At 56.2% G+C, this 115,343-nt stretch carries 104 protein-coding genes (2 of these 104 cut by a window edge); 46 read left to right on the top strand and 58 right to left on the bottom strand.

Going from position 1 to position 115,343, the window contains the following annotated elements; genetic code table 11:
- The 5 genes from KTT_RS27495 to KTT_RS27475 all read right to left on the bottom strand — a co-directional run.
- Positions 1-579 carry the 5' portion of a WD40/YVTN/BNR-like repeat-containing protein gene (locus tag KTT_RS27495; RefSeq protein ID WP_126600864.1) on the bottom strand. 522 nt of this gene lie to the left of the window's left edge, so 579 of the gene's 1,101 nt are visible here — the first part of the coding sequence; the start codon lies at positions 577-579; the stop codon falls past the left edge of the window.
- Between the two features lie 52 nt (positions 580-631).
- Positions 632-1,849: a YncE family protein gene (locus KTT_RS27490; RefSeq protein ID WP_126600862.1), complete on the bottom strand. Its 1,218-nt coding sequence runs from the start codon at positions 1,847-1,849 to the stop codon at positions 632-634.
- Positions 1,850-2,052: 203 nt separating this feature from the next.
- Positions 2,053-2,403 carry a hypothetical protein gene (locus tag KTT_RS27485; protein WP_126600860.1) on the bottom strand — a complete coding sequence of 117 codons (351 nt, stop codon included), beginning with the start codon at positions 2,401-2,403 and terminating at the stop codon, positions 2,053-2,055.
- 330 nt (positions 2,404-2,733) lie between these two features.
- Positions 2,734-3,381 (bottom strand): dienelactone hydrolase family protein, encoded by a 648-nt coding sequence (locus KTT_RS27480; protein ID WP_126600858.1) that lies wholly within the window; start codon positions 3,379-3,381, stop codon positions 2,734-2,736.
- A gap of 146 nt (positions 3,382-3,527) precedes the next feature.
- The gene (locus KTT_RS27475; RefSeq protein ID WP_126603181.1) at positions 3,528-5,927 is read right to left on the bottom strand and encodes a thiamine pyrophosphate-binding protein; all 2,400 of its coding nucleotides are present in this window, start codon (positions 5,925-5,927) and stop codon (positions 3,528-3,530) included.
- 638 nt (positions 5,928-6,565) lie between these two features.
- Here KTT_RS27475 and KTT_RS27470 point away from each other — a divergent pair.
- Positions 6,566-9,013 carry an MBL fold metallo-hydrolase gene (locus KTT_RS27470; protein WP_126600856.1) on the top strand — a complete coding sequence of 816 codons (2,448 nt, stop codon included), beginning with the start codon at positions 6,566-6,568 and terminating at the stop codon, positions 9,011-9,013.
- Between the two features lie 56 nt (positions 9,014-9,069).
- Here the strand turns inward: KTT_RS27470 and KTT_RS27465 are convergent, their stop codons facing one another.
- The 5 genes from KTT_RS27465 to gad all read right to left on the bottom strand — a co-directional run bounded on the left by KTT_RS27465 (position 9,070) and on the right by gad (position 18,254).
- Complete coding sequence (locus tag KTT_RS27465) at positions 9,070-10,647, bottom strand: APC family permease (protein WP_126600854.1); 1,578 nt, start codon at positions 10,645-10,647, stop codon at positions 9,070-9,072.
- Positions 10,648-11,719: 1,072 nt separating this feature from the next.
- Positions 11,720-12,409, bottom strand: a complete 690-nt coding sequence (locus tag KTT_RS27460) for a lytic transglycosylase domain-containing protein (RefSeq protein WP_218031027.1) — start codon at positions 12,407-12,409, stop codon at positions 11,720-11,722.
- Between the two features lie 442 nt (positions 12,410-12,851).
- A complete protein-coding gene (locus KTT_RS27455) occupies positions 12,852-15,239 on the bottom strand; it encodes a protease pro-enzyme activation domain-containing protein (protein WP_160146170.1) in 2,388 nt (795 codons plus the stop codon).
- 360 nt (positions 15,240-15,599) lie between these two features.
- The gene (locus KTT_RS27450; protein WP_126600850.1) at positions 15,600-16,814 is read right to left on the bottom strand and encodes a glycosyltransferase; all 1,215 of its coding nucleotides are present in this window, start codon (positions 16,812-16,814) and stop codon (positions 15,600-15,602) included.
- A 9-nt stretch (positions 16,815-16,823) separates the two neighbouring features.
- Positions 16,824-18,254 carry a glutamate decarboxylase gene (gene gad / locus KTT_RS27445; protein ID WP_126600848.1) on the bottom strand — a complete coding sequence of 477 codons (1,431 nt, stop codon included), beginning with the start codon at positions 18,252-18,254 and terminating at the stop codon, positions 16,824-16,826.
- A gap of 371 nt (positions 18,255-18,625) precedes the next feature.
- Between gad and KTT_RS27440 the strand changes: the two genes are divergently transcribed.
- Together KTT_RS27440 and KTT_RS27435 are read left to right on the top strand one after the other, a co-directional pair.
- Positions 18,626-18,907, top strand: coding sequence for a hypothetical protein (locus KTT_RS27440; protein ID WP_126600846.1), 282 nt, complete (start codon positions 18,626-18,628; stop codon positions 18,905-18,907).
- 63 nt (positions 18,908-18,970) lie between these two features.
- Entirely contained in the window at positions 18,971-19,786 is an 816-nt protein-coding gene (locus KTT_RS27435; RefSeq protein ID WP_126600844.1) for an endonuclease/exonuclease/phosphatase family protein, read from the top strand.
- On the opposite strand, the gene KTT_RS27430 is transcribed toward KTT_RS27435, so the two are convergent.
- Both KTT_RS27430 and KTT_RS27425 read right to left on the bottom strand, forming a co-directional pair.
- Positions 19,768-20,403, bottom strand: a complete 636-nt coding sequence (locus tag KTT_RS27430; protein ID WP_126600842.1) for a GNAT family N-acetyltransferase — start codon at positions 20,401-20,403, stop codon at positions 19,768-19,770. The two genes, KTT_RS27435 and KTT_RS27430, sit on opposite strands and share 19 nt — an antisense overlap.
- Before the next feature lie 138 nt (positions 20,404-20,541).
- On the bottom strand, positions 20,542-21,174 hold the full coding sequence (locus tag KTT_RS27425; protein WP_160146169.1) for a P-loop nucleotide/nucleoside kinase family protein: 633 nt from the start codon (positions 21,172-21,174) through the stop codon (positions 20,542-20,544).
- A 277-nt stretch (positions 21,175-21,451) separates the two neighbouring features.
- On the opposite strand from KTT_RS27425, the gene KTT_RS27420 reads away from it, so the two are divergent.
- Together KTT_RS27420 and KTT_RS27415 are read left to right on the top strand one after the other, a co-directional pair.
- Positions 21,452-21,946, top strand: coding sequence for an Rrf2 family transcriptional regulator (locus KTT_RS27420; RefSeq protein WP_126600838.1), 495 nt, complete (start codon positions 21,452-21,454; stop codon positions 21,944-21,946).
- A gap of 185 nt (positions 21,947-22,131) precedes the next feature.
- Positions 22,132-23,379 (top strand): MFS transporter, encoded by a 1,248-nt coding sequence (locus tag KTT_RS27415; protein WP_160146168.1) that lies wholly within the window; start codon positions 22,132-22,134, stop codon positions 23,377-23,379.
- Between the two features lie 153 nt (positions 23,380-23,532).
- On the opposite strand, the gene KTT_RS27410 is transcribed toward KTT_RS27415, so the two are convergent.
- Positions 23,533-24,945: a DUF2087 domain-containing protein gene (locus tag KTT_RS27410; protein ID WP_126600834.1), complete on the bottom strand. Its 1,413-nt coding sequence runs from the start codon at positions 24,943-24,945 to the stop codon at positions 23,533-23,535.
- 353 nt (positions 24,946-25,298) lie between these two features.
- Positions 25,299-25,748: a hypothetical protein gene (locus KTT_RS27405; RefSeq protein WP_126600832.1), complete on the bottom strand. Its 450-nt coding sequence runs from the start codon at positions 25,746-25,748 to the stop codon at positions 25,299-25,301.
- A gap of 400 nt (positions 25,749-26,148) precedes the next feature.
- Here KTT_RS27405 and rho point away from each other — a divergent pair, with 400 nt between their 5' ends.
- On the top strand, positions 26,149-27,477 hold the full coding sequence (gene rho / locus KTT_RS27400; RefSeq protein WP_235845889.1) for a transcription termination factor Rho: 1,329 nt from the start codon (positions 26,149-26,151) through the stop codon (positions 27,475-27,477).
- 316 nt (positions 27,478-27,793) lie between these two features.
- Here rho and KTT_RS27395 read toward each other — a convergent pair whose 3' ends face one another.
- A complete protein-coding gene (locus tag KTT_RS27395) occupies positions 27,794-28,000 on the bottom strand; it encodes a hypothetical protein (protein WP_126600830.1) in 207 nt (68 codons plus the stop codon).
- A gap of 155 nt (positions 28,001-28,155) precedes the next feature.
- Between KTT_RS27395 and KTT_RS27390 the strand changes: the two genes are divergently transcribed.
- Positions 28,156-29,664: an MFS transporter gene (locus KTT_RS27390; RefSeq protein ID WP_126600828.1), complete on the top strand. Its 1,509-nt coding sequence runs from the start codon at positions 28,156-28,158 to the stop codon at positions 29,662-29,664.
- A 74-nt stretch (positions 29,665-29,738) separates the two neighbouring features.
- Here the strand turns inward: KTT_RS27390 and KTT_RS27385 are convergent, their stop codons facing one another.
- Positions 29,739-30,245 carry a GNAT family N-acetyltransferase gene (locus KTT_RS27385; RefSeq protein ID WP_126600826.1) on the bottom strand — a complete coding sequence of 169 codons (507 nt, stop codon included), beginning with the start codon at positions 30,243-30,245 and terminating at the stop codon, positions 29,739-29,741.
- Between the two features lie 434 nt (positions 30,246-30,679).
- Between KTT_RS27385 and ilvD the strand changes: the two genes are divergently transcribed.
- On the top strand, positions 30,680-32,359 hold the full coding sequence (gene ilvD, locus KTT_RS27380) for a dihydroxy-acid dehydratase (RefSeq protein WP_126600824.1): 1,680 nt from the start codon (positions 30,680-30,682) through the stop codon (positions 32,357-32,359).
- Positions 32,360-32,446: 87 nt separating this feature from the next.
- Here ilvD and KTT_RS27375 read toward each other — a convergent pair whose 3' ends face one another.
- On the bottom strand, positions 32,447-33,022 hold the full coding sequence (locus KTT_RS27375; RefSeq protein WP_126600822.1) for a hypothetical protein: 576 nt from the start codon (positions 33,020-33,022) through the stop codon (positions 32,447-32,449).
- Positions 33,023-33,407: 385 nt separating this feature from the next.
- Positions 33,408-34,232, bottom strand: a complete 825-nt coding sequence (locus tag KTT_RS27370) for a VOC family protein (protein WP_126600821.1) — start codon at positions 34,230-34,232, stop codon at positions 33,408-33,410.
- Positions 34,233-34,548: 316 nt separating this feature from the next.
- On the opposite strand from KTT_RS27370, the gene KTT_RS27365 reads away from it, so the two are divergent.
- Positions 34,549-36,039, top strand: coding sequence for a nucleotidyltransferase domain-containing protein (locus KTT_RS27365; protein ID WP_126600819.1), 1,491 nt, complete (start codon positions 34,549-34,551; stop codon positions 36,037-36,039).
- A 341-nt stretch (positions 36,040-36,380) separates the two neighbouring features.
- Here KTT_RS27365 and KTT_RS27360 read toward each other — a convergent pair whose 3' ends face one another.
- The 5 genes from KTT_RS27360 to KTT_RS27340 all read right to left on the bottom strand — a co-directional run bounded on the left by KTT_RS27360 (position 36,381) and on the right by KTT_RS27340 (position 42,803).
- Complete coding sequence (locus tag KTT_RS27360) at positions 36,381-38,153, bottom strand: glycosyltransferase family protein (protein ID WP_160146167.1); 1,773 nt, start codon at positions 38,151-38,153, stop codon at positions 36,381-36,383.
- 379 nt (positions 38,154-38,532) lie between these two features.
- Entirely contained in the window at positions 38,533-39,351 is an 819-nt protein-coding gene (locus tag KTT_RS27355) for a carbohydrate ABC transporter permease (RefSeq protein WP_126600814.1), read from the bottom strand.
- An 18-nt stretch (positions 39,352-39,369) separates the two neighbouring features.
- Positions 39,370-40,320 carry a carbohydrate ABC transporter permease gene (locus KTT_RS27350; protein WP_126600811.1) on the bottom strand — a complete coding sequence of 317 codons (951 nt, stop codon included), beginning with the start codon at positions 40,318-40,320 and terminating at the stop codon, positions 39,370-39,372.
- Positions 40,321-40,720: 400 nt separating this feature from the next.
- The gene (locus KTT_RS27345) at positions 40,721-42,100 is read right to left on the bottom strand and encodes an extracellular solute-binding protein (RefSeq protein ID WP_160146166.1); all 1,380 of its coding nucleotides are present in this window, start codon (positions 42,098-42,100) and stop codon (positions 40,721-40,723) included.
- Between the two features lie 139 nt (positions 42,101-42,239).
- Positions 42,240-42,803: a hypothetical protein gene (locus tag KTT_RS27340; protein ID WP_126600807.1), complete on the bottom strand. Its 564-nt coding sequence runs from the start codon at positions 42,801-42,803 to the stop codon at positions 42,240-42,242.
- A 394-nt stretch (positions 42,804-43,197) separates the two neighbouring features.
- Here KTT_RS27340 and KTT_RS27335 point away from each other — a divergent pair, with 394 nt between their 5' ends.
- Entirely contained in the window at positions 43,198-44,493 is a 1,296-nt protein-coding gene (locus KTT_RS27335; RefSeq protein WP_126600805.1) for a substrate-binding domain-containing protein, read from the top strand.
- 40 nt (positions 44,494-44,533) lie between these two features.
- On the opposite strand, the gene KTT_RS27330 is transcribed toward KTT_RS27335, so the two are convergent.
- The 3 genes from KTT_RS27330 to KTT_RS27320 form a co-directional block, all read right to left on the bottom strand.
- Positions 44,534-45,316, bottom strand: coding sequence for an aminoglycoside adenylyltransferase domain-containing protein (locus KTT_RS27330; RefSeq protein WP_126600803.1), 783 nt, complete (start codon positions 45,314-45,316; stop codon positions 44,534-44,536).
- Between the two features lie 191 nt (positions 45,317-45,507).
- Entirely contained in the window at positions 45,508-45,720 is a 213-nt protein-coding gene (locus KTT_RS27325; protein WP_126600801.1) for an AsnC family protein, read from the bottom strand.
- A 250-nt stretch (positions 45,721-45,970) separates the two neighbouring features.
- Positions 45,971-46,879 carry an oxidoreductase gene (locus tag KTT_RS27320; RefSeq protein WP_126600799.1) on the bottom strand — a complete coding sequence of 303 codons (909 nt, stop codon included), beginning with the start codon at positions 46,877-46,879 and terminating at the stop codon, positions 45,971-45,973.
- Between the two features lie 342 nt (positions 46,880-47,221).
- Between KTT_RS27320 and KTT_RS27315 the strand changes: the two genes are divergently transcribed.
- Together KTT_RS27315 and KTT_RS27310 are read left to right on the top strand one after the other, a co-directional pair.
- Positions 47,222-47,932, top strand: a complete 711-nt coding sequence (locus KTT_RS27315) for a hypothetical protein (RefSeq protein WP_126600797.1) — start codon at positions 47,222-47,224, stop codon at positions 47,930-47,932.
- Positions 47,929-48,120, top strand: a complete 192-nt coding sequence (locus KTT_RS27310) for a hypothetical protein (RefSeq protein ID WP_126600795.1) — start codon at positions 47,929-47,931, stop codon at positions 48,118-48,120. Before KTT_RS27315 ends, KTT_RS27310 begins: the two co-directional genes overlap by 4 nt.
- 209 nt (positions 48,121-48,329) lie before the next feature.
- On the opposite strand, the gene KTT_RS27305 is transcribed toward KTT_RS27310, so the two are convergent.
- Entirely contained in the window at positions 48,330-49,772 is a 1,443-nt protein-coding gene (locus KTT_RS27305) for a zinc-ribbon domain-containing protein (protein WP_160146165.1), read from the bottom strand.
- 361 nt (positions 49,773-50,133) lie between these two features.
- Between KTT_RS27305 and KTT_RS27300 the strand changes: the two genes are divergently transcribed.
- The 3 genes from KTT_RS27300 (at position 50,134) to KTT_RS27290 (ending at position 52,136) form a co-directional block, all read left to right on the top strand.
- Complete coding sequence (locus tag KTT_RS27300; RefSeq protein ID WP_126600790.1) at positions 50,134-50,448, top strand: hypothetical protein; 315 nt, start codon at positions 50,134-50,136, stop codon at positions 50,446-50,448.
- 112 nt (positions 50,449-50,560) lie between these two features.
- On the top strand, positions 50,561-50,959 hold the full coding sequence (locus KTT_RS27295) for an ArsR/SmtB family transcription factor (protein WP_126600788.1): 399 nt from the start codon (positions 50,561-50,563) through the stop codon (positions 50,957-50,959).
- Between the two features lie 19 nt (positions 50,960-50,978).
- Positions 50,979-52,136: a cation diffusion facilitator family transporter gene (locus tag KTT_RS27290; RefSeq protein ID WP_126600785.1), complete on the top strand. Its 1,158-nt coding sequence runs from the start codon at positions 50,979-50,981 to the stop codon at positions 52,134-52,136.
- Positions 52,137-52,164: 28 nt separating this feature from the next.
- Here KTT_RS27290 and KTT_RS27285 read toward each other — a convergent pair whose 3' ends face one another.
- The gene (locus KTT_RS27285; RefSeq protein WP_126600783.1) at positions 52,165-53,703 is read right to left on the bottom strand and encodes a serine/threonine protein kinase; all 1,539 of its coding nucleotides are present in this window, start codon (positions 53,701-53,703) and stop codon (positions 52,165-52,167) included.
- A gap of 357 nt (positions 53,704-54,060) precedes the next feature.
- Positions 54,061-54,414, bottom strand: a complete 354-nt coding sequence (locus tag KTT_RS27280; protein WP_126603174.1) for a cupin domain-containing protein — start codon at positions 54,412-54,414, stop codon at positions 54,061-54,063.
- Between the two features lie 255 nt (positions 54,415-54,669).
- On the opposite strand from KTT_RS27280, the gene KTT_RS36305 reads away from it, so the two are divergent.
- The gene (locus KTT_RS36305) at positions 54,670-54,843 is read left to right on the top strand and encodes a hypothetical protein (protein ID WP_160146164.1); all 174 of its coding nucleotides are present in this window, start codon (positions 54,670-54,672) and stop codon (positions 54,841-54,843) included.
- Here KTT_RS36305 and KTT_RS27275 read toward each other — a convergent pair.
- From KTT_RS27275 to KTT_RS27260, 4 genes are all read right to left on the bottom strand, one after another.
- Complete coding sequence (locus tag KTT_RS27275) at positions 54,788-55,648, bottom strand: AraC family transcriptional regulator (protein WP_126600781.1); 861 nt, start codon at positions 55,646-55,648, stop codon at positions 54,788-54,790. The two genes, KTT_RS36305 and KTT_RS27275, sit on opposite strands and share 56 nt — an antisense overlap.
- A 60-nt stretch (positions 55,649-55,708) precedes the next feature.
- Complete coding sequence (locus tag KTT_RS27270) at positions 55,709-56,452, bottom strand: phytanoyl-CoA dioxygenase family protein (RefSeq protein ID WP_126600779.1); 744 nt, start codon at positions 56,450-56,452, stop codon at positions 55,709-55,711.
- Between the two features lie 257 nt (positions 56,453-56,709).
- Positions 56,710-56,958 carry a hypothetical protein gene (locus tag KTT_RS27265; protein WP_126600777.1) on the bottom strand — a complete coding sequence of 83 codons (249 nt, stop codon included), beginning with the start codon at positions 56,956-56,958 and terminating at the stop codon, positions 56,710-56,712.
- Between the two features lie 19 nt (positions 56,959-56,977).
- Entirely contained in the window at positions 56,978-58,132 is a 1,155-nt protein-coding gene (locus KTT_RS27260; protein WP_126600775.1) for a HoxN/HupN/NixA family nickel/cobalt transporter, read from the bottom strand.
- Positions 58,133-58,479: 347 nt separating this feature from the next.
- Between KTT_RS27260 and KTT_RS27255 the strand changes: the two genes are divergently transcribed.
- Both KTT_RS27255 and KTT_RS27250 read left to right on the top strand, forming a co-directional pair.
- Positions 58,480-60,489 carry a hydantoinase/oxoprolinase family protein gene (locus KTT_RS27255; RefSeq protein WP_126600773.1) on the top strand — a complete coding sequence of 670 codons (2,010 nt, stop codon included), beginning with the start codon at positions 58,480-58,482 and terminating at the stop codon, positions 60,487-60,489.
- Positions 60,490-60,493: 4 nt separating this feature from the next.
- Complete coding sequence (locus tag KTT_RS27250) at positions 60,494-62,089, top strand: hydantoinase B/oxoprolinase family protein (protein ID WP_126600771.1); 1,596 nt, start codon at positions 60,494-60,496, stop codon at positions 62,087-62,089.
- A 182-nt stretch (positions 62,090-62,271) separates the two neighbouring features.
- Here the strand turns inward: KTT_RS27250 and thrS are convergent, their stop codons facing one another.
- On the bottom strand, positions 62,272-64,137 hold the full coding sequence (gene thrS, locus KTT_RS27245; protein WP_126600769.1) for a threonine--tRNA ligase: 1,866 nt from the start codon (positions 64,135-64,137) through the stop codon (positions 62,272-62,274).
- Positions 64,138-64,690: 553 nt separating this feature from the next.
- Here thrS and KTT_RS27240 point away from each other — a divergent pair.
- Positions 64,691-65,455, top strand: a complete 765-nt coding sequence (locus KTT_RS27240) for an SDR family NAD(P)-dependent oxidoreductase (protein ID WP_160146163.1) — start codon at positions 64,691-64,693, stop codon at positions 65,453-65,455.
- Here the strand turns inward: KTT_RS27240 and KTT_RS27235 are convergent.
- Both KTT_RS27235 and selD read right to left on the bottom strand, forming a co-directional pair.
- Positions 65,452-66,768: an amidohydrolase family protein gene (locus KTT_RS27235; RefSeq protein ID WP_126600765.1), complete on the bottom strand. Its 1,317-nt coding sequence runs from the start codon at positions 66,766-66,768 to the stop codon at positions 65,452-65,454. The genes KTT_RS27240 and KTT_RS27235 overlap by 4 nt on opposite strands.
- 628 nt (positions 66,769-67,396) lie before the next feature.
- Positions 67,397-68,458 (bottom strand): selenide, water dikinase SelD, encoded by a 1,062-nt coding sequence (gene selD, locus KTT_RS27230; RefSeq protein ID WP_126600763.1) that lies wholly within the window; start codon positions 68,456-68,458, stop codon positions 67,397-67,399.
- Between the two features lie 652 nt (positions 68,459-69,110).
- Here selD and KTT_RS27225 point away from each other — a divergent pair.
- Both KTT_RS27225 and KTT_RS27220 read left to right on the top strand, forming a co-directional pair.
- Complete coding sequence (locus tag KTT_RS27225) at positions 69,111-69,968, top strand: pentapeptide repeat-containing protein (RefSeq protein WP_126600761.1); 858 nt, start codon at positions 69,111-69,113, stop codon at positions 69,966-69,968.
- A 163-nt stretch (positions 69,969-70,131) separates the two neighbouring features.
- A complete protein-coding gene (locus KTT_RS27220; RefSeq protein WP_126600759.1) occupies positions 70,132-70,752 on the top strand; it encodes a dihydrofolate reductase family protein in 621 nt (206 codons plus the stop codon).
- 45 nt (positions 70,753-70,797) lie between these two features.
- Here KTT_RS27220 and KTT_RS27215 read toward each other — a convergent pair whose 3' ends face one another.
- Entirely contained in the window at positions 70,798-71,688 is an 891-nt protein-coding gene (locus tag KTT_RS27215; RefSeq protein ID WP_126600756.1) for a metallophosphoesterase family protein, read from the bottom strand.
- A gap of 262 nt (positions 71,689-71,950) precedes the next feature.
- On the opposite strand from KTT_RS27215, the gene KTT_RS27210 reads away from it, so the two are divergent.
- Positions 71,951-72,517 (top strand): redoxin domain-containing protein, encoded by a 567-nt coding sequence (locus tag KTT_RS27210; RefSeq protein ID WP_126600754.1) that lies wholly within the window; start codon positions 71,951-71,953, stop codon positions 72,515-72,517.
- Here KTT_RS27210 and KTT_RS27205 read toward each other — a convergent pair.
- The gene (locus KTT_RS27205) at positions 72,512-72,988 is read right to left on the bottom strand and encodes a MarR family winged helix-turn-helix transcriptional regulator (RefSeq protein WP_126600751.1); all 477 of its coding nucleotides are present in this window, start codon (positions 72,986-72,988) and stop codon (positions 72,512-72,514) included. The genes KTT_RS27210 and KTT_RS27205 overlap by 6 nt on opposite strands.
- 152 nt (positions 72,989-73,140) lie before the next feature.
- On the opposite strand from KTT_RS27205, the gene KTT_RS27200 reads away from it, so the two are divergent.
- The 3 genes from KTT_RS27200 (at position 73,141) to KTT_RS27190 (ending at position 75,235) form a co-directional block, all read left to right on the top strand.
- The gene (locus tag KTT_RS27200; RefSeq protein WP_235845888.1) at positions 73,141-73,509 is read left to right on the top strand and encodes a hypothetical protein; all 369 of its coding nucleotides are present in this window, start codon (positions 73,141-73,143) and stop codon (positions 73,507-73,509) included.
- Between the two features lie 149 nt (positions 73,510-73,658).
- Entirely contained in the window at positions 73,659-74,060 is a 402-nt protein-coding gene (locus KTT_RS27195; protein WP_126600749.1) for a VOC family protein, read from the top strand.
- Positions 74,061-74,368: 308 nt separating this feature from the next.
- Positions 74,369-75,235 (top strand): hypothetical protein, encoded by an 867-nt coding sequence (locus KTT_RS27190; RefSeq protein ID WP_126600747.1) that lies wholly within the window; start codon positions 74,369-74,371, stop codon positions 75,233-75,235.
- Between the two features lie 36 nt (positions 75,236-75,271).
- Here KTT_RS27190 and KTT_RS27185 read toward each other — a convergent pair whose 3' ends face one another.
- The 3 genes from KTT_RS27185 to KTT_RS27175 form a co-directional block, all read right to left on the bottom strand.
- Positions 75,272-76,474, bottom strand: a complete 1,203-nt coding sequence (locus tag KTT_RS27185) for a cytochrome P450 (protein WP_126600745.1) — start codon at positions 76,472-76,474, stop codon at positions 75,272-75,274.
- Positions 76,475-76,741: 267 nt separating this feature from the next.
- Positions 76,742-77,185 (bottom strand): hypothetical protein, encoded by a 444-nt coding sequence (locus KTT_RS27180; protein WP_126600743.1) that lies wholly within the window; start codon positions 77,183-77,185, stop codon positions 76,742-76,744.
- 1,082 nt (positions 77,186-78,267) lie between these two features.
- Entirely contained in the window at positions 78,268-78,723 is a 456-nt protein-coding gene (locus tag KTT_RS27175; protein ID WP_126600741.1) for a pyridoxamine 5'-phosphate oxidase family protein, read from the bottom strand.
- 244 nt (positions 78,724-78,967) lie between these two features.
- On the opposite strand from KTT_RS27175, the gene KTT_RS27170 reads away from it, so the two are divergent.
- Positions 78,968-79,444 (top strand): hypothetical protein, encoded by a 477-nt coding sequence (locus KTT_RS27170; protein WP_126600739.1) that lies wholly within the window; start codon positions 78,968-78,970, stop codon positions 79,442-79,444.
- A gap of 252 nt (positions 79,445-79,696) precedes the next feature.
- On the opposite strand, the gene arsM is transcribed toward KTT_RS27170, so the two are convergent.
- On the bottom strand, positions 79,697-80,626 hold the full coding sequence (arsM, locus tag KTT_RS27165) for an arsenite methyltransferase (RefSeq protein ID WP_126600737.1): 930 nt from the start codon (positions 80,624-80,626) through the stop codon (positions 79,697-79,699).
- A 117-nt stretch (positions 80,627-80,743) separates the two neighbouring features.
- Positions 80,744-81,370 (bottom strand): RNA polymerase sigma factor SigZ, encoded by a 627-nt coding sequence (gene sigZ / locus KTT_RS27160; protein ID WP_126600735.1) that lies wholly within the window; start codon positions 81,368-81,370, stop codon positions 80,744-80,746.
- Between the two features lie 666 nt (positions 81,371-82,036).
- On the opposite strand from sigZ, the gene KTT_RS27155 reads away from it, so the two are divergent.
- The 3 genes from KTT_RS27155 (at position 82,037) to KTT_RS27145 (ending at position 85,408) form a co-directional block, all read left to right on the top strand.
- Positions 82,037-83,998 (top strand): FAD-dependent oxidoreductase, encoded by a 1,962-nt coding sequence (locus tag KTT_RS27155; RefSeq protein WP_126600733.1) that lies wholly within the window; start codon positions 82,037-82,039, stop codon positions 83,996-83,998.
- Between the two features lie 19 nt (positions 83,999-84,017).
- Positions 84,018-84,656: a hypothetical protein gene (locus KTT_RS27150; protein ID WP_126600731.1), complete on the top strand. Its 639-nt coding sequence runs from the start codon at positions 84,018-84,020 to the stop codon at positions 84,654-84,656.
- 83 nt (positions 84,657-84,739) lie between these two features.
- The gene (locus KTT_RS27145; RefSeq protein ID WP_126600729.1) at positions 84,740-85,408 is read left to right on the top strand and encodes a hypothetical protein; all 669 of its coding nucleotides are present in this window, start codon (positions 84,740-84,742) and stop codon (positions 85,406-85,408) included.
- Between the two features lie 430 nt (positions 85,409-85,838).
- Here the strand turns inward: KTT_RS27145 and KTT_RS27140 are convergent, their stop codons facing one another.
- The gene (locus tag KTT_RS27140; protein WP_160146162.1) at positions 85,839-85,988 is read right to left on the bottom strand and encodes a nucleotidyltransferase domain-containing protein; all 150 of its coding nucleotides are present in this window, start codon (positions 85,986-85,988) and stop codon (positions 85,839-85,841) included.
- 10 nt (positions 85,989-85,998) lie between these two features.
- The gene (locus KTT_RS27135; RefSeq protein WP_126600725.1) at positions 85,999-86,643 is read right to left on the bottom strand and encodes a TetR/AcrR family transcriptional regulator; all 645 of its coding nucleotides are present in this window, start codon (positions 86,641-86,643) and stop codon (positions 85,999-86,001) included.
- Between the two features lie 185 nt (positions 86,644-86,828).
- Between KTT_RS27135 and KTT_RS27130 the strand changes: the two genes are divergently transcribed.
- From KTT_RS27130 to KTT_RS27110, 5 genes are all read left to right on the top strand, one after another.
- A complete protein-coding gene (locus KTT_RS27130; protein ID WP_126600723.1) occupies positions 86,829-87,740 on the top strand; it encodes an SDR family oxidoreductase in 912 nt (303 codons plus the stop codon).
- A 71-nt stretch (positions 87,741-87,811) separates the two neighbouring features.
- Positions 87,812-88,237, top strand: coding sequence for a nitroreductase/quinone reductase family protein (locus tag KTT_RS27125; RefSeq protein ID WP_126600721.1), 426 nt, complete (start codon positions 87,812-87,814; stop codon positions 88,235-88,237).
- Between the two features lie 282 nt (positions 88,238-88,519).
- Positions 88,520-89,431 (top strand): class I SAM-dependent methyltransferase, encoded by a 912-nt coding sequence (locus KTT_RS27120; protein WP_126600719.1) that lies wholly within the window; start codon positions 88,520-88,522, stop codon positions 89,429-89,431.
- Positions 89,428-89,793, top strand: a complete 366-nt coding sequence (locus tag KTT_RS27115; protein WP_126600716.1) for a hypothetical protein — start codon at positions 89,428-89,430, stop codon at positions 89,791-89,793. Before KTT_RS27120 ends, KTT_RS27115 begins: the two co-directional genes overlap by 4 nt.
- Before the next feature lie 425 nt (positions 89,794-90,218).
- On the top strand, positions 90,219-92,639 hold the full coding sequence (locus KTT_RS27110; protein WP_126600713.1) for a xanthine dehydrogenase family protein molybdopterin-binding subunit: 2,421 nt from the start codon (positions 90,219-90,221) through the stop codon (positions 92,637-92,639).
- 106 nt (positions 92,640-92,745) lie between these two features.
- On the opposite strand, the gene KTT_RS27105 is transcribed toward KTT_RS27110, so the two are convergent.
- Entirely contained in the window at positions 92,746-93,288 is a 543-nt protein-coding gene (locus KTT_RS27105; RefSeq protein ID WP_126600710.1) for a CGNR zinc finger domain-containing protein, read from the bottom strand.
- Between the two features lie 231 nt (positions 93,289-93,519).
- On the opposite strand from KTT_RS27105, the gene KTT_RS27100 reads away from it, so the two are divergent.
- Together KTT_RS27100 and KTT_RS27095 are read left to right on the top strand one after the other, a co-directional pair.
- Positions 93,520-93,753, top strand: coding sequence for a hypothetical protein (locus tag KTT_RS27100; RefSeq protein WP_126600709.1), 234 nt, complete (start codon positions 93,520-93,522; stop codon positions 93,751-93,753).
- A gap of 40 nt (positions 93,754-93,793) precedes the next feature.
- Positions 93,794-94,549 (top strand): SDR family oxidoreductase, encoded by a 756-nt coding sequence (locus KTT_RS27095; RefSeq protein WP_126600707.1) that lies wholly within the window; start codon positions 93,794-93,796, stop codon positions 94,547-94,549.
- 261 nt (positions 94,550-94,810) lie between these two features.
- Here KTT_RS27095 and KTT_RS27090 read toward each other — a convergent pair whose 3' ends face one another.
- Positions 94,811-96,559: an AMP-binding protein gene (locus KTT_RS27090; RefSeq protein WP_307720664.1), complete on the bottom strand. Its 1,749-nt coding sequence runs from the start codon at positions 96,557-96,559 to the stop codon at positions 94,811-94,813.
- A gap of 1,309 nt (positions 96,560-97,868) precedes the next feature.
- On the opposite strand from KTT_RS27090, the gene KTT_RS27085 reads away from it, so the two are divergent.
- Positions 97,869-98,096: a hypothetical protein gene (locus tag KTT_RS27085; protein WP_126600705.1), complete on the top strand. Its 228-nt coding sequence runs from the start codon at positions 97,869-97,871 to the stop codon at positions 98,094-98,096.
- Here KTT_RS27085 and KTT_RS27080 read toward each other — a convergent pair.
- Together KTT_RS27080 and KTT_RS27075 are read right to left on the bottom strand one after the other, a co-directional pair.
- A complete protein-coding gene (locus KTT_RS27080; protein ID WP_126600703.1) occupies positions 98,062-98,922 on the bottom strand; it encodes an RNA polymerase sigma-70 factor in 861 nt (286 codons plus the stop codon). The two genes, KTT_RS27085 and KTT_RS27080, sit on opposite strands and share 35 nt — an antisense overlap.
- A gap of 38 nt (positions 98,923-98,960) precedes the next feature.
- Complete coding sequence (locus KTT_RS27075; protein WP_126600701.1) at positions 98,961-99,413, bottom strand: nitroreductase family deazaflavin-dependent oxidoreductase; 453 nt, start codon at positions 99,411-99,413, stop codon at positions 98,961-98,963.
- 376 nt (positions 99,414-99,789) lie between these two features.
- Between KTT_RS27075 and KTT_RS36635 the strand changes: the two genes are divergently transcribed.
- Positions 99,790-100,350 (top strand): hypothetical protein, encoded by a 561-nt coding sequence (locus tag KTT_RS36635; protein ID WP_126600698.1) that lies wholly within the window; start codon positions 99,790-99,792, stop codon positions 100,348-100,350.
- 452 nt (positions 100,351-100,802) lie between these two features.
- On the opposite strand, the gene KTT_RS27065 is transcribed toward KTT_RS36635, so the two are convergent.
- Positions 100,803-101,750 carry an NADP-dependent oxidoreductase gene (locus KTT_RS27065; RefSeq protein WP_126600696.1) on the bottom strand — a complete coding sequence of 316 codons (948 nt, stop codon included), beginning with the start codon at positions 101,748-101,750 and terminating at the stop codon, positions 100,803-100,805.
- Between the two features lie 267 nt (positions 101,751-102,017).
- Here KTT_RS27065 and KTT_RS27060 point away from each other — a divergent pair, with 267 nt between their 5' ends.
- Positions 102,018-102,500 carry a GNAT family N-acetyltransferase gene (locus KTT_RS27060; RefSeq protein WP_126603168.1) on the top strand — a complete coding sequence of 161 codons (483 nt, stop codon included), beginning with the start codon at positions 102,018-102,020 and terminating at the stop codon, positions 102,498-102,500.
- A 94-nt stretch (positions 102,501-102,594) separates the two neighbouring features.
- Here KTT_RS27060 and KTT_RS27055 read toward each other — a convergent pair whose 3' ends face one another.
- The 3 genes from KTT_RS27055 to KTT_RS27045 all read right to left on the bottom strand — a co-directional run bounded on the left by KTT_RS27055 (position 102,595) and on the right by KTT_RS27045 (position 105,270).
- A complete protein-coding gene (locus KTT_RS27055; protein WP_126600694.1) occupies positions 102,595-103,608 on the bottom strand; it encodes an aldo/keto reductase in 1,014 nt (337 codons plus the stop codon).
- Between the two features lie 75 nt (positions 103,609-103,683).
- Positions 103,684-104,529 carry a sugar phosphate isomerase/epimerase family protein gene (locus tag KTT_RS27050; RefSeq protein ID WP_126600692.1) on the bottom strand — a complete coding sequence of 282 codons (846 nt, stop codon included), beginning with the start codon at positions 104,527-104,529 and terminating at the stop codon, positions 103,684-103,686.
- Positions 104,530-104,739: 210 nt separating this feature from the next.
- Complete coding sequence (locus KTT_RS27045) at positions 104,740-105,270, bottom strand: DNA polymerase ligase N-terminal domain-containing protein (protein ID WP_126600690.1); 531 nt, start codon at positions 105,268-105,270, stop codon at positions 104,740-104,742.
- Between the two features lie 177 nt (positions 105,271-105,447).
- Between KTT_RS27045 and KTT_RS27040 the strand changes: the two genes are divergently transcribed.
- From KTT_RS27040 to KTT_RS27020, 5 genes are all read left to right on the top strand, one after another.
- Positions 105,448-105,912 carry an HIT family protein gene (locus tag KTT_RS27040; RefSeq protein WP_126600688.1) on the top strand — a complete coding sequence of 155 codons (465 nt, stop codon included), beginning with the start codon at positions 105,448-105,450 and terminating at the stop codon, positions 105,910-105,912.
- Between the two features lie 59 nt (positions 105,913-105,971).
- Positions 105,972-106,499: a (R)-specific enoyl-CoA hydratase RipB/Ich gene (ripB, locus tag KTT_RS27035; RefSeq protein ID WP_126600686.1), complete on the top strand. Its 528-nt coding sequence runs from the start codon at positions 105,972-105,974 to the stop codon at positions 106,497-106,499.
- 30 nt (positions 106,500-106,529) lie between these two features.
- Positions 106,530-106,874 carry a glycoside hydrolase gene (locus KTT_RS27030; RefSeq protein ID WP_235845887.1) on the top strand — a complete coding sequence of 115 codons (345 nt, stop codon included), beginning with the start codon at positions 106,530-106,532 and terminating at the stop codon, positions 106,872-106,874.
- A gap of 240 nt (positions 106,875-107,114) precedes the next feature.
- Positions 107,115-107,684 (top strand): helix-turn-helix domain-containing protein, encoded by a 570-nt coding sequence (locus KTT_RS27025; protein WP_126600683.1) that lies wholly within the window; start codon positions 107,115-107,117, stop codon positions 107,682-107,684.
- 22 nt (positions 107,685-107,706) lie between these two features.
- On the top strand, positions 107,707-108,519 hold the full coding sequence (locus tag KTT_RS27020) for a CPBP family glutamic-type intramembrane protease (RefSeq protein WP_126600681.1): 813 nt from the start codon (positions 107,707-107,709) through the stop codon (positions 108,517-108,519).
- Positions 108,520-108,755: 236 nt separating this feature from the next.
- Here the strand turns inward: KTT_RS27020 and KTT_RS27015 are convergent, their stop codons facing one another.
- From KTT_RS27015 to KTT_RS27005, 3 genes are all read right to left on the bottom strand, one after another.
- Positions 108,756-109,364: a hypothetical protein gene (locus KTT_RS27015; RefSeq protein ID WP_126600678.1), complete on the bottom strand. Its 609-nt coding sequence runs from the start codon at positions 109,362-109,364 to the stop codon at positions 108,756-108,758.
- 344 nt (positions 109,365-109,708) lie between these two features.
- Positions 109,709-110,599: a hypothetical protein gene (locus KTT_RS27010; RefSeq protein WP_126600676.1), complete on the bottom strand. Its 891-nt coding sequence runs from the start codon at positions 110,597-110,599 to the stop codon at positions 109,709-109,711.
- A gap of 62 nt (positions 110,600-110,661) precedes the next feature.
- Positions 110,662-111,027, bottom strand: a complete 366-nt coding sequence (locus KTT_RS27005; protein WP_126600675.1) for a hypothetical protein — start codon at positions 111,025-111,027, stop codon at positions 110,662-110,664.
- A gap of 600 nt (positions 111,028-111,627) precedes the next feature.
- Between KTT_RS27005 and KTT_RS27000 the strand changes: the two genes are divergently transcribed.
- Positions 111,628-113,007, top strand: coding sequence for an IS4 family transposase (locus KTT_RS27000; RefSeq protein WP_126595959.1), 1,380 nt, complete (start codon positions 111,628-111,630; stop codon positions 113,005-113,007).
- A 250-nt stretch (positions 113,008-113,257) separates the two neighbouring features.
- Here the strand turns inward: KTT_RS27000 and KTT_RS26995 are convergent, their stop codons facing one another.
- The gene (locus tag KTT_RS26995) at positions 113,258-113,731 is read right to left on the bottom strand and encodes an MGMT family protein (RefSeq protein ID WP_218031023.1); all 474 of its coding nucleotides are present in this window, start codon (positions 113,729-113,731) and stop codon (positions 113,258-113,260) included.
- A gap of 114 nt (positions 113,732-113,845) precedes the next feature.
- Here KTT_RS26995 and KTT_RS26990 point away from each other — a divergent pair, with 114 nt between their 5' ends.
- A complete protein-coding gene (locus KTT_RS26990; protein ID WP_126600673.1) occupies positions 113,846-115,195 on the top strand; it encodes a phosphotransferase in 1,350 nt (449 codons plus the stop codon).
- A gap of 108 nt (positions 115,196-115,303) precedes the next feature.
- Here KTT_RS26990 and KTT_RS26985 read toward each other — a convergent pair whose 3' ends face one another.
- A protein-coding gene (locus KTT_RS26985; RefSeq protein WP_126600671.1) for a DUF4383 domain-containing protein crosses the window boundary here: on the bottom strand, positions 115,304-115,343 show its 3' end. It continues 416 nt past the right edge of the window; the window shows 40 of its 456 coding nt (coding positions 417-456); the start codon falls outside the window, past its right edge — the gene reads right to left on this strand; its stop codon occupies positions 115,304-115,306.

Below are 115,343 nucleotides of genomic sequence, written 5' to 3'. Positions count from 1 at the left end.
GATGACCTGCCAGCTGTTCCCATTATCGTCTGTGCGTACGCTACCGGCGCCGGAGATACCCAGCCACATGCGTTCGGGTCGTTGTGGGTCCGCCACGATGCTATGGACGCAGGTGCCGACGTCGCCGTTTTCCCATTGTTCGAGCCGGGCTTTTTCGTTCAGGGAGGCGTTGCGCTGCCATGTGAGGCCGCTGTCATGGCTGAGCCAGAGGCCGGCGGGACCCGTCCCGGCGTAGAGGGTGCGTGGATCGTCGGGACGCCCCGCTTCGATATACCAGATTTCAGCCTGGTGGTTGGGACCCGACTCGTCAAACGTGATGCTCTGCTCCGGCTCCCGCCAGGTGACGCCAAAATCATCGCTATAGCGCAGGAAGGCGGCCCCATGGCGATTATCAGCCGCGAACAGGCGATAGTGATTATGGGGGTCAAACATGGCGTAGAAGATGTTTGACCCCTCTTGCCGCAGGCTGGTGGCCCGCAGATCCCAGCTCATACGATCATCCGACGTCAGCAAGAATAATCCCTGCTCGGTTCCTGCTAGCAGTAAAACGGTGCCTGGTGGATAGGGTATGGTCGCCATGGGTTGCTGCCTCCTGTGCATCTATGCTCGCCGTCCGCTGCGCGTCAGATTGTCATTGCGCCGGCTTTTCTTGTGCCTTGCGGCGGGCGCGTCCAAAACGTCTATAAAGGAAATACACGGTTGGAGCGATGAGCATAACCGCGATGAGTCCGTCCGCCCCAATGGTTATGAGTATACCAGAAAGTGTAGCTTCTTGTGGATTGAGTGGGGCCAGCGGTGGATACAGGCCGGTAATGATGAAGCGCGGCGACCCTCCTACATGCAGATTGACGACCACTTGCTTGCCTGGTAGATCGAGCATGGAGACCTGTCCACCGGCCAGCGCTACGAAGCCGAGTTGTCCATCATTGGTAATCGCGACCGACTGCGGGGCCGAGGTGAAGTCCCAGGTGCGCTCGGGCTCATGGGGATGTTTGTAGCCGACGACGACCGGAGAGAGCACGAGCAGTTGATCATGCCTGGCATCGGGTACATAGACCTCGCCCGTGGACTCGTCAAAATCCATTGGACCATAGGAGCCGCCGGCCATGACGTTTGTCTCCTGGTAGCTATTGGTATCGATGGCTGTAATATTTCCCTGCCTGGTGGTGATATAAGCTGTCCTTCCAGGGGGGATCGCCAGCGCGCGCGGCTCATCATGCAGGGAGATGCTGCGCAGGCTCTTGCCATTCTGCGCGTTAAAAATAGCGATGCCCCGGGTGGTGGTGGCCCAGAGCTGCGTATCCTCTTGCCCATCGGCCAGGTTGATCTGCGGTAGGGCCAGCGCGACCCCGGTAATGGGGGCCGGTGCCTCAAACGTTCGCTTGCTTTTGCAATTGCCGGTGTCCAGTGCGGTCACGCGATCGTTGCCGCTGCCCCCGATGTAGAGGCTGCTGCTATTGACATCCAGGGCCAAAAATTGCTGCTGACCCGGCAGCGCCGCCGTACAGATGGTATTGCCGGTGCCGGCGGCCAGGACTATGACCCGTCCCTGTTGCGGCTCGGTAACGTAAAGGTAGCGCCCATCTGGACTCAGCAGGACCGCGTGCGGATCGCTTTTGACGGCGATGGTGCGCGAGACGGTCTTCTGGGCCACATCGATCACGCTGATACCGGCGGCCGAGCCCGCGACATAGGCCAGATTAGGAGCACCACCATCGGCTCTCGCCTGAGGAGGCGCCGCTACCAGAAGAAAGCAGAGCAGCAACCCATAAATACACACCAGTGGTGGGAATGTCTTCTGAAGATGAAGGCAATTACTAGAGAAAGTTCTTGTTTGCTGTTGTCTCATCACTATATCTCTTCACTAAACTACTCAAAAACGAGCATAAAATCCCCTTTTTTTCAGTATAGAAAGAGATACAAAGCGCACTTTGCTTACGCAAATAAATTCACTGTAACGGCATCGGAAACGAAGATCGTACATTCGGGCCTTGCGCCCGATTTCCTCTTCAACGTACGAAAACGCCCAATGATGTGTGGGGCCTATAATCTTTAACGAAATAAAAAACGGAGAAAAATCGTGTGGCAGAACACGGAAATGTGCTCGTAGGCGGCATAGGATTGCGGCAGTGCAGACACGCCAAAAGCCTGAAATGCAGCAATCCTTCCTTGTGCATGCCGCTCTGTTGGCGTACGATCGGTTGGCTTCGACATGGTGAAAGAGCCAATATGATCGCTTGTATGGGGAACATTCCGTACGTGAACGGGTGCGGCATGCACAAGGCCGGATTGCTGCTTCTCGAAATAGGAACAGTGATGAACATGCCGCAATCCTATGTCGCCTACGGGAACGTTTCGCGTTCTATCAACGCGTTTTCTCTCTTCTTCTTTTCTTCGATGCATGCGCCTGATTCCACTGTGGGGCTATGAAGAGCATGGATTTCGAGCCTTCCCCTCACAGATGGTGATGCATCGAAAACGCCCCACGTAGGTTCGGGCCTTGCACCTGATTTCTTCTCCACCGTACGAAACGCCCCACGCAGGTTCGGGCCTTGCGCCCTATTTATCCTCCAATGTATGATTATGCTCTTTAAACATGTAATATCAAAAAAGCTATTGAACATATTTAACGAACATTAACATATGGGAAGGCGTAAAATCGGGCGCAAGTCCCGAACCTACGGTATCTCTTTTATTGTCGCATGAGAGAATGGGAAGGGGAAATCGGAGCGTTTAATCGAGCCGTTGATGCAAGAACTCGGTGGTGCGCTCCCAGGCAAGGCGAGCCGCCTCAGCGTTGTACTCAGGGCGATTCTCCTCGCAGAACCAATGGTGCGTGCCCGGATATGTAAAGAAGGTGATCTGCTTCCCGGCGGAACGCAGAGCCTCCTCAAATTCACGGACCTGCTCGGTGGGTTCAAAATCGTCAATCTCAGCAAAATGACCCTGTATATTGCCTTCGGATCTGACCTCCTCGGGTGACGTGGTTCCATAGAAGGTAACGATGGCCCCCATCTGATCTCGCAATCCCAGCGCCACGTTTCCCCCTAATGAGAAACCGATCACACCCAGGGCTCTGCCGGGTCTTCCTGACTGTTTAATCAGATAGTCGATGGAGGCGCTAACATCCTGATCAGTCTCGCTCTCTACCATTGCTGAGACCAGTTGTTCTGCCTCCTCAATAGAGGTGGTAGTCTTCCCATGATAGAGGTCGGGAGCCAGCGCGACGAATCCCTCACGCGCAAGGCGGTCGCAGACCTGTTTAAAGACATCGGTGAGTCCCCACCATGCGTGCAGGACCAGCACCCCTGGTCCGCTCCCCCGTTCGGGAACGGCTAGATAAGCGTTAATTGTTCTTCCGTTAACCTGAATTGCTTCCATATTATCCTCCCTGGACATTTCAATAAATATCATATGCACGTGCGGTAATCCGCATAACAGCCCATTCTTTTGGGCAGGGTTAAATGCGGTAATACACATCGGACGGGGACGCGCTGGCGTCCCCGTCCGATGTGTATTACCAATGCTTACTTTTCCAGGGCCAGGTCGAGGGCGGTATAGCCGGCGGCCACGATGTCATCGGTGCTGATGCCGACCGCCTGGTAGAGTTCCTGCATGCTGCCCGATTGTCCGAACTCGTCGACGCCCAGCGAGATGCAGGGAGCGCCGTGGATGCCGCTGAGGAAGGCCAGGCTGTGGGCCGAGGCGTCCTGCACGGTGACGATGGGGGCCAGGCGTTCGGAACGCGGAAAGAGCGTCCTCAGATGGGCTGCGCCGGCTGGCTCGGCCTGTCCCTGACTCTGGCTGCGCCGAAGATCGCTATACATGCTGAAGATCTTTTTCGGACTGGTCAGGTGGATGACGTTAGCGGCGATGCCCTCGCGAGCCAGTATGCGGGCGGCCGCCAGCGCCTCCGGCACCATGACGCCGGTGGTGACGATCTGGATGACTTCGTCTTCGTTGGCCTCGGGCGCCAGCTCACGTCCCTCCAGCAGCCGATAGCCACCAGCCAGCACATGCTGGCGCAGACGCTCTTCGCCCAGGCGCTGCCGGGCCTCCTCCAGCAGACGCTGATCGATCTTCTTGGTCGAGAGGCGCAGATACGTTGAGCGGCCCTCGTCCCGGTCGCAGCATTCGCGCAGCGCCTCCAGCAGGATCCATTCCACTTCGTGGGCGAAGACGGGCTCATAGTAGTTGAGCTCGGGCAGCTCAATTCCCAGGGAGGCGGTGACCGTGGATTGGTGGGCGCCCCCTTCGGGACTCAAACTGACGCCCGAGGGGGTGCCGGCAAAGATCATCTTGCTGTGGTTGTAGAGGCCATAGATCAGGGCGTCCAGGCCACGGCAGATAAATGGATCATATACGGTCCCGATCGGGAAGAGGAGCTGGCCGGAGTGCTCATAGCTCAGGCCGAGCTGGCCGAGCAGCATGAACAGGTTCATCTCAGAGATGCCCAGCTCGATGTGCTGTCCCTGTGGATTGGGCTGCCAGCGCAGGGTGCGCTGGATGCCGTCCTGATAGTCGGGATGCATCGTTGGCGAGAAGACGCCGGTCTTGTTGACCCAGCCGATTAAATGGGTGGAGATCGCCACATCCGGCGCCGCCGTGACGATGCGCTCGCCGATGCCTTCGAGCGTGGCCAGCCGGGTCAGGATACGTCCCAGCGCCTCCTGGGTCGAGAGCTTGCCGGGGAATGACATATCCAGGCTGCTAGGGATTTTTTCCGCTGCTATCAGTGGCGCCGGCTGTAGCTGGCCTCGGCTGAGCTGCTCGGCGCTGCGACGGCACCACGCGGCCTCCGCGCTCCCATGCTCGAACGTCTTCCACTCGGCCCCTGGGGGAATGTTCAGTGTATGCTGGAGCTCTCGCACCTGTTCGCCACTCAGATGCATCGAGTGGTTCATGGCATCTCCGGCAAAGGGCAGGCCCCAGCCTTTAATGGTATAGGCAAAGACGATGGTGGGCGCGTCGCGACGCTGATCTGCCTGCGCGAAGACGTCGAGCAGGGTATTCAGGTCATGGCCGCCCAGGTTGCCCAGCAGTTCTTTGAGGTTTTCATCGGGCACATCCTGCAGCGCCCTGCTGATCTCTGCGTCCTCCGGCTGATCGAGTCCGCCGGGATGGGTCAGGCGCGCCCGGATGTCCGTGCCCTGGCGCCGCAGCAGGCTCTGATATTCTTCATTGCTCATCTCGTCGATACGCTGGCGCAGCGCGGCACCCCCTGGTTGCGCGAAGACCTTTTCCAGCAGGCGTCCGTATTTGGCTTCCAGCGTATGCCAGCCGGCGGCGGCGAAGAGATTTTTGAGTTGCCGGGCCCGAATGCCAGGGACGACACGGTCCAGGCTCTGCCGGTTGAGATCGACGATAATCAGGACGTTGCCAGCTCCTTGCAGCGTCTCATCGATGGCGGCCTCCCAGATGTTGCCCTCGTCCAGCTCGGCGTCCCCGATGACCGCCACAAAGCGTTGCGCGGTCACCTCGCCGAAGTGCTGCTGCGCGTAGCGCTGCGCCACGGCCGCGAAGGCTGGCGCGACCGCTCCCAGACCAACGGAACCGGTACTAAAATCGACTGGATCTGGATCTTTGGTGCGGCTGGGATAGGCCTGCAGTCCTTTGAACTCGCGCAGGGTCTGTAAATAGTGCTGGTCCAGGTTGCCCAGTAGATATTGGATGGCATGGTACGCTGGCGAGGCATGCGGCTTGATACTGACACGGTCGCCCGCGTGCAAATAATGAAAGTAGAGCGCTGTCAATATGCTCACCATCGAGGCCGATGAGGCCTGGTGCCCCCCCACCTTCAGATCATCCGCATTGGGACGCGTATTGGCGTGATGCACGATCAGCGTCGAGAGCCAGAGCACGCGGCGTTGGATGGCATCAAGTATCTGGTATTCATCAGCCTGTAATGGCGCCGGTCGTAGCTCCATTGCCGAGGGCGTCGCGGCTGATCTGGCCTGTTTCTGTTGCTTGCTGCCATTCTTCGCAGCCGTAGAGATCTTCCTCTGCATGCAGAAACTCCTTCTCTATCATTGAAATGTGAAATCATCAAAGAGCGGCTTATTTACCAAACACATTGTACCATCAATTTCAGTTAAATATGTATGTTTGCTACATGCTCATAAATCCAGCATGTGGCAAACATACACAGGCCTGTGTTTGAAAGCTGGAGATTCGTGCCTTCGGCCCCTGACACTACGCGCCTACGGCGCTCAGTTTGTTATTAAGAAGTGGGTGCAAGAGCAGGTGGGTGCATCCGCACCCACCTGCTCTTGCACCCACTTCTTAATAACCACTTTGTGACACCGCGTTGGACTTGAAAAAGGAGCATCGCGTCCCAGCGGCCGCCCGAACGGGAGGTGTTTCTCACACTGTCGGGGCGGACTTCAGGTCCATTCATACAGCAATGTATATAATTGCCCATGCATTTCGTGTTATACTTTAAAGGATAAAATAACGTAGTATCTTGTCAAACAAATAAAGCTCTTTTTGCTGTTCAAGTGATATGTTTTGTACGACGTACAGCCTGGTGGTTTGAGGCAAAGACATATGGGAAAGGGAGTTTGCGGTGGAATTCACATTTCTTGGTGGCGCATCAGAGGTCGGAGGGTCCTGCACCTTGCTGCGTGTGGCGGGCCGTTGTGTGTTGATTGATGGAGGAATGCGACCGGCGGCTCGCGAGGGTCAGGCGCGCATACCAGATCTGGCTTTGTTAGATGATAACCCCCCGGAAGCGTTGTTGATTACACATGCTCATATCGATCATACGGGTTCGCTCCCGTTGATTGCATCGCTTTATCCACATATTCCCATTTACGCAACTGAAAGTACACGGGCATTGACGGAGATCCTGCTGCGCGACTCGGTGCGCATCATGGGGCAGGAAGGTTTGAAGCCCGATGGTGAGACGCCCCTCTATAACGAGGAACAGGTGGATGCCCTGCTGGGCCGGATCAGGCCCGTTGGCTTTCACCAGGTCTTTGCTCCTATTCCCACGGCCCCCGAGATTCGCGTGAGCTACCTGCCTGCGGGCCATATCCTGGGGGCGGCCATGCTTTACTTTGTGACGCCCGAAGGGACGTTGTTGCATACCGGTGATATATCGGTGACCGATCAGCGCACGATCAGGGGACTTGATATCGCTTCGTTGCCCGGCGCGGATGTGATGATCTGTGAGGGGACCTATGGCAACCGGGCGCACAGTAGCCGCCGTGAGGAGGAGCGTAAGTTCGCTGAGGCGGTCCAGGCGACGGTCGCGCGCAATGGACGCGTGCTGTGTCCCGCGTTTGCCGTTGGCCGCGCGCAGGAGATCGTACTGATCCTGAAGTCGTATCGTGCCAGCGGCTATATCTCTCCTGTCCCTATCTATCTGGATGGCATGGTGCGCTCGGTCTGCGCGGCTTACCAGGGCCAGTCCCACGATCTGCATCCCCACCTGCAGCGCTATCTGAAGAATGCGCGCCGGCCATTGTTTGTTGACCCCGACTTGCATATCTTTGCCGTGCGCAGCCATGAGCGGGCCGCGCTGATCGCGCGCAAGGAACCGGCCATCATCATCAGTAGTTCGGGCATGCTCTCAGGTGGCGCGTCTCCATTGTATGGGGCTACTATCGCGACCCGCGAGCAGGACGCGTTATTGCTCACTGGCTATCAGGATGAGGAGAGTCCTGGGGCGGCTCTTCTGCGCGCCCGGCCCGGTATGCCGCTGCAGATCGGTTCACAGAGGGTGCCGCTGGCCTGCAAGGTCGAGAAATATAATCTATCGGGCCACGCCGATGCCGAGCAGATCAGCCAGGTCGTTACAAAGGTGGGACCGCGCTGTCTGATTCTGGTGCATGGCGCGCCCGATGCTTTGGAGGCGCTGAAGCAGCGCTTTGGTGAGATGCGCGTTGAGATTCCAGTCGTGGGCAGCAAGCTTACGTTTCACGCGGCGCGCCAGGGGCTGCTGACCCCGGCCTCGTCTCGCGCCTCCATTTCCAGGGCTATCTTGCCCGAGGCTCCTCTGACGGCGCCAGAGCTTGCCTTTTTGGATAACACCGAGTCGATGGCGCTTCCCTCGATTGAGAGCCTCTGGCTGCTGGCCAGGAAACTAGGTCCATTACGTCCCTGGACAGTGGTTGAGCTGGGACAGGCTTACTATGGTAGCGCCTATCGACCGGCTCTACGTCCTTTGATTGAGCAGATCTTCAAAAGTGATACATCTGCCTATTTCAAGCGCAGTCGCATCGGGGCCCAATCGATCTATCAGCCCTGCGAGACCGTGCTGGGACTGTCATTTTCTACGACGCTGCCCGGTGAGCAACTGATGGGTCGCGGCGGCGGTCCCACGTCGCTGACGCTACCCCAGGTACCGGCCACCGAACTATCCCGGCGCATACCGGGCGCGGGCACGGTGGTGATTGTGCAGGGGCAAAAGAATTCAGCTCCTTACCTGGCGTTGACGCTATCGCCGGAGCATAATGGGGGGATTCGCATGGTTGCCGATGGTTGGAAGGCTGCTACCCGTCCCCTGTCGATGATTCAGCTCCTTCCGGATGTGCAGCGCCCCGAGTGGTTACATCTGCCCGAGGAAAGTATCAAGGCCCATCTCAAGCAGTGGCGCCATAAACTGGACCGGGCCTGGGTGGATCTCTTTGCCTGGTGGCGCAGCTGTCAACGGTCCTCTTTTTCCTTTACCTCGCTGTGCCGCGACCTGGAGTTGCGGCAGGCCGATGAGCGGCTGGGCTGGGGCCTTGAGCTATTGACCCATGGCCTGCTCCTGTTCCGCCACCATGGTGAGATGTGGCATCCCCTTGATGCGGCGCGTATCTATGCCAATGGCGGTTTCGCCCATCATCTGCGGTTGCTGGAAGCGGGCGAGGGGAGCGCGATTGAGGTGAATGGTCGTATCGGTTGCCTGACCGGACGCAGTAGCTGGCGCCTCTTTGAGGTCCGCTGGGATGAACTGTTAGAGACAGAGGATGAGATGGACCGTCTCGCGCAGGTGCGCGCCTCGACTATCCATCTGCTCTTCTGATAAACGATGATGGCGGAGCACATCTCTGCTCCGCCATCAGGTGATATTGATGATGTTTAGTTGTGGCGACCTGGAACCTGTTCGACCAGCGCGTCCGGCTGGTCGCTAGTCTGTGGACCTCCATCGATCATCTCGTTCTGTGCATCCTTTCGCCGTTCCGCCCGACCCCACAGGTAGAAGATGGCCGTCAGCAGGATAATCGCGCCCAGCGCGATAAGTTGGGTCAGTTCATACGTCACGCGTGTAACGCCTGAGCTCTTGATCGTGCCGTCATCTGGGAAGATCAGAAAGTAACTGACGATGATGGTATAGAACATAGAGAGAATGGTGACGAGCCAGGCTCCCCCCATGCCCCCCGGAACCCGGTATGGGCGCCGTGCTCCTGGTTGCTTGTAGCGCAGGAGCAAGAGATCAGGAAAGATGAACAGGTAGGCCAGGGTATTCACTGAGATGGTGAAGCCAAGCACCAGAGTGAACAGCGATTGCAGGGTGCCAGCTCCGAAGCTGTTGATCAGCACCGCGAGGACCATGGCGCCGGTGGCGATCAGGCCGCTAACAATGATGGCGGTGCTGGGCGCGTTGGTGCGTGGATTGAAGCGGGCCAGGCTACGGGGCGCCACATGATCCCTGGCGGCCACGGCATAGGCGCGATTGGCGCTGACCATCCAGGTGGAGCCACTGGCTCCCAGCGCGACAATCAGTACTGGCACCAGCAGCCATTTTAATGGGAGCGCCAGCAAGTGGGGTAGCACGATCGTCACATTGGAGATGGCCTGTAGCAGTCCACTACTGGTGCTGACCTGCGATTTATTGAGCGCGAAGATGGTCACAAGGATCGGGATCACATAGGCCAGGAAGGCCAGCCCGCCGGTGGTAAGCATGGAGCGCGGTACGGTTCGCTGTGGATCCTCGACCTCGTCGCCAACGTTGACCTGAACTTCAAAACCCTGCCATTTAAAGACCATGACAGGAATGATGCCGCTGACAATAATACCCAAGGCACTGCTGGGCAGCAGGTCGGCTGGACCCATGTGGACGCCGCTGGCATGGTTGGTCAGAAAGAAAATCAGGGCCAGCACCACAAAGAGTCCGATTAGCAGGAGCTTGAAGGCGGCTCCAATGTTTGAGAGCCGTTTGTTGAGCCCGACGGGTAGCAGTGCGGCCCCCATAATGCTCCAGATGAAGACCGCGGCGATGGCGATCGTAATCCACACATCAGCGATCTTATTGCCGCCAAAGAGATAATCGGTGCGTCCAAACCAGAGCACTTTGATGGCGGTAATGACGGTGACGAACATGGTACCACCAATCCACAATGGATTGGCGATCCAGTAGAGCATGGCCGCGATGGCGGCATAGAAGCGTCCACCACTCATCTTCCCCCATTCATAGATGCCACCAGCGCGTGGAAATGTACTGCCCAGCTCGGCCATCAATAATTGATAAGGGATAAAAAAGGTCAGGCCAACCAGCAGAATCCAGAATAGGGCCTGCCCGCCATATGAGGCGGCTGCCCCTAGTGTATCCAGGCCAAGCGCGCCCGCGATTGTATAGAAAACCAGGTCTCGCACCTTGAAATTGCTGTTTGCAAACCGGCTGCGCCTGGCGGATGTAATTGATGAATGCTCATCCATAGATTATGATCTCCTTCGCAAATAGAGAGAACCTCTCCATCTTTGTCACCTATACTAACACATTAGCAGTTACTAATATTTCCATAGAAAGGGCCTTAGAGTGGATCTTGCTCTTGTTACGCTGGGGAGACGTGAGCGCCCCCACTCGCGCGTCCGCTGCGCGGCCGCAGTGTTTTTTTGGGTTGGTGCAACCGGGGCGCGGCCGCGCCCCGGTTGCATCAACTCAAAATCAGTGTGACGAGAGGTGGCCTGGCTGGTATTTCAGCGTCCCGGTTGCATCAACTCAAAATCAGTGTGACGAGAGGTGGCCTGGCTGGTATTTCAGCGTCCCGGTTGCATCAACTCAAAATCAGTGTGACGAGAGGTGGCCTGGCTGGTATTTCAGCGTCCCGGTTGCATCAACTCAAAATCAGTGTGACGAGAGGTGGCCTGGCTGGTATTTCAGCGTCCCGGTTGCATCAACTCAAAATCAGTGTGACGAGAGGTGGCCTGGCTGGTATTTCAGCGCTCCGGTTGCACCAACTCAAAACCAGTGTGACGAGAGGTGGCGCGGCTGGGTTTTCGCACCCCGGTTGCACCAACCAAAAAACCACTGTGGAGAGAGGTGGCGCGGCTGGTTTTTCGCACCCCGGTTGCACCAACCAAAAGCCAATGCGGAGAGAGGTGGCGCGGCTGGTTTTTCGCACCCCGGTTGCACCAACCAAAAGCCAATGCGGAGAGAGGTGGCGCGGCTGGGTTTTCGCACCCCGGTTGCACCAACCAAAAGCCAATGCGGAGAGAGGTGGCGCGGCTGGGTTTTCGCACCTGGGGTATTCCATCGTCATAGTGAGTTGGTGCCAAAGGGCGCGACTGCGCCCTTTGGCACCAACTCACCAAAAAACACTGCGGCCGCGCACGCGGACGCCCGTGCGGGGGTACTCACGTGTCCCCACTAATAACTTTCAAAAAACAACGAAGACGTCTCTCAAGCTTCACATTGAGAGACGCCCTCGTTTTCTTCAAACAGATTGGTTAGGGTCAAGACTATATATAAATATTTATATATAGAAGGGAATGGTAGCGCGTGGCGCGCTTAGCCCATGATACTGCGGACGTAGTTCTGGGTCTCCGCTGGCAGTTGGGCCAGCCAGTTGCCGCCGCCGGCGTTTACAGCGCTCTGTACCGCGCCTGGACCGGCATTGTAGGCCGCCAGGGCTTTGCTATAGTCACCACCGAACTGACGATTCAGGTTGGCCATCCAGCGGGCCGCGCCGGTGAGGGCTGACTGTGGGTCCGAAGCATTGATACCCATTTCGGCTGCGGTAGCCGGCATAAACTGAGCGATACCAATGGCTCCGGCTGGCGATACCACATTTGGATTGAAGCCGCTCTCTTGATTGATCTGGCGTACGAAATAATCAGGATTGATACCTGCCGCTATCGCTGCACTTCGAGCCATATCGACATACGAATGTGCTACTGAGGCTGACGATTGATGGCGGTGGTTGTCATGTCGTGCAGTCGACGTGACATCATGCCGTGGATAATTAGCTGTTGAGCCATAATTGTCAACCTGCGTATAGTGTGTGGCTGCGAAGCCTGAAAGAAGAAGAGCTCCACAGGCAGCTCCAACTGCGATACCTTTGCGTAGATTCGAGATGCGCCGTGGTGTGCGTGCCGCTTTAGCCGGACGATCATAGGTAGGGGTAGCAGCAGCGGTGGCGCTGATTTCTGTTATTGCTTTAGCATTGTTCTCTAGCAGTAAGGTATTGGCATTTTTCAATGTGGAAGTGCTCCGTGTTTCTTGTGAGTCTACAGTTGCTGCCATAGTCTGATCAGAATAAAAATGCTTGTTCAATTGTGCTCCTTTCAAGGTGAAAACGAAGCTCTGCTTTCACACTTTCACTTCGTATGTCTGAGTCCTCGTTTCTAGGCGCCGTGTGAGCCGGCGAGTAAGATCTGTTACTTTCGACCCACGCGCTATGTATTGACGAAGGTCAGTGTAGCACATGCTATGCAGCCTGCTAGCTTAAGTATAAAAAAAATAGCCCAAAGGTAATATGCTTCAATTTATTTCAAAGTGTGTCATAGTGTATCAAGATGTATCAGAGAGGGGCTCAAAACCAGGATAAATTGGGGATGATTACTGATCGTGTCATTAAAAGATGGCAGGCCGCGTTTCAATGCGACCTGCCATGCTGACCAGGAAAAGGATTATCAGGTGCTCACAGTGACTGCATTGACACATCGTCCAGCAAGAAACCGCTATTGGAAGTACGACTGGTGGTACTTGCGAAGTAGAGGATAACCTGCTGACCTTTGTACTTTAACAACTGTGGGGTGACATCAAAGGTGTAGCGAACCCATTGGCGCGAGTTCGAGCTACATTTGGTCGCTACCACACTGATAGGAGTGCCATTGGTCGTCAGTAATGAGACCGCAAATTTGCCAGAGCAGGCACTCACGCCTGGAGTTGCGGTTACGCTATACAGCCAGTAGCTCAGGGTGATCTTGCTGCTGTTGGTAGGGATCCTCACGGCTTGATAAATGGCTTCATTGCAGCCCCTATAGCCGCACAAGAAAGCGCTATATTTGCCACTATGGGCAGCTATATTCGTGATCAGTTCATAGCCGTTGCTAGAATATTCTATCCATGGGGTCCTACCTTTCTCGAAGCCGCCATTAGCTATCAATTCCGTACCCCCTGGAGGAGGTGTCGGAGTGATAGTTGGTGTGGGCGTAGGTGTAGGAGTCCTTGTGGGTGTGGGCGTAGGTGTAGGAGTCCTTGTGGGCGTAGGTGTCGGTGTAGGAGTCCTTGTGGGCGTAGGTGTCGGTGTCGGTGTCGGCGTTATACCGCCGGAGAGGGTGCTGGCGAGCTGCCCTGCGTTGGGGGTGCCGATGCCGGTGGCCAGGTCATAGTGTGCGCTGGCCTGGTAGTACAGATTGTTGCCTGTGGTTACGTCCTGGAACGAGGTATATGGCTGGCTGCCATTATAGATGTTATAGAGAGGTTGATGGGCATCCCCCAGCGTCGGTTTGCCCTGCGAAGCAAGGTATTGGTTGAGGTCAATGGCTATGCTGGCCCACAGGGGCGCCGCGGCGCTGGTGCCTCCGACTGATATCCAGCCTGAGCAGTACGAGCCAGAGCTGGTGCAGTAGACGGAATAGCCTGTTTGCGGATCAGCATCGGCCGAGATATCTGGTACCATGCGGTTGGCATTGGTCAGGTTTGTGCCTGTCTGGTAGCTGGGCCGTGTGAAGTATGAGCTGACGCCACCGCCACCACCGGAGTTATTGCTTGAGGTTCCCCAGGCCGATTCGCTACCATAGGTGTTGCTGCTACCTAGCTGTAGCCTGGTGCCCCCAACGCCGACCACGTTGGGATCGCCAGCGGGAGAATCGACACCCAGACCGGAGCCACTACCACCACCACCATTACAGTCATACGCGCCTGAGTCACCCGAAGCGGCAAAGAAGGCCTGCCCCTGGGCTGCTCCTTGCGTGAAGATGTTGTTTAACGCCTGCAGTTCAGAATTACCTGTATACGCTTCGCACAGCCCCCAGCTGATTGTCGTCACTTTGACCAGGTTGTCTGTAACGATGCGGTTATAGGTGTCATTGAGACCGGTCGTGGAGTTGGGACCAATATAGACCCGCTGGGCGGCGCCAGGGGCGAGGGCGGAGACGACCTCCATATCCAGTACAACCTCAATTGCGCCACTACCGGGATTGGTGGTAGCCCCGTCCACCAGCACATTGGTATATTTGCCGGTGCCCAGGCCATAATAGTTGCGATAGTAGTCAACGTCTGAGGATTTGTAGCCGTCTAATTCAAACACACCGATGGTCTGTCCCGTTCCATCGCTGCCACCGCTAATGAGTGGATTAACATTGTAGGCGCCGCGCAATTCAGTCGGTGTAAAACCACCTCCGGGTCCAGCTAATGGCCTGTGCCCAGACTTTTTGGCATTGGGATGTGACTGTATTTGAAAGTGTGGAATGCGCTGTATGTTGTTCAGCCCCCCGATATTCATGATGTCCTGTGCCACAGTACGGGGCGCTTGAGGCTCTGAAACCGCCATATAGATGGGGTGATTATTGTAATTAAAGTTGTAGAGCTGGGTGTTAAAGGCATGCTCGACATTTTGTACCGTGCCAGTAGCATCAATGATTTGACGATTAGATGACACTCTTGTCACTGTTAGATGCTGGCTCTGCAGATATCTGACCACCTCGTTGACAGTGCTCTGTGTAGGCCCAAACATGGCTGTAAACTCTTTAGGTGTTAGATAGCGATGGTAGAAAGACGAGGACGGATTTTCCTGCTCTGCTCGCAATGCAGCCAGTTGGTCCTGGTTGCGCAATTTTAAGCTGATTGCCAGGTCTAGTATATTAGTTGGGGCTGTGCGACTCGTTGGAATCGCTCGTGGAATCAAGATCGCAGGATTAATTACATGCCCGGGAATGGTTTGCAGCGTGGCCTGCGGGCTGCGTGTGTCCGCCAGTGTAATTGAATTTCTGGCTATAATGCCCTGCATAATCAAGGCCAGGAGTGTTGCACAAATAAGAAGTGCAAGGCCCGATTGCCATTTCTGGCGCAATGTCTTTTTCAAGTGTCCCTCCAAAGAACCAGTGGCTAAACGTAAGCAAGAGAAACAATGCAGCAATACTCGGTGCCGCTGGTACATCCTTGTTAAGGAAAAACTTTGAAGCTACATCCACTATTAAGTATCTATACTGGCTGGTATGCTAATTGCCGCTTACTTACGTAATGCATAGATAAAATCATAAAAACTACGCTTATGTCTTCCATATAGTAATTATACATTTGATATTCAATTTTCACAAATTTATCATTATTATATCAATATACGCTTAAATAAATAAAATAAAGGAGTTAGTGCAATATTCGGGATGGGGGCATTCGCCCCCATCCCGAATATTGCACTAACTCCTAAGTAACCCCTTATGGGTTATGGCGCGATTGAGGAAGCATGAGCGCGCTGGCGCAACCGCTGGGCTTCAGCGAACTCGGTCGCCAGCTGTGTGTAGAGCTCTTCCCACTGATCCAAAACATTGTCTTTATCATGGGCGGCGATGATATTCAGGCTTTCGGTCCCCATGCTCTGTTGCAGCTCGGGGTCCTGCAGTATTCTGTCCATGTAGGCGGCCATTTCGTCGCTGTTGCCCGGCTCGAAGAGGAAGCCATTCTGATTGTGGTGGACCAGTTCCGGCAGGGCATAGGAGTTGGCGGCGACCGACGGCAGGCCACAGGCCATCGCTTCCATCATGGCCAGGCTCTGCAGGTCGGCCTCGGACGGAATCACAAAGAGCTGCGCCGAGCGGCGCAAGGGGATCAGGTCCTCGTCCCGTACGAAGCCCAGGAAGCTGACACGATCCTGTATCTTGAGCTGTTCAACCTGCGCGCGCAGGGCTGCCTCGGCTGGACCTGTGCTGGTCAGAGCCAGGTGGGCCGGCGTACGCAGTCTGGCCATGGCGTCCAACAGGACATCGATGCGTTTCTCTTCGCTCAAGCGATTCACATGGATGATCAATGGCCGATCTTCTGGCAGGCCCAGGCGGCGAATCACTTCCGAGTCCTTTGCCCCCGGTGTGTAGCTCTTAAGGTCGATACCGTTCGAGATGACTTTACTGGGTGCGTGCAGCCCATGATCACTCAAGAGATCCAGCGCGGTCCGGGTGGGAGAGGTGACGTAGTCGCAGCGATTGTAGAAGTAGACGAGGTAGGAGTAGATCAGCGCGCTGAGCGGCTTGCCCAGGACCGGATCTGTCAGGACTGAGCGGCTGAGCATGTTGTTGGGCAGATAGTGGTTGGTGGCGATGAGCGGTTTGTGCAGGCCTGGGGCCAGAATATGGGCGATGTTGCCCAGCACGATCGGCGAATGCACATGAATGACATCCGGATCGCTCTGCTTGAGTAGCTTGTGGATCGGTCCGAATGGAAGCAGGGGGATGCGCAGATCCTTATAGGTTGGCCATTCGAACGAGGAAAAGCGTGAGACCTGTACCCCTTCCTCTGTGCGCTGGACATCCCGCGTTCCATAACTGGGCGCGACCACCCAGACCTGGTGCCCTCGCTGGGTGAAATCAACGGCCAGGCCATGGGCCACATTGGGGACCCCTCCTACCATGGGCGGATACTGATCGGTGACAATCATGATACGCATCGCTCTTACTCACTTTCCCTTATTGACTGACTTTTCTTCGTGACTGGCCCCATGACTGAAACCCGGTGTGCCACCGTCATGCTTGCTCTCAGGGTGTGCCGCATAGTAGTTCAGGTGGCGTTTCAGATCGTTGAGCAGCAGATTCGCCATATCCTGACTGAAGCCATCCTTCACCACGATGCGCATTACGGCCAGGTCCTCCAGATTTTTTGGATAGGTATAGGCGGGAACGATCCAGCCGCGATCCCGCAGACGCTGCGATAAATCGAACACGGTAAAGTTGGTCTTTTCCTTTAAGGTAAAGGCGAATACCGGCAGGTCGCTACCATCGCTGAGGAGTTGAAATGGTCCCAGGCGGGCGATCTCTCCCGATAGGTAACGGGCCGTATCCTGGCAGGCCTGCTGTATGCGCCGATAGCCTTCTTTGCCGAGTCGTACGAAATTATAATACTGGGCCACGATCTGACTACCGGGACGCGAGAAGTTGAGGGCAAAGGTTGGTGTCTGCCCTCCCAGGTAATTTACCGAGAAGATCAGCTCCTGCGGCAGGTCACTATGGTTATGCCAGACCACCCAGCCGACGCCCGGATAGACCAGGCCATATTTGTGTCCCGATGTGTTGATGGACTTGACGCGCGGCAGCCGGAAGTCCCACACGATATCAGGCTGGATAAATGGCGCGACCAGTCCGCCGCTAGCAGCGTCCACGTGAAGCGGGATGTCCAGTCCCCGCTCGCTCTGCAGACGATCCAATGCCTGACTGATAGCCTCAATTGGTTCGTAGCTACCATCCATTGTGCTTCCCATAATAGCCACGACGCCGATGGTGTTTTCGTCACATAGCTTGACCGCCTCTTCAGCGGTCAGGTGATACCGTCCCGGCTCCATGGGGACCAGTCGAGGCTCGACATCCCAGTAGCGGCAGAATTTTTCCCAGCAGATCTGAATGTTGATGCCCATAACCAGGTTGGGACGCTCGATTGACTTTCCGGCGGCACGCTGGCGTTCCCGCCACTTCCACTTTAAGGCCATGCCGGCCAGCATACAGGCTTCGCTGGAACCGATAGTTGAGCAGCCAATCGTCTCTTTTTCGTCTTTGGCATGCCAGAGATTAGCCAGAATATTGACGCAGCGGCGCTCCAGCTCGGCCGTCTGGGGATACTCGTCTTTGTCGATCATGTTTTTATCAAAGGTATCGGCCATGAGCTGCCGCGCCTCCGGCTCCATCCAGTTGGTGACAAAGGTGGCCAGGTTCTGACGGGCATTGCCATCCAGAATCAGCTCATCGCTCACGATCTGGTAGGCCGTTTGTGGCAGCATCTCCTCTTCGGGCATCTCATTGCGTGGAATGGGCCGATCCAATGGGATGCGGCTATACACCGGATTCAACAATTGCTTTGACTCGTTCCCAGTTGTACGCTTCGCTTTTTTATGCAGCATGCCTCTGACTCCTACAAAAAATCATCTTCTTTTGTTTGCCCTCTCTGGTGAAGCACGTTCAGACGCGCCACCAGGATACAGCGGGTGCCATTCATTTTTTTGTTGCCTTTTGTTCTCTTTGCAAAAAAAGACGGACACCAGCGCTGTAGTACGTTTCTGCAGTGCTGACCTCCATTGTGTTATGGTGCAACAGGGGCGCAACTGCGCCCCTGTTGCACCATAACACAAAACTCCAGGTGGACGCCTGTGCGGGCGCGCTCACGTGCCCCAATACGATGTCAGTCTGCCATATTCTATATAAGTCTGAACCTATATGATATACTGCTTAGTACGGTTTTGTAGATGCATGGTTTTGAATAAGGGGATTTTTGATGGCTGAACAGAAGGAGACCTCCAGGACGCTGTTTTCGCTGGCCGAACGTGGCATAGAGCGCAAAGTCTTCTTATGGGGCTGGCATCTCTTGCTGGGCGCAGCTATCATCCTACTCATCGTGTGCTGGCAAACGCCGCTCTGGTTGATTGGGAGCGCGGGGGATTTCGCACGCATGATGGAGAAGATTGAGATCGTTCTCTTTGTCCTTCTGCTGACCAGCCCTTTAACGCGCACGCTCAGGCAGCGCCTCTTCCCACGTACCTCCGCGCCCCGCATGTAGTCCACCTACTTGTTTGCCTGTGTGTAGAGATCCCCATCACGAGAATGCAAAGAGGTGGTTTTTATGTTAACGGTAATGACGTTTAATATTCGTGGCGCGTTAAATACGGATGGACCCAATGTCTGGCCGCAGCGCGCCTCCTTAAACGTGCAGACCATCCAGGCGGCTGATCCGGCCGTGATCGGTTTTCAGGAGGTCCAGGCTGGCAACCTGGAGGTCTATCGGCAGCGACTCTCCTCCTACGCTTATGAGATTGGCCCCTCAGCCAATGCCGAAGATCCGCATCAATATACATCTATCTTCTGGAAGCCCGATGTGCTGGAAAAGTTGGACGCTGGCGGCTTCTGGCTCAGTGAGACGCCGGAGGTGCTTTCTGGGAGCTGGGAGACGGCCTGCATGCGCACCGCCACCTGGGTCCATTTTCGCATGCTGGATAATGGTCGCGAATTTATTCATCTCAATACCCACCTGGACCACGTTTCCGCGCAGGCGCGGCTGGCCGGGAGCGCTTTGATTATTCAGAAGCTGCGGGATATTACCCATGATGGTGCATTACCTGTACTGGTAACAGGGGACTTTAACTGTGACCCCGCCTCGCCTCCCCATCGTTTATGGTTGCAACACGGCTTTATCGATAGTTTCCTGGAGACGGGACACGAAGATAGCAGGCAGACCAATACCTTCCATGGTTTTAACTGGAGCAAGCCGTCCTCGTCAGGAGAGAGGCGTGGGGATGACATTTTGCGCATGGATTGGATCCTGCTGCGCGATCCGGCCCGTGAGATCCACCCTGTGACCTGTGAGATTGTGCGTACGGCCCAACCACCGCTTTACCCCAGCGACCATTATCCGGTTGTTGCTCAACTGGCGGGCCTGTAAGTGGTGTCCTGCTGTTGTTGTTGCCGCAGATAGTCCATGAAGCCTCTGGGATAGCGGGCGGCCCACTCTTCGCGCAGGGTGCCGTAGCCCAGCCCATCGTAGTAGACACCATTGACGGTGCGCGCCTTGCGAAAGCGGGCCTCCAGTTGATAGCCCAGCTTTTCGGCCAGCCTCATCATACCTTTGTTGCCAGACCACGTGCGTAGATCGAGGCGGGCGATGGTTGGGAGTGTGTAGAAGAGGTAGTCGCACCACAGTCCCAGGGCTTCAAAGCCCAGCCCCTGATTCCAGTAAGCGGGATCAAAGATAACGATGCCGACGGTGGGCCAGTGCGTCTCCGCGCTTTCCCAGTTCCAGGAAACGATACCCCGAAATTCGTCTGTGTCCCGGTCGCTGATGACCAGTACCGAACGAATGGTGGGATAGCTATTGCTGGTGATTTGCGCGCGCATCTGTTCTACATGGACTTCTATCTTCTCTTGTGAAGGGAGCGCATAGTAGGGGCTGTCCAGCTCTTTCCAGCGTTGCCTGGGGACCATCCAGGAACGATATCGCTCTAAATCTGTCAGTTGCCAATCGCGTAAATAAATGCGTAGACCAGGGATACGTAATTGCATAGATACTCGTTTTCTCTCTATCACAGTGACTAAGACATACGCTGACGCTATTTGTCTATTCAGCGCATACAGGGAAACATATATCTCCGCATGTGTCTTCTACACGAATTTCCGCCATCTTTAGCAACTCTTATAGGACTATTCGGTGGTAGGAATTCTTTCGTATATCCATTGCCGTGTCTCCGCAAGTGTCTGTTCCAGAGTGACTCTACTTGTATCGTACAGTGTCATGGGCGGCTCGGTTTTGGCTGCGTGCTCTTTATGCCAGCGATTAAACTCTATCATCCTATGCTGCGTTTCTTCATCGTTGCAGCCGCGCCAGGCGGGACGCTGCTTGAGCCGCCGCACCAGCACGTCATCGTCGCAGACCAGCGCCAGGATATGGATGGCCGAGAAGTAGCGATGTTCAGGGCTGCCCATGATGCGCTCGGGCATCGTGGTGCCACAGAGCACGACCGGCCGTCCATTCTGCGCGATATGTTTCGCCAGGAAGAGCCAGCGGTCCTGATAATCGATGTAATCTTTTTCGGCCGTCGCCGGGAGCACCCCCCATAGAATATCGGTATCTAGCGTCACGCACTCGGGTAAGTGTGACGGCAGATGCTGTGCCAGCGTCGTCTTCCCCGTGCCGCTCGCGCCCGTAATCACAAACAGCGGCAGACGCAAAAACGGCTCCCCGTACCGACAATGGGGACAGATCACGGCCGGCACCGTGAAATCAATCGGCTCCTCCTCACACCACGCGCCACATTGTGGACAAACCCTCGCCATATCCAAACTCCTTTCATGCATACATCCATGTACCCGTAGGTGCCAGGCTTGCCCTGGCTTGGCCGCAAAGCGGCCCCGTGCCCGCGCATCCACGTTTACAGAAACACGTTATCGTTCCCATATTACCCCACATGGAAACCACCAGGGAAAGATTATTTTATCCCTATATCCCGGCTCTTGACAAACAGGCACGGATGTAATTATAATGCTTACATCGAATGTAACAAAGTTAGTTACAATGCATACATGAGCATTTGAAGAGATGAAGGAGGCCGCGATGAGTGCGAATAGTCGTCTATCGTTAGCCGTCCATACCCTGGTCTGGATGGCCGAGTTCGGTGAGGAGTACGACTATGCTCCTTCAGAGCGTATTGCGTATAGTGTCAAGGCGAATCCCGTGGTTTTGCGCGGGTTGCTGGGTTTAATGGAGAAGCAGCACCTGGTACGCGTTCAGCGCGGCAGCAATGCTGGCTGGAAGCTGGCGCGCCGACCTGAGGAGATTACACTGCTGGAGGTCTATCGCGCGGTCGATCCAGGCACCTTGTTTTCGCTGCACCATACGCCCCCCGATCAGCGTTGCCGGGTTGGATGTGGCATCATTTCTACCCTTGAAAATGTCTACGAGCACATTCAGGATACCATGGAACAGGAGATGGCGCGTACAACTATCGCCGATATCCTGCACGATACCCTGGCGCATACAGCGGAGTTCAGGCGGCGGCAGAACGCTGAAGCCCCGACGGAAATTCAGCCGGGATTGCCGCAGACGTAAAACAAAGATTGCAGGTCTTGCTGGCTGAGCGGTAATTCACTCGCATGCGGGACCTTCATTTTTGCTATGCGATGTAATTGTTTTTGTTACATCGGCACGCCTGGGGCAATTTTATTGATGTTCTTTTTTTTTGAGAGCTGCTGTAACAATTTTTGTTACAGCAGATGGAAAGGAGTTATATTTACATGTCACAAACGCTACAACAGTCTTCGACACCGGAGCCGCAGGGGACACAACGTATTAATCCGCGCATTCTTTTGCTGGCGTTGGGAATGTTCGCGCTGGGCACGGATGCTTTTGTGGTGGCCGGCGTTCTACCAACGATTGCGAAAGAGACCGGTGTAACCGAGAGCGTGGCCGGGCAACTGGTGACGGTCTTTTCGTTGACCTATGGTCTGGGCGCTCCTTTGTTCGCGGCGTTTGCTGGGCGCTGGCGACCCACACGAGTCCTGGTTGGATCGCTAGGTCTGTTCTTCCTGGCCAATGTAGCTTCCGCCCTGTCTCCCTCATTTCTGCCGCTATTGCTGACACGCGTGCTGGCCGGCTGTTTCGCCGCTACATATGCGCCCCTGGCCTATACGGTTGGTATCTCACTGGCGCCGCCAGCAAAGCGCGGCCAGGCGCTAGCGCTGGTGGTGATCGGGCTTACGGTGGCGACCGCCCTGGGCTCTCCTCTGGGAACGTGGGTCGGTGAGCACTTTGGCTGGCGTATGTCGTTCGCACTGGTCGCGTTGCTGGCCGGCATCGCGGTCCTGGCCTTGCTCACCTGTGGCCTGCCTGAGGTCGCCGCGTCCGAACCTCTTCCGCTGAAGACGCGCCTGGCGCCTATCACGCAACCACGCGTGGTGATGGCTCTTCTGCCATCTTTGTTGTGGAATATCGGTGGGTACACCGTCTACACCTATATTGCGATCTTGCTACTGCATAATCTACACATTAGCGATATCAGCGGCTTACTGGTCGCTTACGGTGTGGGAGTCGTGGTCGGGAACTGGTCAGGTGGCATGATGGCGGACCGCTTCGGGACCCGTCGCCTGCTGGTCCTTTACCTGGTGGCTCTGGTGATTATTGAGGCCCTGCTCTCGCTGATTATCTCCACTGTTATCGCCGGCGTGGTGATGCTTTTCTTCCTCGGACTGGGGATCTCTCAGCTCTTTATCCCGCAGCAGCACCGTCTGTTAAGCGTCGCACCTGAACATGCCAACGTCATTCTGGCCCTCAACAACTCGGCCTTCTACCTGGGTATCGCCGGTGGAGCGGTGGTGGGTGGTCTGGCCTTGCGCGTGGTCCCGGTCACCCAGCTTGGCTGGATCGGCTCCGCCTTTGTCCTGCTATCCCTGCTGCTGTACCTCGTCAGTCTGCGCGTGAGTAAAAGTCAACCGCTGACCACCGCCGACAAAGAAGCACAGAAGGTGCTGGTAGCGCCCGAGTAAGCTATCTTTTACATTTCAGTAAGAAGTTGAAGCAATAACACAGGTGGGTGCATCCGCACCCACCTGTGTTATTGCTTCAACTTCTTACAAACAGCGCGGCCGCCACGCGGCCGCGCGTGTGGGGGCACTCATGTGCCCCTACAATGACGAGAGTCAGGCACCCTCGATGAGCCAGTATTGTGAGCCGTTGGGCTGACGATTCATAAAGCGATACTCATAGAGACCGCGCCGGAGGGCGGCCGCATCTTTGATGGTGGTGTGTTCCAACAGCAGCGCATTCACCTCTTTTTCGCTGTACATACGTCCCTTTTCAAAGAAGCTGGCCAGGTATTCCAGGATGAGCAGCTTGTCTCCCTGTTTAGCTGGCGGCCAGGTGGTGAGCCGTCCAGAGCGATCGACGAAGCGTTTGAGCTCCTGACTGTAAGCCCTCTCTGGCAGACGGTCCGCTGATGGCATATCTCCTTCTTCTGAAAGTTGCTGGACGGCCTGGGCTGTGCGTGCCAGGTAGTACGAGCTGAGCCGATAGGTCTTGTTCGCTCCTTCTCCCCGGCGCTCGTAGAGATATTTCATGCTGACCAGTTGCTTAAGATGACGCGAGACGCTGGACTGGCTGAGATCGAGGGCGGCAATGATCTCCTGGGCATGCAGTTCGCTGCGGTGCGTCAGCAGTTCGATGATGCTCAGGCGTGTTTCGTCCGCCAGAGCACCGAGCCGGGCCTGCAGCTCTGGCCGCGACATGATTGTATCACGCTGCTGCGCCACGTCGTAGTTGGGCGGCTCGCTAAAGAAGATGCGCGCGACCTCCTTGCCACCCCATTCACCCTCAATCCACTCGGCTCCGCTCCAGACGGTCATGCGCCGACCCGTATGCCATGATGGGATCAGGATGATCTCTTCAGCACCGGCCACGGCCCGCGATATCTCTGCGGGCAGATGGCGACCGGTGAACTCATAGATCGTCTCTTCCAACGTGGCTTCCTGCCGCAGGCTGTTGGTGAACATCTCGCTCTGCCAGCGAAGCATGTTCTGGACGCGCTTCCATTCCTGGGCGAACGTTGTTTTCCATAGCGTCTCCAGGTGGGCGAGGATGGTGCGCTGCATCTCCTGTGGATCTTGCAGGAGCTGGTGGGCCTGGCGCTGTAGCCCCGCATCGAAATCGTCTTCACCATACGTCTTGCGTACCGTGTCCAGGTAGGTATCGACATCGGTAATCAGATATTTCGTGTGCGGTGGCGAGGCCGCTGTCCGCTGTGAGAAGCGGCGGCGCAGCGGCTCCAGAATGCGCTTGCGCAGCACATACGCGTTCAGCTCTCCCAGATTGTGTAGATACGATGGAAAATTGGGCTCATCGCGCTGCGGCGTCAATGCATCCCGCAGCGCTATAAAGAGCAGACGATTGATCTGAAGCTGTTCGTCTGTCAGTTGAGAAGCCGTCTGTTCTACCCATGGGCTTAGACCCGGCAACTGTGTGCTCTGATGCAATAGCGCAAAGCTATTGAGGGCATTACTAACCGGCTCCCATGCAACATGAATCTTACCCGTATTGCGCTCGGACGTGAAATCCATTTCATCCTGCTTTCTTCTATGCCTTCAATAATGCAATTATGCGATTATCCGCATAATTGCAACGAACTAAAAGAAGCTTACCCTAAGAAATGGAGATTGTCAAGCGGTTGAAGGCAGGAAGCAGGGCTATTTAAAAGTAGCGAATAGCGGGGTCAAGGGGCGGCTAGCCCCTTGCGGGGTGCGGGGTGTCCCCGCTCACTCCCTTCTCCCCCACCGCCGCCGAAGGCGGCAAGAAAAGACTTTTAAATGGCCTGGGCAGGAAGAGGAGGGGTGTACATGAAAAAAGCAATAAGACCATCAGAGCGATGGTCTTATTGCTTTTTTCATGTATGTATTGGGCGCGAGGGCCGAATTTATGATGTCTGGGCGGTGCGCGTGAGGTAGACCTGGATGGTGTCGCCGTCGCGTTGCCAGCTGTAGTGGTAGTTCATCGAGGTGGCGATGGGTTCGAATACGCTCCACCAGGCATCTTTCTCTTCCTCGGAGAGGCCAAAGGTGCTGGCCTGTTCATGCGAGACCCAGTCGTGGAAGATGGCTTTGGCCCGCTGCTCGTCCCCTTCGAGTGCCTGCAGTTTGCCGCCAAGGGAGGTGATATTCAGGGCGATGGCCTGGGCGAATTCGCGGGCCCCGCCATTTCCGAGCGCCTGCCAGCTCTGCGCCAGGCGATTACCCGCCATGGTCACGAAATCCTCGGGCGCCTGCCCCTGCTTCTTGAGATAGGCTAGCGATAGCAGCGCGAAGGCAACGGCATTCTCGCGGGCGGTCTCATGCAATTTTTCCGCTGTATAGCTCTGTTCGTTCATCTATCTTTCCTTTCATATGATACAGATCGCTAGATCTGAAATTTCCTATTGCTAGAAGATTATTGTGACGATCAATGGTGATATGAAGTAACAATGGGCGCCCTGCCTGGAAACAAAATGTTGCAGTACAAAGTGGGAATATCATGTCTACCCCCCTTGTTTATAATAGTGAAATCCGAATTCTTCCCAACCTATCCACTATTCTAGACAAGTTCAGTTGGCCCAATGGATATGCGATATCCGTTTCGTCCCCACTATGTCTGTCACTTCATCCCATACCCTGAGCGTGTAGGAAAGGAATGACGCTACCTATCACACTGGAAAAGAGACGCTATTTACCTTACCCATTTTACTCCCTGCTTTTCTTCTATAAGAGATACATGTCAGCGAAAGGAGAAAGGTGCGATCCATTAATGGAGATCGTGCCCTCAACTCTATGAAAAACACCCGCTCTGTTATGAATACGCATGCGATGCCCGATCCCGATGATCGTCAGCAGTCGCTGCACTCATTTGTACATTCGAATACTGAATCGTTCGATCGTACGTTGAACCGACAGCCACCAATCGAGATGCGCCATCCGGCGACGGCCCTCACGGATCAGGAACTGGCCGTGCCAGGTGAGGGCGTGCTGGATATCGTTGAGGATGGCTATGGCTTTCTGCGCCCGGATCGCTATCTACCAGGTCCAAAGGATATCTATGTGTCGCATTCTCAGATTCGTCGCTTTAATTTGCGGCAGGGCGACCATGTTTCGGGACAGGTGCGCCCGCCGAAGGACCGTGAGCAGTATGGTGGTTTGCTCCGCGTGGAGCAGGTCAATGGTCGACCCGCTGATGCGGTGGGACTACGCCCACGCTTTGATGCCCTGACCCCGGTCTTCCCACAGCAGATGTTCGATCTGGAAAGCAACGCCTCCAATCTATCGGGTCGTTTGATCAATCTGGTTTCTCCCATGGGACGCGGTCAGCGCGGCCTGGTCGTGGCTCCTCCTAAGGCTGGTAAGACGATGCTGTTGATGGCGATCGCCAACGCTATCTCCACCAACTATCCCAACGTGCACCTGTTGATTACACTGATTGGCGAGCGGCCGGAAGAGGTGACCGACATGCAGCGGCTGGTCAATGGCGAAGTGATCAGCTCGACATTTGATGAGCCCGCTTATGTGCATACGCACCTGGCCGAGATGGTGCTGGAACGTGCCAAGCGCCTGGTTGAGGAGGGCAAAGATGTGGTGGTCCTGCTCGATAGCCTGACCCGCCTCTCGCGTGCCTACAACCTGACGGTTGAGTCGAGCGGCCGCAGCCTGTCCGGCGGTCTGGATCCCAGCGCCATGATTATGCCCAAGCGCTTCTTTGGCGCCGCCCGCAAGCTGGAAGAGGGTGGTAGCCTGACGGTTATCGCCACAGCTTTGATCGAGACCGGCAGCCGCATGGACGATGTGATCTACGAGGAACTCAAGGGAACCGGAAACATGGAGCTGGTCTTGAGCCGCAAGCTGGCCGAGCGCCGCCTCTTCCCGGCCATCGATATCGCGCTCTCGGGTACTCGCCGTGAGGAACTACTCTACGATCAGCCAACCTACCAGGCTGTCGTCACTATGCGTCGCATGTTTGCCCAGCTGTCTGATCAGCAAGGACAGGATGCGATGGAGGCCTTTATTCAGCAACTGGCCAAAACCCAGAGCAACCACGAGTTTCTATCCACCCTGAGTAAGCGCACGATGTAGTATGATTACCGGGTTGCATAGATGGCTTCCGCTTCAAAGGCAGGGGCGCAGATACATTTCTCGCTTTTGTATCTACGCCCCTTTTATTATGACTGCATAAAAGAAAATTGTTAATGGTAACCTCAGCCAATGGCCTGAATTTCCTCTCTCTTCGCACCTTCGGTGCTCAGAGTTAATTTTATAGTAGTGCATGGAGTGCGCAGCTGCGCACTCCATGCACTACTATAAAATTAACGAGTGCGGCCGCGTCAGCGGACGCCCGTGCGGGGGCGCTCAAGCACGCCTACGGCACCAACTTATAAAGCCAGCCTGGCGGCTAAACACTTTCGAGCAGGGAGAGGCGAAGGATCTTGTGGTTTTCGACCGCTACGAGGGCCAGGAGTCTGCTAATCTGCTCATCTTCGAGTGGCAACAGTCCCTGTGGTAGTAGCTGTTGAGCCTGCGCGTGATCCAGCTGCTGGCTCCGCTCCTTTTCAGTTGCACGCAGGCTATCATTTGTGGTGGTATTTTTTGTTGTGAGCATATCTTTCGTCCTCGTGCTATAAATAAAAACCTTCTCATTATATATAGTCTGTTTTTGGTCCCAAAACGTGACACTTTTTAGTACCAATTTTTGACTTTATATGCCTATAATAAAAATCTGTATGCTATAGATGTCTAAAATAGATTGAGGGATTGATGGTTGCTCCTGGACAAAAGATGGCTCATCGTGGTTTTGTGCTGGCGCTGTTATGTATGGCGCAATTTATGGTGGTATTAGATTTTTCGATTGTAAATGTGGCGTTGCCTTCGATGCAAAAAGACCTGGCGATGTCGACGCAGAATCTGCAGTGGGTGGTGAGTGCCTATTCTCTGACCTTTGGTGGTTTTCTCTTACTGGGTGGCCGCGCCTCTGATCTCTTTGGGCGGCGGCGCATTTTCCTGGCGGGCCTGGTTGTGTTCTCTCTTGCTTCCCTGTTCGGCGGTCTGGCTCAATCGGAGTCCTGGTTGATTGTTGCCCGCGCGGTTCAGGGACTGGGCGCGTCGGTGGTGGCGCCGACATCGCTCTCCCTGGTCACGTCGATCTTCGCGGAGGGGCCGGAGCGCAACAAGGCGCTGGGCGTGATGGGCGCGGTGGCCTCAACCGGCTTTGCCGTCGGTGCCATCCTGGGCGGTCTACTGACGGCTGGCCCTGGCTGGCGCTGGGTGATGTTTGTCAATGTGCCGGTCGGCATCCTGGCCTGCGTGCTGACGCCTTTTTTTATCCCTACAAGCCCGCTGCCGGAGCGGCGGCCGAAACTGGATATTCTGGGCGCGCTGATGATCACGGTGGCTATCGTGATACTTGTCTATACGCTGGCGCGCGGCAATGACCTGGGCTGGCTCTCGTGGCACACCTGGGGTTTGCTGGCTCTGGCGGTGGTTCTGCTGCTGGCCTTTATCTGGATCGAGCTACGGGCTCAGGATCCGCTGGTACGCCTGAATATATTTCGCCTGCCTGTACTGGCCGGCGGTAACCTGGTCAGCCTGTTGCTGCCCGGCACCTTTGGGGCGATCATCTTTATTCTGACCCTCTTTATGCAGCAGGTGCTGCACTATTCAGCCATCCAGACCGGGATGGCCTTTTTGCCGATGGCTGCTGTGCTGCTGATCCTCTCCAACATCGCTTCGCGTATGTTCTCGCATCTCAGCCTCAAGCTGCTGCTGGTCGCCAGCATTATTGTGGTTGGCTGTGGGCAACTGCTGTTCCTGTTGATCTCGGCGACGGCGAGCTATCAGGGCGCGCTTCTGCCGGGAATGCTGGTGGTGGGACTGGGCATGGGTTTTGTGTTTCCGGCCATTACGATCGCGGCCACGACCGGGGTGCGCAACGAGGAGCAGGGCCTGGCCTCCGGCCTGCTCAATACCAGCCAGCAGGTGGGTTCAAGTGTGGTGCTGGCCATCGTTACTTCGCTCGCGACCGCGCAGACCGCCGCCCTGCAGTCCCAGGGCGTTGATGGCGCCTCGGCTCTGGCGGACGGCTTCCACGTCGCGATCTGGACCTGCTTCGCCTGTGTCGTCTGTGGACTCCTGATCGCCCTCTTTGTCATCCGCGAGCAGCGTCCCGCCAATGCCGATCAGGAGGAGGAGCCTGTCATGACCGAGCGGCCGTTCGGCGAATCCACGACAGCCTGTCTCGAAGCCGAAAACAACGATGTCAAATTATAGTGGAGACAGAAAAGATGTAGCGGGGAGGGATGCGCCCTTCCCCGCTACATCTTTTCTGTCTCCACTGGAATCTATCAGTGATCCTGATTGATCGCGTAGAGGCGGAAGTGCTGGCCCCACTGATCGACATCGCGCTCATAGCTCATGCCGATCTTTTCCGCGATATGGATCGAAACGGTGTTATCGGGTGGAATCAATGAAATAATACGCTGGAAACCCAGCTTCTGGAAGCCGTAATTTTTCAGGGCCTCGGTCCCCTCCATGGCCAGGTTGTTTTGCCAGAAAGGGCGCGCCAGCACATAGGCCAGTTCGATCTCTTCCTGTCCCTGGACTTCCTGCTTCAGCAGGCCGCAATGTCCGATAAAGCTCTGATCGCTTTTACGGATGGTGGCGAAAAACGAGTGGCCGTAGATCTGGTATTCGCGGATATACCCTTTGAGTACCCGCTGCACCTCGTCCCGGCTGCGCGGACCACCCAGGAAGCGTGTAACCTCGGGATCGGTATAAAGCGCGGTCATATCGTCCAGGTCGTCCAGCGTCAGGGGCCGGAACTGCAAATGTTCCGTCTCTAAAATAATCATTTTACCCTCACAATATTATAAAAAATGAAGCTTTTTGCTTCATCTTTGCACCTCATTGCCTCACCCATTATATGCCGTTGCAGTGATTGTGACAAATATTGCTCCGCAAGGTTGGTTCATGTGAGCTAATACGGTAAAATGATACATCTTCGTATAGTTTAAATAAACGTATTTCTGGCTTTCGAGAGGGGAAGTGGTGAGCCGGGCGGGGAACTGTGCTATACTTGACGCCTACTGGTATCTTATTGGGAATACTATGCTCCTATAACCAGAAAGTAAGACGCAGGCCCTCAGCGTGGATGGCGCCGATTTCCCTCACCTCAATGCTGACGCCCATAGGGGAGACCTGTCACGTTCACGATTGCTTAATAAAAAAGCTTTCAATGCAACAATGCGAGGTGGGAACGAACTCCTACCTGCCTTAAGGAGGCGCAATGCGTTCAGATCAGATTAAGCTCGGCTTCGAGCGCGCTCCTCACCGGGGCCTGCTGCGTGCGACCGGTGTCGTAGGTGAAGATGATTTCAAAAAGCCCTTTATCGCTGTGTGCAATTCCTACATCGATGTTGTTCCCGGCCACGTGCATCTGCAGGCGTTTGGCAAGCTGGTGAAGGAGGCCATTCGTGAGGCTGGCGGGGTGCCGTTCGAGTTTAATACGATCGGCGTCGATGATGGTATCGCGATGGGCCATATCGGCATGAAGTATTCCCTTCCCAGCCGTGAACTGATTGCTGACTGCGTCGAGACCGTGATTGAGGCCCATCGTTTTGATGGCATGGTGTGTATCCCTAACTGCGATAAGATCGTGCCGGGTATGCTGATGGGTGCTATGCGCCTGGATATCCCGACTATTTTTGTCAGCGGCGGCCCGATGGCGGCCGGCAAGCTGCCCGATGGCCGTAGCTCTGACCTGATCACTATTTTTGAGGGCGTCGGCGCCTACCAGGCGGGCAAGATCAATGACGCCCAGCTGCTGGAGCTGGAACAGTTGAGCTGTCCTTCGTGTGGTTCGTGCTCGGGTATGTTTACCGCCAACTCTATGAACTGTCTGATGGAGGCGCTGGGACTGGCTCTGCCGGGCAACGGCTCGAAGCTGGCGACTTCGGAGGAGCGGCGTGAACTGGCGCGCGCGGCGGGTCGGCAGATTCTGAATCTGGTCAAGGCCAATGTGACGCCCCGGCAGATCGTGAATGTGGATAGCATCGATAATGCCTTCGCGCTGGATATGGCGATGGGCGGTTCGACCAATACGGTGCTGCATACGCTGGCCCTGGCCCGTGAGGGGGGCATCGATTACTCGCTGGAGCGCATCAACCAGGTGGCGGCTCGCACTCCCCACCTGTGTAAGGTCAGCCCGGCCGGTCAGTGGCATATGGAGGACGTGGACCGCGCCGGCGGCATCAGCGCCATCCTCAAAGAGTTGTCGCGCAAGGAGGGTCTGCTCAACCTGGAGCGTCCGACCGTGACACTGCGCACGCTGGGTGAGAATATCGCCGAGGCCGAGGTGCTGGATAAAGAGGTTATCCATCCCATTGAGGAGGCCTATAGCGAGCAGGGTGGCCTGGCCATCCTCTTCGGCAACCTGGCTCCCGAGGGGGCCGTGGTCAAGGTGGCGGCCGTCGCTCCCGCCATGATGAAGCATACAGGTCCCGCCCGTATCTATAACTCGCAGGAAGAGGCCAGCGCCGGCATCCTTAATAAGCAGGTTAAAGAGGGTGATGTCGTCGTCATTCGCTACGAGGGACCGCGTGGTGGACCCGGCATGCAGGAGATGCTGGCGCCGACCGCCAATATCATGGGCATGGGTCTGGGCGAAACGGTGGCCCTGATCACCGATGGCCGCTTCTCCGGCGGTACGCGTGGCGCCTGTATCGGACACGTCTCGCCCGAGGCGGCCGCCAACGGTCCCATCGCCGCTCTGGTTGATGGTGATATGATCCATATCGATCTCGTCGAGCGCCGCCTGGAGGTACAGCTCACGCCCGAGCAGATTGAGCAGCGCCTGAGCGAGGTGACCCATGTCAAAGGACGCGTTAAGAGCTCCTGGCTGCGCCGCTATGCTTCCCTCGTTACATCCGCTAACACGGGCGCCGTCCTTAACGTCCCCGAAATCTAAAGCAATGAAAAAGGGACGCCTCATCACCGATGAGGCGTCCTCGATCAAAGTCGGGGCAAGCTCGAAAAGTTGGGGCAAGCCCGACACCTACGAGTAGCGGAAGGGTGGGATGTTCTTTTGTTGGCGTGGCGCGAAGATCTTGCCGATCAGAGCTCCGAGCAGCCCCAATAGCGCGCCCAGGCCGAGCCAGAGCACCAGCAGCACCAGGTCAACCAGCACGATACCCACATAGCTGGTGGGGGCGCTATTGCCAACCTGCAGCGTCTGCACCGAGATCTGAATGCCTCCTTGCGCCAGAAAATCCTGCACCTGCTTGATGATATCCGGTGCGACCTTCGTTGGCACATTGTTTTCCAGCACTAAAAACTGATACACCCCCATAAATATGCCTACAAAAAGACCATTCCAGACGCCGGCGGCCATCCCTGTATCGATGCGGCTGGTGCTCAGGGTACCGATCATGCCAGCCAGGAAAGGCGTACCGATAAAGGCAACCAGGAACACCAGCCCAATCCAGGTGGTAGTGGTAACGTTGTTCTGAAAGTTGGTCCAGAAGCCGATACCAAAAATGATCAGGCCCGCGATCAGAGCCAGAATGAAGCCAGAGGGAAAGGCCCTGCTGCGTTCACGCCGCGTATGGCTCTGGTAATATGAGTGCTGCATAGATGTCCCTTTCATGATTGATGAGTTCATAACATATAGATGATAATTCATATCAGCATCGGATTCGCGCATTCCTGTGGCATATTGCATCCTGCTAATCGTATTTGCCGGGCTCACCCTGACCTGGAATTGTCAGGAGACCATAATTGTAATACGTTATATATGTATAAACGTGGCAAAATAAGAAGTATTGGCCGTATGTTCGGGCCTTGCGCCCGATTTCCCTTCACCGCACGATATGTCGCCGTAGGATCGGGCCTTGCGCCCGATTTCCCTTCACCGCACGCAACGCTCGCATAAATATCGATTTTTTCGAGCGTTGACGTACGTGGAGAGGAAATCGGGCGCAAGGCCCGATCCTACGATTCTCTTTTTTATTGATGTGTTATTGGATGATGATGGTGACGCCGTTGGGGTCCTGGATTGTGGAGGGTTGGAGATCGGGACGCCGGATCTCATAGAAGTCGATGCCGTACATGTCTGGCTCGACGGGCCGCACGTTGCGACCGGCCCACAGGTTGGTCCCCAGGTGGTGGTGATAGCCGTCCCAGGAGAGGAAGTAGGCCTGCTGCTCGATGCCGATCATGCGCTCCATACCAAAGTGTTCTCTGTAAAAGGCAAAGGTCTGGTCAAGATCGCTGACGTTCAGGTGCATGTGTCCCAGACGTAGACCCTGGGAGAAGCCCTTGAACTCATGGGCCTGTTCCAGCAGGTGGGGAGCATTCAGTGGTATCGTATCCATCGCTACCTTGCCGTCTTGCATGGGCCACTGCTCACGCGGCCGGTCCACATACACCTCGATGCCATTGCCCTCTGGATCGGTCAGGTAGAGGGCCTGACTGACCAGGTGGTCGGAGGCGCCACCCAGCGGGACATTGTTGTTGCGGTCAAGAACGTGACGCAAGAATGAACCCAGTTCCGGCTCGTCGGGCACCAGCAGGGCGAAGTGGAACAACCCTGCGGTGTGGCGCGGACGCGGACGGCCTCCGGCCAGCGTGCGCAGCTGCAGCACCTCGCTGCCGCCCGCCGCACCCAATCCAACGCTCCCATTGCCATCCGCGTCGCGCTCATCGCGCACCACGGAGAGGCCCAGGCGCCCATAATAATCGATGCTGCGCTGCATATTCTGCACGCGCAATCCCACGCGCCTCAACGGCCAGCTGGCCACCAGCGCATCCTGCTGCTCTGACTGTGTATTGGTTATAGCCATATGTTCTCTCTGCTCCCTATCTCTCTGATTGGTCGCTATTTTACTGATCACTTACTTAATATCAGTATGTAACAATAGTATAGCATATTTGCGCACGCCCGAACACCTTCTCACCCTGTAAGAATATCATTTTCAATGTTCCCAAAAAGAAAATGAAGAAGAAAAAAGAAAAGGCATCGTAGGTGCGCCCCTTGCGGGCGCTTGCCGCGAAGCGGCCTTGTACCAGAGCGCGTACGTTCCATTAAAAACGATCTCTTTCCTATTGCATGTAAAATGATAGATTATTCACAGTAGAAGGAACGGAGTATAAATCGTAATGCACAATGCTGCTATACCTCAGATGTTACAGCCTTTGCTGGAAGCATATCTCAATATTTTGGAGCCGGTGCAAGACCATATTTATGGCGTGTACGTCTGTGGCTCTACGGCCCTGGGGGCCTTTGAAGAGCTGACCAGCGATATCGATGTCGTCATTTTGACGCATAGGAAATGGAGCGCGACTGAATTGGACTCTTTCGCCGCCGCGCATCGTAGCTTGCGGAAGGAGGAGCCGCTGGCTCGACGACTGGAGGTGGCATATATGCCTCTGGAGGCGCTTGGAAAGTCGCGTCAAGAGGTTGCCCCCTATCCACACTTTCAGAATGGCGTGTTTAATCCGGCCCGCTATGGAGATCAAAACGCGGTGACGTGGTGGATTCTTCAACATAAGGCCATCGCGCTCCTGGGACCCGACCATGCCACCCTGCCGCTGGCGGTGGACTGGTCTCAGATAGTTGATGCGATGTCCTATAACCTGAACACATATTGGGCTGGATTGGCCCGGCACCGCCCTTTCCTCTACCTTGACGATGAGTCGGTGATGTTCGCGGTGACGACTCTCTGCCGTATCTTGACCACCCTGGAAGATGGCGAGATTATCGCCAAATCTCCGGCTCTACAGCGCTGGCGTAAGCGCCTCCCCGCTAGCTGGCACCGCCTGCTGGACGAAGCATGGCGGCTGCGTCACCAATCCCGAGCAGCCTTCCCTCTACCACTCACGGCTGTCCCGTATGCTGACCACACTGGCCTTTATCAGATATGTGCGCAGACGCGGCAATCACATCCTTCAATCTGCCTGATCGGTGGAGGGATAAGATGGTTCGTTGTCTCTATTGACAAAATGTGTGTGCGGCGATGCCCGTATCCATGGGTTAATGGATACGGGCATCGTTCAACTGTTGACTACCTTGAAGGTGCCGTTCACATTCTTCAGCAGGATCTGCGCGTCCTGAATATGCACCAGCATATCGGGATGATGCGTGTGGTTAGGGTCCACGAACTCCAACGTGACAGGGATGCTGGCTGCCGCCGGACCCGACAGCTGCGTCACCTGGTAGCGCTGCACCTTATTCTGGTCGCCACCCGGCAGTTCAATGACCTGAATATCGCCGTTGAGATTCAAGACGATAAAGTGGCTGGGGATGGTCACCACCGTCTCGTGCCCCACGAAGGCATCGATTTGAAACGTGCGCGGATTGCCATAGCGCCAATCGTTGTAGGCGGCGGTCGTGCGTGGCAGCACAAACTGCCAGGCCGCTACCAGGAGCAACATGAGGACCATACCCAGACCCAGCGATACCAGCCAGTGCCTGGGTGGTCGCCTCTGCTGCACGCGCTGGCGCGTCTCCTGCGTCCTGGTCGTCGGCAGCACTTTGTCTGTACGCCGTGTCTGTGTCTGTCGCGAGCTGCGTGGTACCCTGGGCTCATTTATCAAGGCGAATATATGCCCGAGCGCAGGGTAGCGAGGGGCTCTATGGTTGTTGTGTAAAGGTATAAAGGTTGCTGGCATGGAGCGCCTCCTTTGCCATTGTCGCTGTAGGTGCGCCCCTTATGGGCGTCTGCTTGCTACAATACAGAGTAAAAGTTCGTAATCAAGCGCCGCTAATTTGATACATGGTGGAATAGAAAAGATCCTATTTATGGTGCTGCAGTTGGAGAGTCATATGCACAATTATATCAAATTAAACGCTTGATGACCAGCTTTTTGTGAGCTCATCTGTAAAAATATTGTAAAGGATAGGTAGATTTCTGGTGGTGAGCAAGAAGGCAGAGGGAGGCAGGCCAGGATACATCATTTGCATAGTATCCTGGCCTGCTGGTGATCACGGATTAGCTGGGATCATGGCAGTCCGTGGTGAAGTTGCTTTGAGGTTGCCTGTCGGTTCGCGGCAGGTTTAACGTGACTTTTACCGGACTATTGGGCATCCAGTAGTCGGGACCGTGAACGGGCACATCAACGGTGACTAGCCTCTCTTGATTGTTGGGAATCGGGGGCAGGTCAACATGCATGCTGACCTGCTGTGATGTGTATGGCGTCTTAAAAAGCAGCTGCACACTGCTTGATGAGACATCTACCCCGCGATTCTCAAAGCGCATAAAGAGCAATCCCACCCGGCCTTCGCGATGGCAGGACACCAGGGTCAGGCTATGGTTAGTGGGTGGCGTAGTCAGATCCCCCTCACAGCCGCTCAAGATCAGCGCCATCAGACATAAGCAGGAGAATAGCAGGCCGCGCATATGGCCGCTTTTACTTTTTCGCGTTGTTACCCGTTCGACTACTTTTCTCCATAATAGCGAGAGTCCCCACAGCAGAAAGCCCCAGATGATGACGATCAGCAGGGGGTCGAAGAGGACGTAGATACGCATATAGTCGTAATCTCGATAGCCACCCGCCGTCGTCAGCATAATTCCATAGACACATATCAATATTAACAGCCCCATGAGCTGCACTATCGGATGCCGGCGCGTGCCTTTGAAGTAGAGGAGGCCGAGCCAGAGCAGGACACAGAGGGGGAACAGACTGTTCGTGGCATAAAAGATTTGGGATGCATTATGTAGTACCGCTAGCGGCTGACCCAGCACCCCTGTGGGATCGACGAGCGACTCCTGTGCGTAAGCTGTCAGCGAACTGAAAAAGAGAGGTGCCGTATCGAGGGCGAAGGTCTTGGGGTGGTGCAGGATGATGTATTCAGCGTATTTCGCTGGCTCACTGATATTGTTGCCAAACAACTTTGGTTCGTGAGCCATCATATAATACGGATCGCGTATACCCTGTCTGACATACTTATCAAGCGTGTGCGCGATCATGACGTGCTCTGGATTAGAGGGATCACCATGATCCTGCATATTGTACTGCAGAATTTTCCCCACCAGGTTGATATTAGTAATCCAGGTGGTGCCGACAAAGTTGTTCTGAGTGGCGTTGGTATAGATATAGCCACCAACCAGGGCGTACATCAGGGCCAGCGCGGCCAGGGCGTGCGGCAGCAGGCGGCGAAAGCGCTGTTTCTTGTAAGCCTGGAGGAGCACATAGGCAAAGAGGAGTGGCGGTAGATAGAGCCACTCGGGCCGCGTCATAAACAGGATCAGCATCCACAACGCCGTCAACCAGAGCCAGCGGCGCCGCAAGGTCTTCATAAACAGGACGGCGCTCAGGGTTAATGAAGCCAGTAACCAGAGCCCCATCCCCTCGGTCATCAATGGTTTGACGTACGAGATCAGCGTCAGATTGATTCCCATCATCAAGCTCAATATGAAGGCCAGCCAGGGACGCTGAAAGATGAGCGCCGCCAGAATATAGATCTCCAGCGTGGCCAGCACAAACAGCACCGCCTGCGCGATGCTCACGGCCTCTATATTCCCCTGCCCCATGATCGCATAGAGCACCGAAATAAACAGGGGATAGCATGGCAGGCGCCAGGCATTGACGAGCTGGCCCGCGACACTAATGCGATCAACCACATAGAGATAGCTCCATGTATCGGCCAGTAATTCCGCTCGTGGATGGTTGGCATAGAAAGCAATGACGACCCCACCAGTCAGGATGGTAAGCAATAGTGCCGGGAATAGATAGCGAAGCAGCGTGTTCTTTTGCAATAACATAGATATCTCTCTATATTTAAAGAATAGAAAATATATATTGTCTTCAATATGCATAGACGAATACAGTTGTAAGGCGGTATGAAAAAAGGCGTCCGCTCACCCATTTATACCATAAGCCAGATGCCTGCCCCTCCATTGAAAGCTGATTTCGTCTGCGCCCCAAAGGGGGAGGTGCAGGAGGGCGGCGAGCCCTCCTGCCGGGGTGTGGGGTGTCCCCACAAAAACTTCTTTTTCTCCTCTCGCGCCGCCGCAGGCGGCGCGAGAGGAGAAAGGAGAGAGGGGGACTTGAGCATGCTCCCAGCATGCTCGCCCTGCACCCCTTAATTGATGCCAATAGGGGGCGCCCCTGCACTCCCGTAAAAAGTGTGTCTGACACCCCCTACCCTTTGAGTCCACCACTGATGCCTTTGACGAAGAAGCGCGAGACCAGGGTGTAGAGCGCCACGGCCGGCAGGGCATAGAGCATGGCGTAGGCGGCCAGCTGCCCATAGTTGACCTGTCCATAGCTACCAAAAAAGGTGTAGATATTGACCGAGGCCGGCTCAAGCTCCTGCGTCTGCAGCAGGATCAGCGGGACGAAGAAGTTGGTCCAGGCCCCCAGGAAGCTCCAGACCGCCACCACCGAGATGCCGGGGGCGCAGATCGGCAACACCACGCGGATCAGAGCCGTGAAGGTCGAGGCCCCATCGATCCAGGCGGCCTCCTCCAGCTCATAGGGCACCGAGTCTAGAAAGTTCTTCATCAGCCAGATGCTGAACGGCAGCGCGCTGGCCACGAAGAAGAGAATCACTCCCTGCAGGGTATCCTGCAGGTTGAGAGAGACATACATGGCGTAGAGCGGCGTGACCAGCGCCAGGATGGGGAGCGCGCTGGCGAAGAGCACGCCCAGCATCAGGGTGTTTTTGAAGCGAAACTGGAAGCGCGATAATGGATAGGCGGCCAGTCCCGAGAGGATGACGACCAGGATCATGGTGCTGATGGCCATGATGGCGCTATTGGTGAAGGGCGGGATGACCACGCCATTGGTCAGAATCGTCGCATAGTTGCTCAGGCTGGGCGCGGTGGGCCACTTTACCGCCAGGGTCGCCGCCGGATTGATACTGGCCAGCACCGGCCACAGCAGGGGCACCAGGAAGAAGAGTCCCAGCAGGGTCAGAAAGATATAAATGATCGTGGAAATAATAGCTCGACGAAACATGCGAACCTCTCTTCACAACTATAAATCCACGCGCAGGATGCGTGTATAGATTAAGGATAGAATGGCTCCGGCTGCGATGATCAGCAAGGCGATGGCGCTGCCATACCCGATCTGATAAAACTGGAATGCCTGTCGGTATTGATAGATCGTCATCAACTCTGTATTCATATTGCTGCCCGCGGTCAGCACATAGACCAGTGTGAAGTCCGAGAGGGTGGCCAGGGTAATCAGTAGCAGATCGGTGCCGATGGCGCCCCTGATCAAGGGGATAATAACGTAGCGCAGCGTGTTCCAACTGCTGGCGCCATCGATGGCGGAGGCCTCCAGCAGCTCCTGGGGAATGCTTTCGAGCGCGGACGCGTACAGCAGCATCGAGAAGGCCGTGCCGCGCCAGATGTTGGCAATGATGACCATGGTCATCGGATATTCTTGCAGCCAGGCATGTTTAGGGAGCCCGAAGGTGGAGAAGATGTTATTGAGCAAACCAGGGTCCAGCACGCTCTGTGGGCCGCCGGCCAGGAAGGCGCTCCACACGAAGCCCGCGACCACATCTGGAATTACCCAGGCGGCCACGATGATCGCGCCCAGCACCGACTTAAAGACGATGTTGCGCCGGCGCATCAGCAGGGCCAGCAGCAGCCCCAGACCCGCCTGCCCGATCAGGGCCGAAAAGACCAGGTAGGTCAGGGAGACGCGGAAGGCGTTGTAAAATTCGCCGTCGTGAAAGATATGTACAAAGTTATCCAGGCCCACGAATTGAGGGGTGGCCGCTCCTACGCCTGTCAGGGCCATATTTGTCAGAGAGACGTAGACCGACCAGACCGCCGGTCCCAGCATAAAAATGAGGATGACCAGGAATGCGGGCGCCATAAACAACAGGCTGATGCGTAGCTGCCGGTTGCGCTTGCGCCTGATGGTGCGCGCCGAGACCTCGATGGCCTGCGCTGGCGTTTGGGTGTCCACCTGCATACAAATTCTCCTGCATCAATGGGAAGGGCGATAGGCCGGATATGAGCCATCCAGGATTTTTGAAAAATCCTAAAAACGGATTCCGCACTCCCAATGCGGGAGGTACAGGAGGGCGGCTAGCCCTCCTGCCGGGGTGTGGGGTGTCCCCACACACTTTCTTCTCCTCTCGCGCCGCCGCAGGCGGCGCGAAAAAGAAGAAAAAGAAGTTTTTGTGGGGACTTGAGCATGCTCCCAGCATGCTCGCCCACACCCCGGCAGGGAGGACCCTGCACCCCGGTTTTGGGAACTTTTTCAAAAGTTCGGGTGACTCATATGGCCCATCGCCGTTACTGCCATAAGGATTGGCTGGCTGTGGCTGAAAGGGGAGCAGGGCGATCCTTCTCCCATTTCAAGCGCCTCGTCACGGATGCGTTTCCGTTTTATCTGCACCTGCTATCGATTGGACCGATTGCGAGAAGGACGACATGGCGTCGTCCGTCGATTTGCCGCTCATCACCTGCTGCATCGCGTTGTCGATCTGCACCGAGATCTTGGGATAGGCCGGGAAGCCCGGGCGGAACTGCGTGAAGTTTACCAGTTGGGTGAAGAATGGGAAGTTGGGCAGGGCGCTGTATTCAGGCAGGCTCACAATATCCTTGCGCGGCGCGATGCCGTTGGTCTGGATATCGTATTTGCCCAGCAGGTCTTTAGCGAAGGCCTCCTGGATAACGGTAAAGGCCTGGTCCTTATGGGCGGAGCGGGACGCGATCGAGTAGGCCCAGCCACCGGAGAGCGTGACGTATTTGGGGTCCTGACCATTCTGGGTTGGCATCTTGGCCAGTCCCATGGTGTCTTTCCACTGCGGCCACGGGGCGGCGCCACCGGTCTCCCAGTTGCCTCCCAGCCATGAGCCGTCGATGTCGATGGCCAGCTTGCCCTGCGGGATCAACTGCTGGGCTACGGTATTGCCGGCGGTAGTGCTCAGGGTAATATCGTTGGTGGGTCCCAGCAGATTCGACGGATTGTACACCTGCTTGACGAAGTTCAAGGCGTCTTTAAAGCCCGTGCTGGAGGAGACCCATTTGCCAGTCTGATAATTGTAGAGGGTATCCTTGGTGCCGTAGAGCAGCATCTCGAAGCCCTGCATGGTTGAAGCCTCGTCCATGGGTACGCCGGAGTACAGGTTCATCGGAATGACGTTGGGGACCTTCTTTTTGATGGTATTGGCGGCGGAGAGGATATCGGCCCAGCTGTTTGGCTGCCAGGTGGTGGGCAGACCAGCCTTTTTGAAGATATCCTTGTTGTACCAGATGGCGCGTACATCGGTGCCATCCATGACCCCATAGTTCTTGCCGTTGAAGGTCGTAATCTTCTGCATGCTGGGGAACCACTGGTTTTTGTAATCGGACCAGTTGTTCAGATAGGAATCCAGGGGCGTCAGGTAGCCGGCGGTGACGTCGGAACCCACCAGGAAGCTGTCTTCACGCACGATGTCGGGTGCGTTATTGGAACGCAACATCAGATCCAATTTGGTATAATAGCTGCCTTCATCGGCGATAATCGGCATCAGCTTGATTTTGATATTGGGGTGCGCGGCCTCAATCTTGGTCTTGGCGCTCTGCCACCACTGCTGCTCATAATACGGTGGAGGGCCAAACTGCTGATAGGCAACCGTAATGGTGACCGGTCCGTTGCCACTGCTGGACCCGCTAGAGCCGCCACAGGCCTGGAGTAGAGGCACCAGGCAGATCAACAGGGCGACAAATGAGAAGAGATGTAGAGATCGCGTTGATTTTTTCACGAGACACTCCTTTGCCCGGGAAATACATGAATCATCAAGTACAACGATGTTCCTGATACTACGCGAACGAGGTGTGGTGGGCGTCCATAGATCCACACCAGAGGAATGATGGCTATCTCCTCCTTTCATCTAGATTTAGTTAGCTTTCGACAAGGATTGAGATATCGAACTGGCCTTTGTCGATGGCAACCGCGTGCTGCGATATATTAGAATGCCCGGCCGGTAGGGTCGGGCAGGTAAACTGTCCACGCATATGGTTGATGCCAGGGCTTGTCGTCGGTGTATCCGACCGGATGATGAGTGCGCAGGAGAGCGAGGGGATGAGAGCCAGGTCCCAGTATTGTTTGCCCGATGCAATCCTGACATCACCACCATTGACCTGATTGGTGAGTGTGTAGGTCGCGGGTCCGCTATAGCCGTAAAACACAATAATCAGGGAGCGTTCTGCGTCCACAATATCAATGGTAAACTCTTTATGTCCGTGCCTGAGTTTAGAAAGCGTGGCCGTTGACCGCAGGCGATAGCTTTGTGGCGTTGCGCCGGAGAGCGAAAAAGTGGCCTGCGACCACGCGACTGCCGCAGTGTACAGGGAAGTGGGAGGGACTACAGGACCGGCGGCCACATCCTTTGTGCCAGCCGTGCAGGAAGTGAAACATGCGATGGATATAATTAAACTCAAGTAGAGACGCCATTGGTCCTTCATCGGTGCCACTCCAGTTCAACCTGTGATGCATGCTTATCGGTTGAGCATGTATATAAGCGAACATCATTGTCCACCTATATACATTAGCTTATAGATGGGATAATACACTAGTGTATATTCGCGTGTCAAGTGAGCATCGCCTCAATTTATCAGAAAAAGGTTTCTTCGCTTAAAATATAACATATATTGGATTGTGTATGCATCCTCCCAAACGTGTGCACACGTTTGGGAGGATGCATACACAATCCAATATAAAAATGGAGTAGCGGTATTAACACACATTCTTAAATAACCCTATATGCAAAAGGGGCGTATTGACGCTTCTACACTCTATAGTATATACTCTATACAACACCACCGGCAGAGCTAATTTGTAACGCACAAGGAAAAATCTTTGAGTACAGCGCACGGACAAGAGCCACAACTACCCTTGTATCGCCGGATTGCTCAAAGCATTCGCCAGGATATTGCACAGCGCGGCCTGGCGGCCCACACGAAGATAGCTTCTGAAGTTGAGCTTGCCCGGCAGTTTGGCGTCAGTCAGGGGACCATTACGAAGTCGTTAGAAGCACTGGTGCGCGAGGGGGTGCTCTACCGCCGGCGACCGCAGGGTACTTTCGTGGCCGATATTGAGCCGCCGCGCGCGGAAATCGCTCCCGCATCCACCGGTATTGAAGAGAAGCGTGTTGAGTTATCTTCCCCCACGTTTCACATGCCGGGGCGTACCGCGTTTGTGGGCATCGTCATTCCTCATTTCGGCACCGATTTTCTGGATGGGATTGTGCTGGGCGTTGAGTCGATGACGCGCTCTTTTGGCTATGGCCTGAGCTTTGCTTATTCGGAAGATGATGAGGGACTGGAGCGCTACCATATCGAGCAATTCTTGCGTCAGGATGTGGCGGGCATGATTATCTATCCCTGCGATCATCGCGTGCTTGAGCGCGATGGTGGCTATGTATCGACCCCTGAGGGCAAAGATCGTATCGCCCTCTTGCAGACCCTGCAGGCGCGCCAGATCCCCTTCGTGCTGCTGGACCGCTATGTGCCCGAGATCGAGGCCAGCTATGTGGTCTCGGATGATTTTATGGCCGGCTATGCGTCGACGCAGCATCTGATCAAGCTGGGCCATCGGCGTGTTGGCTTTGTCTCCGTCAATTACCTGGTTACCAGTAGCGCGGCGCGGCGCGCGGGCTATTTGCAGTGTATGCGCGATCATCAGTTGCCGGTGGATGAGCACCTGTTGCTGGATACGCTGTGGCACGCCTATCCATCCGCGCATGACCACGGCGCCGTAATTGAAGTTTGCTGTCCTGAGGATGGGCAGCGCTTGCTTGCCTACCTCCAGCATCCTCGCCGGCCCACGGCGGTGGTGACAATGAACGATTACCTGGCGGTGCAGGTCCTGTGCTCACTCGAACAGACCTCATTGCGTATGCCCGAAGACCTGGCGTTGGTGTGTGGCGGGGGCAGTAGCCGCCTGAGCTCAATGATGCGCGTACCCCTGACCACTATCGTACAGCCCGTGGGTGAGCTTGGGCGTCAGAGCGCCCACCTCCTGCATAATCGCATTTCGCAGCGCTTCTCCACCAACCGCCATCTCAAGCTGCCTGTCAGCCTGCTGGTACGCAAAAGCTGCGGCTCGACCGCCAACGCCGTCGTGCAGACCCTCCCCATGACCGCCGAACGATAACACACACACATTTAACCGTATGTGTCGGGCTTGCCCCGACTTATGATAAATCCTGCAACAGCGTGGTGAAGCTTTCAAAGGCGGCACGACCAACGGGACGTCCCAGTCGCCCATTCTGGTAGATGGCCTGTACCTGTTGCAGCAGGGGCCGGTATTGTTCCGGCAGGTGGGTAAGGCCCCAGATGCTTCCGTCGCGCTTCGACAGGAAGAGTCCCTCGCGCAGATAGGCCAGTCCACGACTGGTGTCGAGCACGAAGCTAATCGGATCTCGCAATGGATGGGCTTTGATGTCTTGCAGATAGTGGATGAGGGCACCACGGAAAACCTCTCCCGGCACCTCTGGAATGGCCTCGGCTACCGGTTTTCCATACAGGCAGATGCCGTACTGACGCAGGGCGGCCAGCTCGATGATCAGATGATCGCTTGGGGGCGTGGTCCCGTTCCATTGTGTGTCGCCTGTATTATGCAGGGCGCGTTTATAATCCTCGCGCAGACTCTCATCATAATGCCAGTCGACGGGCCGTGGTTGTGGCAGATTGTGGATCGCCTGCTCAACTACAAAGGTGATGTCTAGAGGCGCGGGCGTGCGTGAAACGCGCAGCAGTAGCCCGATGATCTTACGCTTGTTTTCGGCTTCAAGCTCGCGCGCGGTGACCACCAGTAGATTGATATCGCTGCGTTCGGGATTAAAGCCGCCGGCGGCCAGCGAGCCGCCAAGATAGATTCCCAGCAGGTTGTCACCCAGTATGCGCTGGAACTCCTCCAGCACGGTCTTCACTTCCGCCTTCACAACTTTAGAACAATTTGTCCAGTTATAATCCATATTCTATCTTATCGCCTTTCAATGGCGCATATGCAGCACGATGATGCTTACCGCGTCTGCAGGGGACGCAAGCAGTTGCATCGCATCTTCCTTGCTTGATAATCATCCTTCAATTCTACGAGATGAGGTGAAGCTATGGCAAGACGCTGATGCACCAGCGCATATGTGCGCATGAGTGACTCAGCTATCCGTTATGGTTGGCTATGCTGCGGACCTTCGTCGACATCGTAATTCTTGGCGAAAAAGGTGCTCTTCCAGATGCGGGCCGAGGCGGTTGTGCAACCAACGGCTCTGGCTAGTTCCTGGGGGGTAAGAGAAGGATTTTCACGGAGCAGCGCATGTAGGCGTTGTTTGGCATTGAGTTTCGTGGGCTGCCAGCGTCTTGGATATCTGTTACTCGTCATCTCAAGTGTGTCTCCTGCTGCAATATTGCCTGTATATTGACATATCCAGAGGAAAATAGCAAGAGAAGAATAAACGGCATATCTTGTGTTGTCTGAAGGTGGTATCTTGAACATCTTGACATCTCCCCATAGCTAAAGCAAGGGGAGATGTCAATTCCTAGATTTAAGTCATCTATGATAGCATTGGAGACGTCTCCTGGGCCTTCATGAGAGGTGATGAATCTTGTATTTGACTCGCGGTTTCGGCCTGCTACAGGGGCAGATCCGCTAAGGGACGGACAGGCTGGAGCGGGAAGCGGACCCCGGTGAACTGCTCGGAGATAGCCCAGAGATGGCGAGCTATATCGGCGTTCTGCGCGGTGGCGGAGCGTCCGATGAGCATAGGCGCGCCGCGCATGTGCGCGAAGTGGCGGGGTCCGGCGAAGCTGTTGCCGGGGATGTCGGCGACAGCAGCATACAGGGTAGGCAGCGCGCCCATATTGGCGTCCTGCGCCAGTAGTCGGATCATGGTTGCGGACAGACCGGATGGGCGAACACCTGCATGGTTGTAGATGTCCGTGGCGACGAAGCCGGGATGCGCTGCGATCGCGAGCACGCTCGATCCTGCGGCGTCCAGCCGACGTTGCAGCTCCGCGGTGAACAGCAGGTTCGCCAGTTTTGACTGCGCATAGGCAGGAGACCCTTTGTAGGGTTTGTGCTCCCAGTTGAGGTCGTCAAAGTCAAGGCGCCCAATCCGCTCAGCCTGCGAGGCAACGGTTACGACCCGGCCGGTGATGTGCGGCAGGAGCAGGTTTGTCAGGGCGAAGTGGCCGAGATGGTTGGTGCCAAATGTCATCTCGAACCCATCGGCGGTGCGGGAAAGCTCTTTCTCCGACACGCCCGCGTTGTTAATCAGCAGGTCGATTCCGCCATCCCAACCAGCGGCAAACGCCCGCACGGAGTCCAGGCTGGCGAGGTCGAGCTGGCGGACCTCGGTTACGCCAGCTATAGCAGTTGCGGCCCCCTTGCCCTTCTCGATATTGCGCACCGCGAATACGACGCGTGCGCCAGCCTCTGCCAGCGTGCGTGCCGCGACCAGCCCGATACCGCTGTTGGCGCCGGTCACGATCACCGTCTTACCAGTCATATTAGGAATGTCAGCGAAACTGAAAGTACTCATGATAAATTCCTCCATAAATGTAGAGTAGGGGTGCGGTAGTGTGGCCGCTCCCAGTTCTGATTTTTTTAGCGATATTCTGTTGCAAATGCATCATAGTGTTACAATAGACAGTGTAGCCTGGTCGTGAACATGGGGCAAGCATCAATGTTTGTCTTTTGTTACGTATGCAACGCAGAGAGAGAAATGTCGCACTTGCGCATTCGGTGTTGCCCATCGTGTCGAAGCAGCCAGTTTTGTGAGAGCAGTTATGCGGCTGACGTTTTTAGTGCAGCTTTCTATGCCATAAAGTGCTATAATCTCCTCTTAAAGATGTTCCTGTGCTTTTCGTGGAGGGAGTGTGTGGTGGAAACAATTCTTGTCGATCTCGATGGTGTCCTGGCCAAAAAGAACCTTCCCCGTTTACTGGCTATGTACAATGACGTGCTGAACCTTGCCATCCCGGCCGAGCAACTCGCACGGGTTATGAGCCTGGAAGCATTTCACGCCCTACCCCAGGCCCGGTCCCACTATGAAACAGTGGGTGCTGCTCGCTATCAGTATCAATTAGAACTGCTACGGTTTCATCCCTATCATATCGCGAGTTGTCAGCTCGTCGATGGCGCGCTGCAGAGTGTTCATTATCTTACCAGGCGCTGCGATGCACTCAGGTACTGTACAGCGAGGGTGATCAATTTTCATCCGCAATGGAATGCCGATGTTGCGCGGTGCACCCAGATCTGGCTGAAAAATAGCGGTTTCCCCAACGCCGATAAGATCTTCTTTTGCGATGGTCCCAAAGTGAAGTTGACAACGATTGCCGCGATGGTGCGCGAGCAATCCCAGCGTGTGCTTTTAATCGATGACAGCCTGGAAAAGCTTTTGGACGCATTTGATGAATTGCCTGAAGATGATCAACGTCTTTTGCGCGAGTATCTTACTTTGGCCGCATTTGGATACAACTACGATGAATGCGACCTGGAGGGTACGTTGCCTGTGATCCCGTTCCCAAATTGGTCAGAAGTTCACAATTTAGCCGTCAACAGGCCGGTCGGAAAGGAGGTCAATAGACTATGACACGAGGCAGAAACGGCCGCGATAATGAAGGGATGAAGAAGCAGCATTATACTGATACGTCAAATTGCGAATACTGCTCAAATGGGCTCACGTGTCCTTACTGGTGGCAAGACCCCGATGATGGCGTCTGGTACCACAACCCATCTGGATCTCGTCGGGATATTCAAGATGCCGTGATTGAAGGCTAATTTGGCGAAATTCCTCATACTCCAGATGGTAAGGATGACAAAGGGAAAGGCAAAGGTGGAGATGACGATGGACCAACCCAGTATCCCAGGCGTAAAAGAGGATTGTGGTAGGTGACGTGATTCTTAATATCATGGGTGAACAAAAAACTGGCGGCATAGACGCTGTCGTAAGCGCCTGTGCCGCCAGTTGATATACCTGTCAGTGGCAGTTAGATGGAGGGGCCGCCGCTTCCGTTGTCGTAGAGCGCAACATGCGATAATTCTAGTCTGGCTGGTGTGCCGCTGCCGCTGCCCTGCAATAAGAGATCAACTGAGCCGGTATCGTAGGGTGAGGTAGAACTGTTGTCGTCGCAGGTGGTGATCTGTTTCCCGTTCACATAAAATGTCATTCTGGTGCCTTGTATGGTGAGCGTGGTCTGAATAGACCTGTTAAGCGGTACCGGATCATCCAGGATGCCCGAAGCTAGATTGATTGTCGCATTAACTGTGTCAGAGGGATTGCCGGCTGATGGATCAACGATCTTGCGGATGAAATAGCGCCCCGAACCGGGTGCTATCATCAGCACATAGCCGCGCAATTTCTGGTTACCTGCCCCCGATTGGCGCCGGAAGAGGACGCCAACATAGGCCTGGTCGCCATTCTGCAGGATATATGTCATATCTATCTGAAAATCTGTCATCGCTTGCGCGCCTGGGATATGTTCCAGAAACGTTTTTCCATTGCCTTCTGACATCACCAGGAGATGTTGATCGATGCTGGCCCCATAGCCGGACCGCTGAAAAAGGTCCCAGTTGTTTTTGTTGTCCCCAAAGTTGTCGTCAATAATTGGTTTGCCAGTCGGGGTCGGTAGCGCGGTGGGCGTGCTGGTTATGGTGTTGGTGGGAGTTGTACGGCTAACCGGGGTCAGCGCCGCGTTCAGGTTGTACGCGAGGACGCCACATAATACCACCATCACGACCAGGACGATGCCCAGGGCGATAAATAGAGGGTTGATGCGCTTCTTTGGTGCGCCGGGCGCCATATAGGGCGGATAGCCAATCGGGGGCTGTGGTTGTCCAGGCTGACCATAGACGGATAGAGGCGGATAGGGCCCAGGACTATTATAATAGCTGGTCGTTCCGGTCGCGGGTGGCTGGGAGCCAGCAGGCATGAAAACGGGACCATTGACGGGAGGCCCGTCGGGTCTGTTGACCGGAGTGAAGGCGGGTTCGTTGACGGGGAACATGGCGGGCCCGTTTATTGGCTGGAAGGCGGGTCCATTGGCGACAGGATTGCTGGCCGGAGTGAAGGCAGGTCCATTGGAGTGAGGATATGAAGCGCCTGCGTGTGGGAACTCTACCTGACCCGGCTGGAGCGCGTTCCTCTGCTCTGCTTCTACGTTACCAGGAAGTGGCCTTCTGGGAATCGGATACGCGGATCGTGCTGGCCCTGACTGAGATGCTGAAGGGGATACCCGCACGGTTGCCTCTCCCGCTGGATCTGGCTGTCCGTCTGCCCGCTGCAACATAGGTGGTAGTGCCGCTGGCGCGTTCGCTTCGGATCGGTTCATCGCTGGCGGTTCACTATGAGGGGCTCCGCAGTTGCCACAGAATTTCTGCCCCGGCTGAACCTGCGTTCCACATTGAGGGCACAGACGTTGCGTGGTGCTCAATGAGATTACTCCTGACTATTTTTACGAGTCATTAGAAAGATATGCTTTATAAGTCCTGATGCGTATACGCGTTTACTGCAAAATGCTGAGATAAACATTTATGATTATAGCAAACAAACCGTAAAAATAATAGCTAAAGTACTTTTCGCATGTATAAAATGCGGACTGCATGCGCGTTTTTCATACATACATCTAATTCTAATAGCTATTTGGCATGGTTTCTGTTATTCTAAGAGCATCTGTTCATGTTTTTGTTCATGTTTTTCGTTGACGCAGAGCATGGATGGAAGTTGCTGGAATGATATACGGGCGCGGACCCGTTGTGCGCTGACGGCGCTATATTGAGGAAGGACAAGGTTTCATGGGTACGAAGAAGGATGCTATGATGGAGCGTGTGCGAGCTCAGCTTCAGAAGTCGGTCGAGCGCTTGCAGTCGTTACAGGCACGTCCCTCGAATGATCAGGCCCAGAAGCAGGCGATGGAGCATGAATTGCTATCCGCCCTGTCGGCCGTGAAGGAGGCGCTGCCTCCTGATATACAGGCCCAGGTGCAACAGTTATTGATGCTGCATACCGATCTGAGCAGTCCCTATATCGGGCGCGCAACCTCGATGACGCAACTGCATCAGCGCAACGCCGAGCGTTCAGATCTGCCAGGCTGGGCCCAGCCCGAGTAAGCCGCCAGCCCCGCTTCTCTCCTCTTGATCAGAGCTTGACAGTGACCATTTTTTGATTTATTATCTGAGTAAGTGTTCATATACTCAGGTAACAAGGAGCGATCAGGCGTTCATGGGAAAAGAAGTGGAGCAACTACCAATCGACCGTAATGCTCTTGAGGCCGCCCGGCAGCAGGCACTCTCGGATGAGCATCTGGCCCTTATTGTCGAGACTTTTCAGGGGCTTTCAGATCAGACGCGAGCGCGCATCCTCTATGCGTTGACGCAGCGCTCGTTGTGTGTACGCGATCTGGCGCTCCTGGTCGGAGTTTCAGAATCAGCGGTCTCACATCACCTGCGTTCCCTGCGCGATCGCCGCCTGGTGAAATCACGTCGCGAAGGTACTGTTATTTACTATTCTGTGGATGATCAGCATGTGGCGGCCCTGTTCCGCGAGGCCCAGCATCATGTTGATCATGTGCGCCACGGTCTACCCGATCATCCCTATACCTTACCCACACATCAGGATTAACAAAGGAGGAAGCATCGGTATGTCGGAGCAAGTATCGCCATCCCATATCCACGCTCAGCACGAGCATCCCCATGACCAGCACAATCATGATCATGCCGGTCATGAGCATCTCCACGACGCACATGATCATGGACACGATCATGGCGGGCACGGTCATGATCATGGACACGATCATGGTCGTTTTGGCTGGCTGCTGGAGGCCATTCCTTTTCTGCATGGTCATAGCCATGGAGAGGCGAATGTCGATACGGCGCTGGAAACCAGCGCGCGCGGCCTGTGGGCCCTGAAGATCTCTTTGCTGGGACTGGGGTTGACCGCGCTCTTTCAATTGGTAATCGTGCTGCTGAGCGGGAGCGTGGGCTTGCTGGCTGATACCATCCATAATTTCTCCGATGCCCTGACGGCGATTCCGTTGGGCCTGGCTTTTGTGCTGGGACGCCGCCTGGCGACCAGGCGCTATACCTATGGGTTTGGACGCGCCGAGGATCTGGCCGGCGTGGTCATTATCCTGATGATCTTTATCAGCGCGATCGTGGCCGGTTATGAGAGCATCTTCAAACTATTGCATCCCGAGCCGCTGCGCAACGTCTGGTGGGTGATGCTGGCGGCCATCGTCGGTTTTCTGGGTAACGAAGGCGTGGCCGTCTTCCGTATCCGGGTGGGAAATGAGATCGGTTCGGCGGCGCTGGTGGCCGATGGTCAGCATGCGCGCGTCGATGGCCTGACCTCCCTGGCCGTGCTCTTTGGCGCTGCGGGCAGCCTGCTGGGCCTGCCCCTGGCCGATCCTATCATTGGTCTACTGATTACGATAGCGATCCTCTTTATCGTCAAGGATACGGTGGTGACGATGTGGCATCGTTTGATGGACGCGGTTGATCCAGCGATCGTTGATCGGCTGGAGCAGACGGCTCGGGAGACGCCGGGTGTGCGCAAGGTGCAGCGGGTACGCGCCCGCTGGGTTGGTCACACGCTGGCCGCGGAGGTTCAGGTCCTGGTCGACGAACATCTTTCCCTGCGCGATAGCCATCAGCTGGTGGAGGAGGTGCGCCACAATCTCTATCACGCGCAGCCGCGCCTGGCCAGTGTCGTGGTACATGCGCTGCCGCAGCGTGTGGATGGAACGATTGATGAGAGCGTGGCCGACCATCATGATCTTCTGACCAACCAGCCCGGATGAAGTTGCCCATCTGGCGACCGCTCCCCGCTTAGCCTTTGTTGGACTGGCGCCAGCGATAAAAGATACTGAGCAGAGTCATGGGCAGCAGGCTCACAAAAAAATAGAATATCGCCTGCTGCTGCCACGCGATCAGAATGCCGCCGATCTCGCAGACAAAGGTGATGATGGCCAGCGCGTTCCAGTATGGATGACCATCCCGGTATACTTCTACTGCTGCATCGCCGGTCAGGCAGCAAAACAGACATAGACAATCTATGATCTGAACTGGAAGCGTATAGGGGAATGATGGGATCATCAGCGATAAGAGATAGACGATCAGTGCCATGACGAACATCAAGGGGGCCAGCCAGATGTAGCTGGCCTTAATCCAGTTTTTATGTTGTGATTGTCCCTGACTATAGTGCTGGCGTAAATAAGTGGATGGTTGCACCGAAAGAAATTGAGGTTGACTGATAAATTCTTGTATCCGCGAACGCGGTGGCTGTCGTGGCAGCCGCCGGCTATTGGAGCGTACAGGATGAGCGGGCGGATATCTGGCCGGGCGATTGCGCACGATTTGATTATTTATGTGCTGGGCCCGGTTTTCTATCCGCTGCGCCGGTGGTGCTTGATAGGCCGGGCGCTGATTCTGTTCGGGTTGATAGATACGGCTGGCACGACGTGTGATTGGTGGCTGATTGGATAGCCGGGCAGGCGCCTGGGGGGCCGCAGGATATTCGTCGCGCGCACGCCAGTTCCCGGTACGAAATGCGAGCTTGAGCATTTTTACGAAATCAGCGGTTGTTGGATAACGATCATAGCGATCCTTAGCCATACCCTTAAGAATGACCTTACACACGGCATCCGGTATTTCAGGATTGTGTGTGTTAGGCGATATAGGCTGTGTTTCCAGGTGCTGATACATCAAGCTGTGGGAACTGGTGGTGTTGAACGGATGTTTGCCGGTCAGTAGTTCATAGGTGACGCAGGCCAACGCGTATTGATCGCTGCGCTTACTCATTTTGCCCTGGAACTGTTCTGGTGCCATATAGGCATAGGTTCCGGCGATGCCTCCCTCACGAGTGCGGGTTGAGACCAGCACATCCGCGATCCCTAGATCCGCCAGCCAGACATGATCGGGCGCCTTAAATAAAATGTTTTCCGGCTTGATATCCAGGTGAGCTACATCATTATCATGCGCATATTGGAGAGCCTCTCCCACCTGTGTGATGATCAGGAGCGCCTGCCGCTTTGGCAGGGGTCCATCGGTCTCATTGAGCAGATCACGTAATGATCCCTCAGGCGCCAGTTCGGTAATCAGGTAGGGGAGATACGCCTCGTGGCTTTTCATATATTTTATGCCATGGGCAATGATAGGCACGATATGTTCGTGCCGTAATTGTCTCAGGAGCCTGGCTTCGCTCTCAAATTTCGCACGAGCCGATAGGGTATCCACATACTCGTGAAAAATTTTGATGGCTACCACTTTTTTCCGGTTCCAGATGTGACTCGCCCAGTAGACACGGCTATAGCCTCCTCCACCGATTTTTTCTTCGATGCGGTAGTTACCAATTATTTCGTTGGTCATCAGCCTGTTGCGCTCCTGCCCCTGGCATAAGTTGCTCTATCTCTTCACCTTATATACATATTTTACCACAATAGTGCCCTTTTTATGGGTATTTGTGCCTATCTCCCTGGCCATACCCACATTTTTGCCCGGGCTAAAATGCTACCGACGGTGAAAACGCCTGCTGGCCATCGGCCATGTCTCTCTTTATATAGACAGAGCGTTGGAGCATCGGGTGCGCGGGTGCGCATCCGCGCACCCGATGCTCCAACACACAAAGGACCCTTGAGCACCGCAGGTGCGGAAACTCAAGCATGCTCAGAGCGATGATCGTGAGAGTCAGCCACATTCTAATAGATGGCATTGATGACCAGGCAATTAAATAAACTGCTCAGGTACAGCGGTGGTGGAATCTCCTGTATTTGGCGTGCCCATCGGCTCGATGAGGAGGATGTGCGTCTCCTCTTCTGCAAAGGGTTGATGCTCTACCCCGCGAGGAACCACAAAGAGTTCCCCCGGCCCAAGCACCACGTTCCGGTCACGCAGCCGGATTGTCAGGCGCCCTTTGAGGACAAGAAAGAAGTCATCGGTCTCGTCGTGCTTGTGCCAGACGAATTCATTCTGCACCTTTGCTACCATCACCTTGTAATCATTTAAGCGGGCAACCGTCCGTGGAGACCAATATTCTGAAAAGAGGCTGAGCTTCTCGGCCAGGTTAATACCTTTGTCCATCATTCTCTCTTCCTTTTCTATTCCTGAAAGATACACTTAATCTTCACAATGAGGATAAAGAGGCTTGAGGTGGGCCTTTACAGCGCCCGACCTCTATCAATGACTGAGTATACCCGGGTGTCTGTCAATGCGCAAGTTTCACCAATGGCCGTCATATCCCTGTCATGTTTTTGGCGGTCACCAGCGATAGGGAAGTGTAGCGTTTTTTGCAAGGGCTACCTCACCCTATAATTATCTTTAAGGAGAAGAGCACGTATGTTGCCGCAGCCATTTGAAGAGACGGTGGCTCTGCCGCCGCCGGCGCAGCTTGATGCCCAGGCTGAGCCATCCATCGATGTCCTCGTCGATCGCGCGAGCTTCCGTGTGCTGGCTATCAACGAACGGGTTGCCGGCGTGACTGGCGTGGGGTGTGACCAAACTTCTGTTTGAAGGCGCGCTCGAAGTGTGGCAGGGTCTGAAATCCGGCGGCGGCGTAGACGTGCGAGATGGGTACGCTGCTGCTGGTAAGCAGCGAGTGCGCGAAGCGCAGGCGTAGATCCTGTAAGTATTGCTGGAAGGTGATGCCGTAGACCTGGTGGAAGTATTCGCTGAAGTATGTTGGTGAGAGATGAACTTGCTGGGCGACCTCTTTCAGGGTCAATGGTTCGCGAAAATGGTGGTGTAGATAGATCAGGCTCAGGCTCAGCTTCTGGTACTGCGTCGCCGCGCTTTCCCCGATCGGTTGCTGGATCTCGCGCTGGCTATGATGACGCAACAGATCGATCAGGATGCGTTCCAGCGTGCCGATCATGATCAATTCGGACCCTACCCGGTGGGTATTGGACTCGTCATAGAGGCGCTGAAACTCCTGCTCCATGCGCTGCGCCTCGTCCGGCGTGAAGTCGACGCGATAACTGTGCAGGGCGTGAAAGAGCAGCCGGTAGACCGCTCCCTGCAGCACGTCGGCCAGAAAGACCACGTCGAACAGCTCCAGCGTCTCGCCGCTGGCGGGCCTGAGATCGTGGAAGTCGGCGGGTGTCAGCAGGAAGCAGTTGCCGCGCTGGACCGGATGCTCCGTGCCATTGAGGATGTGCCGTCCCTGCCCTGCCAGGATAAAGCCGACCTCGTAGAACTCGTGCCAGTGGACACCACCGCCTCCATTGGCATCATGCAGCGCTTGCCGGTAGATGTGCAGCGGCAGGTCCGGACCCATGTGGTCGGTGCTGCTCAGCCGTTTCAATGCCGTATGACGCATCCTGTTTCAGCCTGGGAGACCGTCCGATACAGATGGTCCCCCTTGTCCCTTTCGTTTCTATCAGTCATTTACATAACTATTGCCGGACCGATCCTTGCCGCGTGCCAGCCACAGCTTGTGATTGGCGTTGCGCTCAGGAATGATCCTGGTATCGGCCGACATGTAGCGCATCGTGTAGCCACAGCGCCGGTACTGGCTGGTATTGGCGTTGGCCCCATGCATGATGCGTGAGTCGTGCAGCGAGCACTCGCCGGGCTCCAGCACAAACGAGACCGCCCGCGAGTCATCCAGATTTTTGATCTGACTGCCAAAGGTATTGGTCGCCGCGTCCACCTTCTCATATTCCGAGAAGCCATTGTTGTGGCTACCGGGAATGACGCGCATGCAGCCGTTCTCATCATTGCTGCGATCCAGGGCCAGCCAGACCGTGATGATCTTCTCATAGTGGTTGACCCGGCCCTCCCAGTAAGCGGAATCCTCGTGCCAGGGTGTCGGGCGGCCCGTGTAGGGATCTTTACAGATAAAATGGCTGGACCACAGAAAGATGTCTGGCCCGATGATCGGCTCGACCAGGTCCAGCACCTCGTCGCTTAACAAGAAGTCCAGTAGCCTGGGATCGCGAAAATGCGGCGTGTCCAGCTCATCGGACAGCTTTGAGCCTTTCTGCGCCAGGTGCTCCTCGAAGATAGCCTGCAGGCGAGCAAACTTTTCTTCGGAAAAGAGTTGATGGTGATAGAGCAGATAGCCGTTCTCTCGATAGTATGCCACATCCTGAGATGTGAGCGGGGTAGCCAACTGTGCCATAGATATATCCTCCTTGAGCTCATATGACCTGTGCCTGTGTCATTCCCTGATACTTCCAAGTATACCCATGGCCACCTAAAAATACTCCCCATATTTTGGGGAGGAGTATGCATATCTTTGGTAATTATATGTCAAACATACTTTTTACTGGTGGGCATGCGCGCCCCCGCACGGGCGTCCGCATGCGCGGCCGCGCATGTTTTATATATTGATGCCCGGGGGCGCATTCGCGCCCCCGGGCATCAATATATAAATGATCATGGTGCCTGCCCACCAACGTGGAGATGACCGTAGGTGCCGGGCTTGCCCCGGCTTTGCCGCACAGCGGCACCGTGCCCGGGCGGCCATGTTCCACCAAAGGTGCCGGGCTTGCCCCCGGGCATCAACATATAAATGATCGGGGTGCCCGCCCGTGTCCGTTCCACCAACGTGGAGATGACCGTAGGTGCCGGGCTTGCCCCGGCTTTGCCGCACAGCGGCCCCGTACCCCCACGCGCACGCTCCACCAAAGACCCGACCTTGCCGTTACCTGTTGGCGAGGCCGGGGGTCGCCGCTTCCTCTGCGATGATCTCATTGGTCGGCTTGGGAGCGGTCGAGACCATCAGGTCGTCGTAGCGCTTGACCTTATAGATGACGGTCGATACCAGCCAGCTGACGACGAAGATGCCGATAATCAGGTAGCCGATGAAGCCGAAGTTATCATTCAGGTTTCCGACCTGGCCCCAGAAGGGTCCGGACAGCTTGAGGGCGTTGCTCATGATGCCCAGCACCTCAATCGTGCCGACGACGAAGGCGACCAGGACCGAGATCAGGGTGATGTTGAGATTGTAGTAGAGCTTGCGCACCGGTTTGACGAAGGCCCAGCCGTAGGCGCCCAGCATTAGAATGCCGTCGGTGGTATCGATCAGGCACATGCCCGCCATGAAGAGCAGCGGGAAGATCAGGATGCTCCAGATGGGCAGGTGTCCCTGCGTAGCCAGCAGCGCGGTCAGGCTCATGATGCCCACTTCGGTGGCGGTGTCGAAGCCCAGTCCGAACAGCAGGCCGATCGGATACATCTTCCAGCTCTTGTCGGTGGCCCGCAGCAGGGGACCGAAGAAGCGAGCCATCAGGCCGCGCTGGTTGAGGCTATCATTCAGGGTCTGCTCGTTGTACTCTTCGCCGCGCTTCACCTTCTGGAAGGTCTTGAAGATGTCCCACAGAATGACTACGTTGAGCAGGGCGATCAGGTAGAGGAAGACGGCGGATACCGAGGCGCCGATGAAGCCGCCGATATTTTTGAGCGCGTCAAAGTCTTTGATCACGCTGGCCGTGATGCCGATGACGATGCAGAGCCCCAGCACGATCGTGGAGTGGCCCAGGCCGAAGAAGAAGCCGACCGAGATGGGCCGCTTGTCTTCCTGCATGAGTTTGCGCGTCACGTTATCGACCGCCGAGATATGGTCGGCGTCGACCGCGTGGCGCAGACCGAACGTATAGGCGGTAACCGCCAACCCCAGCGTCGCCATGGCCCCGCTAAACGCCACGATCGCCAGCGCCCAGATGATGATATTGAACAGGATGAGAAATGTATAGATGCCGATGATCTTGCTGCGCACATCCTGTGAGCTATCGTTAAATACATGTGTCAGGGCCGAAAAGCCGAAGCTGCCCTTGACGGCACCACGAGTACGACTCATGAAATGTCCTCCCTTACGTCTCTAAACCTATGAACTGGCTGCTGGCTGTGTTCTTAATGGTGAAGGGATGACCGCATCCCTGCTGGATGACTTTCCAGTTCATGCGCCCATGCGCTCTGTTTCTATTGCGATATACCTTTTAGAGTATACCCGCTAAACAGTGGTTATTGCAAATTTTTCGCAATTACTATTATTTATCACTTCTATAGTGACGATGGCCTTCCGCTATTCAGGTAATACTTTCATTAAGTTCTTTCTGAGGTGTACAATAGTGGAATACATGAACGACTGGCTCGGCCGCAAGCTGATCCTGATGGGATCGTACAGATATGATGAGGAGTAAAGGCATGGCAAACCTGCTGGTCGGGGTTGATACCGGTGGCACATTTACCGATATCGTGCTGCTGCAGAATGGGGAATTCAAGGTCCATAAGGTGCTCTCGACGCCGGATGACCCTTCGCGGGCGATTCTGCGGGGATTGAACGATCTGGGCATCCTGGAGAAGGTAGGGGTGCTGGTGCATGGTTCGACGGTGGCGACCAACGCGGTGCTGGAGCACAAGGGCGTTTCCACTGGCCTGATTACGACGGCGGGCTTTCGTGATGTCCTGGAGATCGGTCGGCAGACGCGTCCCAGGCTGTATAGCCTGTCGGCGCAGAAGGTGCCGCCGCTGGTGCCGCGCGAGCTGCGCGTGGAGGTGCTTGAGCGCCTGGATGAGCGCGGCGAGGTAATGACCGAACTGGATGAAGCCTCTTTGGCGCGGGCCATCGAGACCCTGCGGACGGCCGGCGTTGAAGCGGTAGCCATCTCGCTGCTCTTCAGCTTCGCCAATCCCACCCATGAGCAGCGCGTGGCCCGGAAGGTCGAGGAGGCCGGCTTTTACGTGTCCGCCTCGTCCAGCATCCTGCCGGAGTTCCGCGAGTACGAGCGCACCAGCACGACGGTGTTGAACGCCTATATCGGTCCATTGATCGCGCGCTACCTGGAGCGGCTGGAGCAAGAACTGGCGCGGAGCACGCGTCTGCGCATTATGCAGTCTAACGGCGGTTCTATCTCAAGCGCGATGGCGCGGCGCGAGGCGGCGCGTACCGTGCTGTCCGGACCGGCCGCGGGCGTGGTCGGGGCGGTCTTCGCGGCCCAGGCATCCGGCTTTGAGCAAACGATCTCGTTCGATATCGGTGGCACCTCGACCGACGTGGCTCTGATCAATGGCATGGCGAGCGAGACGACTGACGGCATGGTCGGCGGCTATCCCATCAAGCTGCCGATGATTGATATCCACACGGTAGGTGCCGGTGGTGGGAGCATCGCCTGGTTTGATACCGGCGGCGCGCTGCGGGTGGGACCGCGCTCGGCCGGCGCCAGTCCGGGTCCGGCCGCCTATGGCCGTGGCGGCACGGAGGCCACCGTGACCGACGCCAATGTGGTGCTGGGTCGCCTGGTTCCCCAGGACTTCCTGGGCGGCACGATGTCGTTGGATCAGCAGGCGGCCAGCCAGGCGGTAGAGAAGATCGCCGGCAGGCTCAACGCAAGTCCGGAGGAGGCCGCGCTGGGCATGATTCGCGTAGTCAACGCCAACATGGAGGCGGCTATCCGCGTCATCTCTGTTGAGCGCGGCTGCGATCCGCGCGACTTCACCCTGGTGGCCTTTGGCGGCGCCGGACCCCTACATGCCTGCGAGCTGGCGGCCGCCCTGCGCATCCCGCGCGTGCTGGTCCCGACCGTCCCTGGTGTGCTCTCAGCCCTCGGCACCCTGGTCGCCGACACCCTCAAGGACTATGTGCGTACCGTGATGGTGCCTGCCGAGGTGGCCGAAGAGACGGTAGGGTCTGTGTTGCAAGATCTGGAGAGGCAGGGACGCCAGGATCTGGCCGACGAGGGTATTGCTCCCCAGAATATCCGCATCGAGCGTTACCTGGATCTGCGCTACGTAGGCCAGTCCTACGAACTGCGCATCCCCTTTGAGCGCGATGTCGAGCAGGCGGTGCGTGATTTCCATGCCGCCCACGGCCAGCGTTTCGGTTACAATGATCCCAACGAGCGCGTGCAGGTGGTTAACGTACGTCTCAAAGCCCGTGGCGTCACCAGCAAGCCCGAGCTGCGCCGCCAGCAGGCGGTCCCCGATGCTCAGCCTGAAACGCTCTCCCTGCGGTCGGTTATCTTTGCTGGCACTGGCGGCGAGGTTGTAGCGTATGATGCTCCTGTCTATGCGCGGGCCGATCTGCGATCTGGCACTTTATTTATGGGCCCCGCCATCGTCGTGCAGTATGACACTACCACGGTCCTGCCACCAGGCTGGCGCTGTTATGTCGATGAGGTCGGAAACCTCATCCTTGAGCAGTTAGAAGGGAGATAAGGTCATGATCGAGATGACCCATGTGACACCCATTAGCCTGGAGATTTTTCGCAGCGCCCTGACGGCCATCGCGGAAGAGATGGGCACGGTGCTGATGCTCAGCAGCTACTCGCCCAACATCAAGGAGCGGCGCGATTTTTCCTGTGCCCTCTTCGATGTCCAGGGACGCCTGGTGGCGCAGGCGGCGCACATCCCGGTGCACCTGGGCGCCATGCCCGACTCGGTGGCCTCCGCGCTCAGCAGTTTTGACGACTTCGCGCCCGGCGATATCATCGCCCTCAACGATCCCTTTCTGGGTGGTTCGCACCTGCCAGATATTACGCTGATCGCCCCGATCTATGTGGAGATCGAGCGTGAGCCGCGCCTGGTCGGCTTCGCGGCCAATCGTGCCCACCACTCCGATGTGGGCGGCATGTCCCCCGGCTCGATGCCGCTGGCTCACGAGATCTACCAGGAGGGCCTCATTATCCCGCCGGTCAAGCTGTGGGAGGCGGGACAGCCCAATCAGCCGCTGCTGACCCTGCTGCTGCGCAATGTGCGTACCCCCGATGAGCGGCGTGGCGACCTGACGGCCCAGGTGGCCGCCAATCGCACGGCCATCCGGCGCATGCAGGAACTGGTCGAGCGCTGGAGCCTGCCCGTGCTCGATGAGCATGTCGATGCCCTGATCGAGTATGCCCAACGCATCACTCATGCCACCATCGACTCCATTCCCGATGGTTCCTATCTTTTTGAAGACTATCTGGATAACGATGGGGTCAGCGACGAACCAGTCAAGATCGCGGTAAAGGTGACCGTTGCTGGCGATAGTCTGAGCGCCGATTTTTCGGGGAGCAGTCCCCAGGTGCGCGGCAACATCAACACGGTGGCGGCCGTTGCTCGCTCGGCCGCCTACTACGTGGTGCGTTGTCTGATGCCGGAGGACGCTCCTATGAACCACGGCACCTTCTTGCCCGTCACTGTCATTGCTCCTGAAGGGACCGTGGTCAACGCGCGTCCTCCGGCCGGTGTGGCGCAGGGCAACGTCGAGACCTCGCAGCGCATCACCGACGTCATTTTTGGCGCGCTGGCCCAGGCCCTGCCGGACGTTATCGCGGCCGCCGGTCAGGGGACCATGAACAACATCACCGCCGGTGGTATCGATCCGCGCAGCCAGCGTCCCTTTGCCTATTATGAAACGATGGGCGGCGGCATGGGCGCAGGCCCCCACTACGACGGCCTCTCTGGCGTGCACGTGCATATGAGCAACACCCTTAATACACCGGTCGAGGCCTTCGAATATGCCTATCCCATGCGCATCAGCCGCTACCAGCTGCGCGACGACTCGGGCGGAGAGGGTCAGCAGCGCGGCGGCGACGGCTTGATCCGCGAGATCACCTTCGAGGTCCCCACCGACGTCACCTTGCTCAGCGAGCGCCGCCGCTTCGCACCCTATGGTCTGCAGGAGGGCCAGCCCGGCCAGCGCGGCGAGAACCGCCTCATCCACGACGGTCAGGAGACCATCCTGCCCGGCAAGGTCCGCATCCAGGCCGCCCCCGGCGATCGCCTGATCATCGCCTCACCCGGTGGCGGCGGTTGGGGCTTATTTATACGGACGTGAACCGTAGGTGCCGGGCTTGTCCCGGCTTTGTCGCGAAGCGACCCCGTACCCGGGCGCTCACATTCCACCAACGATGACATCCTTCTCGGGGAAGGGCCACGTGTTTGATGAAACGTAGCGTCCGGGTACGGGGTCGCTTCGCTCCAAGCGCCCGCCAGGGGCGCACCTACGATCTTCGTTTTTTACGGGAGGTCGCTGCGGTTGGCGATCTCGCTTTGGAGACGCTCGGCGAGCGCGGCGATGGGCAGGGTGCCGAGGTCGCCGCCGCTGCGTCGGCGTACGGCGATGGTGCCGTTCTCGGCCTCTTTGTCGCCGACGACCAGCATGTAGGGGATCTTCTGCATCTGGGCGTTGCGGATCTTCTTCTGCATCGATTCGCGGGCCTCGTCGATCTCGACGCGCATGGTGCGGCCGTTGGGGAGGCTGACCTCCTGCAGGGCCTTCTTGACCTCGTAGGCGTAGTCCAGGTGGCGATCGGCGATCGGGACGACCACGGCCTGCACGGGTGCCAGCCAGGTGGGGAAGGCGCCGGCGTAATGCTCGATCAGCACCGACATGAAGCGCTCGACGGAGCCCAGGATGGCGCGGTGTAGCATCACCGGACGGGTTGGATGACCATCTGGCCCTGTATATTCCAGGTTGAAGCGCTCGGGCATATTGAAGTCCAGCTGAATGGTTGCCAACTGCCAGCTGCGATCCAGGGCATCTTTGGCGGTAAAGTCGATCTTGGGACCATAGAAGGCGGCCTCGCCCGCCTCTTCGACCCAGCTGACATTTCTGTCGCGCAGGACCTGGCGCAGCTGCTCCTGGGCGTTGTTCCAGGTTTCGGGTGTGCCCAGGTACTTCTCGGGATGCTTCTCATCCCACAGTGAGAGTCGGATCGAGAGTTCCATGCCAAAGGGTTTGTAGAAGCCATCGACGATCTCAAAGATGCGCATGGCCTCTTCCGCTACCTGGTCGGGGCGGGCGAAGACATGGGCGTCATCCTGCGTGATGGCGCGCACGCGTGAGAGCCCCTGCAGGGTGCCCGGCAGCTCGTCACGATAGACGGCGGTGACCTCGCTCAGGCGGATCGGCAGCTCTCGGTAGCTGCGCATGCGGCTGGCGTAGATCTGGGTGTGGTGCGGGCAGTTCATCGGCTTGATGCAGAAGTCCTCTTCACTCTTGCCGCTGACATGGAAGATGTCTTCCTGGAACTTGGCCCAGTGTCCCGAGACCTTGTATAGATCGCTCTTGGTGATGTGCGGAATGCGCACGCGCTGATAGCCATGGGGCTTCTCCAGCGACTGCACGAACTCCTCCAGCAGGTCGCGGATAACGGTACCTTTGGGTGTGAAGAGTGGCAGACCGGCTCCCACCAGGTCCGAGAACGTGAACAGATCCAGTTCCTGTCCCAGGCGGCGATGGTCGCGCTTCTTGGCCTCCTCCAGGAACCAGAGATAGTGGTCCAGCTCCTCCTTGGTGTTGAAGGCGGTGCCATACAGGCGCTGCAACTGCGGATTCTTCTCGTCGCCGCGCCAGTAGGCGCCAGCGATGCTCATCAGCTTGAACGCTCCGATCTGGCTGGTTGTATCTACGTGCGGTCCACGGCACAGATCGACAAAGGGACCGGTCTCGTAGAACGAGACCTTTTCTGCTCCCTGTTGGTCGCTGCTGACGCCGACCGCGTCGCTATCGCCGGTCTCCTCGACCACGGCGGTGCTGCCGCGCTCCTTCAGCAGGCGCAAGAGCTCTACCTTATAGGGCTGGTTGCGCTTGCTCATATCCTCGATGGCGGCATCGATATCCATCTCGATGCGCTGATAGGGGAGCTTCTTATTTTTCAGCTCGCGCATCTTCTTCTCGATCCGCTCCAGATCCTTTGTGGTCAGGGCAACGGGTAGCTCGATATCGTAATAAAAGCCATTTTTGATCGCCGGGCCCACGCCGAATTTCGCCTCGGGCCACAGCTGTTGCACCGCCGCCGCCATCAGGTGGGCTGTGGAGTGGCGCATGCGATCCAGTTCGTACTGTGCCTGCTCCTCAGATACTTCCATTGAAGCACTCATGCATGTTTCCCTTTCTCATTACAACATTTGATGTATGGTAAAGCAGTAGTAGTATGTTTACTAGTGCCGAGTTTTATGCCAATAAAAAAACTCCCTCATCCCGCGCACCGGGGACGAAAGAGCTTGCTCATCCGTGGTTCCACCCACAATTCATTCATGCTACCCGCCGCACAGCAGTTGCAATGAACCTCTACAGCCCGCTAACGGTGGCCTTCCGCTTTCCAGCATCATCTGGATGTGTAGCTTCTTGAGTGGTATCCATCGGGTGTGTTCAGGACAACTTGCAGCCTCGATTGTCCCTCTCTGTCAACACGAAAAGCGATGACGTTGTCTCAAGCAATGCCGATTATTTAGTGTAATGGTATAGCTTGAATAATGTACTGAAGCGACTATAGCATAAAACAGCAGCAGTGTCTACTGTTTGGTTCTGGTAGCAGGACTTTCCAGTGCTAAGACCGCCTGTAACCTTCACACGCGGGGGGACGTGCCATGCGCTGAAGAGAGGTTTGTAATGATTGTGGTATCTGGATCGAGTGCATAAGGAGGTATGGCCATGGGTGTGCAGCAGCGGGTGGCGCTGGTTACAGGGGCTACGTCGGGCATCGGAGCAGGTATCGCCCGCCGCTTTGGCGAATGCGGGGCGCGGGTCGCCGTGGCGGGACGCAATGTCGAGCGGGGTATGGAGGTGGTGGAATCGATCCAGCAGATGGGTGCCCAGGCCATGTTTGTCGAGCATGAGCTGGAAGATGATCTGGCTCCCGTACGCGTCATTTCCGAGGTCGAGGCATCTCTGGGACCAATCGAGATTCTGGTTCATTCCGCCGCCTGGTCGGTCTTCAAGGCGACAACGGATGTGACGCCGGACCTGTTTGATCAGATCTTCCAGCGCAACGTTAAAGGATTGTACTTTCTGACGGCGGCGGCTTTGCCGGGGATGATCAGGCGGCGCCATGGCCGCGTTGTCCTCATCTCTAGCATCGCCGCCCTGCGCGGCGTTGGTGGACAGTCGCTATATTGCGCCAGTAAGGCCGCGCTGGACCAGCTGGCCCGTGCCTGGGTCACGGAATACGCGCGCTACGGCATCAACTTCAACACCGTCGCCCCCGGCATGGTGGCGACGCCGATGACGGCGGAATTGACCTCCGATCCCCAACTGGTCGCCGCCGTCAAGGCCGCCACCCCCGATGGACGCCTCGGTACCCCCGACGACATCGCCCGCGCGGTTCTCTTCCTATCCGACGATAACGCCCTGCACATCCAGGGCAACACCATCGTCGTCGACGGCGGCTGGATCGTCCCACCTGGCGGATTCGCTTAAAAAACCTGCCTGGTCGTCAGGACGCGCTGATAGTCGAATACACGTTGGGCGTTGTCGCGCATGATGTGGCGCGCGACACGCAAGGCCTTCTCCTCGCTGAGCCAGCCTTCCAATACGAGTTCAGAGAGCGCCTGAGAGATGCCACGGCGTGCGATGTAGGCGTGTCCGACGATGGGCTCAACTGGATAGTAGTCACCGCCAAACCCCAACAGCTTGGCGGAAGGTACGGCCAGCAAGGCCTCTTTGAGGAAGCGAATGGAGGCTTGCGGGTTAATGAGCCAGGCCCAGCACATATCCAGATAGACATTGCTGTAATGCTTGGCAAGCGCGATAAACTCATGCTGATAAGGATAGCCGATGTGCATCAGGATAAATCTGGCGTGTGGATAGTCTTGCAGCAGCGGACAGAGATCGGCCGCGATGCGTTTGAGCCTTTCCAGCGGCATCATATTGTTCTCGGCCAGGTAGCCGCAGTGCAGCTTGATTGGCAGATTGTACTCAATCGCTTTCTGGACGCAATAGCGGAAAAAATGGTCCTGCAAGGCTTTCTGTTCCGCGTCCGTTAGCGCATGCTGCTCTCTGGCGAAGCGCGCGAAGAGCGGTCCGGCCTCCTCTGCTGTGACGCGTTCAAAAGAGAGATCGCGCCAGTAGGCCGCCTGGGTTTTTACCGCAATCGCACGTGGGCCATAGTGTTCAAATTTCTGGTCGATGAGGTGATACCAGTCTTGGAGCGTCGTGGCTCTGGCTTTGACGATATGCTGATGGCGCAGCTCGGTGCAGAGCCCGTTGATCGACATATCTTGCAGGAGCAGGTCGGGATATTCGGTCTCGCACAATATATGCTCCAACGAATTGACCTGGCACGACTCGATGTTGGCGACATCGCGCAAGATATGGGTGTAGAAGCCTTTCCGTGTCTGCGCGCGCATCTTCTCACTGATGCGTTCCACATTCCCCTCGTGAATCCTCTCTTCCTGGAAGAGCAGGCGTACAGTATGTTCGACCGCCTGGAAGTAGGCCGTATTGCACGTATATTGATAATATGGCTCGAAGATATGCCACTTATCCTTAGGGCTGACGTGCGGATCAAAGAACTGTCTGGCTTGTTCCCGAGAGAAACCAACGCTACAAAGATCCTGGCTGCTATAGTGGTGGTAGAGATAAGACCAATCATTGCAAGGATATAATGGATCATCTATGAGCGGTTCGACCAGTCGGCGTGCTTCCTCAATCAAATGTTCATGTGTATCCAGAATCGGCGTCCGTTGAACAAAATCCTCAATCGTCGAGATGACTCCCCGGTTGCGTTTCATGCAGCAATCCTTTCAGAGCGATAGACACTTTTGTGAAAATGGCGCTTCTTTACGCTATTCGCACTAAATAACCTTTTTAAACACTAACATACGGATCGCTCTGGATTGCAGACATGTAAAACATGCGATTAGATATACTCTTCTGTATATTTGACGTATGGCAGAAGAGTATATCTAAATCGTATGCTCATCACCTTCGATTTGCATGTGTTTTCGCACCTGCTGCTTTGTCAAACTTCGTTTGATGGATTGTTCGCCCGCTACGCGGGCGAGAAGGGAAAGGAGATGGTGGGGACACCCCACACCCCGGCAGGGAGGACCCTGCACCCCTTACGTTAATGCGTATGGGGCACAGCCCCCGAACCCCCGTAGGTGCCGGGCTAGCCACAGCTTGGGCTAGCCGCTTGATCATGCCCCCGGCATGCTCGCTTGCATCCCCGCTCCCCCATCAAATGAACTTTGGCAGAGCACTACGGTGCCCAATCGCCCATAGTATGGTAGCGCAACAGGGGCGTGGATGTGCTCCGGTTGCACCAGCACACAAAACCAGTGCGGCCGCGCACGCAGACGCCCGTATAGGGGCGATTACGTACCCCTATACGACGAAAGGCAGACATATTCCGGGTGCTTAACGAACCTCTAGCATAACCTCATCTTCGCTGGCGACCTGGTCGGTGACCTCGCCGATGCGCCAGAAGGTGACTTCGGGGGCGCGCTCGGCCAACTGCGGCCAGACGGCCGGGTCGATGGCTGCGAAGAGTCCGCCGGAGGTCTGGGGGTCCCAGAGGATGGCCTGGTCGATGGGGTCGATGCCTTCGCGGATGCGGACGTGGGCTTCTAAGAAGGCTTTGTTGCGCTGTGCGCCGCCCGGAATGCAGCCCAGTTCGGCGTAGTGGCGGGCGTTCTGCAGCAGGGGGAAGGAGCCAAGGTCGAAGCGCATATTGGTGCGGCTCTGAATGGCCATCTCGCGCGCGTGCCCCATAATGCCAAAGCCGGTGACGTCGGTGGCTGCATGCACTCCCTTGCCGGCCGCGACCAGGGCCTCGCTGGCCTTGAGGTTCAGACGCGTCATCGAGGCGATAGCGGCCTGGATATCTTCATCAGCTACTTTGTTGCGCTTCTGGGCGGTTGTCAGCAGTCCCGCGCCCAGTGGCTTGCTCAGGACCAGGATGTCTCCGGGCTTCGCGCCGCCCTTGGTCAGAATGTGGTCGGGATGCACCATGCCGGTGACCGCCAGGCCATATTTGGGCTCGTTATCGATGATGGTGTGCCCACCGGCGATGGCGCCGCCAGCCTGGGCCATGATGTCTGATCCTCCGCGCAGGACCTCGCGCAGAATGGCCGGATCGAGGTCGTCGGGCCAGGCCACCAGGTTGATGGCCATCAGGACCCTGCCACCCATGGCGTAGATATCGCTGACCGCGTTGGCGGCGGCGATGGCACCATAGCTGTAAGGATCATCCACGACCGGTGGGAAGAAGTCAGCGGTACTGATGACCGCCTGCTGATCATTCAGACGATAGACGGCGGCATCATCGATGGCGTCCAGCCCGATCAGCAGGTCCACTGGCACTCCCACCTGCTTCAAAGGGCTCACCACCTGCGCCAGGCTCTGCGGACCCATCTTGGCCGCGCAGCCCGCGCTCCCGGCCAGGGTCGTCAATCGAATCGGGGGTATATCTATGCTCATAAATAAATTCTCTCTCTCTAAAAATCATCTATATCTTCTATCACGATTGTACTACGTTGTCCGTGGTGATTTCCAACCAGGCCGGCCATTTTATGTCCATGTATCCAATTCGCTTCTCTTCTCAGTATCGTATATCGGGCGCGGGCCTGTCCACCACCTTGTCTTGCTGGTCACAACTGTGGAACTGCAAGCAGTCCGTTTTGTGTTGGTGCATGCGGTGCGCATCCGCGCACCGCATGCACCAACACAAAAAACCGGCGCGGCCGCGCAGCGGACGCCCGTGTGGGGGCGCTCATGTGCCCCTATGGCGACGAGAGTCAGACACACTCAAAGAGCGTGTCTGACTCTCATGATCATCGCCTGCGGCCTGCATGGGTTTTCGCACCTGCGGTGCTCACAAGTCCATGGTGTGTTGGTGCAGCAGGGGCGCGAGAGCGCCCCTGCTGCACCAACACACAAAAACAGTGCGGCCGCGTAGCGGACGCCCGTGTGGGGGCGCTTATGCACCCCCAACATGACGGAAGTCAGACTCTCTCAAAGAGGTTGGCCTGGATAGGTACATCTTATATAATCAAGGGGAGTGCAAATCATTTTTTGCCTGATCCTTTGCTTATGTATAGTCGTGTTATATGAGGATGACAGGGAGCAGATTATGGGTATTGATAGGCGGCTAGCGGGAACGGGGCGGTCTGGCGTCCGCCTGACGCGCGAGGATGTTGAGCAGCTCTTGAGCAAGGTAGAGAGTTCGGCGCAGTTGAACCTGAGCTCCCGGCATCTGGAGGGCAGCAATCTGTCCTATCTGGATCTGCGTGGCGCGAATCTGCGGGGGGCCAACTTCCAGGGCGCGAACCTGCGCGGTGCCAATCTCAGCGGCGCCTATCTGCAGACGGCTAATCTTAGCGGCGCCGACCTCGATGGGGCCGATCTGACTGGCGCGCATCTGGGTGACGTGGCGGCTGAGCGCGCCAACCTGCGCCAGGCGCGCCTGAGCTATGCCATTCTCAAAGACCTGAATCTGCGCGAATTCGACCTGTCCGACCTCGATCTGCACAATGCCGACCTGAATGGGAGCGACCTGCGCGATGCCATTCTACACGGCACCAACCTGCGCGGCGCCGATCTGAGTACGGCCCAACTCTATGGACCCGAGCTGAGGCGAGCTATCCTGCATGGCGGTGCCCTGCTCAGCGACCGCATGTCTTCTGAGCGCAGAGCCAAATCTACAACCCGGCCCCTACCTCCTCAAGCATCGTCCGCGCCGACGCGATCTCCACTCTCTGATCAGCAGGCCATGCGCCTGGGCGAGCAGGCCCTGCCAGCCGAAGCGGATCCCCGCGAGATCCAGAAACTATTCTCGCAAGGCTTCACCTTCACCCATGCGCGCACACTCTTCGACACCTGGCTCACGCAGTCTGGCACCCACTACAGCGAACGCGAGGTCCAGGCCCTCTGGATCGGCTTCGCCCACCGCCTCTGCACCATCTATCAGCAAGCGAACACACCAGACTGATTGTCCGGTGGCTGCAACGAAAGCGTCTTTTTTCTGCCAGAACGTTGACAGGTTGGGTCAGGAAAGCAAGATTCGAGAAGTTTTTCTGCGATTTCATGCTATGCTGTTGCTGAAAGAGCATACGACAGCCAGGAATTGCCGAGTATGGAAAGGTAGCAATCTCATGCGGAAACTTATCGTCTGCAACATGATGTCTCTGGACGGCTATTATGAAGGGAAAGATAGGAGCCTCGATGCGCTCTTCGATTATTTCCACGAAGATTATTCGGGGGATGAGAACTTCGATCATTATAATGCTGAACGACTGCGAGCCGCCGATACCTTGATATTGAGCGGCCGCACGTCCTTTTTAGGCAACAAGTCATACTGGACAGGGGTGCCGCATGACCCGAACGCGACCGCGATCAGGCGTGAATATGCCGGTCTGATAAGCTCCGTCGAGAAAATCGTGGTCTCCGATACTATCGCCCAGGAAGATTTAGCGCCCTGGGACAACACGACACGCATCGTTCGAGGAACGGACCTGTACCAGGAGGTGGCCGCCCTGAAACAGCAGCCGGGTAGGGATATCCTGGTGATCTTGAGCCGCATGCTCTGGAATGATCTGCTCCTGCATGATCTGGTCGATGAATTGCATGTCACGATTTTTCCGGTGATCGCCGGCGAGGGAACACCCCTGTTCACCGGCCGTCCTCCAGTCTCTCTCAAGCTCCTCTCTTCCCGCACCTGGCAAGGCTCCGGCAACATCCTCGCCTGCTATCAAGTGGGTCGAGTGAAAAGGTAGGTGCAGGCTTGCCCTGGCTTGTCCGTGCAGCGACGAGATGCCGGGTTAATGTAAACATGATGCAAGCGACTCAACGATCCGTTCACACTCTTGATTGAAGCCCGCCAACCAATCGCCGGTTACAAATTCTAGTGTTGCTGTAGCGGTATCCAGCAGAGCCATGGTACCCTGTCGCAGCGTGGGCAACGTTTCACACTGCCGGGGTCTGCTCAAACCGCCAAGCTTGTTCAATCCCAATGAGGTTGTTGAGCCATACTGTTGTGGCCCGATCATTGTGTGTAGATGTCCGGCGACGTGGTAGCGGGGTTGGAGCGCTTCAATTAACTTACTGACCTGCGTCGAGCCCTGCGTCTGACCATAGAAGCCGGTACTGCAGCCATAAAGTGGCTCATGCGTGATGAGCACATCCACCTTGTCACTCTTGCTCGCTAGCAATGTGGTCAACGCAGTTGGATCATGCTCAGTGCCTTCTTTCCCTCGCCCTGGATGCTCGACTCCACCAAAGCAGGCCAGTTTCACACTTCCACAATTGAGGATCGTGCCATCAGGAATGTAGTGGAATAGATCAAATGCATCAATGGGGATGGTTTGCTCCCGGCTGTTCTGTGATAATTGCCTCAGCCATGCCGCATCATCATGGTCCCCTCGCACGAAGTAGAGGGGACTTTGGATCTGCTGGCGTATTTCTTTGAGCCGGGCTGCAAGATGTTCCTGTGCATAAAGTATGCGTAGGAAATCAAACTGGGCAGGGTTGTTGGCGATGTATCGTAAAAAGACATCCCTGTTCTGGATCATTTTCTCCAGGTGCTCCACTCCAAAGTCACCTACCTGAATTACCATGTCGAGCGCGCTATCCGATCGCTTTTGCCAGGTAAGGACCGCTGCCAGAAGGTGATAAACTTGCCCATGAATATCACCAAAAAATGCAATCTTCATCTTAATAATTTTTCTCCTTTTCTTCTTTCCTTATATATATAAGATGAGCATAGTTTATTTCGCGCCATATTGGTAGACCACAGCATCTTCAATTGCGCTGGAGCACAGCGATAAGCCTCCGCCGTTAGGTGTGGTGCCACTGACTTCTGTAATGATAGGAGTTTGCCCAGCCTTGACAAATTAGACAACTATATTTACTATATTAAATAGTAAATATAGTTGTCTAATTTGTGGGTAAAGAAAAGCTATTAAGGAGCACTTGATGAAGCTACAGGCAGGGATGGTTGCGCCTCACTTTGAGGCGGAGGACATTTTCGGTGGACAGATCGATCTGGCTGTTTACGCGGGCCGGTTCGTATTGCTGTCTTTCTTGCGCAATGGTGGTTGCGCGCTGTGCAATCTGCGCGTCCACCAACTGATACAGCGCTATCCGGAGCTGCACGCGCGGGGATTAGAGGTGCTGGCCGTCTTTGAATCTCCGGTGAGCAGTATCAGAGAGCACGTGACATCCAGGCAGGATGTGCCGTTCCCCATCATCGCCGATCCAGACGCGCGGCTGTATGATCTCTACGGCGTTGAGGTTTCGCAGGAGAAGGTGCAGGCCAGCATGGCTCGCATGGGGACGCCGGTGATGCAGCAGATGATTCAGGATGCCGCCGCGATCGGCTATCAGCTGGCTCACGAGGATGGCTCCAACTTCAATCGCATTCCAGCTGATTTCCTGATCGATCCCGACCAGCGGATCAGACTGGCCTTCTACTCGGATCTCGTCGGCGACCACCTTCCGCTGTCCGAGGTCAACGAGGCTCTGGTGGCTGCGGCGCTATGATTTTTGATCGTCTTCGATGTGGGTGAGCAGATCGTTGAGGGTCTCGCGCAGCTGCTCATAGCGTTCCTTACCCAGGATGCCGGTGAACTCCGCTTCAATCTCGCCTTTGAGCTCATAGGCATCCTGCAGAAAGCGCCAGCCCATGTCGGTGAAGGTGACCAGCACGGCACGCCGGTCGCTGGGATCGGGTGCGCTGGCGATGTAGCCCTTTTCCACCAGGTCCGCTACCAGGTGGCCCGCCGCTTGCTTGGTGATAAACATGCGCTCGGCCAGCGCCGTGATGCGCGTCCCCTGGGTATCGATGTGCGAGATAAGGGTGGCGTGGGCGGGTGCCAGCCCGCTGTGGCCGCGCGCCGCCATCTTGCGCACCGATATCTCCACAAAGGCGCGGTGCGCACGCCAGAAATATCGACCGATATTCTCCTGCCGTCTCTGCACCAGTGCATCGTACGGGGCTGCTTCTTCGCTCATGTACTCTCTTTTCTCCAAATCTGTCTGCTGCGTATTACTTCATCTCTCTACATGCTGCCACATCAGTATAGCACGCTCAAGGTTTCCTGCTCACAAAGATGTTTGCTGTATTGCTGCGTTAAATAGCGTGGTGTAGGATATAGCATGAACATATGCTACAGATTGGAGCTACCATGAGTAAAGTCGTGACGCTGTTTCGCCCGGTGGGGGAGGAGGAACTGGCCTTGATTCAGCAGAGTGGTATGAATGCCTTTCCCCCACGCCTGTACTGGCAACCGATCTTCTATCCTGTCTTGAACGAGGAGTACGCGACCCAGATCGCGCGGGACTGGAATGCGCGCGACGGCCACTCGGGTTATGTGACGCGTTTTCAAGTTGCAAAAGCGTTCCTGGATCGCTACGAAGTGCATCGGGTCGGCGGCGCGCTGCACCTGGAATACTGGATACCCGCCGAGGACCTGGACGAGTTCAACCATCAGATTATTGGCTCCATCGAAGTCATCTCCGAATTCCATTCCTGACAGTAAGAGAGCAAGATAGAAGAAGTTTTATGCATTATCCTGTGTTACATTAATCTTCGTCGAGCATCTCGCTGGCCCATGACACGGCACCCTACCTCAACTTCTATGAGCGTAGGTGCCGGCTCGACCAATTAAGAAGAGGTAACATAATGATTAACAGGATAGATGCGACCGTTGTGTTTGTACGTGATCTGGTCACCTGCATAGGGTTTTATCGCGACACGCTCGGGCTGAAGATGACCTTTAGCGACGCTGTTTCCGCCACCTTTCAACTCGGCGACCTCTATTTTCTCCTGCTGGACGTTTCATCGGCGGCCGAACTGATTGGCGTGGATGTCAGCGAGCTCAAAGCGGATGGCGGACCACGTGGCCTGTTCGCCGCCGGTGTTGAAGATGTCGACGCCGCCTATGAAGCGTTCAAGGCCAGAGGCGTCACCTTTCTCAAGCCTCCCATCGATCAGCACTGGGGACTGCGCACCGCGCACTTTGCCGATCCCGAGGGCAACGTCTGGGAGATCAATCAGTCCATCGAGGTGAAGTCCAAAGGCTAAGCTAAAGCGCCCTCACTCGCTTTCATTTGAACCGACTGCCTCCGATAGGTTCAAATGAAAGCATCCTCATGATCGCCCCCTGGCCTCCTTCGGATGACACTTGATATCCCCCTGCCAGAGTATCAGCAGCAGCTTCAGTCGCTTAACGCCCTGGTGGTCGCCCGCACCGGACTGCCGCTCTACAATCTGCGCAAAGAAATCCGCCTTAAATAAGTTACCAGCGACAAAGTTGCGTTTATGAGATATGATTGATCTTACATACTCTGAGCTCAAATAAATAGTGAATCTTTATGACGAAGGAATATCCAATGCAAGGTTTTGCGACAGGTCCTATTAAAGGGAGTCCTGAGTTAAAGACATCCCAGCGCAGCAATATTTTTTACCTGTTATCAGCTATTATCTACGTACTTCTCTTGTTGGGTATTGCGGTCGATTTTTTTCTGTCATTTTCTCACTTTGATGAGTTTCTAGCCAGGAACAGGATGCTTGTCTTTTTCCTATTTCTTCTGCTGCAATTTGCTTTCTCCTATGTTACGAATAGAAAGGCCGTCTCCTATTGGCGGCGGATCGAGCAACGCCGTTTCGCGGCGGCGAGCGGCGATCATGCCTGGGATGCCATTGAGCAGCCTACCGCCAATCCGGCGGCCCTGGGTCTGCCTGTGACGATACCCATGCGCACCCATGCAACGCAAAACACCTGGCACCTTGCCAGGATTATTGTGATGATGGTGATATATTTTGTCGTCCTTTCCGCACTATGTGCCTGGAGTAGCGACATACTCATTGTTATCTCACGGAATCGATTTTATGATTTCCTGTTCGCTTGTATATTTCTTTTCCTGCTGGTCGCGCTCCTGTTTCTCTGGTCGCGCTCCAAAGTTAGCAAGCCCAATGTAATAGTCACCGAACAAGGGGCGCAGGTGGGTAGTAGCCTGGTGAAATGGGAAGAGGCGCGCCTGTTTGCTATGTATAAAAATTTGAATGCATCGGGGACGACGTATGAGTTGTCCAGCGTCAGTGATATCGTGCGCTGGACCGTTTTCCCTGGCTCTGTAGAGAAATCTACAGAGGAGAGCTCGCACACGGCACCTGCTGATGAGCCATCGCGGCAGGTGCGGGCGCTCAATGAACTGGTCGTTGCCCGCACGGGTCTGCCGCTGTCAGATCTACGCTAACTGCTTTCCTGTCCTGTCCTGCCGCGCAGCGATCGGCTATACAACGTTCATGCGCTCAAAGCTGATGGGCAGGTGGAGGGGGCCACGCAGGATCGGGCTTTCGCGATAGGGTGGTGGGTCCTGCAGCAGCCTGGGATTCTGCAGGCGCCGGGCCAGAGACCTGAGGGCGATATAGGTTTCGAGCCTTGCCAGGGGCGCTCCCAGACAGTAGTGGATGCCACCACCAAAGCCGAAGTGCTCGATGTTCTGGCGCTGTGGATCAAAGCGATCGGGATTCTCAAACCGGGCCGGATCGCGGTTGGCCGCCGCGGTCATGACCATGACGATGGCCCCTTTGGGGATCTTCACCCCGCCCAGCGTGACATCGATCAGCGGCGTGCGCAGCGTAAATTGCACGGGCGGCTCGTAGCGCAGCACCTCCTCGATCAGGTTGGGGAGAACCTCTTCAGGTTGACGGCGCAGCAGCTCAAACGCCTGCGGATGGCGCAGGAGCGTGAGCATGCTGTTGGTGATCAGGTTGACCGTGGTTTCGTGCCCGGCGATCAGCAGTAGCGTAGCCGTTGTGATTAGCTCGGCTCTACTCATGTGCTTCTCGTGGCCAGTGTCGTGAATGATGGCCGAGAGCAGTCCGGGACCCGGCTGGCGCTGCAGCTTATCGATCAGCTCTCCCATATACTGGTTGAGCGCGTCCCTCCCCTGTCTGGCCTCTTGCGCGGCGGCGGCATCTTTGCCAAGATGGGTGCCCTTGATGAGCATGCGGGACCAGGTGTGGAACCTGGGTTCGTCGGCGCGCGGCACGCCGAGCAGCTCGCAAATGGCGGTCACCGGCAATGGATAAGCCAGGTCATCCACGATATCCATGCGCTGACTGGCGCTCTGCGCGTTCAGCAGTTCCGCGACAATCTCCTCCAGTCGCGGCTGCATGCTATCGATCAACCCGGGCGTAAACTTGCTCGCCACCAGCTGGCGCAACCAATCATGTTTGGGGGGATCGAGAAAGACGAAGGGCGGCTCCTCCTGCTCTAAACGGATGCCCGGCTCGTTGCTCTTGCGCATATCCACGCTCATCTGTGGATTGTGGAAGACCGCATCCACCAGGGCGTAGCTGCTCACAATATAGCGGCCATCCGCCTGTCGCTGGACCGGATGCTCGCGCATCCTGGCATAAATCGGATAGGGGTTGGCGCGATTGGCGTAGTTGAGCACCTGCTCTAAAAGATTTATAGTCGATACAGCCATGGTACATCGCTCCTTTGTGAACTGGTTTCTCGCTCTGATCTCTCACCTCGCCACAATATGTATAGCCGTCTCTCCAATACGCGCTAAAATCTCCCATCTCAACCGATTACATTAGACATATTGGTCGCCACAAATAATCAACGCCATAGACAGCATGGATGTATAAGCGGACCTCATGTCGAGGTCAGCATCAATAATAAAAAGAATGCCCGCTAGCTACGAGTATAGAGCAACTAGCAGGCCTTCTGTGTATTTGATCGAGTGATTTTAACTGGTGCGTACGCACAGGACCCAGGCTGTTACTGGCTGAGCGGCACCCGTCAGATTTGTCACAATCACATGCCAACCGGTGGGATCGTTTAAGTTGGCGGCGGGAAATGGTCCGGTCGTGGTAATTGATCCTCCCTGGATGCCACCAGTACCGATCGCGCCACCTCCGCCAGTGGCGATCCTGCCCGCCGGACAGGTAACAGCCAGGTCCGCGGCAGCGCTGGTGGGCACCATTGATGTCTGGGTTTGTACGATGATAAAGCCATTTTGCTGTAAATTGCCCTGTTGAACGTTGCCCGGAGGGAACCGACCTGGAGGGAACCGACCCGGCGAAAATGCGCCTGGCGGGAGCCGCTGCTCATGTGCAAATGCAACCCCGGATGTCATCAGCATAGCACTACAGAGCAACGCCAGAAGCAGACGAAAAAGAGCATACCGCATTTGATCGCTCCTATTCACAATAAGGATACAAGACATATCTACGTGTGGTGATGGAAATGCTATTCACCACTCTTTTATTATAATTGCGATTTTAAAACACGCTTTTCAATAAATGAAGCACATTGCATCGTAATGTTTTTCGCTGTTACATTCTTTATCGCTTATAGACGGTATGGCGATAACAGCCCTGGCGAACAGGATCGGGTATCCACCATTTTTTGCAAAGAGAAAGGTAACATGAAAACGCAAATGCCCCTGTCGTAGGTGCCGGGCTTGCCCCGGCTTGGGCGCGAAGCGGCCCCGTACCCCGGCGCATACGTCTCTTTAAACATGGAACCGTTCCCCGAGAAGAAAGAATCAAGGGATGGCAAGCTTTGGTGTTGATGTGGCTCTTGTAGGGAAAGACGTTATTGTTGGTGGAATGTGCGCGCTCAGCTTCGCGGCAAGCGCCCGCAAGGGGCAATACATTCAATTTAGCACAGGCAACAGGAAACGCGAGAGGTCCAGTGGAGCATCGAAACGTTCCTTGACACGAAGAGGTATCCCTGTAGGCGGCATAGGATTGCGGCCTTTCCAATACGGTATTTCTTCTGAAAAGCAGCAATCCGGCCTTGTGCATGCCGCTCTGTTGACGTACGATATGCCGAATTCTGCATGGTCATAGGAACGCTTTTCTCGCTTTTTAGGAACGATATCGTACGTGAACGGGTGCGGCATGCACAAGGCCGGATTGCTGCTTTTATGCATTCTGCGTGTCAACTAGGCCGCAATCCTATGCCGCCTACGGGGACATGATCGTATGAGGGGACGCGTCCATCCTTTGCGGGAAGCTTCTCCGTTTTTCTTGTTGCTTGCTCTAAAGTTGAAAGTATTGCCCCTTGCGGGCAATACTTTCAACTTTAGCGAAAAGAAGGCGTACAATCTGACGCTTTTAAGCTCACATTGGCATGATAAGCCGTGCTTTTGGTCCCTTAAGTTGAATGTATTGCCCGCAAGGGGCGCACCTACATAGGTAATGATCGATGGGACGCGTCCTTGCGGTCCCGGTGGGGTCTTTCTATGGTATTTGGCAGCCCGGCGGCCTAGACTTCGGCCTCTTCGGGCTGTTCAAAGCGTCCCGTCTTTTCGCTGAGCTTGATGCGGTAAATGATGATCGCGCGGGGCATGCCGTGATTATCACTTGCGCGCATCTCGTGGAGGGCGTAGCCACTGGCGATCAGGCTGGTGAACTGTCGGCCGAGCTGGTGGCAGACCTTCGCGGCCTCATCTCCCGATAGTTCCTGAAAGGTGCCCCAGGCCAGGGCACTCTGCCAGGTTGAGCCGTCCTTGATTTTGTCTACCTGCAGGCATACCTCTGGATGGCTGCGCATCAGTTGCAGCTTGTTGCCCGGTAGGCTGTGCGCATATACGTAGGTGCCGTCAAAAATATAGTTAATGGGAATGATGTAGACCCTGTTCTGATCGGAGATACCAATGCGCCCGAAGGTCTGGCTGCTTAGTAAGCGATCGATCTGGTCCTGGGTGAGTTCGCCTAGCATGGTTTTGTCCTTTCTGTACTATATATGGATACTATGCCGTGCAGACTTCTCATTTGACTCACAAACCAGTTGAGGACATCACAAAATAATCACTATATCGTCCTGGATTAATGCGTATTACTGCTCGCTTATTCAAAACGCTTCTGATATACTCATCTTTAAGAAAAATACGACGAACAGGAGTAGCGCTTCTATTTTCTATATTATATGTGCAAACAGGGAGGTAAGAAGCGCCAGATTGCCGATGAAAAGACAAGTACTCTTCACTTTTGCAATTGTTATTGTAGTCTTCGTATTGGGTGCATGTGTCTATCATGATTTTCCCTCTGTGAGCATCCCTATGTGGACGTCAGCAATGATAACGTTTTGGGGCGTGAGTCTCCAATCGATCAGGGCAAACGCTGGTGAGCAGAAACCCGTACCAGATCCATATGCAGGACTGGCCACTGCCGGATATGTCTTCGGCGCGGTCAGTTTTTTCTTTGTCAATTTTATCTATCTCTTCAGTCCACCATTCGCACTTATTGGTCTTCTCTTATCCCTGTTTGGTCGCAAATCATTTACCCACAGAATACGGGCTAACTGGGGGCTTGGCTTCTCCGTGATCGGTATCCTGGCACCAGTTATGGTTATTGTGATCAGTATGACACTCAGCCACTGCTCTGGTTGGCCTTTATTGAACTGTTCCATCCCTATTGGAATTGAAGAGCTTTTTCATTGATTGCATACTCCTGTCAACACTTTTTACCCCTTCTCACTTTATTCAATCAATATAATGGAGCGGGCCCGCACTCCTTGAGCGCGGGCGCACGCGTTAAGCTGGTCTGACGTGTGCCATGGCTGGCAACTATTTCCCGCGGCCTTCCTCGAAGGAGAACGTGCGCTGGACCAGGTCGCGGCCTACTGCGAGAAATATTTTGATCTGGGTAAAGCGTAGTCCCGGCCTGCCCTGACTGGATAACCGGGACGGCGGCTACACCTGCTTTGCTGGTTTGCGGGCACGGATAAAGGCGCTGACGAACTTGCCCTCCGTTTGCCGCCGCTCCTCCTCGTTCAGGACTGCGATGGACGCGCGGGCGCCACCCGCGGCGATCTCCTCCAGTGTATAGCGGCGCGTTACCTCGACCTCGATGTCTGTGAAGCCAGCCTGTTGGAGGAGCTGGCGATAGACGTTCTCCTCCAGCGCGCCAGCTATGCAGCCGGCCCAGGACTCTAAATCGGAGCGCAGCGCGGGCGGGATCTGTCCCTGGAAGATGATGTCGGAGACGGCGAAGCGTCCACCGGGGACCAGCACGCGCTGGGCTTCGCGTAGCACCTGGCCTTTATCCGCCGCCAGGTTGATGACGCAGTTGGAGATGATGACGTCGATACTGTCGTTCGGCAGTGGGATATCTTCGATGATGCCCTTGAGAAACTGCACGTTCTGGATGCCAGCTTCCTGTCGGTTGCGCTCGGCGATGGCGAGCATATCATCTGTCATATCCAGTCCATAAGCGAAACCGCCTGGACCCACGCGCCGGGCTGAGAGCAGGACGTCGATGCCGCCACCGCTCCCCAGGTCGAGCACTTTCTCCCCTTCTTTGAGCTCCGCCAGCGCCGTAGGATTGCCACATCCGCGTGAGGCCAGCACTGCCGCGATTGGTAGCGTGCCCAGCTCGGCCGCGTTATAGAGATCGCCTGTGATGGGATCTGCCTGGCTGGTGCTACAGCAGTCAGTGCTACAGCAGTCAGTACTGGTTGTATCTCGGACGTCCTGTGTAGATGGTGGAGTGCAGCAATCGGATGAGCAGCAGCTATTGGCGCTGTTCGGTTGGTTGGCGAGGAGCGGGCCGACGGAACGGCTATATCTCTCGCGTACGGCGGCTCGCAGCTGCTCTCCATCTTCTGGTACTGTGTTATTCATTCCTTGCATCCTTTCCTGGCAATGCATTATTGCATCGCGCTCATCTGTGTACTTTACTGCTGGTATAGACGGCGATCATGCTAAAAGGACGCAAGCCTTGCTGGCTCTCCACCGAACTTAACGCGGAACGGAGACTTGTATGAGGGCGCTTTGTGGCTCACAGCAGGTGCAGCGTGGCTGGTAGTCGATCAGACGCCCGAGGCGGTCGAACTCGAAGTGGCAGCAATCGAGCAACATCTGGCGTAGTTTCTCACGGGCGCGCTGGACGCGTGATTTTGCTCCCGATACCGAGATGCCCAGCCGGCTTGCCAGCTCTTTTTGTGATAGCCCCTTGTAATCGGTCAGGTAGAGCGCCTGGCGATATGGCTCCGGCAGGTTGAGCAGCATCGCCATCATGGAAGGAATGATCTGTGCTCGCACGTCCTCTTCAGGTATCTCGCTATATGCCAGCTGCATATCTGACTCGCTCACCTCTTCAAGTGTCATCCCTGGCGTCCGCGTGCGGTAATAATCGATGATGCGATGGCGGGCGATCTGGTAGACCCAGCTCTCAAGCTTCTCTTCAGCCTGTAGTGAGGCGATGTGGGTATGGATCTTCAAGAAAATATCTTGCAGCAGATCTTCAACGTTTGCTTCGTCGCTGACGCGCTGGCGAATAAAGTTTTTCAGCGGCTCGTGAAGCGCGTACCAGGCCATTTCAGTGGAAAGGGGCTGCTTTTGCCGATCCGTTAGTGTTTCTCTCATGACTGTCATTGTCTCCCGCTGCTAGCTGATCATCTTTTGTATGAACGTGTCAAACTCCCATCATGTTGGGGGCACTTGCGCGCCCCCGCACAGGCGTCCGCTGACGCGACCGCACCGGTTTTGGTTGTTGGTGCACCAGGGGCGCATTCGCGCCCCTGGTGCACCAACAACCAAAGAGCTGTTGAGCATCGCAGGCACGAAAATAATGCAGGCCGCAGGCCACTTGCGTCATGCGCGCCTCTTTTCCTCATGAGCTTTTGATTTCGGCGAGCTCACCATCTTTTTATATGTTGGTGCATCGGGTGCGCATCCGCGCACCCGATGCACCAACATATAAAACCAGTGCGGCTGCGCAGTAGCCGCGCGGGCGGGGGCACTCATGTGCCCCCAGAGTGACGGGAATCAGACACGCTCTATGTATAGACGAACAGAGAAGAGAAAAGACGCAGGCGGTATGCAAGGTTTAACTCATATGTTTTCCTCGGGGTAAATTGGCGCCATGAGCATTTTTATGCTGATAGATAAAGATGAATAATATGTGACTCCTTACTTTTAGTCTGTGACTTATTTGTGAGAAGTATAGGTTACGCTTCCCAATAAGCGGTCCTGCTTGTTGCATCAGTTAGAAAGGAACGCGGACACACAGCATTTGAGTAGGAGGTCAAGATGGCCTATCGATTTCAGGTCGATGATCAGACCTGTATCAACTGTGGTATCTGTATGGATCTTTGCCCTGTGCGTTGCCTGGATATGACGCGTCCGGCGGGTGAGGGGGAGATCGGAGGTCGTCAGGAGCGGTTGAGCCCGATCCCTGGCGAGGGGGCGCAGCGGTCTTGGATGATGTTGAAGCCGGTTCAGGTTGCGGCCTGTATCGGTTGCCAGGTATGCGCGCAGGAATGCCCCACCAACGCCATTACCATTGCCGGCGCCGCCGAGGTGTCTTATGCCCGGCGCGGTCCCGTGACCTATCTGCCGCCGGAGGAGGGCTGGCAGCCTCTTGACGCCTATACGCGGGCGTCACCAGAGGCGCCCGGTGATATCCCCTGGGGCGAGGAGCATGGCTGGCGTGTCTCTGAGCGGCGCGAGACCTGGCAGAGTTGGCGCTCCTGGCTGGGAGAGCGTAAAGAGGATCTGCGCGCTCCCTGTGAGGCGGCCTGTCCCGTTGGCACCAACGCGGGCCTGTACGTCAGCTTGATCGCTGAGGGACGCTACGATGAGGCTTTGCGGGTGGCGGCCGAGCCCAATCCATTCCCGGCCATTTGCGGTCGTGTCTGTACAGCTCCTTGTGAGGATGTCTGTCGGCGGGGCGAGTTCGATGCGCCGATCGCTATCCGCGATTTGAAGCGCTTCGCCAGCGATCATGCGACGCCTGTGAAGCGCCAGCTTCCTAAACCGAAGGACGCCCGCAGGGAGCGCATCGCTATCGTTGGGGCCGGTCCAACGGGGTTGAGCGCGGCCTACTATCTTGCTCGCCGTGGCTACCCGGTGACGGTCTTTGATGCCATGCCTGTGGCGGGCGGCATGATGGCGATCGGCATCCCCGAGTACCGACTACCCCGTGCGGAACTCAACCGGGATATCGACGCTATTCGCGAACTAGGTGTTGAGATCCGCCTGAACACAGCCATCGGCCGTGATCTCTCCCTTGATGATCTGCGACGAGACTTCCAGGCTGTTCTGCTGGCCGTAGGCGCGCAGCGCAGCCAGCGTCTGGGCATCGCTGGTGAGGAGCTCAAAGGCGTTATCCCCGCTACCATTTTCCTGAAACGGTTTAACCTGGAGTCCGAGACGCGTCTCACAGGGAATGTCGTGGTGGTTGGCGGCGGCAGTACCGCTATGGACGCGGCACGCTCGGCCTTGCGCGCGGGCGCGGAGACGGTCCAGATCCTCTACCGGCGCACGCGTGCCGAGATGCCTGCGCAGAAGGACGAGATCACGGCGGCTCTGGCTGAAGGTATCGTCTTGCGGGAACTGGTGGCGCCAGTCTCCATTCAGGGAACGACGTCGGTACGGAGCATCCGTTGCCAGCATATGCAGTTGAGTGAGCCCGATGCACAGGGACGCCGCGTGCCCGTAGCTGTTCCGGACTCGGAACACGATGTGCAGGCGGATGTGGTACTGGTCGCCATTGGTGAGGCGCCCGATCCCTCGTTTCTGCCAGAGGGGACCAGCATCCAGATGAATGCATGGGGTGGCCTGCTGGTGAACAGCGAGACGCTGGCTACCAGCGCGCCCGGTATCTTTGCCGCCGGCGACATCACCTATGGTCCTAAAACCATCATTCACGCCGCCGCCCATGGACGCAAGGCCGCCCGCTCCATCCATGTTTATCTACGTAAGCTCTCGCCCGCGACGGTGAGCACCATCCCTGACAATCTTACGGCCTCGATGCTGCCCGCTGATGGTTCCGTGACACTGGATCTGCGTCCCACGCCACGTGAGGTGATGCCATTTCAGTCGCCAGCTGTCGCCCGTGAGCGCTCCACCGAGTTCGCCAGTGGATTTACCGAGGAGCAGGCGCGGCGCGAAGCCGGTCGCTGCCTGCGCTGTGATCTCAGCTATCGCTGTCCTACCATCAATGTGATTACGCAAGAACGGGTCCGTGGCGCATCCACCGGGCGCGCATAGTGTTGCAGGAGTTATGATTATGTCACCGCAAGATCTGACCAATGCTATTATCTCTGGAGTGAACGCAGGCGGAGAGCAATTCCTGGAGGGAACGCTGGCCGCCGTCCTCCCCATCTTCTGGCTGGCTATCCTGGGATTGCACCTGGGCCGCCCCTATATCCTGGATATGATTGATCGCTTTACGCTCCGCCTGGGCGCCGACCTGCTCTGGCTGATCTACGCGGCCCTGCGCGATCTGCTCATCGTCTCGGGTGTCGTCATGAGCTTTATGTTCTTTTTCCCGGATGTCATCACGACCGATGCCCTGCCGCTTACGGGTGGACTGGCGGCCGCTGCGCTCTTTGGCGTGCTGCTGGTCAAGCTCATGGGCGATCCCGACAACGACCTGCGCGATTTCCGCCTGACCACCATCCTGCTGGGAATTGGCGCGCTCTTATACTTTATCCCTTATGTCTTCGGCGTGCAGTTCAATAGCGTTGCCACGGGCCCGCTGGCGGGCGTCAGCAAATTTCTGGTCACCAACACCAATCCTGGCTGGGCGGTTAATCTCGCGTATGTCTCGGTCGTGCTGCTGGCCATCATGGGTGCGATAGCGACGTACTACACCCTCAAAACCGGCGGGCGCGCGGAAGCACCGGATGCCACGACCGCCGAGTGATGATTGTTCGCGTAACCTGCTTGCCATAGATAGCATATTGATAGCGTACGCCACAGCGTACTTCCATAACAAGGAGCGATGCAATGAAACCGACGGATGTATCCAACGCGATCACACAGGCCCTGGTGCAGGGCGGCGCGCAATGGATGGTCAGTACCATCGTAGCTTTTCTACCGGCTCTGTGGACGATGACCCTTATCCTCCATCTTGGCCGTCCCTATGTCCTGCGTACGCTCAGGCGCTGCGGCCTGCGCCTGGGGGCGGACGTCTGGTGGATGTCCTATCTCCTCATGCGTGATGCCTTGCTGCTGGTCACGTTCGCGCTAAGCTGGATCTTCTTCCAGCCCAACATCGTGGCCGCTTCGGCGCTTCCCATCACGGGACCGATCGCTGCCCTGCTGTTGCTGCTGGCGCTGGCCACCAAGCTCTCGCGCCGCGCCGACGATGACGTGCGGGCCTATCGTCTGGTGACTATCTTCCTGGTGCTGGGTGCCACGCTCTACTATGGTCCCCAGGTCTTCGCGGTCGAGGCGGCCAGTCAGGACTGGCTGGCGGGCTTCGGACAGGCATTCACCAGCAACACCAATACCGGGTCGGCCCTCGTTATCATGTGGATCTGTATGGCCGGTGTCGCCATCGTCGCTGGCTGGCTCTTCATCCGTGCCTGGAGCGCCGCCAACCGCAGCATGGCGCGCCGCATAGCCGCCCGCAAAGCTCCCACCGCCGCGCCACCCGAACCCGCCGTATCATAAATGGTGGGCCCGTCACCGCCGTAGGTGCCGGGCTCGCCCCGGCTTGCCGCGAAGCGGCCCGTCCCCGGGTATGATTTTTAAAGAAATAAAAAGGGGTAAAAATCGTTTGTCATAACACGGAAATGTATCGTTGTAGGCGGCATAGGATTGCGCGCTTGTCGATACGTATAATGTCAGAAAAGCAGCAATCCGGCCTTGGGCATGCCGCACCTGTTTACGTACGATATCGTTCCTAAAAAGCGAGAAAAGCGATCCTATTACCATGCAGAAGCCACCATATCGTACTCCAACAGAGCGGCATGCCCAAGGCCGGATTGCTGCTTTTTCGATGAAGAGACGTATCTGTTAGGCCGCAATCCTATGCCGCCTACGGGTCCATTTTCGTGTCGAGCGACGTTCACATGCTCCGCTGGGGGGCCCGTCTTTTTCTTTACGCATGCTGGCTACTCCCCATCAGATCCAGGTCGGTCCCCTCCACGGCATCGCCTCTGGCAACCGAGCCGGTCAGCAGGACGCTGATGATCTCTTCCTGCTGGCGCGCTTCCTCAACGATCGCTTGCAGCAATGCCTGGTATAGCACATTAAGCTCTCTATCTAACAGCCTGCATCCGTGGCACTTGAACCTCATAGCCGAGGACCGCGAGGTAGCCATAAAAGGCGAAGCGGTGAAACCAGGTAGCCATTTGTAGGGGCGTATAGCGTTTTTCGCTCTCCAGCCACCAGACGATGGTGCCGATCAGAACATATGAGAGCTGCGTGACCGGCAGTTCCGAGGGCATTATGGGATCGATCGGTTGGCTGGGTGCTATCTGCTGTTTCAACTGTTTCTGGCTCTCAAGCAAGATCTTTATGGTGTACTCGCGCATCCTGTCCGCGAACCACGGACTCCCGTTTTTTCCCAGCATGGCCCTGTAGAGGCGGTCATGTTCAGCCACGTGCTCAAAGAATTGTACCCAGATCTCCGGTGTGTTTTGCGTAGCACTATTCTTGTCTTTGTGTATGGGCAGCAGTTTCTCTACCAGGTAATTGACGGTCTCCTCGAAGATCTTTGCCACCAGGTCGTATTTATCCTGGTAATGGCGATAGAACGTGGCCCGGTTGATCATGGCGCGTTCGGCGATATCGCCCACCGTGATGGCCTCGAACCCTTTCTCGTTGATCAGTTCGACCATCGCTTCTTGCAGGAATTTATGGGTGCGCCGAACGCGCAGGTCGGTCTGTTCTTCGTGCGACATTTTCCCCTCCGTGTTGCATAAATAACAAAAGGTCACTATTGATGCTTGTCCGGCGTGGCGACCGGTTTTACACTATCTATTGTAACAGGTTGATGTCTTTGCAACAATATGTCGCTACTGGGGATAGACAATGGGCGCGGTCATATCACCGCAGCCCCTGAGCCATATCTACTGGAGGAATTTCTATGAGAGTTTTTGTCACCGGCGCGACCGGTTTTATCGGCTCCGCCGTCGTTCGCGAGTTGATCGAGGCGGGGCACCAGGTTCTTGGTCTGGCGCGCTCGGATGCAGCGGCCGCGTCGTTGACCGCCGCCGGCGCGGATGTGCAGCGCGGCTCGCTTGATGATCTCGACAGCCTGCGCAGTGGTGCGTCCGCCTCGGACGGCGTTATCCACCTCGCGTATAACCATGACTTCTCGGATTACGTGGCGGCCGCGCAGACGGATCTGCGTGCCGTTGAGACGATCGGCGCGGCACTTGAGGGCTCCAATAAGCCGTTCGTGATCACCTCGGGAACATTTATGCTTACGTTCTTGCTCCCACCGGGACAGCTCGGGACGGAGAAGGTAGTGGCCGACGCAGGGGTGACCGCACCCCGCCTCGTATCGGAGAATGCGGTGCTTGCGCTGGCGAAGCGTGGTGTGCGCTCGTCGGTCGTGCGACTATCCCCCTCGGTTCATGGTGAGGATGACCATGGTTTTATGGCGACTCTCATCAACATCGCGCGCGCCAAAGGCGTTTCCGGCTACATCGGCGATGGGTCCAACCGCTGGCCTGCTGTGCGCCGGATCGATGCCGCGCACCTGTTCCGCCTGGCACTGGAGAAGGCTCCAGCAGGATCGGTTCTGCACGGCGTTGCGGACGAGGGCGTGCCGGTGCGCGCCATCGCCGAGGTGATTGGTCGCCATCTCGATCTCCCGCTGGTCTCCGTCTCTCCCGAGGATGCGGGCGAGCACTTCAGCTGGCTGGGGACCTTCCTCGCCGCCGATAACCCGACGTCGAGCGCGCTGACCCGTGAGTTGCTGGGGTGGAAACCAGAGCATCCTCCACTTCTGGAGGATCTCGATCAGGGTCATTACTTCAAGAACGAACGGTGATCGTCTGGCGCGGCGTTTCTTGTGAGGAACGTTCAGGATACACATATAATGCTATAGCATGAGGAGAATTTATGCCCGAGATACATGATGTGAAAGAGTTGGATCGTCAGGTCATCGAAGAGTTCCGTGCCAATGGGGGCAAGGTTGGCGGTTACCTGGCGGATGCTCCAGTACTGCTGCTGACAACGACGGGCGCGAAGAGCGGTCAGCAGCGTACCACTCCGCTGGTCTATCTGTCTGAAGGTGGGCAGATCTACATTTTCGCCGGCAACAGGGGCGCGCCGACCAATCCTGCCTGGTATCACAACCTGCTGGCACATCCCGATGTAACCGTTGAGGTTGGCAGCGAGAAGTTCGCGGCCCGCGCCGTCGTCCTCGACAGCGCGGAGGCGGAGCGCCTCGGCCGCATCCAGATCCAGAAGATACCCTCCCTCGCCGAACTGCTGGAGAAGATGACCCGCCAGGTCCCCGCCATTCTGCTGGAACGCAAACCGTAAAGCATGGATGGAACACCAGCAACCGGAAGGGTGTGCTGGTGTTCCATCATTTTTTTATCGCTTTTATGCAGATAATCTGAATGGTTATGATTTTTACAATGATCCGAGTCCCACTTTTTGAGCACGTTTACATGCGCGATTTTGTGTCGTAGTATGTATATGTGCAATATATGCTATCTATATCGTTTCCAATGGGCATATGGGTGCAGAATACGATTTTATTTTCTCACTGTAATGTCTGCATCATAGGCTCATGAGTTCTTCTCCGAAAGGACTGTTACTATGAGTCGTACCCTATGGCCTTTTTCCCGCCGTCGCCGTGAGCTGCCCGTGGAGCAGGTCGCGGCACAACAGCCTGTGAACTCTACCTCTATCTCTGTCGATGATCGCGAGCGCCTGACACATGCGCCGTATTTCTTACCCAAGGATGCAGAAGAGGATTCCCGTCTGAATTTTCAACATCGCGCGCTCTATGCTGCTATCGGCAACCACTATCTGGCACCACTCAAACCAGAAACGGACACGATACTCGATGTCGGTACCGGCACAGGTATCTGGCCGGTTGAGATGAGCCGCCTCTTCCCAAAGGCACATATTACTGGTCTGGATGTCTCATCCTCATCCTTTCAGTATTCATCAACGGCGGCGTACACGCTTATGCTCGGAAATATCTTGCAAGGGCTGCCATTTCCAGAGAAACAGTTTGAGTTCGTCCATCAACGGCTGCTGGTTGCGGCTATCCCGACTGCCAATTGGCCTTCTGTCATCGATGAGCTCATCCGCGTGACGCGTCCTGGTGGCTGGATCGAGGTCCTGGAAATCGGGGTCACAATCAAGAATGCCGGAGCAGAGACCGCTCGGCTCCTTGAGTGGATGGGGGATCGCAGCAAAGAGCGCGGCTTTGACATGGGCATGGTATCTCAACTGGGCCAGTTGCTCATCGATGCGGGATTGCAGAATGTCGAGATCCACCATATTCCTGCGCCGTTAGGGGTCTGGGGAGGACATGTCGGATCAATGCTCAAGGCGAACGTGTTGAGTGCTTTCGGCGCGCTGAAGGGAGCCTATTGCAGCCAGGCACAGATGAGGCCAGAGCAATTTGATGCCTGGGTACAGAACGTAGCCGAGGAGTGGGAGACGTTGCACGCCTCCTATGTTTTTCATGCAGCCTATGGGAGAAGAGCGCTAGCATGAACAATTCACCGCTCCCGCGTGGCCTCAGTCTGACATCTAAGCAAGCGCAACATTTGATGGATTATATCCAGATATACCGCCGCTATGCCTGGGAAAACATGGAGCCGACAGCAGAGCGCAATGTGGCGCTAAGAGCACTGCAGGCGCTTCATGGTAGGATCATGAGCAGTCTGGAGCAGTATAGCCAGAGTATCACTATCATGCTCCCGATCACGCCTGATGAGCGCCTTGCGATGACGATGATGATCAGCTATATCCTTGACCAGTATCAGGGAGGTGCCCCGACCAGGGAGCGCGCCCTTGTGATCGCGGAGCTTACTGGATTAAAGTCTATTCTTGATGGCGACTTTTTCTCCAGATAACCAGAATCCTCTATCATCGCCCTATAAGGAGCGTTCGCTTCTGGGTGCGTGTGCGCAACATTCGCGTATGGGGTACGGCGTGGGCCGAGATGGGCGCCACGAGAAGCGGGATTGTGGGGGGACGTGGGCTGCCGTCGCTGGCGCTGGCAGCCCAGACGACCGCTGAGGGTCGTCCCTACAGGGGCATTGCGGTTTTGGGGGACGTTTCGTATGCGGGGTCGTATCATGTTGGGGAACGTTTCGTGTTGTGGGGGCGTGTTTTTTGGTGCGCTGCGTTGCCTTTCTGCGAACGTTTGAATGTGGGTTTCCCTTCTGGTTGGCGTGCATGCATTTCGGGGAAGGATGGTTTAAAATAGGAATATACTGTATTTATTTTTAGGATTGGACTAAGGCTTTTGCTTGCCACTAGAAGGTGGATTTGATTGATGAGTGAACGTCATGCTCTCCCGGCGGGATTGGAACGCCGCACAGAAGATTATCGGCTGATTACGGGCCGTGGCGCCTACGTTGATGATGTACGCCTCCCGGCGGGCCGTCCCGCGCCGCTGCAGATGGCCGTTGTTCGTAGCCCATACGCGCATGCGCGCATCAACTCAATCCAGCTCGATGCGGCGCGGGCGGTGCCCGGCGTGGCCGCGGTCTACGCGGGCGATGAATTGGTTGAGCATCTGCCGTTGATGGAGTTTATGTTCGCTCAGATGGCGTCGGACCTGAAGATGCCCGCGCGTCATCCGCTGGCGGTCGGCAAAGTGCGCTACGTGGGCGATCCGGTCGCGGTGGTGCTGGCGGAAGATATCTATGCCGCCCTTGATGGACGCGACCTGGTCGAGGTCGATTACGAGCCGCTACCCTCGGTCACCGATCCTGAGCGGGCTCTGGCGGCGGATGCTCCTTTGCTGTATGAAGAACTGGGGAGCAATGTGGTGCTGCGAGGCGGGACGCAGGGCGGCGATGTCGCGGCGGCCTTCGCGCAGGCGGATCACACCGTTACCCTGCGACTGGAGAATCAGCGCCTGGCTCCTGCATCGATGGAGCCACGCGCCTGCCTGTTCGATTTTGACGCGCAGCGGCAGCGCTTGACCGCCTGGCTCTCATCGCAATCCGTCTTTCAGGCCCGTAATACGCTGGCCCGCTTCCTGGCTCTGCCCCCTGAACATATCCAGGTCTATAACGCGGATGTCGGCGGTGCCTTCGGTGCCAAGACGCTCTTTCTGGGTGAGGAGATCATCGCGGCTGTGCTGGCCAAACAACTGGCGCGTCCGGTTAAGTGGATCGAGGATCGCGGCGAGAACCTGCAGGCGCATATGCATGGGCGTGGACAGATTAATTATGTCGAGGCCGCCTGCACAGCTGAGGGTCGCCTGCTCGCCCTGCGGGTTCGCACCATAGGTGATGTGGGCGCATTCCTTTATAGTATCGGACCCCTGCTGCCCCTGTTTTCAGCCAATATGCTTAGTGGTGCCTATCAGATCCCGGCCATCGAGTGTCAGATCGCTTCCGTTCTCACCAATAAGGTGCCGACGGGTGCCTATCGCGGCGCGGGCCGTCCGGAAGCAGCCTACATTGTCGAACGCACCATCGAGCGCGTTGCCCACGAGCTACAGCTCGATCCGGTCGAGGTACGTCGCCGCAATCTGATCCCTCCCGATGCGTTTCCATATCGCACGGCGGGTGGCCTGGTCTACGATAGCGGCAATTACCAGGCGGCGCTGGATAAGGCGCTGGCCCTGGCCGATTACGCCGGCTGGCGTGAACGGCAGCGCCAGCGGCGCGCGCAATCCTCCGCCAGACTGCTCGGCATCGGCGTTTCGACCTTCATTGAGACGACCGGTGGCCCCTCGCGTGGACAGGGACCCCAGGAGGCGGCGACGGTACGCATCCAGCGCGATGGGACGATCCTGGTGCAGAGCGCGGTCGCCCACAATGGTCAGGGCCACTTTACCACCTTCGCGCAGATCGCCGCCGAGGCCTTTGGTGTCCCCGGCTCACAGGTTGAGGTACGCCTGAACGACGCCTCGCTCCCCGGCTATAGCACCGGCACCAACGCCAGCCGCATTACTCAGATCTCTGGTTCTGCGATTCACCTGGCCGCGCAAAAAGCGCGCACGAAGGCACTCCAACTCGCCTCCCAGGTACTCGAAGCAGCCGTGGATGACCTGGTGCTGGAGCAGGGACGCATCGTCGTGCGTGGCGTCCCTGCGCGCGCGATCGAGTTGGGTGAGCTGGCGCGCAGGGTCGAAGAGCAGCCAGACCTGATCGAGCGCGAGGCTCCCAATCCCGCCAATAACGTTCCTATTGAGGGGCTGGCCGCCTGGCACGATTTCGCCTCCGCCGGCACAGCCATCGCCTCGGGCGCGCACATCGCCATCGTCGAGATCGACAGCGAGACCGGCGACCTGGAGATCCTGCGCTACATCGCCGTGGACGACGCGGGCCACGTCCTCAACCACTATCTTACGGAGGCACAGGTCCATGGCTCATTGGCGCAGGGGATCGGGCAGGCCCTCTTTGAAGGGGTCGTCTACGACGACGAGGGACAGAACCTCACCGGCACCTTTATGGACTATGCCATCCCGACAGCCGGCCATCTGCCCAGCTTCGAGTTGGACCTGGTCGAGACGCCCTCGCCGCTCAATCCGCTGGGAGCTAAAGGCGTCGGAGAATCCGGCACCATAGGCGCGCCGCCCACCATCGTCAACGCCGCCCTCGATGCCCTGGCGCCCCTGGGCGTCAAAAGCATCGACATGCCCCTGACACCGGAAAAGCTCTGGGCTATCATCCGCTCCGCTCGCCAGGGCACGCTCCAGCAGCCAGAACCACAACCGCCCGCGATCTTCCGCTCTTGATCTTGACGCAGGAAAAGCTATACATCACGCGCAGCGAAGAGGACCCCGGCCAGCCACCAGGACTTATTGCGTAGAAGCCGGGGTCCAGTGCTTCTCGGATTGAAGACTAGACAACATCTTTCTTCTGGTGCCGGTGTTGGTAGGCGCGGGCTTTGGCACGGCTGCCGCATATCTTCATCGAGCACCATGTTCCCGAACGATTCTTTGATACATCATAGAATACACGCTGGCATTTTTCGTTGTGGCAGACTTTGAGCCGGCTCCAGCTTCCGTCTGCCATGGCGGTGAAGATAATCCCGAACAATCTCGCGATCACTCCATCAATACCGGTGAGCTCGGATGTAAGGTTGGCCTGCCCATTCTGCTGGAATGAGAGCTGCAATGGTGCGCGCTGGCTGAGGTGATTGAGTACATCAATAGAGCTCGCCTCTACGTTGCCCTCGGTATTCATATATAAGAGACCCCGTATGGCCTCGCGCGCTTCTATCATGCGCTGATGGTCACTCCGGGTTACGACCTGTTCCTTGGTCAACAAGTGCCGTTGCAGCAACCAGGCACGGAGTTGTTCTGGATCACCCCATTCATCAGCACGTCTTCCAAAGCGCGTATTGATGCATTCCTGCAGGAGCTTGAGGGGTTCAGTGATCATATTTCTGCCTTCTTTTGTAAGTTTATCTTTCTTTTTACCAGTATAGCATATTTAACGGAAAGCCTAAAGCGCCCTTGCGTCAAAATATTTACCATCAAAAGAACTTGACTGGTTATACTGAGATCGGATATACTACTTTCAATGTTTCGTTCTATGCGCAATGCTGGAGGGTAAGAGGAGTATGGCTTTTCCTACACGGTCGTCAGTGGCACGACCGAGGCTTCCCTATAAATGGATTGTTATTCTGGTCGTTGTCTTCGGGGCATTTATGACCATAACCATGGCGGCGTCACGCATCTCATCGAGAACCAGGCGATGATACAGGCGCTGCAGGATACCTTCTGGCTGAGCGCCGTGGTGGCCCTGGCCGGAGTGCTGGCGGGAGCCTTGATCCGCTCGCGCCGCATCCCTGATCGGAGTGAGGAAGAAGCGATAGAGTTACGCTCCGCTATGGTGGCGGAGTAAGGTTAACGATATGAATAACTATAAATCGGAGGAAAGAAAAATGACTCAGACATTGATTGGAAAGGTGGCCCTGGTCACCGGTGGATCCCGTGGTATTGGTGCCGCCACGGCACGCGCGCTGGCCGAACAGGGAGCCGAGGTCGCGATTAGCTATACCAGCGCCTCCTCGGCCTCAAAGGCTGAGGCTCTTGTCAACGAACTCAGGGAAAAGGGAGGACGCGCGGCCGCTTTTCAGGCGGATCAAGCTGATGCCGCGCAGGCCAGGGCATTGATCGAGCATGTTGTCGAACACTTTGGGCAGCTTGATATTCTTGTGAACAACGCCGGTGTGCTGGCCTTCAGGACGATTGATGCCGTGGAGAGAAACGAGGCCACTTTCGCTCGCATGATGGCCGTCAACCTTGCCGGGGTGGCGACAACGGTAGAGGCGGCGGTACGAGTCATGGGTGAGGGAGGGCGCATCATCTCGCTAGGTTCCTGGTTCGCCTCGCGTGTGGGGACTCCCGGCCTGGCGGACTACGCGGCGACAAAAGCGGCCCTGGCAGGATACACCAGAGGCTGGGCGCGCGATCTCGGGCCAAAGGGCATCACCGTCAACCTGGTCCAGCCCGGTCCCATTGATACCGACATGAACCCGGCCGAGGGTCCCTTCTCGGCCAATATTCTGCCAACTGTCGCCCTTGGTCGTTATGGTCGGCCCGAGGAGCTAGCGGCGGCCGTCGTGTTTCTGGCCAGTCCCGCAGCTTCATATATCACCGGTACCTCATTGGTCGTCGATGGGGGACTGCTGGCGTAGCCGCGATAGCGACAGGAACGGAAAAAGAAGAGGGAACGTACCCCCAGGCGAGAACATCGAAAGCATCCTCAACGCCCCCGAATTCGGAACGTTCCCTTAAACAAGGAACGTAATTGTAGGGTCGACCTTCAACGGTCGACAGGGCTGCCAGCGCCAGCGACGGCAGCCCACGTCCCCCCACGACACCGCTTCCCCCGTCTTCCACGCTCACCCCACGTGGTACCCGGTAAGGAATGTTCCACGCACGAACCCAAACGTGCACTACGCCGTTTGAATCGAGGCCGCATCCTGCAGGCCCAGTTCCTGGATCGACGTTTCGCGCATCAGGTACTTCTGAATCTTGCCCGTCACGGTCATCGGGAACTCCTGCGTGAAGCGGATGTAGCGCGGAACCTTGTAGTGCGCGATCTGCTCGCGGCAATATTCTCGCACCTCGTCCTCGCTCAACTGTTCGCCGTCGCGTACCTTGATCCAGGCGACGATGGCCTCGCCGTATTTGGGATCGGGGACGCCGATGACCTGTACGTCGGCGATCTTCGGATGGGTATACAGGAACTCCTCAATCTCGCGGGGATAGACGTTCTCGCCGCCACGGATAATCATGTCCTTGATGCGGCCGACGATGTTGACGTAGCCCTCCTCATCCATGGTCGCCAGGTCGCCGGTATGCATCCAGCGTGCCTGGTCGATGGCCGCGCTGGTGGCCTCCGGATTATCCCAGTAGCCCAGCATGACGCTGTAGCCGCGCGTGCACAGCTCACCGGGCGTCCCCAACGGAACGATGGCGCCGCTGGCCGGATCGACGATCTTGATCTCCAGGTGCGGATGAATCTGGCCTACCGTGCTCACCCGCTTCTCCAGCGGCGAATCGATGCGCGATTGCGCGGAGACAGGCGAGGTTTCCGTCATTCCGTAGCAGATCTGTACCTCGCTCATGTGCATCTGTGAGATAACACGGCGCATGACTTCAATGGGGCAGGGGGAGCCGGCCATGACGCCGGTGCGCAGGCTGGTCAGGTCGAACTTCGCGAAGTCGGGATGGTTCAGCTCGGCGATGAACATGGTCGGCACGCCATAGAGGGAGGTGCAGCGCTCCTCCTGTACGGTCTCTAGCACGGCCAGCGGCTCAAAGCCTTCGGAAGGATAGACCATGGTGGCGCCGTGCGTGACGCAGCCGAGATTGCCCATCACCATGCCGAAGCAGTGGTACAGCGGCACCGGGATACACATCTTATCTTCATGTGTGATGTTCTGCAGGTGCGCGACAAAATAGCCGTTGTTGAGGATGTTGTGGTGGCTGAGCGTCGCCCCCTTGGGGAATCCGGTGGTGCCGCTCGTGTATTGAATGTTGATCGCGTCATCGAATTGCTGCTGCCGCTGGACCTCTGCCAGCCGGGCCGCGTCAACCTCATGTCCCAGAGCCATCACGTCGGACCAGCGATACATGCCGGCCACGTCATGTGTGCCCATATGGATGACGGTCGTCAGCTCGGGTAGCCTCGCCGCCTGCAACTGTCCGGCAGCGCAGGTGTTGAGCTCGGGGGCCAGCGCCTGCACCATCTGGATATAGTGGGAGCTCTTAAACTCGGGCGCCAGGATCAAGGCCCGACAACCGGACTGCTTGAGGACATACTCTAGCTCATTGAGGCGGTACGAAGGGTTGATATTGACCAGAATAACGCCGATCTTGCTGGTGGCGAACTGGGCGATGCACCACTCCGCCCGGTTGGGCGACCAGATGCCCAGGCGCTGCCCCTTCTCAAGCCCCAGCTTCAGCAGGGCGCGCGCGCACAGGTCAACCTGCCCCTGGAACTCCCGGTAGGTCAGGCGGATCCCCTGTTGACGAGAGATCAAGGCCAGATTATCGGGATAGCGCGCGGCCGTCTGATCAAGCATATCGCCGATCGTCAGACCGAGCAGCGGCGTATCGGTAGTGGCGCTGGTATAACTCATGCGCGCGATAGAGGATCGTGTGGATACGGCATCAGCGTTGTCATGCGACATTGTCATGGGTCCCTCCCTCATCTGTGTGGAAGTTTCAGCGACAAATCTTCTCCCTGTGGACGACTTTATGGCAGGGAATGAGCTTGTACTCAGCATCAAGCGTAACCAATCCCCGCACAAAAATCAAGCGCTCTATCTCTGGTGCTTGTGGGTCTTATCTTTATTGGTTTTCCGTCCTTGAGGGGCGGCACCCCCTGACGGAGCGCGAGGCGCCCTCGCCACTCTCACTCTCCGTCCTTCCCCCACAAGGACGGAGAGCCTCTTTATTTATTAGAATAGCCAATAATATAACTTAAAAATACATTTATGCTTGTAAAATTTCTCTGTGTAGTTTTTAAATTTTATATAAAAAAATTGTTTTATATTATATATAACTTCATAAGTTATTAAAGTACGTATAATATACATATGAAGTATATTTGCTTGATGTATTAAGTTCGTCTAAGGAAGCAAACGCGGCAGCATGTTCCCATCCAATCTGTTCTCCTGGGCGAAGCGTACAGCAAGCATATTCCTGGTCTGGTTTGTGGTTATGTGGATATGAGATGATCCAGAAGGAGAAATGATGCGTAAAGTTCTGTTTTGTGTGTTGCTTGGTGTGCTCGCCATGGGAGGGATGATGACCTTCCGCGTGGTTCCCCATGCATTTGCCTCGTCGTCTGCTCTATCTTATGTTCCAGGCTGCTGGGATTACGATTACAATTGTGGTTACCGCCAAGGTGTTGCGTATGTACAAAGCATGGCGGCTTCTCGTCGGTGTGCGATGATTACGCCCCGCTATCCTGCTACCATGCCTAGTGATCGAGGTTATAATGACGGCATTCGGTACGCCTCGGCTCTGTATTGTCGAGCGACGCCGACGCCGCCACCGACGCCGCCACCTTGCACAAGTTACAGCTGCGGTTACAATGCTGGTCATGCGGCTGCGATAAATATGTGGAACCAGCATACTCTCTGTGGGATGTCGCATGCGCCTGTGTCTGTTACTACTAGTTATGGACCGGATTACGAGCGGGGCTATCAGGCTGGCTTTCAGTATGTCTTCTCTTATTATTGTTCAAGGACTGCTCCATCTTCCCTAAACTGGGGGGCTGCGGGAGCGGCTGCACTCTATCCGTAGTGATTGGGACTTTAGCATGGTTATCGTGATGTCTACCATCAGGTTGGTTAACCTTGCTAGATGTTACACGATTTCGTGGGCATGCATGTTGGATGGGAACCTACATCTCGTATATAGTGGCTCAATGTATATCTCCAATCCAGGCCTGGATTGGGGATATACCCATTCCATTAAGGTGCTAGCAACGAGTTCTCAGTGACCATCGTGACCTACAGTGCGACGGGGAGCCTGCCCGATGATCCAGGCAGTGCGCCGACGGTGAGGTGTTCCCCCGCCTCGGGCATTCCGTTCCCCAGTGGCCCAACGACCGTGAATTGTACAGCCAGTGACCAGACGACGCCACCGGATGTGGCCACGGGGCGTTTTCAGGTCGAGGTCAAAGGGACCTTCAGATCCGCGCAAGTTTTTCCGGGTTGGCAATGATGCGAATCGTCTGAATCCGCTCTTGCTCTACATCCATGGTCAGAACGGAGAAGGGTTGGCCGTTCGCGCGGATGAGCAGGGCGGCCTGACCATTGATGCTTGCTAGCTCGACAGAAACGTTCTCTGGCCAGAAGCGCCTCGTTCCCAGGGTAAAGCGTGCCACGGCATCTCGCCCATGAATCGGGCGCAGTGCAGCTTGCTTGTTTTTTCCACCACCATCAGCCCACAGGACCACATTTTCGGAGAGCAGTTCCGTCAGGGTGGTCATTTCTCCGCTGCGCACGGCCGTCAGGAAGTTGACAAGCAGTTGCCGGTGCATTTCGGGAGTGGGTTTGAAGCGGGGTCGCTGCTCAAGCAGGTGCTGCTTCGCCCGGCTGAAGGAGCGGCGACAGGCGCCTTCACTCTTCTCAAGCATGGCGGCAATCTCCGCGAACTCGTAGTCGAAGACTTCGCGCAGCAGGAAGACCGCACGTTCGAACGGTTGGAGTTGCTCCAGCAGCACCAGGAACGCCAGTGAGATCGATTCCTCGGTCTCGACACGCTTTTCGGGATCGGTCGCCTCTGGAATCTCTTCGGTGTGGATCGGTTCCGGTAACCAGGGTCCCACGTACTGCTCTCGCTTGCGGCGCGCCAGCTGGAGTTGATCCATGCACAGGCGCGTGAGAATGGTGGTGAGATATGCTTTGAGCGAGTGAATGGTCGCAGGCTCAGCGGTCTGATAGCGCAGGTAGGTCTCCTGCACGATATCCTCGGCGTCCATCGCGCTGCCGAGCATGCGGTAGGCGATGGCGAAGAGGTAGCTACGATAGGTTTCAAAGGTTTCCACGCTGTTTCCTCACACTGGTAAGATGACGCCGACCCCGGTTACACGGCGCCCTGTAATAAAAACACAGGATGGCTGGCCGCCACCCGCTCAAACTCCTCAAAGGAAGATTCCGCTGTGACCTGATAGTAGCGAGCAAAAGGGTTGCCACCCTTGATATCTGCTTGCAAAACGAGGGCCGCTTCTCTCTGGGGAAGCTCTCTAGCCTTGACCGTTTCAACCCGACCTCCACGCGTGAGGGTGGCCTCGCCCGCTGCTTGCAGATTGCGCACCCAGGCCACGGTTCCATACGGGGAGGCCAGATAGCGATTCCCGTTGCGCTCAATCGTCACAATCGGGACCGTACGCGGCTGCCCACTTTTGCGTCCACGTACCGTCAGCAGATACATCGGATAGTTGCCAGTTCCGTTGAGCTTGACGCCCGCGCGCAGCAGGGGCACCGTCAGCTTATTTCCCAGGGTAGCGAACCACGGAGCCTTCTTTGTTTTTGTCATATGTTCCTTCCCATTCTATAACTAGAGACGTTGTGGCGCGATGACCACCATCGGTGATCATCACAAAGGAAGACGGTTCAGCTCTCTGATTTGGGACAGCTCTCCATTTGAAAAAAAAGAGGGACACGATCATCGATAGTATTTTGCCCATGTTTTGAATGAAAGGTTATATATTATGTAAAAGTTTCTATTATATGATCGGATGTATAATAAATTATATAAAGGATTTTTTGATTTTTGTGATGAATTCGTTCAATGGATGCAGATAAAGTAGCATGTTCCCATCCAACCTGACCCATTGGACAAAGCACACAGAAATCAAAGTCCTGATTGAGCCTGTCGTTCTGTAAATACGAGAATAGTCAGGAGATAAAAGATGCGTAAATTGCTGTTTCGCCTGCTACTGGGAGTATGCCTCATCGCAGGGATCATGTTGACTTCTCAGCCTGCTCAGCATGCCTCTGCCTCGTCGCACATCTCAGCCGCTGTTCCGGGTTGTTCTGATAGCGATTACGGCTGTGGTTACCAGCGTGGTCTTCTGGATGGGCAAACTGCGGCAGCCAATGGTATGTGTGCTACGAAATCTAGGGGCTATTCCTATGGTCCACAAGAGGCGCAGAGCGAGCTCGGTTATTGGGCTGGCTATAGTCAAGCTTGTTCTGCAGGGTCGGTTACTCCACCGCCGCCACCACCACCACCGCCGCCACCACCACCGCCGCCACCACCACCACCGACCCTGACTCCAATCCCCCAGAATCAGGTTATTGCGGGATGCGATAATTGGGATTACAGTTGTGGTTTTCGGAAAGGGGCTGCAGATGGGCGAAGCATGAAGCTTGCTGGCTTCTGTCCTCCTTCGTATCGCGTAGATCCATCGACACAAAGTACGGAAAGCGCGATGGGTTATTGGCGTGCCTTTAATGGGTATTGTATCTAATCGTAGTGTGTCGGTTGATAGCGTTCACACGATTGCACGGATTTAAATAGTGGATGGGAACGTGCTTCTAGCGTGTCGTGGAACTGTGTGTATCTCTTCTCGTGAAGAGATACACGCTTTTTTGAGCGTATATCAGTTTGCTCTATAGCATATAGAATATATATGCTCGCATGCTCACATCGTTACCGGTTCCCATTGCCCCTCAGAATGAGTCATTAGCGCTTTGAAAAAGGGATAGTGGGTCTCGGTTCGATTGAGAGTGATCCGATACTATCATGCTGGAGGAAAGGAGTTGTTGCGATGACCACCATCTGTGATCGCACAAAGAAAGAGGGTCGAGCGGTCTGATTTGGCCCAGGTCTCTATTTGAAAAAAAGAGGGACACGATCATCGCAACATGATCGTGCACCTCTGCTTCTTATCGGTATCCGGCAGATTGGTGTCGGTGAGCCTCAGGAACGGAAGTCCAGCACCAGGCGTCCCCGTACGCCGCCGGCCTCGAAGCGGCGATGCGCCTCTGGAGCCTGTTCGGCTGGCAATACATCGGCTACGCGCAGTGTCAGTGTATGGTCCTCGACCTGGCGCACCAGCTTTTCGAGCGCCGCCGTATTGGTGGCGGCACTCATCACCATGATCCGGTGGATGGTGATATTGCGCTCACTCGGACCCTCCCAGCCGCGAATCACCGCCAGTCCACCGCCGTCGGCGATGGCGGGCAGCGCGCGTCCGTTGAGCACGGCGCCATCGGCCAGGCCGGGCACACCCTCCGGAACCATTGAACGCACCAGGGACGCGAACGTATCACCGCGTTCAAGCACGAAGTTCGCGCCCAGTGAGCGCACCAGCCGTTCATCTGATGGCGATGTGTCCGCGATTACCCTCAGGCCATCAGCCCTGGCCAGCTGAATAACGTAACCGCCGAAGGCGCCCGCCGACCCTGTCACCGCCAGCAGTTGTCCCGGCTGTAGTGCCAGGGCATCCAGCGCCAGGCGCGCGGTCATCGCGTTCATCAGCAGTGTTGAGGCGGCCGGGAAGTCTACGCCGGCCGGTGCGTGCACAACCGAGGCGGCCGGCACAACGACCTGCTCGGCGTACGCACCTCCATGCGGCCCGCTCGGCACTATCAGCGCCACCACGCGATCACCGATCTTCAGACGATCATCGGCGCCGGGACCCAACTCATCGATCACGCCCGCCGCATCCATGCCGGGAATATAGGGTCCGGGCCGCCCTTGCAGTCGCGCTGCCTGCAGACCCGCGCGGAACGCCGTATCGGTCGGATTCACCGTCGCGGCATACACGCGAATACGCACCTCGCCATTTCCCGCGTGCGGCTCCGGCAGATCCACAACCTGCAGCGTCTCGGGTCCACCGAATGCTGTTACTCCTACTGCTTTCATATAACCATTTACCTCTTTCTTTAGTGTCTGTAGCATACGTTTATGACACGCAAAAGACATACATAAAAATGCACCTGCGTGGTGTATTGAAATAAAAAGCTCCTCTATAGTGTTTTTTAGCATAGTATCTTGAAGAAATTGGAAGGGACGCATCATATGCAAGAGATACAAGACAAGGACCAGCATCCAGAGGTTTCAGAACTGATCAGGACCCGGCAAGAGGACCAGGCAACGGGGTCGGAAGCGAGTCCGCGCCTCCAACATCCGATGCCAGACATTCAGTTGATCCGACCCGATCACGCGCCAGCCCTGCTTGCCTTCGAGCAGGAGAATCGGGCCTACTTCGCGGCGTCGGTGCCGGATCGGGGAGATGAGTTCTTCGCCGAGTTCGACACGCGGTATGCGCAACTGCTCGAATGGCAGGCCGCCGGGACGGATTATTTCCATCTGCTGGTGACCGAGGGTGGCGAGGTGGTAGGACGGGTGAACCTGTTCAAAGTGGCAGACGGTTCGGCGGAACTCGGGTACCGGATCGCGCAGAAGGCCGTTGGACAGGGTCTGGCTACAGCTGCGGTGCGCCAGGTGCGCGAGCTCGCCGCCACAGAGTACGGACTTACCAGACTGCGTGCGAGGGTCAGGCTGGACAATCCTGCCTCGCGCAAGGTACTTGAACGCAACGGCTTCGTCGCCGTCGGAGAGCTCACGCTCAACGACAAGCCAGCCATATCCTACATCTGCGAGCTCCGGTGACGCAGCGCACTCGCCGCATGACCAGCAAGCTCGAAGCGGCGCTGGGCCTCCTGTGCCGCTTCAAGAATACATTCGGGCGTGAGCGATTCGTCGGTCATCGGTTCTGCTCTCGATCTCGCTCACTATCGAGCAGGGCCATCAGTGGCTCTGGATACCGTTCGCCCGCAACTGCGTCTTTTGGGATAGCCTGTTCGATCCGGGCCACATCATCATCTGTCAGTCGCAGGTCGAGGGTCTTTAAAGATTCAGTGAGGTTCTTGCGCCGACGTGCTCCAACCAGCGGCACAATATCCTGTCCACGCGTGAGGATCCAGGCAATGGCTAGCTGCGAGACGGTCGCCCCCTTTGCCTCAGCTACCGAGCGCAATGCCTCGACGAGCGCGAGGTTGTGATCGAGGTTGGCTCTGTTGAAGCGCGGGCTGAAACTGGTGAAACTGCCGGGCGCATGTGCGCGATCTTTCGACCACTGCCCGCTGAGAAGGCCATGCGACAGAACACCATACGCCGTAACGCCGATGCCAAGCTCGCGGCAGGTGGGGAGGATATCGGCCTCGATGCCGCGTGAGAACAGCGAGTATTCGAGCTGTACATCGGCGATCGGATGCACCGCCTGCGCGCGCCTTATCGTGGCGGACCCGACCTCGGAGAGGCCAATAAAACGAACGTACCCGGCCTTGATCATGTCCGCGATAGCACCAATGGTCTCTTCAATAGGCACAGTATCATCCAGACGAGCGGGGCGATAGATATCAACGTAATCGGTGCCAAGCCGACGCAAGGTATAGGCCAGAAAGTTCTTGACCGAGGCGGGACGACCATCGACACCAACAAAGCGGCCTGCGGGATCGCGTAATCCCCCGAACTTATCGCTAATCACGACCTGCTCGCGTGCCCGTCCCCCCAGCGCCTCGCGCAGCAGCATCTCGTTGTGTCCCATCCCGTAGAAATCGGCTGTATCAAGCAGAGTAATACCAGCCTCAATAGCGGCATGGATTGTCGCGATGCTTTCAGCCTCATCTTCTGGGCCGGATGCGTCAGACATGCCGCCGCAGCCCAGACCAATAGCCGATACAAGAGGGCCATGCGTTCCAAGCGAACGTATAATCATATGCTCAAACTCATCCCTTTCCTATACGACGTTTTACAAGTTTTCCATGATTTTTTGAGTGGCTACCAACGACAGTTATCGCGCCTCTCTGCTGTCGCTGATGCTGAATGCCTGCTTGCTTTTTGCCAGGCCTGACTTAGCAACGTCCAGGGCCGTCTGGCCGCCAAAATCGGCGATAAACAGCTCAAGCGATAGATATCCCTGGTAGCCTGCCTGATGAAGGAAGCTGGCGATCTCAGCGGTCGGGGCGATGCCGTCACCAGGAAAGACGCGATCCTTATCCTGAATGGTGGCGCGCTCAGGATTGGCCGGGTAATCATTGACGTGGACGATGCCGATATGGCTGCCCTTGAGGTAGGCCAGATTGTTGACCGAACTGCCGCCAGTATACATATGATAGGGGTCCAACAATATCTTCACATCGGGCAAGCCACTCTGCAGGGCGACCGAGAGCGCGTCACTGAGCGTCGAAAGCTGCTTTGCTCGTCCCCAGAACTCCAGATAAGGCTCGACGCCGATGCGGCGACCAATCTCCACAAGATGCGCGAACGCGGCGGCCATATCGGCCAGCGTGACCTGCTCCACATTCCCAAAGGGAGGTGCGGCAATCCCTGGACACCCCAGTTCGGCCAGCAGTCGCATCTCTTTTTCGGCCTGAACCATGCCCTGCTCGCGCACAGTCGCGTCCTTGGCGGCCCAGGTGAAAAAGCTAATGCAGTTGACGATGGAGATCCCCAGTTCGTCCCCATATCGCTTCAAGTCCTGGAGATTTCCCCCCTCGGCCAGATAGTGCTCGATGTCGCGCATCCACAGCTCAACGCCCTCATAGCCAGCCTCAGCCGCAACCTGCATCTGTTGCTTAACGGGGAGCTTGAACGGAAACAGTGTGGATGCATTTAATGCCATTTTGAATGGGAACATGGATGATCCTTTCTTGCTACGTGGTTAGAAGGAGTGGACAAGCATGCTCTCTCAGAGACATGCTCCCCTTAGCGTACCGGATTTAACGCCCCTTTTCAAGGTTTTACCGGCAAAAAGAAACACGAACCGCAACCCGGCGCGATCATGCCCCCCTTAAAAAGGAACCTAATTCGACCCTACATGGGCGTTTCATTTTGGGGGCATGGTCCATTACGTGATTTCGCCTAGCCGCTTTCCTGTGATGACCGATCGGTCTTGCTGGAGGATGTCGGTCTGGGAGGCGTATTGATCGCGTTTCTTGATGAGGAGCCAGCTCTGCTCGCCAATGCGTTTTGAGCGGATGAGCGTGAATTCGCCCCGTAATTTTTCTCCGTACAACAGGAAATGGAGCGCGCCCTGCTCGAACTGCTTTCTTAGCTGTTCCTGCATGGCGTCTCTGGTCTGGCCTGCCAGGGGACTGTATGTGCCCTGGTCCCAGACGATGACTTCGCCTGCTCCATAGCCGCCTTCCGCTATCACTCCTTCGAAGGTGCGATACTCGAAGGGATGATCTTCTACCATGATGGCCAGCCGCTTATCGTTTGGATTGAGCGAGGGTCCCTTTGGCACGGCCCAGCTCTTCAAGACGCCATCGAGCTCTAGCCTGAAATCGTAATGAAGATGGGATGCCTGGTGCTTCTGTACCACAAAGACAAGGTCATCTGGCTGTCTGCTTTTTCCATGGTTTGCTTCGGAGTTCATGTTGCCCCTTCCCTCCGTCTTCTTTACCACTGGCTCCGGCGCTGACCGCCGGCGTTGTTATCTATAATGTGTTGTAATAGTATAGCGTTGCAGAGGGCCGGTGCGTGTCATCAAGGTCTGAGAGAGGGCGACCTTTTGTTATCGCTACAGAAAAGTTTCAGGCACAGGGAGGCGTATATGCCGGACGCGAAGGATCGTTTAGCGCACAGCAGCACAACATGTATATTTTGTCGCATTATCCAGGGCGAGGAGAGGGCCGCGCTCGTCTTTGAAGACAGCATCTCCGTAGCCTTTTTAGATCACAGACCTGTGTTCCCCGGACACTGCCTACTGGTGCCCAGGGCGCACTATGAGACGCTCGCCGATCTTCCCGCTGATCTGGTGGGTCCCCTGTTTCAGAACGCGCAGCTGCTTGAACGGGCCATTGAAGAGGGTCTGGCCGCCGATGGAGCCTTTGTGGCCCTCAATAACCGTGTCAGCCAGAGCGTGCCCCATGTGCATATCCACCTGGTGCCGCGCCACCGCAAGGATGGGCTGCGGGGCTTCTTCTGGCCCAGGCAGCGCTACCAGGATGAATCCGCCCGACAGCAAGTACAAGAAAAGCTGCGCGCCGCCATCGCTAGCATCCGTGCTGGCTCTTAGCGCTTCTGTAACCGAGGACAATGCGAACATCATACTATAAAGAAGGGAACAACGCAGACATGGACAAAGAGATACCGGCCTATCGCGAGATCGGTCCGCGACGTTACCGGGAAACTTCGGGCCTTTATTATGAGGACTTCGTCGTGGGCGATACGTTTGAGCATCGTCCCGGTCGTACCATCACAGACGCCGACAATATCTGGATGACGCTGTTGACGATGAATGTGCAGCCCGTTCACTTCGATGCCGCCTACGCCGCGCAGACCGAGTGGAAGCAGATGCTGGTGGATAGCACCCTGACGCTGGCGCTGCTCACCGGTATGAGCGTGCGCACCGTCAGCGCGAAGGTCGTGGCGAATCTGGGCTGGGACAAGGTGCGGGCCACCCATCCTGTCTTTGCCGGCGATACCCTCTATGCGGAATCTACGGTGCTATCGAAGCGTGAGTCCAAAAGCCGTCCCACCCAGGGCATCGTCACCGTGCTCACGCGCGGACTTAACCAGGATGGCGTCGAGGTGATGAGCTTTGAACGCACCATGCTGATCTATAAGCGCGGCCACTCCCCCGAAGAGGCCGCCAATTATTGATCATAGCCAGCTTGCTTGAATGGGGGCACCGTGTCGACCGAGGTGCCCAACGGCTATCCCGGCATGTCTTTCCCCGCCTCGGATGAGACCAACTTTATCAAGAACAACCTGGGACCCACCTTTGCCCAGAACGGCATTACCACGAAGATCCTGGGCTACGACCACAACTGGGATCAGCCGGGCTATCCCACCATCATCCTGAGCGATGCCAGCGCCAGTTCCTATACCGCCGGGACCGCCTGGCACTGCTATGGTGGCACCGTCGACGCACAGACCACGGTCCACAACTCGTTTCCCAACAAGGATGCCTGGGAGACCGAGTGCTCCGGCGGCACCTGGGAGAACAGCAACGGCTTCCCCTGGGGACAGGTGTAGGTGCGTGGCTTGCCCACGCTTGCTCGCTCCCGCTTCCCTTTTCGCACAAAAAATAGAAAAAACGAGCCTCTCTTGTTGCATGCAAGTCAAGAGCATGCATTGATATAGGTACAGCAGGAACGCACGCGTTCTTGCTGTACCTACACTCCATATCATGAACCCCCTTTCTTGCATTTTCCAATTTCTTATGATATTCTTTCTTTTGAAGACGTTCTAAAATTTTGTAATGAGAGGTGTTTTTTGAAGAGAGCGGACTTGATTCTCCATCCGGTCAGGATGCGCGTGATTCTGGCTTTAAACGACCGATCACTCACGCCCAAACAAATCGCCGCTGAATTGAAAGATGTGGCTCCGGCGACCCTCTACCATCATCTCAACCTGCTCACTGAGGCCGGGGTTACTCAGGTCGTTGAAGAGCGTCTTGTCCGTGGCACCTTGCATGAAAAGGTCTATGCCATCTCGGATTCCTTTACACTGCTGAGCCCTGAGGAGGTCGCGACCGCATCGAAAGAGGAGTTGATGCAATGCTTTCTCGCCTTTGCCTCCAAGCTCATCGGTGACCATGCTCGTTACCTTGATCTTAAAGAAGGCGGTTATTATACGGATGCTGGATACCATCAACACCCTGTCTACTTGAGCGATGAGGAGTATGTTCGATTTGGCCAGGAGGTTAACGCTGTTCTGTTGCCCTGGCTCAAGCAAGCACCGGCTCCTGGTCGCCGCCGCTATATGCTTACCACCATCTCCTTTCCTGATCTGGAATATGAAGAGACTTCAAATGATGAGAACGAATCTGACAGTATCTCTTGAAAGGCAGAAATGAGGCGATTGTATGTTCAGTTTCTCCTGGTCTGAATTTGCTCTGTTGTGCGGCGCGGCATTGCTCGGTATCGTTTGTGTCACCCCCTACACGCTGGAACTGAACCACGATGCACTCAACAAGGCTGAGGCACGAATGCATCAACCCCTTTGGGTGCTCGCGCTGCTGCAGGGGACGCAGAGCTTCATCCTCATGGCCGTGGCGACCGGCCTGGGATTGCTTATTGCGCATCATATCGGTCTGGGTGCGCCATTGATCGAGGGTCTGTTAGCTGGAAAGGCGGTGACGACTCAGGCGCAGGGGATCATCACTCCGGCCTTGATCTTTGGGATAGCTCCCACAGCGGTTCTTCTGCTCCTGGAGATTACGGTGTTCTGGCCGCGCCTGCCACAGGTTATGCGCACTACCTTTCCCATCCCCGCCCTGTGGAAGCGTTTCCTGGCGTGCTTCTACGGTGGTATCGCTGAGGAACTGTTGTGCCGCCTATTCTTGCTCTCGTTGTTAGCCTGGCTCATTGGCCTGGCCTGGCATGTGCCTGGAGGCAGGCCAACGCTGGGTGCATTGTGGCTCGCCAACATTCTCGCGGCGGTAATCTTTGGCCTGGGCCACCTGCCGGCCACAGCTGCATTGGTCAAGTTAACCCCTTTGTTGATCGTACGCGCCATTCTCCTCAACGGCATCGCGGGAGTCGCTTTCGGCTATCTCTTCTGGCAGTATGGTCTGGAAGCGGCGATGCTGGCCCACTTCTGTGCGGATCTTGTTCTGCACATTATTGGAGACTCCATTGCGCAGGCGATACGTGCGAAGGAGGCGGCCAGTGTGTAGGGATATGGAGGATCTTTCCTGAAAATGTACGTCCACTGAGTCCACTGAGATAGAGCGTAATGTGGAAATGGTTGAACTGAAAAGTGCCAGCTTAAGATTTTTCAGTCAGGATAAAGCTCCTGTAAACGTTGGCGCACCTCCAGGGTGAAGCGGAACGTTGTGATGTTGTCCAGACCCATCTGTGGTAGATGGCTATGCTTGGCCATCAGCAGGTTCACCTGGTATAAAGCATGTGTCTATCTTTTGCCGGTTGGCACTGGCACACTATCCAGGTCGACCAGGGGCAGGTTGGTGCGTGCTTGAATATAGCCGAGCAGTTGTTGATGCCAGCGATCGTAGGCTTGCTGGTCGAGTTCTGGTTGGGTTGTCATCTGTGGTGCACGTCTGGATTGGTAGCGCCAGCGGATGATGCGTTGTGGACTGGCCAACTCATAATAGCGATCATGTTTACTGGTAGAGAGCAAGAGGGGTGTGGATGGTCCCTTATAGGTTGCGAAGAAGCAGATCTCCTGCCACGGCATTGGTTGCCTGATCCTATCTATGGCGGCGGCGATGCCATCTTCGGACACCTCAACATAGGGCCACTTTGGCCTGTTTCGTAACCCATATGCTGTAATAAGTAGCGATATAACTACCAGCAAGGTGGCTGCAATCCCTATTAATAAAGCAACAGGCAAAGAAAGATTGAAAAACAAAGCGGGAATCACCGCCCCAACCATGAAGCTAGCTGGTAGAATGATCAGTAACTGGACGCCGATCTTTATCGTGGTCACAACTCTAACAGGTTGGGGCAGTTCTGGAGATGGAGCAGGTTGATGGGAGGCAAGGTAGCTTTCTGGTTGCATGAATGCTACCTGCCGCTTCGGCTGCAAGCCGCGCCAATAGCGCAACGGCAAATAGAAATTATAGAAAGACAGTAAGAAATTTGCGGAAAAAACAACGAATAGGACGGTGCCTCTGAGAGCATTGCCTGGATTGAAATTTCTCTGTATGAGAAGACTGGCCAGGATACACATATATAAAGCGGCAACGAAGCCAGGAGAAATTAACATAAACTTAATATTGCTCTGATTTTGTGGGGTTAGTTGTGGATCTTCAGGCGCAAAGGTTGTATCTCTAAAGTTATTACCAATCATACATCTATCTTTCCTCTATCTGGTTTTTATGAAAAAGCTATCTATGCGTTACGTTAGCGGGCAGGTTTTGTCGCTGGCTTGATGGTGTCCAGGCGTAGTAAGGGCAGGTGGGTGTGCTCAGCCACCTGGGCGTTGACCTGCTCGATCAGGGTGTCATAATAGTTGTGGTCGGCGAAGTTGTTCGCCGCCTTCAAGAGGTAGTTTCCCGCTATCCCCTCCTTGGACCAACGCACAATGATCTGTTCGTTTGACAGCTCAAAGGTTTGCCTGCCTCCAGTCGCACTGCTGCTGTATTGAGCAAACAGTCGAGCATCTTGCCAGCGCATGCTGCATTCCTTGCCTTGATAGCAGGTCGTGATGCCATCTTCATTCACCTCAATACGCTGCCGCAAGAAATACGCATGGTAAGCTAAAGCCAGTAAAAGAATGAGTAATAAGAAGAGGATTATGGGACCAACTATAGCTGCAAAAACATAATAGCCCCCGTTGCCATCGAGTTTCCATACTATACATCCCCAGAGTTCTAGCAGTAAGAGGATAAGGAAGGTTATACCGGTAATAAGAATGGCGCGACGGTTCCAGCTCAGGGATACGGCGAGCGGCAAAGGCGCCAGATTGGTCGGCATCAGCCTGACCGACTGAAGCTGTGGGGATTCGCCATCGTGTAGAATATGCAGCCGGCGCATACCAATGCGTAGCCAGTGTCGTTCGTTCATGATGTGTTTAATAACAGTTGGTTGTAGAAGTATATATAGAGTGAAGAAGGAGGATATGATGAAGATGAGCCTTGGGCGTGTTGATAGATAGTATCCAGTCCAGCTTAGAATGAGGATGCTCAGGGAGATGTTTACGACGCGCTGGATGCGCATAAAACGCCAGATTGGATCGGTGCGTTTGATCTCTTTGCGCTGGGCCGCAGCGGGTAACTTATTTGAGTGCTTCATTGATTGTTCCATCTTCTTGTCCTGGCGATCCTTGATTCGTGGGTTGAGTATAACTGTCCCTCTTACTTCTCTCCTGGTTGCCGGGGTACATTATCCAGGTCGACCAGGGACAGGCTGGTGCGCTCGGTGATGTAGCCGGCGAGATCTTGTAGCCAGCGCTCGTATTGCTCCTGTTTCATCTTTGGCCGGGTAGTGATGGGGGCCACGCGGCTCCTGTTGGCGAGCCAGCGCACCACCGTTTGCTGGCTCGCGATCTCATAGTACTGACCGCGCGGCGACTTTATTAGCGGCTGCATGATGCGATAGCGTGCGAACAGCCGCGCATCCTGCCAGCCGATATAGCCATCGATCATGTTGATGCGTGTCGAGATGCCTTGCGCGTTGACCTCGATGCGTTGCTGCGTAGTGTGCTGGATAAAGGGCGTCATGAAGATTCCCAGGCTCAGGGCGAAAAAGAAGTCCCCGGAAAATGTTCAGGCCGCGATCAATGCGCAGCGACCTCCAGATAGGATCGTGACGCTTGATGGCCTGGCGCTGTCGCGAACTATATTCATCGCTCATAGCTTGTTTCACATCCTTGTTGCACGATTAATTTGATTATATAAATTAACGCATAAATGTGTAGCAGGCCCAATTACATAATAAGCTTGAAAAAGAGAAGGGCATAATATAAGTTCGTTCTATTGACAAGTACGAAAAACAGCTTTTTTACGCTTCATTTTTAGGACTGATATGGCAATAGGTACAAAAAGCACGTATCTTTCTGGTCAGGCAAAAATTCATAAGCAGAATGTAAAAAGAAGAGAGCATGTACCCCCAGGTGACGACGTCGAGCATATCATCAATGCCCCCGAAACCCGAAACGCCCCCCAAATGAACCCCCCCCGTAGGGTCGACCTTCAACGGCATCTGTTGATACTAAATAGCCAAAAGGTCTCTGGATGGGGAGGGAGACTTGCCAGAGTGGCAAATATCGAGGAACATCCAAAGAAATTGTCATCACACGTTTTCGAAAGGATCTTCCTCGTATGCCTCATCATACCGCATCTGGGCCCGAAGAGGCGAATGCCGATTCGCTCTCACAACAGATCGTTGGCTGCTTGCAGCGCCTCATCGAACCCTCTGATCCCCCTGCCGCTGCGGTGAGCCGCCCTCGTGGACGACCCGCAGTGCTCTCCTCTGAGCATCTGTGTCTGGCGGTCTTGCTGGCGCTGCTGCGCGGCTTGAAGAGCTATGCCTGCGTCTGGCGCCTGATCACCTGGTCGGGGGTCGGCCACTTTCCTCTCTTGCCCCATACTCGTGACGCCATCCGCAAACGCCTCTTGCACACCTCCCTCGACGTCTGGCAGCGCCTCCTGCTGCGCGTGAGCACCGGCTTGCATGCCCAAACCCAGGCGGTCGCCCAGTGTGATCTGCTTCCCTGGGTTTCCCATATCTTCGCTCTGGATCAAACCACGCTCGATGCCGTCCAGCGGCGCATGCAGGATGTGCGCGATGAAGCCGTGGACAGTCCACGCCTGCTGGTCGGCAGACTGGCCGCCCTCTTTGATGTCCGCCGCCAGCAATGGGTTCGTATCCTCTTCCGTGAGGACGTCTTTGCCAATGAAAAACTGCTCGTCCAGGACGTGGTGCGTGGATTGCCCGCTGGCAGCCTGCTGCTGGCCGATCTGGGCTACTTCAGCTTTCCCTGGTTTGACTGGCTCACGGACCAGGGCTTTTTCTGGCTCTCACGGATGCGGGAGAAGACCTCCTACCAGATCCTGCACGTCTTTGTGCAGCAAGGCACCACGCTCGACGCCCTGGTCTGGCTGGGAGCCTACCGCGCCGATCGCTGTGCCCACCGGGTGCGCCTGATCCAGTTTGAGCATCACGGCAAGCTGTACCAGTATCTGACCAACATCTGCGAACCCGATCGCTTGAGCATGAGCGAGGCCGCTCGCCTCTACGCGCGTCGCTGGGAGATCGAGCTGGCGTTCAAAGCGCTCAAATGCACGCTGGGCATTCGCGTGTGGTGGTCCTGCGATCCTCTCCTGGTGCTTCAGCAGCTCTTCGCCGCCTTCATCCTGGCTCAGGTGCTCCATGCGCTCCACGCTCAGGTGGCCTTCGCCGCCCAGGTCCCTCTCTTCGACGTGTCCTTGCCCGTGCTTGCCACCTTGCTTGCTCAGGCGCCCACGCGATCGGGTGGGCAGCCCCTGATCCAGCGACTGCTCGAGGTGGGTCGGCGCCAGGGTTTGATCCGGCCCTCGCGGCGCATCGAGCCAGCCGTCCCTGCTCTGCTGAGGTCCTACACCCCGGCCCCACCTGATCTGCCGACCATCCGACCGCCACGCTACGCCCATCGTGTCCGTCAGGGACGTTCGGATCGACCCGACTTTGTGCCTCGTTTTTTCACCTTCATCGTGATTTAGTATCAACAGATGCCTTCAACGGTCGACCGGGCTGCCAGCGCCAGCGACGGCAGCCCCCGTCCCCCCACGACACCGCTTCCCATGTCATTCACGCCGGCACACGTGGTACCTGCACGCCAACGCTCCACACACGCACCCAAAAGCACCGCATGGGGCGCGGTGCCATCCATGGGGAGCCGAACCGGCTGGGTACGGGGGCCGCAAGCGACCCGGTCGACCGTTGAAGGTCGACCTTACGGGGCGTTTCTTATTACGTGGGGTTTTCGTTTTTGAAGGGTGAGGCGGGATCGGTGAGCACCATGTTGAGGGTGCGGGCGTTGGATTCGACCGGGTTGGCGATGGCCTCTTCAAGGATCTGTTGGCGCTCCTCATCACTCAGGTCGCGCGAGGGGTCCCAGCCGTAGCGTTTGAGGTCTACACGTCCGTCTTCCATGAATTCGACGCCTTCGGCCTCTAGTAGCTGGCGCATGCGGCCGATCTGCCCGAAGGCGCGGCTGCCACTGAGCTCGCCCTTGCTATTGATGACGCGCTGGGCGGGCACATGCTCTTTGGACTCGTGCATAAACCAGCCGATCATGCGGGCGCTGCGTGGATAGCCCAGGGCCTTGCCGATCCAGCCATACGTGGTCACGCGGCCACGCGGACAGGCCTCGACGAGCGCGAAGGTCTGTGCCATCAGTTTGCTCACCTGCTTGCGTACGGCCTCGGTTTCGTTAGTGGTCATACAATCTACCTCTCCATCTCTATCGTTCTGCTTCGCCTGTGAAATGATGCTATGATAGTAGCGTATTTCAGCATAGAATAAAAGACCTTATGTTGGAGGGAAGGAGCCCCATTTATGCCGCATGATAACTATGGCCTGATTCTTCATAGCAGTGAGCCACGCGTGCTCTTACTCAAGGGCGATTCCGGTTGGACGCTGCCACGGCATGCTACAGATGAGGTGACTGAGATCAATGCCGCGATGAAGGAGCAGACTGGCTGTGAAACGACGGTCCTCTACTGTGCCTATGATCGCTATCAGGATGACGAACGTGAGGAGCAGCACCGCGTCTACGCGCTGGAGAACCATACCCCTGAAGTTCAGATCCGGGCCGATGCGCGTTGGATCGGGCTGGCCGATCTGGCTACGCTCGATCTGGCGGGCGCGGACCATCGAGCCGTGCTTGAGCAGTGCTCGCGCGAGATGGAAGAGATCTCTCCCGCCGCAAGACGTGTCCCCTGGGGCTATCGCGGCTGGTTCGCGCTGGCCTCGCAGTGGATTCGTGAGCAGGTAGCGCTCGCTGGCCTGTCGGCCGTGGAAGGGATAACGCAGGTCAAGGTAAGTTGCTGGTCCACTGTACTGCGCGTCGCGACGACGGATGACCTGCTCTATTTTAAGGCGTCGGCGCCCGTTTTCGCCTATGAGCCTCTACTGACGCGACGGCTGGCCGAGCCGGTCCCCTCATTGATGCCCCCGGTGCTGGCTATCGATCAGGAGCGCCACTGGATGCTGATGCGGGACGCCGGCACGCCCCTGTCGAAACATAAAGATCTTCGGTCCGATCCCGCCGTATGGGACGAGGTACTGCGGCAGTATGCGCGTGCGCAGATCCAGTTGATCCGCGAGCAAAAGACGCTGCTATCCACTGGTTGTCCTGATCGGCGCCTGGACCTTTTGCCGGGACTGCTCGAAGAGGCTTTGCGTGATCCATCATTGCTGTTGCTCGATCAGGCGAACGGTCTATCAACCTCGGCGTATGAGCAATTACGCATGAGCATACCGGAGGTGCGCGCGGCCTGTAGTGAATTACAGAGCCATGGCATACCGGAGACGCTGCACCATGACGATCTGCATGGTGGGAATATTCTCTACAGCGCAGAAGGCTTTACCTTTTTCGATTGGGCCGAGTGCGCCGTGACCCATCCTTTTTGCTCGCTGGTGATCGTCGAACGTGTCTTCCGCTATGGACTTAAATTTCCCGTGGAGACCATCGAGCATCTGCGCGATTGCTATCTGGAAGAGTGGACGCAGTTTGAACCGATCGAGCGTCTGCGCGGCGCGTATGCGCTGGCCCAATACCTGGGCAAACTCTGTCGCGCCCTTACCTGGGGACGTCTGATCGCGAGTCTTGCTCCCGCCGAGCGCTGGGAATACGCGGCCTCGTACCCCTTCTGGCTCCAGGTCTTCGCTGGACTGGAAGAATAATCGCTCGCGCCATCATTATGTGAAACGCCGGGCAAGCAACTAGAAAGACCGGGCTCCTTGTGATCAAATCAAGGCGTCCGGTCTTTAGCGTTTTGATTTATGTATCGGTTATAAGCTGTGGCGGGCACGTGCGTTGGGGCCTGGATTT

It is taken from the genome of Dictyobacter aurantiacus, from assembly GCF_003967515.1.
In the GTDB taxonomy this organism is placed as follows: domain Bacteria; phylum Chloroflexota; class Ktedonobacteria; order Ktedonobacterales; family Ktedonobacteraceae; genus Dictyobacter; species Dictyobacter aurantiacus.
The sequence above is the reverse complement of the archived record's forward strand: the minus strand, read 5'-3'. Positions and strand labels throughout refer to the sequence as shown.

Coding starts and splice junctions, on each gene's coding strand:
- KTT_RS27490 (WP_126600862.1), bottom strand. CDS start 1,849: ATGAGACAACAGCAAACAAGAACTTTCTCTAGTAATTGCCTTCATCTT.
- KTT_RS27485 (WP_126600860.1), bottom strand. CDS start 2,403: ATGCATCGAAGAAAAGAAGAAGAGAGAAAACGCGTTGATAGAACGCGA.
- KTT_RS27480 (WP_126600858.1), bottom strand. CDS start 3,381: ATGGAAGCAATTCAGGTTAACGGAAGAACAATTAACGCTTATCTAGCC.
- KTT_RS27475 (WP_126603181.1), bottom strand. CDS start 5,927: ATGGAGCTACGACCGGCGCCATTACAGGCTGATGAATACCAGATACTT.
- KTT_RS27465 (WP_126600854.1), bottom strand. CDS start 10,647: ATGGATGAGCATTCATCAATTACATCCGCCAGGCGCAGCCGGTTTGCA.
- KTT_RS27450 (WP_126600850.1), bottom strand. CDS start 16,814: ATGCGTATCATGATTGTCACCGATCAGTATCCGCCCATGGTAGGAGGG.
- gad (WP_126600848.1), bottom strand. CDS start 18,254: ATGCTGCATAAAAAAGCGAAGCGTACAACTGGGAACGAGTCAAAGCAA.
- KTT_RS27440 (WP_126600846.1), top strand. CDS start 18,626: ATGGCTGAACAGAAGGAGACCTCCAGGACGCTGTTTTCGCTGGCCGAA.
- KTT_RS27435 (WP_126600844.1), top strand. CDS start 18,971: ATGTTAACGGTAATGACGTTTAATATTCGTGGCGCGTTAAATACGGAT.
- KTT_RS27430 (WP_126600842.1), bottom strand. CDS start 20,403: ATGCAATTACGTATCCCTGGTCTACGCATTTATTTACGCGATTGGCAA.
- KTT_RS27425 (WP_160146169.1), bottom strand. CDS start 21,174: ATGGCGAGGGTTTGTCCACAATGTGGCGCGTGGTGTGAGGAGGAGCCG.
- KTT_RS27420 (WP_126600838.1), top strand. CDS start 21,452: ATGAGTGCGAATAGTCGTCTATCGTTAGCCGTCCATACCCTGGTCTGG.
- KTT_RS27415 (WP_160146168.1), top strand. CDS start 22,132: ATGTCACAAACGCTACAACAGTCTTCGACACCGGAGCCGCAGGGGACA.
- KTT_RS27410 (WP_126600834.1), bottom strand. CDS start 24,945: ATGGATTTCACGTCCGAGCGCAATACGGGTAAGATTCATGTTGCATGG.
- KTT_RS27405 (WP_126600832.1), bottom strand. CDS start 25,748: ATGAACGAACAGAGCTATACAGCGGAAAAATTGCATGAGACCGCCCGC.
- KTT_RS27395 (WP_126600830.1), bottom strand. CDS start 28,000: ATGCTCACAACAAAAAATACCACCACAAATGATAGCCTGCGTGCAACT.
- KTT_RS27390 (WP_126600828.1), top strand. CDS start 28,156: ATGGTTGCTCCTGGACAAAAGATGGCTCATCGTGGTTTTGTGCTGGCG.
- KTT_RS27385 (WP_126600826.1), bottom strand. CDS start 30,245: ATGATTATTTTAGAGACGGAACATTTGCAGTTCCGGCCCCTGACGCTG.
- ilvD (WP_126600824.1), top strand. CDS start 30,680: ATGCGTTCAGATCAGATTAAGCTCGGCTTCGAGCGCGCTCCTCACCGG.
- KTT_RS27375 (WP_126600822.1), bottom strand. CDS start 33,022: ATGCAGCACTCATATTACCAGAGCCATACGCGGCGTGAACGCAGCAGG.
- KTT_RS27370 (WP_126600821.1), bottom strand. CDS start 34,232: ATGGCTATAACCAATACACAGTCAGAGCAGCAGGATGCGCTGGTGGCC.
- KTT_RS27365 (WP_126600819.1), top strand. CDS start 34,549: ATGCACAATGCTGCTATACCTCAGATGTTACAGCCTTTGCTGGAAGCA.
- KTT_RS27360 (WP_160146167.1), bottom strand. CDS start 38,153: ATGTTATTGCAAAAGAACACGCTGCTTCGCTATCTATTCCCGGCACTA.
- KTT_RS27355 (WP_126600814.1), bottom strand. CDS start 39,351: ATGTTTCGTCGAGCTATTATTTCCACGATCATTTATATCTTTCTGACC.
- KTT_RS27350 (WP_126600811.1), bottom strand. CDS start 40,320: ATGCAGGTGGACACCCAAACGCCAGCGCAGGCCATCGAGGTCTCGGCG.
- KTT_RS27340 (WP_126600807.1), bottom strand. CDS start 42,803: ATGAAGGACCAATGGCGTCTCTACTTGAGTTTAATTATATCCATCGCA.
- KTT_RS27330 (WP_126600803.1), bottom strand. CDS start 45,316: ATGGATTATAACTGGACAAATTGTTCTAAAGTTGTGAAGGCGGAAGTG.
- KTT_RS27325 (WP_126600801.1), bottom strand. CDS start 45,720: ATGACGAGTAACAGATATCCAAGACGCTGGCAGCCCACGAAACTCAAT.
- KTT_RS27320 (WP_126600799.1), bottom strand. CDS start 46,879: ATGAGTACTTTCAGTTTCGCTGACATTCCTAATATGACTGGTAAGACG.
- KTT_RS27310 (WP_126600795.1), top strand. CDS start 47,929: ATGACACGAGGCAGAAACGGCCGCGATAATGAAGGGATGAAGAAGCAG.
- KTT_RS27300 (WP_126600790.1), top strand. CDS start 50,134: ATGGGTACGAAGAAGGATGCTATGATGGAGCGTGTGCGAGCTCAGCTT.
- KTT_RS27295 (WP_126600788.1), top strand. CDS start 50,561: ATGGGAAAAGAAGTGGAGCAACTACCAATCGACCGTAATGCTCTTGAG.
- KTT_RS27290 (WP_126600785.1), top strand. CDS start 50,979: ATGTCGGAGCAAGTATCGCCATCCCATATCCACGCTCAGCACGAGCAT.
- KTT_RS27285 (WP_126600783.1), bottom strand. CDS start 53,703: ATGACCAACGAAATAATTGGTAACTACCGCATCGAAGAAAAAATCGGT.
- KTT_RS27280 (WP_126603174.1), bottom strand. CDS start 54,414: ATGGACAAAGGTATTAACCTGGCCGAGAAGCTCAGCCTCTTTTCAGAA.
- KTT_RS36305 (WP_160146164.1), top strand. CDS start 54,670: ATGTTGCCGCAGCCATTTGAAGAGACGGTGGCTCTGCCGCCGCCGGCG.
- KTT_RS27275 (WP_126600781.1), bottom strand. CDS start 55,648: ATGCGTCATACGGCATTGAAACGGCTGAGCAGCACCGACCACATGGGT.
- KTT_RS27270 (WP_126600779.1), bottom strand. CDS start 56,452: ATGGCACAGTTGGCTACCCCGCTCACATCTCAGGATGTGGCATACTAT.
- KTT_RS27260 (WP_126600775.1), bottom strand. CDS start 58,132: ATGAGTCGTACTCGTGGTGCCGTCAAGGGCAGCTTCGGCTTTTCGGCC.
- KTT_RS27255 (WP_126600773.1), top strand. CDS start 58,480: ATGGCAAACCTGCTGGTCGGGGTTGATACCGGTGGCACATTTACCGAT.
- KTT_RS27250 (WP_126600771.1), top strand. CDS start 60,494: ATGATCGAGATGACCCATGTGACACCCATTAGCCTGGAGATTTTTCGC.
- thrS (WP_126600769.1), bottom strand. CDS start 64,137: ATGAGTGCTTCAATGGAAGTATCTGAGGAGCAGGCACAGTACGAACTG.
- KTT_RS27240 (WP_160146163.1), top strand. CDS start 64,691: ATGGGTGTGCAGCAGCGGGTGGCGCTGGTTACAGGGGCTACGTCGGGC.
- KTT_RS27235 (WP_126600765.1), bottom strand. CDS start 66,768: ATGAAACGCAACCGGGGAGTCATCTCGACGATTGAGGATTTTGTTCAA.
- selD (WP_126600763.1), bottom strand. CDS start 68,458: ATGAGCATAGATATACCCCCGATTCGATTGACGACCCTGGCCGGGAGC.
- KTT_RS27225 (WP_126600761.1), top strand. CDS start 69,111: ATGGGTATTGATAGGCGGCTAGCGGGAACGGGGCGGTCTGGCGTCCGC.
- KTT_RS27220 (WP_126600759.1), top strand. CDS start 70,132: ATGCGGAAACTTATCGTCTGCAACATGATGTCTCTGGACGGCTATTAT.
- KTT_RS27215 (WP_126600756.1), bottom strand. CDS start 71,688: ATGAAGATTGCATTTTTTGGTGATATTCATGGGCAAGTTTATCACCTT.
- KTT_RS27210 (WP_126600754.1), top strand. CDS start 71,951: ATGAAGCTACAGGCAGGGATGGTTGCGCCTCACTTTGAGGCGGAGGAC.
- KTT_RS27205 (WP_126600751.1), bottom strand. CDS start 72,988: ATGAGCGAAGAAGCAGCCCCGTACGATGCACTGGTGCAGAGACGGCAG.
- KTT_RS27200 (WP_235845888.1), top strand. CDS start 73,141: ATGCTACAGATTGGAGCTACCATGAGTAAAGTCGTGACGCTGTTTCGC.
- KTT_RS27195 (WP_126600749.1), top strand. CDS start 73,659: ATGATTAACAGGATAGATGCGACCGTTGTGTTTGTACGTGATCTGGTC.
- KTT_RS27190 (WP_126600747.1), top strand. CDS start 74,369: ATGCAAGGTTTTGCGACAGGTCCTATTAAAGGGAGTCCTGAGTTAAAG.
- KTT_RS27185 (WP_126600745.1), bottom strand. CDS start 76,474: ATGGCTGTATCGACTATAAATCTTTTAGAGCAGGTGCTCAACTACGCC.
- KTT_RS27180 (WP_126600743.1), bottom strand. CDS start 77,185: ATGCGGTATGCTCTTTTTCGTCTGCTTCTGGCGTTGCTCTGTAGTGCT.
- KTT_RS27175 (WP_126600741.1), bottom strand. CDS start 78,723: ATGCTAGGCGAACTCACCCAGGACCAGATCGATCGCTTACTAAGCAGC.
- KTT_RS27170 (WP_126600739.1), top strand. CDS start 78,968: ATGAAAAGACAAGTACTCTTCACTTTTGCAATTGTTATTGTAGTCTTC.
- arsM (WP_126600737.1), bottom strand. CDS start 80,626: ATGAATAACACAGTACCAGAAGATGGAGAGCAGCTGCGAGCCGCCGTA.
- sigZ (WP_126600735.1), bottom strand. CDS start 81,370: ATGAGAGAAACACTAACGGATCGGCAAAAGCAGCCCCTTTCCACTGAA.
- KTT_RS27155 (WP_126600733.1), top strand. CDS start 82,037: ATGGCCTATCGATTTCAGGTCGATGATCAGACCTGTATCAACTGTGGT.
- KTT_RS27150 (WP_126600731.1), top strand. CDS start 84,018: ATGTCACCGCAAGATCTGACCAATGCTATTATCTCTGGAGTGAACGCA.
- KTT_RS27145 (WP_126600729.1), top strand. CDS start 84,740: ATGAAACCGACGGATGTATCCAACGCGATCACACAGGCCCTGGTGCAG.
- KTT_RS27135 (WP_126600725.1), bottom strand. CDS start 86,643: ATGTCGCACGAAGAACAGACCGACCTGCGCGTTCGGCGCACCCATAAA.
- KTT_RS27130 (WP_126600723.1), top strand. CDS start 86,829: ATGAGAGTTTTTGTCACCGGCGCGACCGGTTTTATCGGCTCCGCCGTC.
- KTT_RS27125 (WP_126600721.1), top strand. CDS start 87,812: ATGCCCGAGATACATGATGTGAAAGAGTTGGATCGTCAGGTCATCGAA.
- KTT_RS27120 (WP_126600719.1), top strand. CDS start 88,520: ATGAGTCGTACCCTATGGCCTTTTTCCCGCCGTCGCCGTGAGCTGCCC.
- KTT_RS27115 (WP_126600716.1), top strand. CDS start 89,428: ATGAACAATTCACCGCTCCCGCGTGGCCTCAGTCTGACATCTAAGCAA.
- KTT_RS27110 (WP_126600713.1), top strand. CDS start 90,219: ATGAGTGAACGTCATGCTCTCCCGGCGGGATTGGAACGCCGCACAGAA.
- KTT_RS27105 (WP_126600710.1), bottom strand. CDS start 93,288: ATGATCACTGAACCCCTCAAGCTCCTGCAGGAATGCATCAATACGCGC.
- KTT_RS27100 (WP_126600709.1), top strand. CDS start 93,520: ATGGATTGTTATTCTGGTCGTTGTCTTCGGGGCATTTATGACCATAAC.
- KTT_RS27095 (WP_126600707.1), top strand. CDS start 93,794: ATGACTCAGACATTGATTGGAAAGGTGGCCCTGGTCACCGGTGGATCC.
- KTT_RS27090 (WP_307720664.1), bottom strand. CDS start 96,559: ATGACAATGTCGCATGACAACGCTGATGCCGTATCCACACGATCCTCT.
- KTT_RS27075 (WP_126600701.1), bottom strand. CDS start 99,413: ATGACAAAAACAAAGAAGGCTCCGTGGTTCGCTACCCTGGGAAATAAG.
- KTT_RS36635 (WP_126600698.1), top strand. CDS start 99,790: ATGCGTAAATTGCTGTTTCGCCTGCTACTGGGAGTATGCCTCATCGCA.
- KTT_RS27065 (WP_126600696.1), bottom strand. CDS start 101,750: ATGAAAGCAGTAGGAGTAACAGCATTCGGTGGACCCGAGACGCTGCAG.
- KTT_RS27060 (WP_126603168.1), top strand. CDS start 102,018: ATGCCAGACATTCAGTTGATCCGACCCGATCACGCGCCAGCCCTGCTT.
- KTT_RS27055 (WP_126600694.1), bottom strand. CDS start 103,608: ATGATTATACGTTCGCTTGGAACGCATGGCCCTCTTGTATCGGCTATT.
- KTT_RS27050 (WP_126600692.1), bottom strand. CDS start 104,529: ATGTTCCCATTCAAAATGGCATTAAATGCATCCACACTGTTTCCGTTC.
- KTT_RS27045 (WP_126600690.1), bottom strand. CDS start 105,270: ATGAACTCCGAAGCAAACCATGGAAAAAGCAGACAGCCAGATGACCTT.
- KTT_RS27040 (WP_126600688.1), top strand. CDS start 105,448: ATGCCGGACGCGAAGGATCGTTTAGCGCACAGCAGCACAACATGTATA.
- ripB (WP_126600686.1), top strand. CDS start 105,972: ATGGACAAAGAGATACCGGCCTATCGCGAGATCGGTCCGCGACGTTAC.
- KTT_RS27020 (WP_126600681.1), top strand. CDS start 107,707: ATGTTCAGTTTCTCCTGGTCTGAATTTGCTCTGTTGTGCGGCGCGGCA.
- KTT_RS27015 (WP_126600678.1), bottom strand. CDS start 109,364: ATGCAACCAGAAAGCTACCTTGCCTCCCATCAACCTGCTCCATCTCCA.
- KTT_RS27010 (WP_126600676.1), bottom strand. CDS start 110,599: ATGAAGCACTCAAATAAGTTACCCGCTGCGGCCCAGCGCAAAGAGATC.
- KTT_RS27005 (WP_126600675.1), bottom strand. CDS start 111,027: ATGACGCCCTTTATCCAGCACACTACGCAGCAACGCATCGAGGTCAAC.
- KTT_RS27000 (WP_126595959.1), top strand. CDS start 111,628: ATGCCTCATCATACCGCATCTGGGCCCGAAGAGGCGAATGCCGATTCG.
- KTT_RS26995 (WP_218031023.1), bottom strand. CDS start 113,731: ATGACCACTAACGAAACCGAGGCCGTACGCAAGCAGGTGAGCAAACTG.
- KTT_RS26990 (WP_126600673.1), top strand. CDS start 113,846: ATGCCGCATGATAACTATGGCCTGATTCTTCATAGCAGTGAGCCACGC.